Source organism: Pseudomonas sp. 3A(2025), assembly GCF_054589175.1.
In genome coordinates this window covers 156,928-272,270 of record NZ_BAAILM010000039.1, presented here as the reverse complement: position 1 = coordinate 272,270, position 115,343 = coordinate 156,928, and the positions used below count along the sequence as shown (strand labels likewise).

The 115,343-nt window shown below is 61.6% G+C and carries 92 protein-coding genes and 1 pseudogene (1 of these 93 running past the window's edge); 46 read left to right on the top strand and 47 right to left on the bottom strand.

Annotation, left to right across the window (positions count from 1 at the left end):
* The 13 genes in view from ACYP2A_RS16800 to ACYP2A_RS16740 are tightly spaced (at most 13 nt apart) and all read right to left on the bottom strand, a layout consistent with a single transcriptional unit that may run on beyond the window.
* Positions 1-259, bottom strand: partial view of a sodium:proton antiporter gene (locus ACYP2A_RS16800; RefSeq protein WP_459746689.1) — the start only. Its footprint begins 914 nt before the window's first position; 259 of the gene's 1,173 nt are visible here — the first part of the coding sequence; the start codon lies at positions 257-259; its stop codon lies beyond the left edge, outside the window.
* Positions 256-2,601 (bottom strand): MMPL family transporter, encoded by a 2,346-nt coding sequence (locus ACYP2A_RS16795; RefSeq protein ID WP_459746687.1) that lies wholly within the window; start codon positions 2,599-2,601, stop codon positions 256-258. The genes ACYP2A_RS16800 and ACYP2A_RS16795 overlap by 4 nt, the downstream gene beginning before the upstream one ends.
* A complete protein-coding gene (locus tag ACYP2A_RS16790) occupies positions 2,585-3,178 on the bottom strand; it encodes an outer membrane lipoprotein carrier protein LolA (protein ID WP_459746685.1) in 594 nt (197 codons plus the stop codon). The genes ACYP2A_RS16795 and ACYP2A_RS16790 overlap by 17 nt, the downstream gene beginning before the upstream one ends.
* Complete coding sequence (locus ACYP2A_RS16785) at positions 3,175-3,600, bottom strand: acyl-CoA thioesterase (protein WP_459746683.1); 426 nt, start codon at positions 3,598-3,600, stop codon at positions 3,175-3,177. Before ACYP2A_RS16785 ends, ACYP2A_RS16790 begins: the two co-directional genes overlap by 4 nt.
* Positions 3,590-5,137: an HAL/PAL/TAL family ammonia-lyase gene (locus ACYP2A_RS16780; protein ID WP_459746682.1), complete on the bottom strand. Its 1,548-nt coding sequence runs from the start codon at positions 5,135-5,137 to the stop codon at positions 3,590-3,592. Before ACYP2A_RS16780 ends, ACYP2A_RS16785 begins: the two co-directional genes overlap by 11 nt.
* Positions 5,134-6,063 carry an LpxL/LpxP family acyltransferase gene (locus ACYP2A_RS16775; protein ID WP_459746680.1) on the bottom strand — a complete coding sequence of 310 codons (930 nt, stop codon included), beginning with the start codon at positions 6,061-6,063 and terminating at the stop codon, positions 5,134-5,136. The genes ACYP2A_RS16780 and ACYP2A_RS16775 overlap by 4 nt, the downstream gene beginning before the upstream one ends.
* On the bottom strand, positions 6,060-6,812 hold the full coding sequence (locus ACYP2A_RS16770) for a glycosyltransferase family 2 protein (protein ID WP_459746678.1): 753 nt from the start codon (positions 6,810-6,812) through the stop codon (positions 6,060-6,062). The genes ACYP2A_RS16775 and ACYP2A_RS16770 overlap by 4 nt, the downstream gene beginning before the upstream one ends.
* A complete protein-coding gene (locus tag ACYP2A_RS16765) occupies positions 6,805-8,502 on the bottom strand; it encodes an ApeI family dehydratase (RefSeq protein WP_459746677.1) in 1,698 nt (565 codons plus the stop codon). Before ACYP2A_RS16765 ends, ACYP2A_RS16770 begins: the two co-directional genes overlap by 8 nt.
* Positions 8,503-8,515: 13 nt before the next feature.
* Complete coding sequence (locus tag ACYP2A_RS16760; protein ID WP_459746676.1) at positions 8,516-9,061, bottom strand: COG4648 family protein; 546 nt, start codon at positions 9,059-9,061, stop codon at positions 8,516-8,518.
* Positions 9,058-9,312 carry an acyl carrier protein gene (locus ACYP2A_RS16755; protein WP_459746675.1) on the bottom strand — a complete coding sequence of 85 codons (255 nt, stop codon included), beginning with the start codon at positions 9,310-9,312 and terminating at the stop codon, positions 9,058-9,060. Before ACYP2A_RS16755 ends, ACYP2A_RS16760 begins: the two co-directional genes overlap by 4 nt.
* 9 nt (positions 9,313-9,321) lie before the next feature.
* Entirely contained in the window at positions 9,322-9,582 is a 261-nt protein-coding gene (locus tag ACYP2A_RS16750; protein ID WP_459746674.1) for a phosphopantetheine-binding protein, read from the bottom strand.
* A complete protein-coding gene (locus ACYP2A_RS16745) occupies positions 9,557-10,369 on the bottom strand; it encodes a lysophospholipid acyltransferase family protein (protein WP_459746673.1) in 813 nt (270 codons plus the stop codon). Before ACYP2A_RS16745 ends, ACYP2A_RS16750 begins: the two co-directional genes overlap by 26 nt.
* The gene (locus ACYP2A_RS16740) at positions 10,345-11,064 is read right to left on the bottom strand and encodes a beta-ketoacyl synthase chain length factor (RefSeq protein ID WP_459746672.1); all 720 of its coding nucleotides are present in this window, start codon (positions 11,062-11,064) and stop codon (positions 10,345-10,347) included. Before ACYP2A_RS16740 ends, ACYP2A_RS16745 begins: the two co-directional genes overlap by 25 nt.
* Positions 11,065-11,373: 309 nt before the next feature.
* Here ACYP2A_RS16740 and ACYP2A_RS16735 point away from each other — a divergent pair, with 309 nt between their 5' ends.
* A complete protein-coding gene (locus tag ACYP2A_RS16735; RefSeq protein WP_459746671.1) occupies positions 11,374-12,153 on the top strand; it encodes a ParA family protein in 780 nt (259 codons plus the stop codon).
* On the opposite strand, the gene ACYP2A_RS16730 is transcribed toward ACYP2A_RS16735, so the two are convergent.
* Entirely contained in the window at positions 12,154-12,549 is a 396-nt protein-coding gene (locus ACYP2A_RS16730; protein ID WP_459746670.1) for a PAAR domain-containing protein, read from the bottom strand. It lies immediately after the preceding gene.
* Between the two features lie 332 nt (positions 12,550-12,881).
* Here ACYP2A_RS16730 and ACYP2A_RS16725 point away from each other — a divergent pair.
* The 6 genes and pseudogenes from ACYP2A_RS16725 to ACYP2A_RS16700 all read left to right on the top strand — a co-directional run bounded on the left by ACYP2A_RS16725 (position 12,882) and on the right by ACYP2A_RS16700 (position 15,372).
* Positions 12,882-14,024, top strand: a pseudogene (locus tag ACYP2A_RS16725) (colicin E3/pyocin S6 family cytotoxin).
* Positions 14,021-14,245: a hypothetical protein gene (locus ACYP2A_RS16720; RefSeq protein ID WP_459746669.1), complete on the top strand. Its 225-nt coding sequence runs from the start codon at positions 14,021-14,023 to the stop codon at positions 14,243-14,245. Before ACYP2A_RS16725 ends, ACYP2A_RS16720 begins: the two are co-directional and overlap by 4 nt.
* 18 nt (positions 14,246-14,263) lie before the next feature.
* Positions 14,264-14,479, top strand: coding sequence for a DUF7683 domain-containing protein (locus tag ACYP2A_RS16715; protein ID WP_459746668.1), 216 nt, complete (start codon positions 14,264-14,266; stop codon positions 14,477-14,479).
* 23 nt (positions 14,480-14,502) lie between these two features.
* Positions 14,503-14,727, top strand: coding sequence for a DUF7683 domain-containing protein (locus tag ACYP2A_RS16710; RefSeq protein ID WP_459746667.1), 225 nt, complete (start codon positions 14,503-14,505; stop codon positions 14,725-14,727).
* Between the two features lie 76 nt (positions 14,728-14,803).
* Complete coding sequence (locus ACYP2A_RS16705) at positions 14,804-15,028, top strand: hypothetical protein (RefSeq protein WP_459746666.1); 225 nt, start codon at positions 14,804-14,806, stop codon at positions 15,026-15,028.
* A gap of 119 nt (positions 15,029-15,147) precedes the next feature.
* Positions 15,148-15,372 (top strand): hypothetical protein, encoded by a 225-nt coding sequence (locus ACYP2A_RS16700; RefSeq protein WP_459746665.1) that lies wholly within the window; start codon positions 15,148-15,150, stop codon positions 15,370-15,372.
* Between the two features lie 81 nt (positions 15,373-15,453).
* On the opposite strand, the gene ACYP2A_RS16695 is transcribed toward ACYP2A_RS16700, so the two are convergent.
* The gene (locus ACYP2A_RS16695) at positions 15,454-16,002 is read right to left on the bottom strand and encodes a sterol desaturase family protein (protein ID WP_459746664.1); all 549 of its coding nucleotides are present in this window, start codon (positions 16,000-16,002) and stop codon (positions 15,454-15,456) included.
* Positions 16,003-16,273: 271 nt separating this feature from the next.
* On the opposite strand from ACYP2A_RS16695, the gene ACYP2A_RS16690 reads away from it, so the two are divergent.
* Positions 16,274-16,486 (top strand): DUF7683 domain-containing protein, encoded by a 213-nt coding sequence (locus tag ACYP2A_RS16690; protein ID WP_459746662.1) that lies wholly within the window; start codon positions 16,274-16,276, stop codon positions 16,484-16,486.
* A 170-nt stretch (positions 16,487-16,656) separates the two neighbouring features.
* On the opposite strand, the gene ACYP2A_RS16685 is transcribed toward ACYP2A_RS16690, so the two are convergent.
* Together ACYP2A_RS16685 and ACYP2A_RS16680 are read right to left on the bottom strand one after the other, a co-directional pair.
* Positions 16,657-17,085, bottom strand: a complete 429-nt coding sequence (locus tag ACYP2A_RS16685; RefSeq protein WP_459746661.1) for a hypothetical protein — start codon at positions 17,083-17,085, stop codon at positions 16,657-16,659.
* On the bottom strand, positions 17,082-17,219 hold the full coding sequence (locus ACYP2A_RS16680; protein ID WP_459746659.1) for a hypothetical protein: 138 nt from the start codon (positions 17,217-17,219) through the stop codon (positions 17,082-17,084). Before ACYP2A_RS16680 ends, ACYP2A_RS16685 begins: the two co-directional genes overlap by 4 nt.
* A 612-nt stretch (positions 17,220-17,831) precedes the next feature.
* On the opposite strand from ACYP2A_RS16680, the gene ACYP2A_RS16675 reads away from it, so the two are divergent.
* Entirely contained in the window at positions 17,832-18,686 is an 855-nt protein-coding gene (locus tag ACYP2A_RS16675) for a DMT family transporter (protein WP_459746658.1), read from the top strand.
* A 119-nt stretch (positions 18,687-18,805) separates the two neighbouring features.
* Here the strand turns inward: ACYP2A_RS16675 and selO are convergent, their stop codons facing one another.
* Together selO and ACYP2A_RS16665 are read right to left on the bottom strand one after the other, a co-directional pair.
* A complete protein-coding gene (gene selO / locus ACYP2A_RS16670) occupies positions 18,806-20,269 on the bottom strand; it encodes a protein adenylyltransferase SelO (protein WP_459746656.1) in 1,464 nt (487 codons plus the stop codon).
* 16 nt (positions 20,270-20,285) lie between these two features.
* The gene (locus ACYP2A_RS16665; protein ID WP_459746655.1) at positions 20,286-20,951 is read right to left on the bottom strand and encodes a GntR family transcriptional regulator; all 666 of its coding nucleotides are present in this window, start codon (positions 20,949-20,951) and stop codon (positions 20,286-20,288) included.
* A gap of 256 nt (positions 20,952-21,207) precedes the next feature.
* Here ACYP2A_RS16665 and ACYP2A_RS16660 point away from each other — a divergent pair, with 256 nt between their 5' ends.
* The 6 genes from ACYP2A_RS16660 to ACYP2A_RS16635 all read left to right on the top strand — a co-directional run bounded on the left by ACYP2A_RS16660 (position 21,208) and on the right by ACYP2A_RS16635 (position 29,909).
* A complete protein-coding gene (locus tag ACYP2A_RS16660; RefSeq protein WP_459746654.1) occupies positions 21,208-22,440 on the top strand; it encodes an NRAMP family divalent metal transporter in 1,233 nt (410 codons plus the stop codon).
* A 41-nt stretch (positions 22,441-22,481) separates the two neighbouring features.
* Complete coding sequence (locus tag ACYP2A_RS16655; protein ID WP_459746653.1) at positions 22,482-23,249, top strand: LamB/YcsF family protein; 768 nt, start codon at positions 22,482-22,484, stop codon at positions 23,247-23,249.
* Positions 23,250-23,262: 13 nt separating this feature from the next.
* Positions 23,263-24,864 carry a 5-oxoprolinase subunit B/C family protein gene (locus tag ACYP2A_RS16650; RefSeq protein ID WP_459746652.1) on the top strand — a complete coding sequence of 534 codons (1,602 nt, stop codon included), beginning with the start codon at positions 23,263-23,265 and terminating at the stop codon, positions 24,862-24,864.
* Positions 24,864-26,600, top strand: coding sequence for an acetyl/propionyl/methylcrotonyl-CoA carboxylase subunit alpha (locus tag ACYP2A_RS16645; RefSeq protein WP_459746651.1), 1,737 nt, complete (start codon positions 24,864-24,866; stop codon positions 26,598-26,600). Before ACYP2A_RS16650 ends, ACYP2A_RS16645 begins: the two co-directional genes overlap by 1 nt.
* 119 nt (positions 26,601-26,719) lie before the next feature.
* A complete protein-coding gene (locus ACYP2A_RS16640) occupies positions 26,720-27,961 on the top strand; it encodes an OprD family porin (RefSeq protein WP_459746650.1) in 1,242 nt (413 codons plus the stop codon).
* Between the two features lie 64 nt (positions 27,962-28,025).
* A complete protein-coding gene (locus tag ACYP2A_RS16635) occupies positions 28,026-29,909 on the top strand; it encodes a methyl-accepting chemotaxis protein (RefSeq protein ID WP_459746649.1) in 1,884 nt (627 codons plus the stop codon).
* Between the two features lie 105 nt (positions 29,910-30,014).
* On the opposite strand, the gene mscK is transcribed toward ACYP2A_RS16635, so the two are convergent.
* Both mscK and ACYP2A_RS16625 read right to left on the bottom strand, forming a co-directional pair.
* Positions 30,015-33,356: a mechanosensitive channel MscK gene (gene mscK, locus ACYP2A_RS16630; RefSeq protein ID WP_459746648.1), complete on the bottom strand. Its 3,342-nt coding sequence runs from the start codon at positions 33,354-33,356 to the stop codon at positions 30,015-30,017.
* Between the two features lie 51 nt (positions 33,357-33,407).
* The gene (locus tag ACYP2A_RS16625; RefSeq protein ID WP_459746647.1) at positions 33,408-35,150 is read right to left on the bottom strand and encodes a potassium/proton antiporter; all 1,743 of its coding nucleotides are present in this window, start codon (positions 35,148-35,150) and stop codon (positions 33,408-33,410) included.
* A 229-nt stretch (positions 35,151-35,379) separates the two neighbouring features.
* Between ACYP2A_RS16625 and ACYP2A_RS16620 the strand changes: the two genes are divergently transcribed.
* Both ACYP2A_RS16620 and ACYP2A_RS16615 read left to right on the top strand, forming a co-directional pair.
* The gene (locus ACYP2A_RS16620) at positions 35,380-37,983 is read left to right on the top strand and encodes a dermonecrotic toxin domain-containing protein (protein ID WP_459746645.1); all 2,604 of its coding nucleotides are present in this window, start codon (positions 35,380-35,382) and stop codon (positions 37,981-37,983) included.
* Between the two features lie 62 nt (positions 37,984-38,045).
* Entirely contained in the window at positions 38,046-40,568 is a 2,523-nt protein-coding gene (locus ACYP2A_RS16615; protein ID WP_459746643.1) for a dermonecrotic toxin domain-containing protein, read from the top strand.
* Between the two features lie 13 nt (positions 40,569-40,581).
* Here ACYP2A_RS16615 and ACYP2A_RS16610 read toward each other — a convergent pair whose 3' ends face one another.
* The 4 genes from ACYP2A_RS16610 to putA all read right to left on the bottom strand — a co-directional run bounded on the left by ACYP2A_RS16610 (position 40,582) and on the right by putA (position 46,303).
* Positions 40,582-40,929 carry a DUF6508 domain-containing protein gene (locus tag ACYP2A_RS16610; RefSeq protein WP_459746641.1) on the bottom strand — a complete coding sequence of 116 codons (348 nt, stop codon included), beginning with the start codon at positions 40,927-40,929 and terminating at the stop codon, positions 40,582-40,584.
* Positions 40,930-40,938: 9 nt separating this feature from the next.
* Positions 40,939-41,472 (bottom strand): ADP-ribosyltransferase, encoded by a 534-nt coding sequence (locus ACYP2A_RS16605; protein WP_459746639.1) that lies wholly within the window; start codon positions 41,470-41,472, stop codon positions 40,939-40,941.
* The gene (locus tag ACYP2A_RS16600; protein WP_459746638.1) at positions 41,469-41,966 is read right to left on the bottom strand and encodes a hypothetical protein; all 498 of its coding nucleotides are present in this window, start codon (positions 41,964-41,966) and stop codon (positions 41,469-41,471) included. The genes ACYP2A_RS16605 and ACYP2A_RS16600 overlap by 4 nt, the downstream gene beginning before the upstream one ends.
* 383 nt (positions 41,967-42,349) lie before the next feature.
* Positions 42,350-46,303, bottom strand: a complete 3,954-nt coding sequence (gene putA / locus ACYP2A_RS16595; protein ID WP_459746636.1) for a trifunctional transcriptional regulator/proline dehydrogenase/L-glutamate gamma-semialdehyde dehydrogenase — start codon at positions 46,301-46,303, stop codon at positions 42,350-42,352.
* A gap of 360 nt (positions 46,304-46,663) precedes the next feature.
* Here putA and putP point away from each other — a divergent pair, with 360 nt between their 5' ends.
* The 4 genes from putP (at position 46,664) to ACYP2A_RS16575 (ending at position 51,412) form a co-directional block, all read left to right on the top strand.
* A complete protein-coding gene (putP, locus tag ACYP2A_RS16590; protein ID WP_459746634.1) occupies positions 46,664-48,154 on the top strand; it encodes a sodium/proline symporter PutP in 1,491 nt (496 codons plus the stop codon).
* A gap of 247 nt (positions 48,155-48,401) precedes the next feature.
* The gene (locus ACYP2A_RS16585) at positions 48,402-50,531 is read left to right on the top strand and encodes a putative bifunctional diguanylate cyclase/phosphodiesterase (protein WP_459746633.1); all 2,130 of its coding nucleotides are present in this window, start codon (positions 48,402-48,404) and stop codon (positions 50,529-50,531) included.
* 57 nt (positions 50,532-50,588) lie between these two features.
* A complete protein-coding gene (locus tag ACYP2A_RS16580; protein WP_459746923.1) occupies positions 50,589-51,086 on the top strand; it encodes a YgjP-like metallopeptidase domain-containing protein in 498 nt (165 codons plus the stop codon).
* Positions 51,087-51,115: 29 nt separating this feature from the next.
* A complete protein-coding gene (locus ACYP2A_RS16575) occupies positions 51,116-51,412 on the top strand; it encodes a winged helix-turn-helix domain-containing protein (RefSeq protein WP_459746632.1) in 297 nt (98 codons plus the stop codon).
* Between the two features lie 5 nt (positions 51,413-51,417).
* On the opposite strand, the gene ACYP2A_RS16570 is transcribed toward ACYP2A_RS16575, so the two are convergent.
* Positions 51,418-51,876, bottom strand: a complete 459-nt coding sequence (locus ACYP2A_RS16570) for a GNAT family N-acetyltransferase (RefSeq protein ID WP_459746630.1) — start codon at positions 51,874-51,876, stop codon at positions 51,418-51,420.
* Between the two features lie 232 nt (positions 51,877-52,108).
* Here ACYP2A_RS16570 and ACYP2A_RS16565 point away from each other — a divergent pair, with 232 nt between their 5' ends.
* Positions 52,109-52,846, top strand: coding sequence for a substrate-binding periplasmic protein (locus tag ACYP2A_RS16565; RefSeq protein WP_459746628.1), 738 nt, complete (start codon positions 52,109-52,111; stop codon positions 52,844-52,846).
* On the opposite strand, the gene yccS is transcribed toward ACYP2A_RS16565, so the two are convergent.
* From yccS to dbpA, 3 genes are all read right to left on the bottom strand, one after another.
* A complete protein-coding gene (yccS, locus tag ACYP2A_RS16560; RefSeq protein WP_459746626.1) occupies positions 52,843-55,035 on the bottom strand; it encodes a YccS family putative transporter in 2,193 nt (730 codons plus the stop codon). The two genes, ACYP2A_RS16565 and yccS, sit on opposite strands and share 4 nt — an antisense overlap.
* A gap of 121 nt (positions 55,036-55,156) precedes the next feature.
* Complete coding sequence (locus ACYP2A_RS16555) at positions 55,157-56,335, bottom strand: BaiN/RdsA family NAD(P)/FAD-dependent oxidoreductase (protein WP_459746625.1); 1,179 nt, start codon at positions 56,333-56,335, stop codon at positions 55,157-55,159.
* A 73-nt stretch (positions 56,336-56,408) separates the two neighbouring features.
* Complete coding sequence (dbpA, locus tag ACYP2A_RS16550) at positions 56,409-57,788, bottom strand: ATP-dependent RNA helicase DbpA (RefSeq protein ID WP_459746624.1); 1,380 nt, start codon at positions 57,786-57,788, stop codon at positions 56,409-56,411.
* Positions 57,789-58,195: 407 nt separating this feature from the next.
* Here dbpA and ACYP2A_RS16545 point away from each other — a divergent pair, with 407 nt between their 5' ends.
* Both ACYP2A_RS16545 and ACYP2A_RS16540 read left to right on the top strand, forming a co-directional pair.
* A complete protein-coding gene (locus ACYP2A_RS16545; protein WP_459746622.1) occupies positions 58,196-59,407 on the top strand; it encodes a DNA cytosine methyltransferase in 1,212 nt (403 codons plus the stop codon).
* The gene (locus ACYP2A_RS16540) at positions 59,404-60,054 is read left to right on the top strand and encodes an Eco29kI family restriction endonuclease (protein WP_459746621.1); all 651 of its coding nucleotides are present in this window, start codon (positions 59,404-59,406) and stop codon (positions 60,052-60,054) included. The genes ACYP2A_RS16545 and ACYP2A_RS16540 overlap by 4 nt, the downstream gene beginning before the upstream one ends.
* A gap of 12 nt (positions 60,055-60,066) precedes the next feature.
* Here the strand turns inward: ACYP2A_RS16540 and mdtD are convergent, their stop codons facing one another.
* The 7 genes from mdtD to ACYP2A_RS16505 all read right to left on the bottom strand — a co-directional run bounded on the left by mdtD (position 60,067) and on the right by ACYP2A_RS16505 (position 68,050).
* Positions 60,067-61,467 carry a multidrug transporter subunit MdtD gene (gene mdtD / locus ACYP2A_RS16535; protein ID WP_459746620.1) on the bottom strand — a complete coding sequence of 467 codons (1,401 nt, stop codon included), beginning with the start codon at positions 61,465-61,467 and terminating at the stop codon, positions 60,067-60,069.
* A gap of 8 nt (positions 61,468-61,475) precedes the next feature.
* A complete protein-coding gene (locus tag ACYP2A_RS16530) occupies positions 61,476-62,801 on the bottom strand; it encodes a TldD/PmbA family protein (protein ID WP_459746619.1) in 1,326 nt (441 codons plus the stop codon).
* A complete protein-coding gene (locus ACYP2A_RS16525; protein WP_459746618.1) occupies positions 62,801-64,243 on the bottom strand; it encodes a TldD/PmbA family protein in 1,443 nt (480 codons plus the stop codon). Before ACYP2A_RS16525 ends, ACYP2A_RS16530 begins: the two co-directional genes overlap by 1 nt.
* A 34-nt stretch (positions 64,244-64,277) precedes the next feature.
* Positions 64,278-64,871, bottom strand: a complete 594-nt coding sequence (gene betI / locus ACYP2A_RS16520; RefSeq protein ID WP_459746615.1) for a transcriptional regulator BetI — start codon at positions 64,869-64,871, stop codon at positions 64,278-64,280.
* Between the two features lie 144 nt (positions 64,872-65,015).
* Entirely contained in the window at positions 65,016-66,194 is a 1,179-nt protein-coding gene (gene choV, locus ACYP2A_RS16515) for a choline ABC transporter ATP-binding protein (RefSeq protein WP_459746614.1), read from the bottom strand.
* Positions 66,191-67,039, bottom strand: a complete 849-nt coding sequence (gene choW / locus ACYP2A_RS16510; protein WP_459746922.1) for a choline ABC transporter permease subunit — start codon at positions 67,037-67,039, stop codon at positions 66,191-66,193. The genes choV and choW overlap by 4 nt, the downstream gene beginning before the upstream one ends.
* 63 nt (positions 67,040-67,102) lie before the next feature.
* Entirely contained in the window at positions 67,103-68,050 is a 948-nt protein-coding gene (locus ACYP2A_RS16505) for a choline ABC transporter substrate-binding protein (RefSeq protein WP_459746613.1), read from the bottom strand.
* A gap of 508 nt (positions 68,051-68,558) precedes the next feature.
* Between ACYP2A_RS16505 and ACYP2A_RS16500 the strand changes: the two genes are divergently transcribed.
* Together ACYP2A_RS16500 and gbdR are read left to right on the top strand one after the other, a co-directional pair.
* Entirely contained in the window at positions 68,559-69,935 is a 1,377-nt protein-coding gene (locus ACYP2A_RS16500) for an L-serine ammonia-lyase (protein WP_459746612.1), read from the top strand.
* Between the two features lie 381 nt (positions 69,936-70,316).
* The gene (gbdR, locus tag ACYP2A_RS16495; protein WP_459746610.1) at positions 70,317-71,420 is read left to right on the top strand and encodes a choline metabolism transcriptional regulator GbdR; all 1,104 of its coding nucleotides are present in this window, start codon (positions 70,317-70,319) and stop codon (positions 71,418-71,420) included.
* 57 nt (positions 71,421-71,477) lie between these two features.
* Here the strand turns inward: gbdR and ACYP2A_RS16490 are convergent, their stop codons facing one another.
* On the bottom strand, positions 71,478-71,738 hold the full coding sequence (locus ACYP2A_RS16490; protein ID WP_459746607.1) for a hypothetical protein: 261 nt from the start codon (positions 71,736-71,738) through the stop codon (positions 71,478-71,480).
* A gap of 275 nt (positions 71,739-72,013) precedes the next feature.
* Between ACYP2A_RS16490 and ACYP2A_RS16485 the strand changes: the two genes are divergently transcribed.
* Positions 72,014-72,853, top strand: a complete 840-nt coding sequence (locus ACYP2A_RS16485; protein WP_459746606.1) for a 23S rRNA (adenine(2030)-N(6))-methyltransferase RlmJ — start codon at positions 72,014-72,016, stop codon at positions 72,851-72,853.
* A 134-nt stretch (positions 72,854-72,987) separates the two neighbouring features.
* On the opposite strand, the gene msrA is transcribed toward ACYP2A_RS16485, so the two are convergent.
* The 4 genes from msrA to aceE all read right to left on the bottom strand — a co-directional run bounded on the left by msrA (position 72,988) and on the right by aceE (position 81,198).
* Positions 72,988-73,635 (bottom strand): peptide-methionine (S)-S-oxide reductase MsrA, encoded by a 648-nt coding sequence (gene msrA, locus ACYP2A_RS16480; protein WP_459746605.1) that lies wholly within the window; start codon positions 73,633-73,635, stop codon positions 72,988-72,990.
* Between the two features lie 112 nt (positions 73,636-73,747).
* Positions 73,748-76,435, bottom strand: coding sequence for a putative bifunctional diguanylate cyclase/phosphodiesterase (locus ACYP2A_RS16475; RefSeq protein ID WP_459746603.1), 2,688 nt, complete (start codon positions 76,433-76,435; stop codon positions 73,748-73,750).
* Between the two features lie 349 nt (positions 76,436-76,784).
* Complete coding sequence (gene aceF / locus ACYP2A_RS16470; protein ID WP_459746601.1) at positions 76,785-78,434, bottom strand: dihydrolipoyllysine-residue acetyltransferase; 1,650 nt, start codon at positions 78,432-78,434, stop codon at positions 76,785-76,787.
* A 118-nt stretch (positions 78,435-78,552) separates the two neighbouring features.
* On the bottom strand, positions 78,553-81,198 hold the full coding sequence (gene aceE, locus ACYP2A_RS16465) for a pyruvate dehydrogenase (acetyl-transferring), homodimeric type (protein ID WP_459746599.1): 2,646 nt from the start codon (positions 81,196-81,198) through the stop codon (positions 78,553-78,555).
* Positions 81,199-81,579: 381 nt separating this feature from the next.
* Here aceE and glnE point away from each other — a divergent pair, with 381 nt between their 5' ends.
* From glnE to ACYP2A_RS16425, 8 genes are all read left to right on the top strand, one after another.
* Positions 81,580-84,534 carry a bifunctional [glutamate--ammonia ligase]-adenylyl-L-tyrosine phosphorylase/[glutamate--ammonia-ligase] adenylyltransferase gene (gene glnE, locus ACYP2A_RS16460; protein ID WP_459746598.1) on the top strand — a complete coding sequence of 985 codons (2,955 nt, stop codon included), beginning with the start codon at positions 81,580-81,582 and terminating at the stop codon, positions 84,532-84,534.
* A gap of 137 nt (positions 84,535-84,671) precedes the next feature.
* The gene (gene waaF, locus ACYP2A_RS16455) at positions 84,672-85,706 is read left to right on the top strand and encodes a lipopolysaccharide heptosyltransferase II (RefSeq protein WP_459746597.1); all 1,035 of its coding nucleotides are present in this window, start codon (positions 84,672-84,674) and stop codon (positions 85,704-85,706) included.
* A 2-nt stretch (positions 85,707-85,708) separates the two neighbouring features.
* Complete coding sequence (waaC, locus tag ACYP2A_RS16450) at positions 85,709-86,773, top strand: lipopolysaccharide heptosyltransferase I (RefSeq protein WP_459746596.1); 1,065 nt, start codon at positions 85,709-85,711, stop codon at positions 86,771-86,773.
* The gene (locus tag ACYP2A_RS16445; protein ID WP_459746595.1) at positions 86,773-87,897 is read left to right on the top strand and encodes a glycosyltransferase family 4 protein; all 1,125 of its coding nucleotides are present in this window, start codon (positions 86,773-86,775) and stop codon (positions 87,895-87,897) included. Before waaC ends, ACYP2A_RS16445 begins: the two co-directional genes overlap by 1 nt.
* Positions 87,894-88,700: a lipopolysaccharide core heptose(I) kinase RfaP gene (gene rfaP, locus ACYP2A_RS16440; RefSeq protein WP_459746593.1), complete on the top strand. Its 807-nt coding sequence runs from the start codon at positions 87,894-87,896 to the stop codon at positions 88,698-88,700. Before ACYP2A_RS16445 ends, rfaP begins: the two co-directional genes overlap by 4 nt.
* Entirely contained in the window at positions 88,700-89,434 is a 735-nt protein-coding gene (locus ACYP2A_RS16435; RefSeq protein WP_459746591.1) for a lipopolysaccharide kinase InaA family protein, read from the top strand. The genes rfaP and ACYP2A_RS16435 overlap by 1 nt, the downstream gene beginning before the upstream one ends.
* Positions 89,431-90,189: a lipopolysaccharide kinase InaA family protein gene (locus ACYP2A_RS16430; protein WP_459746589.1), complete on the top strand. Its 759-nt coding sequence runs from the start codon at positions 89,431-89,433 to the stop codon at positions 90,187-90,189. Before ACYP2A_RS16435 ends, ACYP2A_RS16430 begins: the two co-directional genes overlap by 4 nt.
* Positions 90,189-91,637 (top strand): lipopolysaccharide kinase InaA family protein, encoded by a 1,449-nt coding sequence (locus ACYP2A_RS16425; protein WP_459746588.1) that lies wholly within the window; start codon positions 90,189-90,191, stop codon positions 91,635-91,637. Before ACYP2A_RS16430 ends, ACYP2A_RS16425 begins: the two co-directional genes overlap by 1 nt.
* On the opposite strand, the gene ACYP2A_RS16420 is transcribed toward ACYP2A_RS16425, so the two are convergent.
* A complete protein-coding gene (locus ACYP2A_RS16420; protein WP_459746586.1) occupies positions 91,634-97,666 on the bottom strand; it encodes a membrane-targeted effector domain-containing toxin in 6,033 nt (2,010 codons plus the stop codon). The two genes, ACYP2A_RS16425 and ACYP2A_RS16420, sit on opposite strands and share 4 nt — an antisense overlap.
* Positions 97,667-97,968: 302 nt before the next feature.
* Between ACYP2A_RS16420 and ACYP2A_RS16415 the strand changes: the two genes are divergently transcribed.
* The 7 genes from ACYP2A_RS16415 to ACYP2A_RS16385 are packed head-to-tail and all read left to right on the top strand — an operon-like array spanning position 97,969 to position 106,105.
* The gene (locus ACYP2A_RS16415; protein ID WP_459746585.1) at positions 97,969-99,726 is read left to right on the top strand and encodes a carbamoyltransferase family protein; all 1,758 of its coding nucleotides are present in this window, start codon (positions 97,969-97,971) and stop codon (positions 99,724-99,726) included.
* Positions 99,710-100,840 carry a glycosyltransferase gene (locus tag ACYP2A_RS16410; protein WP_459746583.1) on the top strand — a complete coding sequence of 377 codons (1,131 nt, stop codon included), beginning with the start codon at positions 99,710-99,712 and terminating at the stop codon, positions 100,838-100,840. The genes ACYP2A_RS16415 and ACYP2A_RS16410 overlap by 17 nt, the downstream gene beginning before the upstream one ends.
* Positions 100,840-101,736 carry an antimicrobial resistance protein Mig-14 gene (locus ACYP2A_RS16405; protein WP_459746581.1) on the top strand — a complete coding sequence of 299 codons (897 nt, stop codon included), beginning with the start codon at positions 100,840-100,842 and terminating at the stop codon, positions 101,734-101,736. The genes ACYP2A_RS16410 and ACYP2A_RS16405 overlap by 1 nt, the downstream gene beginning before the upstream one ends.
* Entirely contained in the window at positions 101,733-103,139 is a 1,407-nt protein-coding gene (locus ACYP2A_RS16400; protein ID WP_459746579.1) for a PIG-L family deacetylase, read from the top strand. The genes ACYP2A_RS16405 and ACYP2A_RS16400 overlap by 4 nt, the downstream gene beginning before the upstream one ends.
* A gap of 37 nt (positions 103,140-103,176) precedes the next feature.
* Positions 103,177-104,133 carry a glycosyltransferase family protein gene (locus ACYP2A_RS16395; RefSeq protein ID WP_459746578.1) on the top strand — a complete coding sequence of 319 codons (957 nt, stop codon included), beginning with the start codon at positions 103,177-103,179 and terminating at the stop codon, positions 104,131-104,133.
* Between the two features lie 30 nt (positions 104,134-104,163).
* On the top strand, positions 104,164-104,937 hold the full coding sequence (locus ACYP2A_RS16390; RefSeq protein WP_459746577.1) for a glycosyltransferase family 2 protein: 774 nt from the start codon (positions 104,164-104,166) through the stop codon (positions 104,935-104,937).
* Positions 104,927-106,105: an O-antigen ligase domain-containing protein gene (locus tag ACYP2A_RS16385; protein WP_459746576.1), complete on the top strand. Its 1,179-nt coding sequence runs from the start codon at positions 104,927-104,929 to the stop codon at positions 106,103-106,105. Before ACYP2A_RS16390 ends, ACYP2A_RS16385 begins: the two co-directional genes overlap by 11 nt.
* A 12-nt stretch (positions 106,106-106,117) precedes the next feature.
* Here ACYP2A_RS16385 and ACYP2A_RS16380 read toward each other — a convergent pair whose 3' ends face one another.
* Positions 106,118-106,756 (bottom strand): phosphotransferase, encoded by a 639-nt coding sequence (locus ACYP2A_RS16380; RefSeq protein ID WP_459746575.1) that lies wholly within the window; start codon positions 106,754-106,756, stop codon positions 106,118-106,120.
* A 112-nt stretch (positions 106,757-106,868) separates the two neighbouring features.
* Between ACYP2A_RS16380 and msbA the strand changes: the two genes are divergently transcribed.
* Both msbA and hldE read left to right on the top strand, forming a co-directional pair.
* Complete coding sequence (gene msbA, locus ACYP2A_RS16375) at positions 106,869-108,671, top strand: lipid A export permease/ATP-binding protein MsbA (protein WP_459746573.1); 1,803 nt, start codon at positions 106,869-106,871, stop codon at positions 108,669-108,671.
* Between the two features lie 81 nt (positions 108,672-108,752).
* Complete coding sequence (gene hldE / locus ACYP2A_RS16370; RefSeq protein WP_459746572.1) at positions 108,753-110,174, top strand: bifunctional D-glycero-beta-D-manno-heptose-7-phosphate kinase/D-glycero-beta-D-manno-heptose 1-phosphate adenylyltransferase HldE; 1,422 nt, start codon at positions 108,753-108,755, stop codon at positions 110,172-110,174.
* A 15-nt stretch (positions 110,175-110,189) separates the two neighbouring features.
* Here the strand turns inward: hldE and ACYP2A_RS16365 are convergent, their stop codons facing one another.
* Genes ACYP2A_RS16365 through ACYP2A_RS16350 form a run of 4 tightly spaced genes read right to left on the bottom strand, consistent with a single transcriptional unit; the run spans position 110,190 to position 113,551 of the window.
* Positions 110,190-111,152, bottom strand: a complete 963-nt coding sequence (locus ACYP2A_RS16365) for a metal ABC transporter ATPase (RefSeq protein WP_459746571.1) — start codon at positions 111,150-111,152, stop codon at positions 110,190-110,192.
* A 36-nt stretch (positions 111,153-111,188) separates the two neighbouring features.
* A complete protein-coding gene (locus tag ACYP2A_RS16360; RefSeq protein WP_459746570.1) occupies positions 111,189-112,004 on the bottom strand; it encodes an aldo/keto reductase in 816 nt (271 codons plus the stop codon).
* Positions 112,001-113,176 carry an NAD(P)/FAD-dependent oxidoreductase gene (locus tag ACYP2A_RS16355; RefSeq protein WP_459746569.1) on the bottom strand — a complete coding sequence of 392 codons (1,176 nt, stop codon included), beginning with the start codon at positions 113,174-113,176 and terminating at the stop codon, positions 112,001-112,003. The genes ACYP2A_RS16360 and ACYP2A_RS16355 overlap by 4 nt, the downstream gene beginning before the upstream one ends.
* 42 nt (positions 113,177-113,218) lie before the next feature.
* A complete protein-coding gene (locus ACYP2A_RS16350; protein WP_459746567.1) occupies positions 113,219-113,551 on the bottom strand; it encodes a DMT family transporter in 333 nt (110 codons plus the stop codon).
* A gap of 87 nt (positions 113,552-113,638) precedes the next feature.
* On the opposite strand from ACYP2A_RS16350, the gene ACYP2A_RS16345 reads away from it, so the two are divergent.
* On the top strand, positions 113,639-114,529 hold the full coding sequence (locus ACYP2A_RS16345; protein WP_459746566.1) for a LysR family transcriptional regulator: 891 nt from the start codon (positions 113,639-113,641) through the stop codon (positions 114,527-114,529).
* 37 nt (positions 114,530-114,566) lie between these two features.
* Positions 114,567-115,343 (top strand): 3-deoxy-D-manno-octulosonic acid transferase (locus tag ACYP2A_RS16340; RefSeq protein ID WP_459746564.1); only part of this gene is annotated, 777 nt, incomplete at its 3' end.

Genomic DNA, 115,343 nt, shown 5'->3' with positions numbered 1-115,343 from the left:
CCTCGATCACATCGCTGAGGATATGCCCCAGCACCAGCGCAAACGCCAGGCTGTACAAGGTCTTGAGCCACACCGGCGCAATCAGTTGCGCACCCGTGAGCTGCCAGTGCGGCTCGATCCACAGCAGCATCAACAGCGGCAGGCCGAAGGTGGCCAGCAGCAACTGGCTGACGATTGGAATCAACCCCAACCGGCTGCCAATCCAGGTGGCGCAGGTAAAGGCCAGCAGGGCCATGAGCCAGAACAGCAGGATCATCATGGGTGAGCCTCAGTGTGTTTGAGCGCGCGCGGGCTGGCCCACGGAGCGAGCAAAAAGCTGAACACCAGCCCGAGGCTGACCGACAGGCCAAAGTTGCTGATCGCCGGTGTCTGCGACAGCGCCAGCAGGCCGAACGACAGCCAGGTGGTAATGGCAGCCAATAACGTGCCGAGCAAACTGACCGCAGCACCGCCGACTTGTTCGCGCATGAGGATCGCGTAATCGACGCTGATTGCCGTCACCAGCAGCAGGCCGAACAGGCTGAACAGGGTCAGCGGCTGGCCCAGCCAGCCCAGGCACGCCAGACTGCACAGCGCCGCCAGCAGCGGCAGGGCGACGATGCGCAGCGCACCGCCGAGGCCAAAAGGGGCGATCAACAACACGACGATCAGCCCACACGACAGCAGCTTGAGTTCGGCGGCGCTGATCTGGGTCTGGGCGAACACGCCGTTCAGCGCGCCGAGGCGGTCGACCAGTTGCACGCCGGGCAAGTCCTTGGCCTGGGCGTGCAGCAGGGTCGGGTTATTCAGGCCTTGCAGGCTGACGATGGCGGCTACGCCGTTGTCGCTCTCTATACTGCTGCGTCCCAGCCACAGCGTGCGCCACGGTTCGCTGACCGGTCCGGCCAGCGCCTGATCGATGTCTTGCACGGGCAACGCCTGCAACTGACGCAGTTCGTTACTCAAGGTCTCGGCAGTGACGCCCAGCGCCAGCAGTGGCTGCCAATGCCCAGGCAGCTTTTCAAGGGCGGCGCGCACGGCCTGCTGTTCGCTGGGCGCGGCGAGCAGCTGGTTAAGCGCCATATAGCCGCGCAGGGTTTTCTCGCTGACCAGCGTGTCGAGGCGCTGGGTCAGGGCGTTCTGGCGCTCAAGCAACTGCTGCTCGTCTGCGCCGCGAATCAGAAAGAACTGGCTGGTCGGCTGGTAACCGGTGATGCGCGCAATCGCCTGGGCTTCGTCGGTCAGGGCTGGTGGCGCCGAGACCCATTGGCGAATGTCGTTGCGGGTGGTCAGTTGCCAGAGGCCGGCGGCACAGAAGGCCATCAGCAGCACCAGCAACAGCGGCGTATTGATCTTGTTCAACAGCGCTTCGCGCCAGTCGAGCAGGCGCTGGGCGACCTGCAACGGCCAGTGCGCCGGGCGCAGTTCGACCTTGGCCAGCAACGCCGGCAGCAAGCACACCGACGCCAGCCAGGCACCGATCAGCCCGGCGGCAGAGAACGCGGCAATTTGCGTCAGGGCCGGAAACGGCGTCCACGCCAGCGCCAGATAACCGATGCAACTGGTGATCAGGCTCAACGTCAGGCCCGGCAGGGTCAGGCGCAGTGCCGGCCAGCTGCGCCACGGTTTCAGCGTCCAGCTCTTGGACAAATAGTGCAGCGGGTAATCCACCGCCACGCCGATCAGGCTGGAGCCCAGCACCAGCGTCATCACATGCAGATGGCCGAAAATCGCCACGCAGGCCACTGTGCCAAACAGCATGCCCACCAGCACCGGCACAAAGGCCAGCAACACCCGCCAGCGGCGGAAAGCCAGCAGCAACAGCAGCAGAATGCCGGCCGTGGCGCCGCCGCCGACCCAGGTGATTTCCTGACTGGCCTGCTTCTGGCCGGCGGCGGCGTACAGCAAGCCGCTGGCAGCCAGCAGCCTGCCGTTATCCTGCGCGGCCTGCTCGCGGGCCGTGGCCAGCAACGCGGCTACCTGAGTCGGCAGGTGCATGTCGAAGGCATCGTTGGCGGTGCGCACGCGCAGCAGCGCCCATTGCAGGCCATCGGCTTGGGCAATCAGCGCGCCGCTGGCCAGGTCTGGCTCCACCGAGCCCGTGCGCGGCAGCGCATTCTGGATACGCCCGGTCAGGCCCAGCCAGTCGTCCTGGTTTGCCACCAGACTGAAGCCGGCAAACGGGTCGAACAGGCTTTGCACGCGCTGTTCGATAAACGCCTGTGGTTGCTCGATCAACTGCTTGCGATCGGCAGCCGGCAGCATCGCCAGCCGGCCTTGCAGCAATTGCTCGCGCAGCGCCGGCAGGTCGGCTTGCAGGTTCCACTGGACCTTCTCGAACAGCCCGCTGACTTGCCATTGTTCTGCAAGATGCTGGGTCAGCTTGATCGCTTGCTCGCGCTCGGCGTGCCCGACCAGCACCAGCATTTCGCGGTTCAGCGGTTCTTGCATGCGTTGTTCGGCGCGCAGCTCCAACGGGTCGGGGCGGCTGCCCGGCACCAGTTCCATGAGGTTGGCCGACAGCGGCGGGCCGTCACGCCACTGCCAGCCGGCCAGCGCCATGACTGCCAGCAGCATCAGCAGGAACAGGCGCGGCAGATGCCGCTCAGGATTTGAAGTCATTACGCCGGGCATCGCTGAGCGCAGGTGCGCTGTGGCTGTCGATCATGTTCAGCACGGTGCTGTCACCCTGGGTTTCGAGCAGTTCGATACGTTGCACCAGCTCGCCGCCGTCGATATTGATCTGGCGAAACACCTGTTGCAGCAACACCGAGCGCGGGGTCAGGATCAGTTTCCAGGCCTGGGCATCGCCGCTCAGTTGCAACTCGAAATCGCGTTGCAGGCCACTGCTGTCGCCTTGCAACACGGCGAGAAACAGGCGGTTCTGCTCGGTACCGGCGCTCTTGCCCGGCAGCAGTTGCCAGCTTGAGCCCTGACGCCGGGCGATGCCGGCATTGGTGATGCGGTAGTCCTGTTTCAGCGGGGTTTCCAGCAGCCACAGCAGGCCGAAATCCCGCGCCAGCACGAAGTTGCCGGTGCTGACCAGCGGCTGCGGCAGGGCGCGCAGGTGTTTCTCCTGGCTGAAACGCCCCTCGACCACCACAGGTTTGGCCAGTTGCGCACTGAGCTGTTGCAGGTCGAAGGCCTGGGCCAGTGAGGACAGGCACAACAGCGTCAGGGCGGTGAGCAAGCGTTTCATGGCAAGGCCTTCTGCACGGCGTCGGTAAAGACTTTGGGGGATGCCAGTTGCATCTCGCGGGTGGCGACGTCGACGGCGACCTGCACGGTGCTGGCGCGGGTCATGCGTTCGCCGGTGGCGGCGTCGCTGATCAGGTAATTGATCTTCAGGCGGTTCTCCCATTCGACCAGGCTGGCGCGCACGATCAGCTTCTGGCCGAACACCGCGCCGCGTACATAACGCAGTTGCAGGTCGATCACCGGCCAGCCGTAGCCCGATTCGACCATCTGCATGTAGTTGTGGCCGATGTGGTCGAGCAGCGCGCAACGCGCCACTTCGAGGTATTTGACGTAGTGGCCGTGCCAGACGATGTTCATCATGTCGACATCGAAAAACGGCACGACGACTTCGGTGTCGACGTCGATCAATCCTTTACTGCGCATGCAACCTCCAGTGGCGGTCGGCAATACGTTGCAGGCACAGGCGCAGCTCGCCCTCAAGACCTCGGTCGTCGATGACCGGGGCAAAGTCTTCGCTCAATTGCGTGTGCATGGCGGCCAGCGCTGGTGGCAGCGGACGCGCATCGGCTTGCCGGCTGCGCAGCCACAGGCCCTGATTGGCGGCGATCAGCGTAGCGGCGGCGACCTGTTCGGTCAGCTCCAGCACGCGAATCGCATCGCGGGCGGCGATGGTGCCCATGCTCACCTTGTCCTGGTTGTGGCATTCGGTGGAGCGCGAGAACACGCTGGCTGGCATGGTGTTTTTCAGGGCTTCGGCGGTCCAGGCGCTGGCGCCGATCTGCACCGCCTTGAAGCCGTGGTTGATCATTGCCCGCTCGGCGCTGGCGCCCGACAGGTTGCTCGGCAGGCCGTGGTTGTAACGCACGTCCACCAGCAGCGCGAGCTGGCGGTCGAGCAGGTCGGCGACGTTGGCCACCAGGGTCTTGAGGCTGTCCATGGCAAAGGCAATGTGCCCACCATAGAAGTGCCCGCCGTGCAGCACGCGCTCTTCGTCGCCGTCGATAATCGGGTTGTCGTTGGCGCTGTTCAGTTCGGTCTCGATGAACGAACGCAGCCAGCCCAGGCTGTCGGCCAGTACGCCCAGCACATGCGGCGCGCAACGCAGCGAATAACGGTCTTGCAGGCGATGCAGCGGCGCGGTCGGTGCGTCGATCGCCAGGTCCTGACGCAGCCAGGCGGCGACCCGGGTCTGGCCGGGGTGCGGCTTGGCCGCGAACAGGCGCTCGTCGAAATGCTCGGGGTTGCCTTGCAGGGCCACGACGTTCATCGCGGTGATGCGCGTGGCCAGTTGCAGCAGGTAGTCGGCGCGGGCAAAGGCCAGGCAGGCAATGCCGGTCATCACTGCGGTGCCGTTCATCAGGGCCAGCGCCTCTTTGGGGCGCAGCACCAGCGGTTCCCAGCCCAGCTCGCGATGCACGTCGAGTGCCGGGCGGCGCTCGCCGCGATACAACACCTCACGCTCGCCCGACAAGGTCGCGGCCACGTAAGACAGCGGGGTCAGGTCGCCGCTGGCGCCCACCGAGCCTTCTTCGGGAATCAGCGGCAGCACATCGTGCTCGATAAAGGCCTGCAAGCGTTCCAGCAGCTCGATCCGCACCCCCGACACGCCGTGGCACAGCGACTGCAAACGCGCCGACAGCACCGCACGGGTGGCGCGCTCGTCTAGCAGCTTGCCCAGGCCGCAACCGTGAAAGGTGTACAAATGGCGGGGTAACGCTTCGACGTGCTGCAACGGCACGGCCACCACGCACGAGTCGCCGTAGCCGGTGGTGACGCCGTAGATCACGCCTTCCTTGTCCAGCAGCGAGTCGAGAAACTGCGCGCCACGGGCAATGCGTGCGCGGTATTCGGCATCGGCTTGCAGGGCGGTGGGTGCCTCGCGGTTGGCGACGGCCAGCACCTGCTCGATGCTCAGCGGCTGGGCGCCGAAGGTCACGGTGTCGGTCACTTGATGAGTCATCGATGCTTCCAGAAAGGATAGAAATTGAACCACTGCTGCGGGGCTTGCAGGCAGTAGTGCGCCAGACGTTCGGCGTAGCGTGCGGCCCAGTGGGCAATGACCTCGGCACGGTCGCTGCGGCGCCATTGCACCGCGTCGGTGAAGGGTTCGAGGATCACCCGATAGCCCTGCGCGTCCTTGAGGCAGAAAAACAGGTTTACCGGGCACTTGAGCAGCCCGGCCAGTAGCCACGGGCCTTGCGGCAACGCCGCCGGTGCGCCGAGAAAGTCGACTTGCACATGGCGGCCGCCATGCAGCGGCACGCGGTCGCCGGCAATCGCCAGCCACTCGCCGTCGTCCAGACGCTGGCTCAGTTGCAGCATGATCGCAGGGTCCAGTTCGCTGACCTGCACCAGCCGCAGGTTGGTCGCGCCGGCTTCGCCCAGCAAGCGGTTGAAACGCTCGGCGTGCTTGGTATGCACCAGCACGTTCATGGTGACCTTCTCGCCCAGCTCGGCCAGCGCCCGGCAGACTTCGAGGTTGCCCAGGTGCGCACCGACCAGCAGTTGCCCGCGTGCACCGCGCAGTTGAGTGCGCAGCCCGGCGGTGTCGACGATACGAATCTGCTCGATGCGCAGCTTGCCGTTCCATACATCCAGCTTGTCGAGCAAAGCCTCGGCAAAAGCCATGAACTGGCGGAATACCTTCCAGGTGGTGGGCCGCAGCTCAGGCCGGCCGCTCCACTGCGCCAGACGCTGCTGGTACTCATGAATGCTGCGTCGGGCGGTGCGGCCGAAGATAAAGAAGTACAGCACGATGCCATACAGCACCGGGCTAAGCAGGCGCCGGCCCAGTACACGCACGGCCCAGGCGGTGAGCTTCATCAGCATGAAACTGCCGCGCTCTTCGCGGTCGGCCCAGTGCTTGTCGTCTGGCGGCGCACTCATGGCTGCACCTTGGCTTGCGGCGAGACCTTGCGCCACAACAGCACCGGCAGGCGCAGCAGCATGCCGAAGAACAGCTTGGTGTGCATTTTCGAGATCAGCGCGTTGTCGTGAAACAGGCGAAAGTGCGACAGGCCGTCCTGCGGGTAATGCACCTTGGTCGGCAGCCAGCGCATCGGCTGGCCGCGCCACGACAGGCGCACCAGAATCTCGGTGTCGAAATCCATGCGCCGGCCCAGATTGACCTTCCCGATCAGCGCGAGCACCGGCGCCAGCGGGTAGACCCGAAAGCCGCACATCGAGTCGCGAATGTGCAGCGACAGGGTGTTGATCCACACCCAGACGTGGGTCAGGTAGCGCGCATACAGCCGGCCCTTGGGCACGCTGGCGTCGTATTGCGGGTAGCCGCAGATCAGCGCCTGCGGGTGCTGGCGCGACTGCTCGAGAAAACGGCCGATGTCGCTGAGGTCATGCTGGCCGTCGGCATCGACCTGCAAGGCATGGCTGAAGCCCAGCCTGGCCGCCTCATGGAAGCCTGCGATGACTGCGCCGCCCTTGCCCTGATTGACCGGCAGGCGCACCAGATACACGGCCTCGAGCGTGGCCAGTTGCTGCAACACCTGGGCGCACGCCGGGCTGCTGGCGTCGTCGACCAGTACGCAGGGCAAGCCGGCGTCGCGCAGGGCCTTGACCACGTTGGGCACGGCCAGTTCGTGATCGAAGACCGGGATGACTGCGCAAGGGTTATGCATGAGCGGGCTCCTGCTTTTGCCCTTCCAGCAGCAGCCGGCCGCTGGAGCAGGGCGCCTGTTGCTGGTTGTGGTAGGCGAAATACAGTTTGCCGCGTTGCGCATCGAAGCGCAGGGTCAGGCTCAGGCGGTCGCCGGGGCGCACCAGTTGCTGGAACTTGAGCACTTCCATGCCGGCAAAACGCGGCGGCAGCTCCAGCAAGCGCTGGCCCAGTTGCATGGCCCAGTCGACCTGCACCACGCCGGGCAGCACCGGCACCTTGGGAAAATGTCCGGTGAAATACGCAAGGTCCGGCGGCACTTGCAGCTCAAGGTGCAAGGTGTCGTCCAGGGTTTGCTGGCTCAGCAGTTCCGGGCCTTTGCCGCGTGGCGCAGCGAGCAGGGCTTCGACCTGGGCCTGTGGCAGTTTGCCTTGGGTTGTGAGCGGCAGTTGCAACAGCAGCCGCCAGCGACGCGGCAGGGCCAGCGGTTCACAATGGCCGCTCAGGTGTTGGCGCAAGGTTTCGGTCAGGGCGCGGCGGCCCTGATTACGCAAGGCATGCAGGCCGCTGTCGCTGAGCACTACCAAAGCGCCCAGCGAGGCGCGGCGTTCCTGCACCACGCCCAGGCGCGCCTCGCTGACCCACGCATGGCTGGCCAGTGCCTGCTCCAGCGAGGGCAGGGCAATACGTTTTTCTTCGAGTTTGACGATGCGGTCCAGTCGGCCCAGCAAGGCAAAACGGCCATCGGCTTCGAAGCGTGCGGCGTCGGCGGTCTGCTCGATATGGTCGGGCGGCAGATAGGTCGAGCGCACCTGCAAGGCGCCTTCGCTGTCTTGCGTCAACTGCACACCATCAAAGGCTTGCCACAGCGGCTGGCCCTGACGCCAGGCGATACCGCCGGTTTCCGAGCTGCCGAAAATCTCGGTAGGCCATTGCCCCAGCCGCTGGTGCAGGCTGCTGGCGGCGTCTTCGGGCAGTGCGCCACCAGAAGAAAACACCCGGCGTACCGCGCTCAGGGCCGGCCAGTCGAGGTTGTCGCCCATGCGCTTGAGCAGCGCGGGGCTGGCGACCCAGGCAAACGCCGGGTGCTCGCCACTGGTGCGTTGCAGGTCTTCGGGGAAGGGCAATTGCCGACGTTCCCACGGCCGCCCGGCGCACAGCGGCCACAGCACCCGGAACAGCAAACCGTAGATATGCTGGGCCGCCACACTGCCGATGATGCAGGCATTGCCGAGTTCGGCGCCCCACAGCTTTTCCAGGCCGCGCACTTCGTTGTCGAGCTGGCGCAGGCGCTTGTCGATGCGCTTGGGCTCGCCGCTGGAACCGGAGGTGCACAGGCTCAGGCGGCATTCATCCAGGTCCAGCGCAGCGGGCAGCAACGGTTCGGCCAACAGCTCGCTCAGGCGCACATCGCCAGGTTGCTCGCTGAGCCACAGGTCGACCTGCGGATTCCAGCGTTCGCGGGTCTGCGCTTGCAGATCGGCGGGCAGCAATACACTGACCCCGGCGCGCCAGGCGGCGAACAGCGCGATGGCCAGGTCGCCGGCATCTTCCAGGTGGATCGCCAGGCGCTGCACACCCCGCGCTTGCAGGCCGGCGGCGGCGCTCAGCGCCTGCGCGCAAAACTGTGCATGGCTCAGCGCCGGCTGCGGACAGAGCAGCCTGTCGGGATCGGCATCGAGCAGCAGGTGTTCAAGATTTAACCAGTTCATGTCGTTCATTTTTTTATGCGCCGCCTCTGACACGCCGGCGGACAATCCATTCACCTGCGAACAGCAGGCCCATCAATCCATAGGAAATCAGCCCGGTCCACAGCGCCCACCAATGCAGCGGCGCCCACAGCGTCAGGCTGGCGGCGATCAGGCCGTTAACGAGAAAAAAACCGCACCACACCCACGTTACCTGGCGCGTGTAACGAATCGCGACCTCGGGCAAATCAGGGTCGCTGAGCCGTGCCATGCGCTCGACGATCGGCATGCCGCGTATCAGACTCGTGCCGAACAGGCACAGCATGAAGGCGCTGATCAATACCGGGTACCAACGCAACACCCTTGGGCTATCGAGCACTGCCAGCAGCAGGCAGAACGTCAGGGCCACCAGCGCCATCGCCAGGCTACCCGGACGGCGCTCGCCAGTGACGGCGCGGGCCAGCCACAGGCTGGCGAGCAGCAACGCAAATTGCCAGGGGGCGAAGTGCTCCATGCCGGCATACACGGCAAACGGATAGAGCACACCGACCAGTACCAGCAGCAGGCTGACCAGCCGCTTCATGCGGCGCTGTTGACCAGCCGGTAGACCGCTTCGACCACGTCATTGACCGTGCGTACCGACTTGAATTCGTCGGCGGCGATCTTTTTGCCGGTCTTGCGTTTGATGTGGTCGATCAGGTCGACGGCGTCGATGCTGTCGATTTCCAGGTCCTGATACAGGTTGGCGTCCAGGGTGACGCGCTCGGGTTCGATCTCGAACAGCTCGACCAGGGCGCTGCGCAGGGTTTCGAAGATGTCTTCACGGGTTTGCATGATCAGTCCTCAGGCCGGCTGTCTGGCGCTGACGAAGGCCGCGAGGCTGTCGACGCTGGTGAAGTGCGAACGGGTGTCCTTGGCCTCGGCATCGATCTTGATGCCGTAGCGTTTCTGAATGGCCAGGCCCAGCTCCAGGGCGTCGACCGAGTCCAGGCCCAGGCCTTCGCCGAACAGGATCTGGTCGTTGCCGATGTCCTGGGTGCTGATGTCTTCCAGACCCAGTGCGTCGATGATCAGTTGCTTAATGTCCCGGTGTAGATCGCTCATCTGCGGCGAGCTCCTTGATGAAATAGTCATGCAGGTAATCGTTGAGTTTGCGCGACGCCAGAGGCGCCGGGCCAAGCACGGCAAAGCGGTCGGGGTCGATGTCGGCCCCCACGGTGAGGCAAAAATGCACACGGCGTTGCGGAATGCGGTACCAGGGTTCGGCCTTGGTCAGGGTGGTGGGGCTGACCTTGATGGTCACCGGGGTAATGACCCGCGCCCCGCGCAGGGCAATGGCCGCCGCCCCGCGATGAAAGGCCGGCGCCTTGCCCGGCGTGGTGCGCGTGCCTTCGGGAAAGATGATCAGGGTCTGGCCTGATTTGAGGCCATCGACGGTCAGGTCGAGCATGTCCATGCTGCCGTCGTTGCTGACATAGCCTGCGGTGCGCACCGGGCCGCGGGTGCAGGGGTTGTCCCAGAGGCTGCGCTTGACCACGCAATTGGCGTCGCGCACCAGCCCGATCAGGAACACCACGTCGATCAGCGAGGGGTGGTTGGCAATGATCATCTGCCCCGGACGACCAAGCTTCTCGGCGCCGCGCACTTCATAGGTCAGCACGCCCATGCGCGCCATCAGACGAATGAACAACCAGAACAGCCGGCTGATGGTGCGCCGGCCACGGCGCTGATGGCTGGCCTTGTCGCCCGGCAGGCAGGCCAGCAGCGGAAAAATGATCAGGCGCAGGCACAGGCCGCCGATGCCGAACAGGGCAAAGCTGATTGCAGTGGCCAGCAAGCGCCAGTAATAGGCGTCGCGAGGCTTGTTCAGTGATTGCGTTGCCAGTTCCATAAACGCTTGTTCCACGGATGTTGGCAGGCGGATTGCCCGGTATTGAGGGTGCGCAGCAGGTTCAGCGCGTGAGGCCAGTCAGGGCCTTCGACATCCTGTGCGTCGCTGCTCAAGGTCAGTTGCCAGTCGCTGCCGGGTGTCAGCAACAGGCCGACGGCATACGGAAAAGGTACATCGTCGATCCACTGCGCGTAGGCCTGCGGCGGCTGCTCTTCGGTGACCACCAGCAGCACCGCCGGTGCGCCTTCGGCCAGCAGCGTGGCGGCTTCGAACACGCCATGCTCCAGGCCATCGCCGGCCGCTGCCAGGGCGGTCATTTCGCAGGTCGAGCCGCGCATGATCGACCACAGGCCGATGACCGCGTTATGCACTGAAAGGCTGAATTGAGTCGGTGACAGTGGCTCGTCGGCGGCCAGGTCACGAAGGATGTCGAAGGTACGAGGCGTTTCGCCGTGGCGGGAGACAAACACCAGCGGCAGATGCTCGTAGCCTTCAGCCAGTGGCCAGCCCACGGCAAACGCCATGCGTGCCATGCGCCCGAGACGTCGGCGTTGCATGGCTGGCAGAAACGAGACATCCGGGGCCTCGTCGCTGGCAGGCAGCAGCGCCGGATTCTGGCTCCACTGGTGCCAGTCATCGACGCTTGCCAGGCCAGGAGCCCAGGCACGCCATTGTGCGATGTTGAACGTGATCAAAGATTTTCTTCCCGCCCCTGCGGGCTGACTACTTCGTACCGTGAATACCGGAACGACACCGACCTTGGCGTGACTTTTGACCGAGTGCGCGCATTATCCTGATGGGGGTCATGCGTAGCAAATTTGTTACACATTATCTGTGTACCGCTTCTCTGTTTCCGACTGAAGGCGGCGTTATTGCAGCTATATGGCCATGATCACGCCCGATTTGGCGGTGTACACAAAAATGTCACATACATCGCCTAGACTCGGTAGGTTTGACTGATCAGACTGGTCCGTTCAGTTTTTACCTATCAGGGAGATCCAGACATGCGTCGCGTGGTGTTCAATCAAAAGGGCGGTGTGGGCAAGTCCAGCATCGCCTGCAATCTGGCAGCGGTCAGTGCCAACGAGGGCTATAGGACACTGCTAATCGATCTTGATTCCCAAGCCAACTCGACTCAGTACCTTACGGGGCTCACCGGCGACGATATTCCGATGGGGATCGCCGAGTTTTTCAAGAACACGCTGTCTTCAGCACCGTTCGCCCGCAAGAACCATGTCGACATCTACGAAACGCCGTACGACAACCTGCATGTGGTCACCGCCACCGCAGAACTAGCCGAATTGCAGCCCAAGCTTGAGGCCAAGCACAAGATCAACAAACTGCGCAAACTGCTCGATTCGCTGGATGAAGATTACGAGCGCATTTACATCGACACCCCGCCAGCGCTGAATTTTTATGCGGTGTCGGCCCTGATCGCGGCCAACAAGGTGTTGATTCCGTTCGACTGCGACAGCTTTTCCCGCCAGGCCCTCTACGGCCTGATCCGTGAGCTTGAAGACCTCAAGGAAGACCATAACGAGGACTTGCAGGTCGAAGGCATCATCGTCAACCAGTTCCAGCCCCGTGCCAGCCTGCCGCAGCAGATGCTCAACGAACTGATTGCCGAGGGTCTGCCGGTCTTGCCGGTGTACCTCAACGCTTCGGTCAAGATGCGCGAGTCGCACCAGGTCAACCTGCCCTTGATCCATCTGGACCCCCGGCACAAGCTGACCCAACAGTTTGTGGACTTGCACCATTATCTGGAAACCCACGCGCAAGAGTGATCAGGCAATCGGGCGGAACAGTCTTGAGTTGAACGTTCCGTCCTTGATCGACAGGGTCAATTGCCGAGCGTTTTCACGCGCGGTTTCGGCCAGGTCGTCCGGGATGGCAATGGTCGCCTCCATATCGGCCTTGAAGTTCTCCTGAGAGGCATTCACGCAATTGCTGCCTGGCTTGCAGCCACATTGCACCTGATGCCCATGCGTGGCCACGGCGACCTGCTCGTCGACCCAGGTCGGATTGCCCTGCGCGATAAACCCGACACGCTTGCACGCCGGGCACCACACTGGGTCACCCATGCGCGCCACCCGGCGCAAGTCGATCACATCCGTGGCGGAGGCGGCCAATACGAAACCGCCGGTGGTGGTGGAATCGCCTTCCCTGACTACAAATGGCATGGCACTGCTTCCTCTGTGGGTTGGAGAAGCGAATGCTAGGTTGAAATGGCCGGGTCGGGGGCGCGTTTGGGCGTTTAAGGACGATTCCTACGGAAGAATCAGACGTCGGTGCGTGTGCGGAAGAAGTTTTGGTTTGTTGGTATTTAATTGTCGATCAAGAGTCTTTCTGGATGTTTCTTTAATTCGTAAGTCTGTATAGGTGAAGTCCCCTTTAAACAGGGCGATCACTGATATTTTGATAAAAAATCACCTCGCACTTTATTACATTCCATCCATGTAGTGATGAACCTGCCTGAGTAGAGTCGCCGGCTTTGTTTTGCGGATAAATGCAGATGGCCGACGAACCGTGGGCAGGGCACCACTGCAAGGTTTGTCATGAGCAGTGGTTAAAGAAACAGCGGGAAAAGGAAATCGAGCAGGTTCGTAAAGACCAATACGTTGTTCGACCGGTCAAACCGCAGGCGCCAAAACCTCAGCCAGAGCCTGCTCCTGCGCCGGTTATCAAGATCAAGGGCTGCATATTCGCCAAGTCGTGCCTGCTGCCCGATGCGATTACCGACTATCGGGACCCCAACGGCTTTGTGCCGACCGAGAGCCTGAGGCGTTACGGCAATCATGCTTTTCTGGGCGGTCGCACGGTCAACAGTGCCGGCGTGCTGCCGCTGGAAAATATAGGTGGTGATACCCTGCCGACGGGGCTTGGCAGGTTGTCATTAGCCGGCGTCGTGACCGCCCCTGTCGCCGCAGGCATGTTGACAGGGCTTGCCGCACTGCTCTGGTCATCGAGTCTGGGCGACAGCGCCCTGTATTCCGAAGAGCAACTGCGCGCGCTCAATAGAGCCCGAACCCGGGTGCGCATCAATGTCGAGCAGCAAGCAGACGGTCGGCTAAAGGGATATGCCTTCTACACCGGCAACAACCGTGAGTGGGAGGAAGTGGATGTTGTCCGGTTTCAACCGCGCGGTGCCGAGCAAGTCGCGGAGCTGGGTGGCGGGATTGAACTGATCTGGACGCCGTCGGTAGATCCTGCCGACACGTTGGGAATACCCGCACTGGAAGCCTCGCCACAGGCACCGCATATCTGGGTTTTCCCGGCGACGCCGCAGGCTGACAACATCATCGTTAATCCGATTTATCCGCCGGAATACAAGGATTTTATTCTGGTGTTCCCGGTGGGGGCCGGGGTGGCGCCGCTTTATATTGTGCTGAGCTTGAATGGGCTGGGATATCATCCAAAGCCTGAATTTTTGCCGGCATTTCCGGACGCCACGAAAGTCAAGCCAAAAGGCTCCGTTAAAGGTGGCGGTTCATTAAGGCCACGCTGGAGGGCGTGAGACGGGACTATCTACGAATGGGATTTCCAGCATGGGGCTGTTGAAAAATATAATAAGCGTGGTAAGCATCTTGGTGAATTCAATTATGAAACAGGTACTCAAACCAAATCTGCAGATCCGAAAAGGAGAATAGAGCCATGAAGCATACGGTTGTAGGTTTTTTACCGGATGAAGATTTTCCATGTTACGAACAGATTATAAAAATTAGTGTTTCTGATCTGACGGCTCTGATGGAGTGGGAGGATGAGAGCTGGGTCGTCTATGATTATCGACTCGATGAACATAGAATCAGAAAAATTGAGCAGGCTTGTAATACTCAATTTCCAGAGGGTTTGGAGCTTTTTTTAATGACAACTGCCTGAAATAAAACTATGAGGTATGTGGCTAAAGGTGTGGTGCTAGGTGAAGATTTTGTGGTTTTTAGTCAGGATTTAAATATTTCTCTGCAGGAGCTGAAGGTGATTATGGGATGGGAAAGTGATGAGGATGCTATTTATGATTGTCAGTTAGAAACTGACCAGGCAGCGAGTATCGAAAGGGTGAGCGCATTGAGTTTTCCGAAGGGGCTTGATTATTATTTGACTTGCTATCAATAGTTTCTTTGAGGAGTTATGAGCTCATGAAGCACGCAATCAGAGGGTATGCTCCAGCAGAAGAGATTCCTTCGTTCAAGATGGATGTTTCGCTGACGGTGGCCGAGTTAAAGCCCATCATGGGGTGGGTTGAGGATGATGATTTTCTCTATGTATACAAACTGACTGGGCAGCAAGTTATGGTGATTGAAAAGGTTTGTTCGTTAGAATTTCCCAAAGATCTGGAACTTCATTTGAACTGCTATGCCTGATGGGGTTGTTCAGGAAGAGTGCTCCTTGCCTTGAGGTAACAGCAATAGCGTAGGAATAGATTTCACGGAGCTAACTATGAACCATAGGGTGATGGGCTATAAGTCTGGCGCGGATGTTGCTGTGTACAGACAGCATGTTTCGATAAAGCTAAGTGAGCTAAAGAGTATTATGGGGTGGGCGACTGATGAAGATTGTATCTATGTCTATGATTTATCGGTGAGTCAGCTTTTGGAAATTGAGAAAGCAAGTGGATTAGTTTTTCCCGATGATTTGTTTTTTCAATTGGATTGTTATGTCTAGTCTTGTCTCATAAATTGCTGCGAGAGGTGCTAAGCGGGTGAGGTCAGCAAGCGGCTGGAGAAGGTTCTGTATGAGGCCTGGGTTTAAATAAAACCGAAAATCTGTCGAGGGTTGAGCCCATGAAACATTTTGTTCGGGGTTTTCTTCCTGAAGAGAATTATTCCTGCTATGAGCAGGAAATTAAAATAACGCTGGATGACTTGAAGAAGCTTATGGACTGGGAGCATGAGTGGATGGTTGCAAATGATCATCATTTGGATGACAAACAAATCACGCGAATTGAACAGGCGTGTTCAGTCAAGATCCCTGCCGGCCTGGAGGTTTTTCTAATGACACGTGTCTGACTTCGTGGCTAAGAGCGATAATGCAGAGTCGCTCCTAAGGCACTCAGTAATAGGTTTTCAGTTTAGAGCTTCTCTACGGTTCTACCCATTGCCATGTACTGAATTATTTTCTTCCTTTACTGCCTCTTCACGCCAATACGTGCGAAATATAAAGTCCCAAAGCGGTGAAGACACACCAAAATTCTTCTCGATCCCCTTGCGGTGATGCAAATCGTGGTTGGCCACCAGTCCAGGAATGAAACGGTAGGCCCAGTGCCGTGGGCGGTGCATCACGTAGTGCAGGGAAATATAGCTGAAATAGCCCAATACCAGCCCAGCGAAAGCCGAGGTCAAGCCAGTGAACGATGCCAGCAGCAGGAGGCCTGCATAGACCGAGCTGGTCTTCCAGCTGGAAACACCAATGTAGGCGAGTACATCGACATGATGGGGCCAGTGTTCCCAGCGGTAGAGTGAATGAAACAGAAATCGATGCACTGCATATTCAAGTAGCGACCACATCAGCAAGCCAAAAAACATCTGAGCGGGCTGAAAGTTACCAATGCATAATGCGAGGAGGATGAACAGCGGTGCCGTGAAAAAATCGAGATAATAGGCGGTTCCTGACATCATCCATTTGTTCGATGTGCTCAAGAGAAAATCCTTTATTTATAGATGCTGGGGGTACGGTTGCGCGGTCAGCAAGCGGGCGTGTATCGCTTTATTCAAGACCATCGTCACGGCGGACAGCATCAAACCACTTTTGTTAATTTTGGTCTGTAGGATCTTTCTGTGGTTGTTGTAGGGAGTGTCAACAAGTGCGGAATCAGCGCTGATATAAAAATCAGGCAAGGTGGTGGGAGACCGTCAGGTACGGGATCGTAATCGTCAGTCCTAAAGGGAGAATAGAATCATAAAGCATATTATGTATGGATACAGAAGTAATGAGGACTTCCATGCCTTCAAAGCGGAGTTGCCAATTTCACTTGAGGCGCTTACCGCCATCATGGCGTGGGATGAGGTTGAGTGTTTTTGTTTTGTGTACGATGTTTCGCCTGAGCAACTCACGAGAATAGCGGAGCTCTGCCCTATAAAATTCCCCAGTGGCCTAAATTATCAGCTGAGCTCTTATCTTTGATTTTCAATGCCTGAGGCGTGCTCAGTCTTGGGCACACCACAGTGTAGGCGCGCTTGCCCGCGATTGAGTGCGAAGCGCTCACAAAAATCTGCGAAGCGTTGAAAATTTACGACTGCTACGCAGCCGGTCGCGGTGGTCCGGCATTCCGGCAAGCGCGCTTACACGTGCTCTCACATCCTCTCGGCCATCTGCTCGCGTATTTCGGCGACCGTCTTGCCTCGGGTGTCCACCCCGCTGCCCGACTCGCGTAACCAGGCAACCTCCGTCTCGGTCAGGCCAAGTGCACGCAAGCTATCGACCCATTGGCGCAGACGCTCCGGTGCGGTCTGTCTGGCATTCGGCCCTTTGGCACGCAGGCAGACTTCGCAGGTGTCGTCCGGGTGCGGCCTGGATTCCCAGGTTCCCGGACGCCGATACTCATACAAGCCGCAATTGCAGCGACACAGCCACAATGTGCCTTTGCCCGAGCGGCTTGGGCGATACCAGGCAATGGCTGTCATGGTCCCGCGCCGCTTGCCGGTGTAGTCGGGGGCGTGGTCCGGGCGGGGTGACAGGGTGGGCAGGTGATCGAATGTGGATCGCGTGTTGGAGTCGTTCATGCCTGCCTCCCTTGGGTGGCAAGACCCAAAAACAGCGGCGTGGCGACGTTGGGGTGTACGACAAAAAACAGCTCGGTGGCTTTTTTCAGGCAAGCCGGGTCCGTTGACGCCGATGCGTCATTTTTATTTTTCATGTTGATCTCCGCCGGCCTATGGCCTTGGAATACAGGTCATCCTCGCGACCATCCTGATGGAGGGTGCGATCCCTTGGTGTGGCAGGGTGAGCTGGTCAGGTTGAGGCTTTACGGCGGTGAAGTGCGGGTGTGGCGGTGTTGGTAGTGAATGTCATGGGTGTTGCTCCTTGGGTAGTGGAGCTGCCACGGTTCGCCGTCAAACGAATGAGGGTGGCAGCTGTGCGCAGGTTGACGGACCGGTTACCCAAGGAGGCCGGCAGACCCGAAGGTCTCCCACGCACAGCCGCCATAAACACAACATGCGGGCACAAAAAAAGCGCCAGCAGTCGATATGGTAGCGCTTGTGCGCCTCAGGTAATTCAGGCCGTCAAACCCGATCGCCATGTGGGCGACGGACGAAAGATACCGGGCATTTAGCACGCGTGCAACCGCCGATATCGACCGCTCAGCAGTAATGATTAATGACCATCATTTTATTTTCTTATTTGTAGGAATAGTCTGAAAAAACACTAAGAAACATCTCGTTTCTGCTCTAGTGACTGGAAGAGCTCCTACAAATAATCCACTGTCGTCCTCCCGCCATCCAGTAGAAAACTTGTCATGGACATATTAATGGGCTTTGTCGCTGCGTTATTTTGGGGCGGCACAGACTTCCTTGTGGGATTGAACGCCAGGGCCGTGGGTGTCAAACGAGCCGTTTTTTTTGGTCAGGCGTTAGGCTTCATTCTGATGAGTGCGCTACTGCTCATCTACCCGGCCTATCTCGTAAAGTCGATATCCGCACCTGTACAAGACTGGATGTTGGGATGCATAGCAGCGATATTCACGGTCGCCGGAGCGCTGGCGCTGTCAAAGGCTTTCGCTTTGGGCAAGGCCGCTATTGTTGCGCCACTTGTAACGTCTTACGGTGTATTCACAACGATATTGGCGTGGGCGAGTGGCGACATCATTGTTTTCACTCAGTTTGCCGGTATCGCCGTTTGCGTGATTGGCGTTTTACTGACGAGTGCACATGACAGTGCCGAGGGTGAAGACAAACGCAAGAACAAAGCATCTATTATTTATGGATTACTCGCCGCCATCCTGTATGGCGCAAGCTTCTGGATTCAAGGTAAATATACGCTGCCGTCGTTAGGTCCGATTACCATGCTGTGGTTGGGGTACGCGGTAGGCGTGCTCATCCTGTTTTTCCTGGTGTTGAAAGTCGACTCAGGTTTGAAATTACCCTCCGCCAAAAGTTTTGGCACACTGACCAGTGCAAGCTTGTTGAACCTTGGTGGCTTTTCGGCGTTCTCGTTTGGTGCCACTAACGGTTCTGTTTCTGTGGTAACCGTCATCAGTACCTTGTCGGGAGGCATTGCCGCTGTATTGGGCTATCTTTTCTTCAAAGAGCGACTGCTAACCATTCAGGTGGTTGGTATATTTCTGGTGTTGGTTGGGGCGATTGTTCTTCACCTGTTTCACTGAGTCCTTAAAAGGAGGCGTGCTCAGTCTTGGGCGCACCACTGTCGTAGGAGCGGATTTATCCGCGAAGCAGACGGCACCGTTCGCGGCTAAAGCCACTCCTACGTGGACCGAGATTATCTCTACGAAGAACAACTGATCTCCAGATGCTTGCCCCAATCCGGCGGCCGTCTCGCATACTCCTCCATCCCCGCCTGCTCGTTGAACGGATTGCTCAACACCCGGTGCAAGCGCCGCACTTCTTCATAATCGCCCTGTTCCGCCGCTTGAATAGCGTTCTGCGCCAGGTAATTGCGCAGCACATACAGCGGATTGACCGCATGCATACGCGCCCGCCGTTCCTGCTCGGTCCCGTCATCCTGACGGGCAATGCGCGCAAGATACCGCTCACCCCACGCATCAAAACCCTTGAGGTCAATAAAGTCGTCGCGCACGCGGCGTATGGCATCGGCGGCTGGCTGGTCGCCCAGCATGCGGAAGAACAGGTGATAGTCGACGCCGCCGGTTTGCATCAGTTGCAGTAGCTGGCTGACCAGTTGCGCATCGTCGTCTTCGGCGTTGGTCAGGCCCAGGCGGCGGCGCATCAGGTCGTCGTAGTGGGCCTGGTACAGCGGCAAAAACAGGCCGATGGCTTCGCGCAGGGCTTCGACGCTGATGAATGGCGTCAGTGCCTGCGCCAGCGCGCTGAGGTTCCACTGGGCGATCGGCACCTGATTGCTATAGGAATAGCGGCCTTCGTGGTCGGAGTGGTTGCAGATGAAGTTCTGGTCGAAGTCGTCGAGAAAGGCGAACGGGCCGAAATCGAAGGTGATGCCCAGGATCGACATGTTGTCGGTGTTCATCACGCCATGGCAGAAGCCATAGGCCTGCCATTTGGCAATCAGTTCGGCATTGCGCTCGACGATCTCGGTGAACATCGCCAGCCACGGCTCGGGCTGTTGCAGGCACTGCGGGTAGTGGTTGGCCAGCACGTACTCGCCCAGCGCTTTCAACTGCTCGGGCTGTTGGGTGTAGTAGAAATACTCGAAGCTGCCAAAGCGCACATGGCTCTGCGCCAGACGCAGCACCATCGCTGCGCGCTCCTGCTTTTCGCGCCACACCGGGGTGCTGGAGCCGATCACGCAGGCCGCCCGGCTGGTGGGGATGCCCAGTGCATGCAGGGCTTCGGAGGCCAGAAACTCGCGGATCGATGAGCGCAGCACGGCGCGGCCGTCGCCCATGCGCGAATACGGCGTTTGCCCGGCGCCCTTGAGGTGCAGGTCCCAGACCTCACCGGCGTCGTTACGCACCTCGCCCAGCAGCACGCCGCGGCCGTCACCGAGGCGTGGTGTGTAACCGCCGAACTGGTGGCCGGAATAGACCATGGCCCGTGGGTCGGCTTCGGCCCAGAGTTTATGGCCGCTGAACACCTCGACGAACAACGGCTGTTCGGCCTGGCTCGGGTCCAGATCGAGCAGTGCCAGGGCCGATTCACTGGCCACGACCAGGCGCGGCTCGTCGATGGGCTCGGGCAATACCGAGGTGGAAAACGCATCGCCCAGGCGGGCAAAGCGGTTGTCGAAATCGAGTTCGTCGAGGGCGTTCAAAAGAGGCGGCCTCCAGTTAGCGGTTCAGGCTGCGTTCGAAGGCGGCCAGCACGGTGCGTTCCGATTGCACAAGGTAGGTCTCGAGCATGGCAGTGGCTTCGCTTGGCCGGCCGTCTTCGAGGGTATGCAGAATCGCGGCATTCATATCGACATAGGGCGAATGCAGGAATTCCGGGTTTTTCAGCAGGCCGAAGGCCAGGCGCAGTTCAGCGGAGATCTGTTCGTAAAACGTCACCAGCCTCGAACTGTCGGCCAGTTCGACGATGCCCCGGTGAAAACGCATGTTGGCCGTGCCCAGGCCGATCCAGTCCTTTTCCTCGCGGGCACGCAGGCCCGCTTCGACCGCTTCACGCATGTGCAGCACGCCAGGATGTTGCGGGTAACCCTGGCCAATGGCTTTGCATTCGATAAAGCGCCGCACGCGGTAGATATCGATGATCGACGCCATATCGGGTACCGCGACGCTCACGCCGCGATTGGGTTCGTGCTTGAGCAGGCCTTCCTGGGTCAGCACCCGGAACGCTTCTCTCAAGGTGTTACGCGAAATCTGCAGACTTTCGGCCAGCGCGGCTTCGGACAGGCGTTGACCCGGCACCAGTTGGCCTTCGACCAGCATTCTGCGCATTTCCTGGGTGATGGATTCTCCAAGTGTTCGGGGCACTGGAGGAGAAGCGTCGTTCATTACGGGATCCAGAAATAAGAAAAGCCGCGCCGATATTCCATGAGCGCTTCATCAGTAGCAAGGACAAAGGCCCCAGCCTGCTTCATTAAGTAGCATGGCTGAGTTGAAGGGTAACAATTTGGTGCAAATCATAAGGCTATTCACACTGGATTGTTCAACAATAAATCCTTTGTTTTTCTACAGTTTGATGATGATAATTGGCCATTGGCATGCTCATTGCTCAGGCAAGTGACCTCTCATCGTTAGGAATGCGGCCGTGACACAGACCACCAGTGAGTTCACAAAGGCGCGGCGATCTTCTTTGATCGCTGCGATGTTCATGATGGCCACCTCGGCCATTGGCCCAGGCTTTCTGACCCAGACAGCCACCTTCACCGCGACCCTTGGCGCGGCGTTCGCGTTCGGTATCCTGGCGTCGATCCTTATCGACTTTGTCGTGCAGTTGAACGTCTGGCGCATCGTCACCCTGACCCGCATGCGCGCCTCGGACCTGGCCAACGCGGCGATTCCGGGCAGTGGTTATCTGTTGGCGGTGCTGGTGATCGCCGGCGGGCTGGTGTTCAGCCTGGGTAACATTGCCGGCGCCGGTCTTGGCCTGAATGCCCTGACCGGTCTGGACCCGATGTGGGGCGGTGCACTAAGCGCGCTGCTGGCCATCGGTATCTTCTCGTCGCACCGTGCCGGTGTGGCGATGGACCGGATCATGATCGTGCTGGGGGTTCTGAAGATTTCCCTGATCATGTTCGCCGCCTTCGCCTCCCATCCACCGTTGGGTGAGGCGCTGCGTCAGTCGGTGTGGCCTGACTTCATCGACTTTGCCTCTATCACCACCATTGTCGGCGGCACCGTCGGCGGCTACATCACCTATGCCGGCGCCCACCGCCTGCTCGACCGTGGCACCGTCGGGGTCGAGAACATCGACGCCGTCACCAAGGCGGCCCTCAGCGGTATTCTGGTCACCGGCATTGCCCGCTATGTATTGTTCCTGGCGATTCTGGGGGTGGTTGCCAGTGGTGTGGTCATTGACGTGTCGGGCAAGGGCGCCAACCCTGCCGGTCAGGCCTTCGGTGCGGCTGCCGGTCAGTTCGGCATGATGATGTTCGGCCTGGTGTTGTGGGCTGCCGGTATCAGCAGCATGATCGGCGCGTCCTACACCTCGATGTCGTTCATTACCGTGTTCTCGAAAAAGATCACCGAGCGGGCGCGTAACCTCGCCACTGTCGGCTTTATTGTCATCGCCCTGATCGCCTACCTGATTCTGGGCAAGCCGCCAGCGGCACTGCTGGTGTTCGCCGGTGGCTTCAACGGCCTGATCCTGCCGCTGGGCCTGAGTATCTTCATGTACGTGGGCTGGCGCCGGTCCGACCTCATGGACGGCTACCATTACCCGCGCTGGCTGCTGATCCTGGGCGTGCTGACCTGCCTGTTGTCGTGGTACATGGCGTTCAAATCGGCGCGTGCCATCTTTGCCTTCATCGGCGCCGCCTGAGGGCGCCCTGATCTTAAACAGATTCAAACGGAGACCTGACTATGCGTGCCATCGACCTCAACAGTGACCTGGGCGAAAGCTTCGGCGCCTGGAGCATGGGCGACGATACGGCGATTCTCGAAGTCGTCAGCAGTGCCAACGTCGCCTGCGGCTTTCATGCCGGCGACCCGGCCGGCATCCTGCGCACCCTCAAGGCGGCGGCCGCCCGTGGCGTGGCCATCGGTGCCCATGTGTCTTACCCGGACCTGGTCGGCTTCGGCCGGCGCAACATGGACATTCCGGCCGAGCAGTTGACCGCCGATGTGATCTACCAGATCGGCGCCCTGCAAGGGCTGGCACGCAGCGTCGGGGCTCAGGTGAGTTACGTAAAACCTCACGGTGCCCTGTACAACACCATTGCCGGCGACCCGAAACAGGCCGCCGCGGTCATCGACGCGCTGCTGCGTCTGGACCCGGCGCTCAAGCTGGTGTGCCTGGCCAACTCGCCATTGCTCGGCTGGGCCCGTGAAGCCGGCTTGTCGTGCGTGGCCGAGGCGTTCGCCGACCGTGCTTACACCCACTCAGGCACGCTGGTGTCGCGCTCGCTGCCCGGTGCGGTGCTGCACGATGCCGAACTGATTGCTCAGCGCATGTTGCGCCTGGTCAGCGAGGGCGTGATCGAGTCGATAGATGGAAAAGTCATTGCCTTGCAGGCCGACTCGATTTGCGTGCATGGCGACAGCCCCGGTGCCGTCACCATCGCCCGCAGCCTTAAAGACGGCCTGCACGCGGCTGGCGTGAAGATTCATGCCTTTACCCAGCCCCTATAGGAGAACAAGGATCATGCGTTTCTACCCCGTCAGCCTGGATGCCCTCCTGGTTGAATTGGCGAACCTGGACGAGACACTTGCCCTGTTCGACTCATTGCAGCAAACGCCGATTAGCGGCGTGCAAGAGATCGTGCCGGCGGCGCGGACCTTGCTGGTCAGTTTTCGTCCAGGCGCCGTCAGCCGTGAGGTCCTGGCTGCACAGATCGTTGCGCGCGACCTGACGGGCAAGGTGCGTCAGGCGGGCAAGCTGATCGAAATCCCGGTGCACTACAACGGCGAAGACCTCGACGATGTTGCCCGCGAGCTGGGCATCAGCGTCGACGAAGTCATCAAGCGCCACACCGGTAGCGACTATGACGTGGCCTTCTGCGGTTTTGCACCGGGCTTTGCTTACCTGAGCGGCGGCGCAGGCTTTGTGGTGCCACGGCGCAGCACCCCGCGCACGCGCATTCCGGCCGGTGCCGTGGCGCTGGCGGGCGGCTTCAGTGGGGTTTATCCACAGGCCAGCCCCGGCGGCTGGCAGATCATCGGCATCACGCCGCTGAAAATGTGGGACCTGGAGCGTGACGAGCCGGCCTTGTTCCAGCCCGGTTACCGCGTGCGCTTTTGCGATGCCGGGCCGCTGCCGGCCGCTGGCCTGACCGTGGCTGCACCGCGCCGTCAGCCGGTGTCCGAGGTGACGGCAGATTATCTGGAAGTGGTTTCGCCGGGCCTGCAAACCCTGTTGCAAGACCTTGGGCGGCCAGGCCGTGCGGGCGAGGGCGTGTCGGCCTCCGGGGCGATGGATCGTGGCGCACTGCGCGCCGCCAACCGTGCGGTCGGCAACGCCCCGGCAACCGCTTGCCTGGAAGTGCTGATGGGCGGCCTGAGCGTGACCTGCCATGCGCAGACCGTGGCCGCCATTACGGGTGCCGACGTGCCGGTCGAAGTGCGTACTGCGGCAGGCCAGATTCTGCGTCCTGCACTGTATGCACCGTTCGTTTTGCAGGACGGCGATCAGTTGACCCTCGGTGCACCGACGGCTGGTCTGCGCAGCTATCTGGCCATTCGCGGCGGCTTTGCCGTAACGCCGGTGCTGGGCAGCCTGTCCACCGACACCCTGGCTCAGGTCGGCCCCGCGCCACTGGCGGCGGGCGACCGTCTGGCCCTGCAACCGGCGCCGGGTGGCCTGGCGGTGTCGATCGATGAACAACCGGCCTTTGCCATGCCGCAACGCGATCAGGTCATCACCCTGGATGTGGTCATGGGCCCGCGCAGCGACTGGTTCACGCCAGAGGCGCAGGCGCTGCTGGGGCAACAGACCTGGCAGGTCACGCCACAATCGAACCGCATCGGCATTCGTCTTGCCGGCGAGCAATCGCTGACCCGCGCCATCGACGGCGAACTGCCCAGCGAAGGCACCGTGGTGGGCGCCATTCAGGTGCCGCCCAGTGGCCAGCCGGTGTTGTTCCTGGCCGATCACCCATTGACCGGCGGTTACCCGGTGATCGGCGTGGTTGCCCCGTACCACCTGGACCTGGCCGGGCAGATCCCGGTCAACGCGCGTATTCGCTTCAATCCGCTGAGTGCCTTCGAGCAGGTGCTGCCAGCCTCTTCAGACGAGATCGACAAATAATGAAAAAGGTTCTGATTGCCAACCGTGGTGAAATCGCTGTGCGTATCGCGCGGGCCTGCCGCGACTACGGCGTGAAGTCGGTAGCGGTGTATGCCGATGGCGATATCGACGCTCTGCACGTACGCCTGGCCGACGAAGCCTGGGGCCTGGACGGCGAGCGCTCCAGCGACACTTACCTGAACATCGAAAAACTACTGGCTGTGGCGGCCCGTGCCGGCGCCGATGCGGTGCACCCGGGTTATGGCTTTCTGTCGGAGCGCGCCGATTTTGCCCGCGCCGTGATCGCTGCCGGCCTGACCTGGATCGGCCCGGACCCGAGCACCATCGATGCCTTGGGCGACAAGGTCCAGGCCCGGCACATCGCACTGAAGGTCGGCGCGCCACTGGTCGCCGGCACCGCCAACCCGGTTCAGGACGCCAGCGAGGTGATCGCCTTTGCCGAGCAGCACGGCCTGCCGATTGCCATCAAGGCGGCATTCGGTGGCGGCGGTCGCGGCCTGAAAGTGGTCTGGCAGATGGAAGAAATCACCGAACTGTACGAGTCGGCAGTGCGTGAAGCCGTCGCCGCTTTCGGCCGCGGTGAGTGCTTCCTGGAGCGCTTCCTGCACCGTCCACGGCACATCGAGGCGCAGATCATCGCCGACCGGCATGGCCGCGTGGTCGTGGTCGGCACCCGCGACTGCTCGTTGCAGCGCCGCAACCAGAAGCTGATCGAAGAAGCGCCTGCGCCGTTCCTGGACGACGCCCTGCGCCAGCGCATTCACGAATCGGCCCGCGCCATCTGCGCCGAGGCCGGCTATGTCGGCGCCGGCACCGTGGAGTTCTTGCTCAGCGGCGACGGCACCCTGTCGTTCCTTGAAGTGAACACGCGCTTGCAGGTCGAGCACCCGGTCACCGAAGAAACCAGCGGCATCGATCTGGTGATCGAGCAACTGCGGGTTGCCGAAGGCCTGCCGCTGTCGTTCCAGGACACCCCGGTGCCACGCGGTCACAGCTTCGAGTTCCGCATCAACGCCGAAGACGCCGGCAACGGCTTTCTGCCGACGCCGGGCCTGATCGAACAGTTCCGCGCACCATCCGGTCCCGGCGTGCGTCTGGACACCGGCGTGGTCGAAGGCTCGCGTGTGTCGCCCAACTTCGACTCGATGATCGCCAAACTGATTGTCACCGGCGCCACCCGCGAACAAGCGATCAGCCGCGCCCGCCGCGCCCTGGCCGAGTTCGAGGTACAAGGCGTGGCCACCGTGCTGCCGTTTCATCAGGCGGTCATGGACCATGACGATTTCACCGCGCCCGACACCTTTGCCGTGCACACCCGCTGGATCGAGACCGACTTTGCCGAGAAGGTCACTATCGCACCGCGCATCAGCACGGCGGCGGACCCTGAAGTGCTACGCACCTTCATCGAGATCGACGGCAAACGCCACGATCTGGGCTTGCCGGCTGCGTTGTTGCGTGGCCTGAGCCTGAACCAGGCCAGCCCTGCCGGCGACAGCGTGGCAGTGGCTGAAGCCGTCGATCCACAGGCCGTGGCCACGCCGGTCGCCGGCAACCTGCATGCCTGGGTCGTCGAAGATGGCGCAACGGTCGAGGCCGGGCAAGTGATCGCCGTCATGGAGTCGATGAAGATGGAAACGTCGGTTCTGGCGCCCTGTGCCGGGCAATTGAGTATCAAGGAAAAACCAGGTCGTTACCTTGACGCCAAGGTCACGATCGGGCGTATTGAAGTTAGTTAATCAGCGTTCACTTTTTTACTACCAGCGTGCTGTCGGGTTAATACCCCGACGGTCGCCGGCTGCCTGCCAATAACTAAAAACTGTATCGATTAGATCTGCCCTTATCAGGAGTAACTTGAATGTCGATGAATAAGACTGTTGCAGTCGCGTGCGCGTGTGTTTCCTTATTTTCAGTCGATGCCTCGGCGGACTTTATTGCCGATAGCAAAGCCGGCGTGGAGTTGCGTAACTTCTATTTCAATCGCGACTTCCGCAATGGCCCACCCACCGCGCAGCGCGACCATGCTGCTGAATGGGCGCAAGGCGCATTGTTAAAGTTCGAGTCGGGTTACACCGCCGGCACTCTGGGCCTGGGCCTCGATGCGCTGGGCATGGTCGGCGTCAAACTCGACGGGGGCGATGGCTCCGGCGGCACCGGCCTGCTACCAGCGGACCTGAGTTCGCGCAATGGCCGTGGCTCGCAGGACGAATACGCCAAGCTGGGCCTGACCGCCAAGGCGAAAATCTCTGAAACCGTGCTCAAGGTCGGCTCGCTGGCATTTCGCACCCCGGTGGTGTCGAGCAATGACACACGCCTGCTGCCGGCGACCTTCGAAGGCGCCATGCTCAGTTCCAAAGACATCGACAAGTTGACGCTGCAAGGCGGCAAGCTGACGCAAATCAAGTTCAACAGCTCTTCGAACTATCAGGACTTTACCGGTAACCGGATTGGCGGCGTCAGTGATGAATTCCTGTTTGGTGGCGGTACGTACGCCTTTAACAAAGCGCTGAGTGTCAGTGCCTATTACGGCAACCTTGAAGATGTGTATCGTCAATACCACGGCGGTGTCGTGTATGAAATTCCGCTCGCCGATAAACAATCGCTGAAGTTTGACCTGCGTTATTCGAAAAGTACCGAAGACGGTAGTTTCCGCAATCTGGATAACCGTGCGGCCAACGGTCTGGTGGCGTACACGCTGGGCGGCAATGTCTTCACCGCCGCGTACCAGCGCATGAGCGGCGATGACCCGTTTCCTTATATCGCCAACAGCGACCCGTACCTGGTCAACTTTGTGCAGATCAACGACTTTGCCAATATCGAAGAGCGTTCGTGGCAAGTGCGTTATGACTACAACTTTGCCGCCTTGGGTGTGCCTGGCCTGACTTTCATGACCCGCTATGTCAGCGGTGACAACGTGCTGGTCGCAGGCAGCAACAGCGGCAAGGAATGGGAGCGCAACACCGACATCGGTTATGTGGTGCAAAGCGGCGCGCTGAAGAACGTCGGCCTCAAGGTGCGCAATGCCACCGTGCGCTCCACGTTCGGCAATGACCTGGACGAGACCCGCCTGATCCTGAGCTACACCCTGGCGCTCTGGTAACCGCAGCCGGCCGGGCGTCGCCCGGCCGTACGGCCCCCGCAACGATCAAATACGAGGAAGCCGGATGAAACCTCTCGGGTTCAACCAGAAGATATTACTGAGTGCCTCACTGGTGATCATGCTGGTGTTCGGTGTGTTTTGCGCCGTCAACGATGTGCGCTTGCGCCACGACACCTTGCAACGCCTCGAACACAGCACGCGCAACCTGGCAGGAGCCATGGCCCACGATATCCAGAGCTGGCTCGATGGCCGGCTGTTGCTGGTCAAGGGCATGGCCGAGCTGATCGGCCGTGATCCAGACCCGGCACGTATGCTTGCGACGCTGCGCACGCCGGTGCTGCAAGACACTTTCGTCGCCAGTTATGTGGGCACCCGCGAGGGTGCCTTTCTTATCGAGCCGCCCCGGCAGATGCCGGCCGACTACGACAGCCGCCAGCGGCCCTGGTACAAGGACGCCATCGAGACGGGCGCGGTGATGACCGAGCCGTATGTGGGCGTGGGTATCGATTACCGGGTCATCAGCCAGGCCGTGCCGATTCGTTCCGGGGCGCAGACTCTGGGCGTGCTGGGCGTCAACCTGAGCATCGAGACCATCGCCAGGACCCTTAATGCCCAGGCATTCGAGGGCCGCGGTTATGCGTTTCTGGTGAGCAAGGAGGGCAAGATTCTGGTCCACCCGGACAAGGCCATGATCGGCAAGACCCTGGCGGACCTGTTCATGGGCCAGGCACCGGCGCTGGCCGATCGCCTGAGCGAGGCCACGACCGCCGATGGCGACAAGCTGACCCTGTTCATGCCCATCAAGGGCCTGCCCTCGCAGAACTGGTACATCGGCATCGCGCTCGACAAACCGGTGGTGCTGGCCAGCCTGGCCGGGTTCCGCCAGTCGGCGATCATCGCTACGGTCATTGCGGTGCTGGTTACCTTGTTGCTGTTGGGGCTGGCGTTGCGTCTGTTGATGAAGCCGCTGCGCCAGATCAGCCAGGCCATGCAGGACATCGCCCAGGGCGAGGGCGACCTGACCCGGCGGCTGACGATTGCCTCGCAGGACGAGTTCGGGTTGCTGGCCCAAGGTTTCAATCGCTTCGTGGATCGCTTGCATGCCTCGATCAGCGAGGTGTCATCGACCACCCAGACCTTGGCGCAGGCGACCCGTAGCGTGCTTGGTGCGTCCAATTCGTCGGTTGAAAAGGCTCGCAGCCAGGCGGGTTACACCACCAGCATCGCTGCGGCCATCGAAGAGTTGGGGGCGACGGCGCAGAACATCGCCGGCAGCGCGTCGTCAGCGTCCCGAGAGGCGTCCGAGGCGCGCACGCAGGTGAGTTCGAGCTGCGCGCTGGTCGAAGACACCGTGAGCACGATGCGCAGCCTGCAAGGCAATATCGAAACCACGCGGGCGCAGATCGAAGACCTCAATGCCCGCAGTTCGAACATCGGCAAGGTGCTGGAGGTGATTTCGGCCGTGTCGGCCAAGACCAACCTGCTGGCCCTGAACGCCGCCATCGAGGCGGCGCGGGCCGGCGATGCGGGGCGCGGTTTTGCGGTGGTCGCCGATGAAGTCAGAAGCCTGGCCCATCACACCCAGGAGGCTACCGAAGAGATCCGCGTGGTCATCGAGGCACTGCAGCAAGGCGCCACCCAGGCGGCGCAGACCATGCTGGTCAGCCATGAAATGGGCAGCCGCAGCGTGGCGGTGGCCACCGAGGCCGGCGCCAGTTTGCAGGCCGTGGTGTCGCGCATCGGCCAGATCGATGACGTCAACCTGACCGTGGCGGCGGCGACCGAAGAGCAATCGACGGCGGTGGAACAACTCAACCGCGACGTGCATGAAATCAGCCGGCTGAACGAGCACAGCACCGACAACCTGGCCGCCACGCTGCAGGCGTGCGCACAACTGGACATCGAAGCCGAAAGGCTGCGCGCGATCGTCGAGACCTTCAGGTTGTGAGGCGCAGGACCGTAGGACCGACTTTAGTCGGGAAGCGGACGCCGCGAATTTGCGGTGATGCACTTCGCTGCTAAAGCAGCTCCTACGAGCGGTACAACGTGATCGTTAGTCCAGTTTTACCTCGGGCGGCTCCGGGGATTTGTCGATGCCGACATGGGTCGGTGCCGGCTCGATGGGCACCAGCTTGAGTTCGCCGCCGTGGGTGTTCTTCAGGTAGACCTCCATCTGCCGGAACGAGATGTTGATCTTCTGCTTCTTGAACTCGCGGTTGATGAACCGGTTGATTTCGTCGAGCACCGGGTTGCGGTCGCCCAGATCGCGTACGTGCATGCGCAGCTCGTGGTCCAGGGTGCTTTCGCCGAAGTTCAGGAAGTACACGATCGGCTCCGGCTCCTTGAGCACCCGCGGGTTTTCGCGGGCCGCTTGCAGCAGCAGCGCGCGTACCAGGTCGAGGTCCGAACCGTAGTCGACGCCGACCTTGAGGGTCACGCGGGTCACGGTGTCGGTCAGCGACCAGTTGATGAGCTGGCCGGTAATAAAGGTCTTGTTCGGGACAATGATGTCCTTGCGGTCAAAATCGGTGATGGTCGTGGCACGGATGCGGATCTTGCTGACCGTGCCCGACAGGTTGCCGATGGTGATCGTGTCGCCGATGCGCACCGGGCGCTCGAACAGGATCATGATCCCGGAAATGAAGTTGGCGAAGATTTCCTGCATGCCGAAACCCAGGCCCACCGACAGTGCTGCGACCAGCCATTGCAGCTTGTCCCAGCTGACCCCGAGGGTCGACAGGGTGGTGACAAAGCCGACGCCGGCGATGGTGTAGGACAGCAGCGTGGTGGTGGCGTAGGCGCTGCCTTGCGCCAGGCTCAGGCGCGACAGCACGAATACTTCGAGCAAGCCGGGCAGGTTGCGCGCCAGCACGAAGGTGATGACCACGATGACCAGCGCGCCGAGCAGGTCGCCCAGGCTGATCGGCACCATGCTCATGTTGGCGCCGGTGCCGCTGGTGTATTCGTACAGGGTGACGTTATCCAGATAGGAGAATACGGTGATCAGGTCGGCCCAGACCCAGTACATCGCGCCGACGAACAGGGCCAGCAAGGCCAGGCGAATCAGGCGCAGCGACTGCTGGTTGACCTGTTCGATGTCCAGCTTGGGCTCTTCGATGGGTGCATCGCTGTCACCGGCGTCCCGCGCCGCCTGGCGTTTGGCCAGGGCGCGCTGGTAGGCCAGGCGCCGGGCGGCGACGTTGAGGCCGCGAATGAACGTCGCTTCGACCACCAGCCACAGCAACAGCAGGTACAGCGTGTCGATCAGCCGGTCGGTGAGTTTCAGTGCGGTGTAGTAGTAGCCGAAGCACACCGCCACGAACAGCGCGGCCGGCAGTACGGTGAAGGCCAGCCCCAGTGTCTTGCGAAACAGCGAGGCGTTGTGATGCGTGGGGCTGGCCAGCAACAGCCGGCCCAGCAGCAGGGTCATCAGCGCATAGCAACTGAGCACTACGCCGATGCCCAACACGTCGTCGGCCAGCGCCGCCGGTTGATGCTCGGCCACGGCAACCACCGCCACCAGCGCCAGGACCACAAGCCCCAGGCGGCGAATCCAGCCGCGCAGGAATTCGACCTGCACCGGCTCCCAGCGGAAATGCAATTGCGCGACGCCGTCTGGCGCCAGTACCCGGTAGGCGGTGTAGAACATCAGCCAGGTCAGGCCGACTTCCTGCAAGGCCAGGCCCAGGTTGGCGTTCTGGCCACGCGCATCGATCTGCAAGGCATAGCCGCACAAGGCCAATGCCAGCGCCACGGGCATGGCCAGGAGAATATTGATCAACAGGGCCAGCGGCGTCTTCCACTGGTTATCGCGGCGGAAGTGGCCGATATCGGCATGCAACTGCGTGAGCTTGGCGTACAGCGCCTTGCGTCGCCAGGTCAGCACGCCGATCAGCAACAGCAGCGGTAAGAACAGCAGCGGCCGCTGGGTCAGCCCTTCGGACAGTTCGCTCAGACTGGAGGCCCAGGGCAGGGTGGCGACCTGCTTTTGCAGGCGTGGGCCAATGCCCTGAAACCATTCCAGGTCCAGCGGCTTGTTGCTGGGGATCCAGAACATCTGCTCGTCAAGGGTCGCGCGCAGGCTGATGGCGGTGCTGATCAGCTGTTTCTGATTCAGTTGCAGGGTGATCGATTCATTGAGCATCGCCGCCAGCAAGCGGTTAAGGCGCTCGTGCAGGTCGCTGCGGGTGACCGCCAGGTCCATCAGCGTGCGGCGCAGCGCCGGGGTGACTTCTTCGGCAGGCTCGGCGGCCAGCAACCTGTCGACATACGCCAGTGGCGTGCCCATCTGCTCGCGTTGCTGGTTGAGCTCGAACTGGTAGAGGCGGATGTCGGCGATTTCGTCGGCCAGGTTACGGTCCAGCTGCAAGTGCGGCAGCGACTGTTTTTGTTTGTAGAGAATCTTCGACAGCAACAGGCTGCCGCTCAACACATTGATCTGCTCGTCGAGCGCCTGATCGGTCTGGGTCAGGTTATCGAGTTGCTGCTTGGTCTTGAGGTTGCTCTGGGTCAGTTCGTTGAGCCGGTCGGTGCCGCGCAGCAAATAGTCGGACAGCTTGAGGTTGCCCGCGCTTTCGGTGGCCAGCAGGCTGCTGCCGCCGGATTTCTGGGCTTCCAGGGCAAGGTCTTCGACGGTCTTTTGCGACTGGGTGCGGCGCTTGTCGTTGATCAGGGTTTGCAGGTCCTGGATTTCCTGATCCTGACGCTGGACCTTTTCGTTCAGCAGGTCGTACTGGCTGTTGCCCAGGTCCTGCAACTGGCTGTTGCCGGCCAGTTCCTGGCGGCGCAGCAGGCTGATGGCGTTGAGCGACGCGAGTTCGGCGTTGTACAGGTTGCGCTGATCGGCGCTGAGGGTCTTGCCGCCTTCCTTGCCGGCCTTGAGGATCGTATTGATCTGCTGGGTGCGGGTCTGGTTGTTGCTGATCTCGGTCTGCGCCCGCTCCGGACGGGTCTGGGCGGTGAGGATCAGGCTGTTGGCGTCGTTCAGGGCCTTTTGCAGATCACTTTGCTGGGTGCTGCGCTCGCTGAGCAGTTGCTCGAGCTGCGGCACGTCCATTTTGGCGTAGCGCTGGGCCACCGGGATTACCGGGCTGGCTTTCAGGCGCTCCAGCTCGCGCTGGTTTTCCAGCACCTGCCTGGGCGCCTGGTCCAGTTGCTGCTTGAGGGCGGTGAGCTTCTGCTGGCTGTCTTCCTGGTTCGACAGCAGGCTCAGGGTCTGTTCGAGCACCTGTTGCAGGGCCTTCTGATCGGCCTCTGGCAGCTTGCGGTCGGCGATCTTGTCCAGGCTTTGCTGGACACTGTCGCGGCTGGGTGGGTCGGCGGCCAGCGCCGTCATTGAGGTACAAAGGCACAGGCCGAGAACGGCGGCCGCCAGAAAGGCACGCAAGGAAGACATAGACACCGATCGTTTGCTGGAAACCCCGAGGGCCGCGATTGTACTCGGGATCTACAAAAACAGTGCAGGTCCCGGACGGCTGCCCTCGGGGAATTTGACGCCGACCTTGAGGATTTTGTTCCCCTCTGTCACCGCCACGGTCCACAGCGTGCCGTTCCACTCGATCTGGTCGCCGACGATCACCGCACCGCGGTTTTTCTGCACGATGAACTGGCCCAGCGGCATGTCCGGGCTCAGGCCATCAAGCTTGAGGCCGTACAGCGCCGCCACATCGCCCAGCTTCGCATCACCTTCAAGGACGAAATCACCGAAGAAACGCAGGTCCTGGCCACGTTGCGGCGCCTGGCTGAACAGCTTGCCGAGCGCTGGCAGGTCATGTTCGTGGCCGATCACGCACAGCAGGTCATCGACTTCCAGCGTGGTACTGCCGGAGGGGTGCAACAGTTGCTTGCCACGGAACAACGCAGCGATACGGGTACCTTCGGGCATTTTCAGTTCGCGCAGGGCGGCACCGATGCACCATTTTTCGGCGCCCAGGCGATAGACGAACAACTCCCACTCGCTGGTGATGTGTACTTCCAGCGCCGAACGCGACACCGGCGCCGGGTCTGGCGGCACGGTGACCTTCAGCAGTTTGGCCATCCACGGCAGGCTGGTGCCTTGCAGCAACAGCGAGACCAGCACGATAAAGAACGCCAGGTTGAAGTACAGCTGCGCGTTGGGCAGCCCGGCCATCAGCGGGAACACCGCCAGAATGATCGGCACCGCACCGCGCAGGCCGACCCAGGCGATAAAGGCTTTTTCGCGGCCATGAAAGGCTTTGAACGGCAGCAGGCCGACCAGCACCGACAGCGGTCGCGCGACCAGAATCATCCACAGCGCCAGACCCAGCGCCGGTATCGCGATCGGCAGCAGGTCGTGCGGGGTGACCAGCAGGCCCAGCACCAGGAACATGCCGATCTGCGCCAGCCAGGCCATGCCGTCGAGCATGTGCAAAATGCCGTGGCGGCTGCGGATCGGCCGGTTACCCAGTACCAGACCGAACAGATAGATGGCCAGAAAGCCGCTGCCATGGATGGCGTTGGTCAGGGCAAAGATCGCAAGCCCGCCGGCAATGACCAGAATCGGGTACAGGCCCGCAGCCAGGTTGATGCGGTTGACCAGTTGCAGCATCAGCCAGCCGCCGCCCAGGCCCATCAGCCCGCCGATGCCGAATTCCTGAATCAGGTGACCGAGCAGGCCCCAGTGCAGGCCGGTCTGGCCGCTGGCAAGCATGCCGATCAGGGTCACGGTGAGAAACACCGCCATGGGGTCGTTGCTGCCCGATTCGATTTCCAGGCTGGCGGTGACCCGCTCGTTCAGGCCCTTGCCGCCCAGCAGCGAGAACACCGCCGCCGCATCGGTGGAGCCGACGATGGCGCCGATCAGCAGGCCTTGCATCAGGGTCAGGTTGAACAGCCAGGCGGCAACCATGCCGGTCAGCACGGTGGTGATCAGCACACCGACGGTGGCCAGCGACAGCGCCGGCCATAGCGCCACCCGGAAGCTGCTGACCCGGGTGCGCAAGCCGCCGTCGAGCAAAATCACCGCCAGGGCCAGGTTGCCGATCAGGTAGGCGGCGGCGTAATCATTGAAGATGATGCCGCCACCGTCGACGCCGGCGACCATGCCGACTGCCAGGATAATCACCAGAATCGGGATGCCCAGGCGCGAGGACAGCGAGCTGACCAGGATACTCGCCCCGACCAACACCGCGCCGATCAGGAACAGGTTGTTGATGGTGGTGGCATCCAAGGGCGGTACTCCAGGGTCAGGCAAATTGAGAAGCGTCGGTGCTGGCATTTGACCATGCACCGCGCGTGCCAAGGGATTTAACCTGTTGAATTGGCTGGCTGTCAAAGGCTTGTCTGTCTATCAAGCAGCAAACAGGCTGTATGTTTGTACCGTGCGCCTAAATAGTTAACGCAGTACAGGCTTGCCAATCTGATCACGTGCGTGGCTCTTTCACTCAAGGAGCAAGACCATGTGGTCACTGTCCACGTTTATCCCGCCAGCCTCGGCCCGCAAGGGTTATGTCTCTGAAGAGGCCCGCCTCAAGCAACAAGCGCTGCGCTTCATGCAGGACTACCCCGATGCCTACACCATGGCGTGGGCCGCCGCTCGCAAGTTGCTGTACGAACTGACCGGCAAGTCGCTCAACCCCGATACGGTCTGGTGGCATCGCTTCAGCACCTCGATGAGCAGCCCGCGGACCTTCACCGGCTGGCAGCACGCCGGCACGCCGGTGGAGTCGATGACCCTGGTCGAATTGATGATGCGTCGTTTCAACGCCCACGATCAGGAGGACACCGACGACTTGCAGTTGTATGGCGGTTTTTATACCGATGGCCCGCAGCACGGCACTTTTGACGAGCGCAACGAAGTTGCCGTCCTGCCCCGGACTGTCCTGGAAAAATTCTGGGCACTGAATTTTTCCAGCCTGTTCCAGCAGCGCGTCGACGCCTTCTGGCGTGTCCACGCAGAGACCTTCTGCGAACTGGCCAGGGCCCGTTTTCTGGCGCTCGCGGGGCTGGCAGCGCGTGATGGCGATTTATCGCAGGCTGATTTGCACAGGCTTGTTCGGGTTGCGATCCCTGATACGCGGTCGCAAAACGATAATGAGCTGTACCCCGAGGCACACACAGGGTTACACGCGATCAGCGTACGCAGTTTCGATGTCGCAGGCATCGAGTCCGGTCAGATCATGCGTCTGGTCGAGGCCAATGGTCGGCAAACGCTCTATGTGCCCGGCATGACGCCGGCATTTCATGTCTGTGAAAGCGAGCGGGAGCTGTATGGCTGGGTGCGTCGGCAACTGGCTGATGAGGCGTCGCGCAAAGGCTTCGAGGCGTTGTTCCTGCGCTCGCCGCAGGCTCGTGAGGAACACGGTGTGGCATTGGCCGCAGCGCTTGACCGGATTCGCGACCAGGCATTCGGTGCCGACCGCAACCACATCGATACCGCGACCTTGCCGTTGTTCAATCAGAAGGATCAGGTCATTGTCGGTGATGTGTTCGAGCATTTGCGTAGTCTTGCCAGGCAGGAAATGCAAGCCCTCGCTCATGAGCTGGCGTCTAACGCCAGTCTTCGCAAGCAGATGTGGATCGGCTATTTCAATGCTTTTCTAAGGATCTTTGGCCCGACGGCGATGTTCACCTGGCCGCTGGCACTGGTGATGGTCGGGGCGGGAATTGCCAATGTCGGCCTGAATATCGATCAGGCCGTAAACGCCAGCGGCTCGCGGCAACGCAAGGCCGGGGTGATCGGTGCCATCCTTAATTCGATCTTCGTGCTGTTCAACCTGCCATTGCTGGCCGACGCTGTGCCGGCCTTGCGCGCAACCCTCTGGGCCGTGCCCGACTCGCCAGGCCTGGCCGGGGCCGGGCCGGATGCCGAAAGCCAGGAATGGATTGCGCTGCAACAACTCGATCATGGTCCGTTGACCACCGGCGAAGGCCTGATGCAGGGCGTCGAGCGCAGCACCAATGGCGATACCTGGATCATGCTTGGTGAAAGTCCGCGCCGGGTGCGCTACAGCTCGGCACTCAAGTCCTGGCTGGTGGTCGATCCGCTCAACCCGTTCGCCTTCGATGGTTCGACGGCCGTGCGTTTGAATGCCGAGGGCCAGTGGGAGTTGCAACCGGTGTTACGCCTCAGCGGTGGCAGCCCGATGCAGGCGGCAGTTGCCAGCGAGGCGAATGTGGCGCCTTATCCGACAGTACAGTCGTCGTTCTGGGATACCTACATGCGCTTGAACTTCACCGAAGAAGAACGCTTGTCCGACCTGGCCCTGGCGCGGCAAAAGGCGGTGATCAACGTGCATGAGGTGAGTGACACCGATGAGGTCGAGCTGGAAGACCTGCTGGTGCTCGATGCCTCGGGTAATCAGTACCGGGTCTTCAAGACCCCGCAGGGCCGCTACGTCGGTGGACGTGTCAACCATTACACCGAGCATGAAGAAGACTTCAACGGATTCCTGCGCACAGGGTTTGCCCGGGTCGCTAACCAGGCCCACATCATCGAAGAGCTGGCCGATGACTTGAGCGTGATCGGCTACAACAACCAGGTCACGTTGTACCGCGGCGGCAGCAGCGCTCGTGGCACTTCAGGCCTGACCTTTCGCAGCGGCCAGATCAAGGCCGGCGATGTGTTGGTCAATACCGATTTCACCTCGTTCAGTGAAAACCCCTATGTCACCCGTTCGTTCGCCAGCAGCCAGGCGGGCGCGCCGTCCTATGGCTTCGATAGAGCGATCCGCTTCGATGACACCTCTATCGTCTTCGAACTACCGGCCGGGGAGTACCTCAATGCCACACCCATCGCACCGTTCTCTCAAGAGGATGAAGAGGCTGAGTCGCTGTTTATCCCCGGGCATTATTTCAAGGTGCAGAACATTCAGGAAGTGGTGGGCAATCACTACAAATTCATCAAGGTCCAGCTCAGGGAAGTGCCGGTCTCTCAGGCAGGCAGTCAGTTTTATGAGATGCGTACGGGCCAGTTATTCACACGCGCAGGTTATGCGGCGCGCCTGGGCGTTGTCGGCCAAAGGTTGGTGGAGCGGTTTTTTCCTGTGCCTGTCGTTAATTAATTAGCACCTGGGCGTGTGTGGATCTGCTCACGTACACCGCTTCTTTAAAGGAGCAGTACGTGATGCACAAATTAAAACCGGACTACAGCCGCATCGGTGCGGCGCACCGCTATGTCACCGGTGACCTCAGGCTTAAAAGCATTGCCCGGCAGTTCGTCGAGGACTACCCGGATCTTTATGGGCTGGCGTATGCCGAAGCACGCAAGCTGTTGTTCAAACATACCGGCACCTGGTTGAACCCGGACCGGGTCTGGTGGCACCGCTTTGCGGATGCCGTCAGCAGCCCGCGTAGCTATACCGGCTGGGAGCACAGTGGCGTGCCGCAGGAATCGATGACCTTCGTCGAGCTGATGATTCAGCGCTTTAACCTGCACGCACAGAGCGCCCCGGATGAATTGCAGGTGTATGGCGGCTTTTACAGCGCCGGCCCCAACGCCGGGTACTTCAATGAACATAACGAAATCCGCCTGCTGCCCCAGCCGATACTCGACGATTTCTGGGCGCTGGATTTCAGTAATCTGTTCACCACCAGAGTGGGCCGCTTCTGGGCCCTGCACAGCGAGCACTTCTGCACCCTGGCGCGAGCCGGATTTCTGGCAGCGGCCAGCCTGCAACTGCGCGGCGGCCACCTGACCGGCGCGCAGTTCCAGACCCTGAGCCGGGTCGCAGTGGGCGCGCTGGCGCCGGTCATGACCTATGACACACTCAACACCCCGGTCTCCTCAACGCCGGGGATCATGCTGCGCACTTTCGATATCGGCGGTTATGAGTGTTCGCAGAGTGTGCGTCTGGTCACCGCCCAGGGTGAGCAATACCTTTACCTGCCGGACGAAAAACGCGCTTTCCATGTCTTTGCCTCCGAGCAGGCACTGTATACCTGGGTGCAGGAGCGTCTGCGCAATGAAGGGGCAAAGTCCACCTTCAAGGCTTTGTTTCTGCGCTCCACGGCCAGTCGACAGCTGCACGAAGGGTTCTTCGACGATCAGGTGCAGCAGATCGTCGACAGTCCCTGGGTGGCGGGGCAGACCCTGATCAACCATCACGAGCGGACCATCAGCGGCGATGTTTTCGTGCACCTGCGCGGTGTAGCCAGGCAACAGATGGAGGCGGATGCACAAACCCTGCTGAACTCGAATGCCAGCTTGCGCAAGCGAATCTGGCTCGGTTATCTGAATGCGTTCATCAATGTATTAGGCTCTTTGGCGCCGCTCGGCTGGCCGATCACCCTGAGTCTGGTGGGGGCCGGCACGGCCGCCATGACGTTGAATATCGATCAGGCCCGGCATGCCCGCGACCCGCGCCAGCGCAAGGCCGGGGTGGTTGGCGCGGTGCTCAATGCGATTTTTATCGTGTTCAACCTGAGCACACTGGTGGGGCAGTTGCGCCTCGGTGTACTGCGCAGCGTCGGTGACGCCATGCCTGCGACGGGGCGCATGCGTGGCGTGCAGATGCTGATCAATGGTGAAACCTGGATCAGCCTCGATGAGATGCCGCAGCGGGTACAGTTCAGTGACGATGCACAGGCCTGGGTTATTTATGACGCGGCAGCCCCGGATGCCCAAAGGGCTGTACGTCTCAATGCCGATGCCGAATGGGAGTGGCAAGACCCCGTGCAGCCTTCATTGGCCGGAGAGGCCGAGAGCCAACTGAGCAATGAAGTGTCACACGGCACATTACTGACGATGCATTCGGACTTTTGGGACACCTTCATGCGGTTCAATCTGGCAGAGGAGGAGCGTCTGTCACAGGCCGGTCTGGTACGACAGCAAATCGTCATCGACTTGCCAGAGTTGCAGCCTGCCGATCAGGTGATGCTGGATGCCGAGAACAATGAACTTTATATCGACACCTGGGGCAACACCCATCACGTGTTCAGGAAGGCCGGCGGTGAGTATGTCGGTGGCCGTATCCAGCTGTATTCGGTCAGGGATGCTGCGTTCAATACTTACCTGCGCAGTGGTGTGTCTCAAGGCGTCAGCCAGGTTGACCTCATTGAAGAGCTGGCTGATGACCTGCAGACCCTCGGGCTGGACAACAGTGTCACGCTATACCGCGGTGGCAGCGCAGGGCGTGGTACCTCGGGCAGTTTCTTTCGCAGCGGGAAAATCAGGTCGGGCGATGTGCTGGTCAACACCGACTTCACCTCGTTCAGTGAGAATCCATACATGGCGCGGGTGTTCTGCAGCAGCCAGGCGGGTGAGCACTCGGCCGATTTCGCTGCTCGTGGCGCCGAGTCGACATTGACCTTCGACGACTCGGCCGTGGTGTTTGAGTTGCCGGCCAGGTATTACCAGGGCGCCACCCCGATCGCGCCGTTTTCCAATGAGCAGCGTGAAGTCGAGTCGCTGTTCATGCCGGGTGGTTATTTCATGGTCGACAGTGTTCAGGAGGTGGCCGGTGCCGGCTACCGTTTCATCAAGGTTGAACTGACCCAAATCCCCCAGCCCAAACTCTGGCACCGCTTGTTCGACCTGCGCAGTGGCGAGCCTTTCAGCCGCGAGCGCTACGCACAACGGCTGGGGGAACAAGGACTGCGGCTGGTGAACCGCTTCTTCCCCCTGAACCCGCTGGGGCTGGATGTGTAGCTCCACCGGTTATTCACAACGTAGCGCGCAGTGCTTTAAGTCGCGCGAGTAACTGGCCCAGATAGCCTGATTGCAGCAACTTGCGCAGATGCCCATTCAAGAAGCGGTCGAGGCGCAGGTGGGCAATCAGTAGCTTTCTGAGTTGTGAGGCGTCCGCTGTCAGAAGCGGTCCGAGATTGGCGTCGTTTAATGCGCCGTCAGGAAACTCCGTGATCCAGTCGAACGGCGCCATGAAGTCAGTCGCGTACACCGCTTCGACAAACAGTGACAGGTCAATGTCCGGTTGGACGCTTGACGCAGTGGGGGCGTATTGGAGGATGACGTCAATGGCGTCCTTGGAAGGGGGGGCGAGCGTGACCATAACGAATCCTCACAAATGGGAATATTGAATGTCGGCGGTGTTCGGCAGCGTTTCATGCGACCAGATATCGGTGATCACTACCGGCACCACAAACTGCTCGGCTTTATAAATCGCATGGTTCATCTTGAAGTCGAACAGCACTTCGTCTTCATTGGGATAAAACGAAAGCACATCAATGTCCTTGCCAATGGAACTGTTGACGATCAGGTGATAATCGCCTGACCATAAACCGCTTCTTCGCGAGGTGCTGGTGTACGAGGCTTCCTGGGCAATGGCGCCGACGGCGTAAAGTTCTTCAATGCCCGGAAAGGCAAACACGTAACGATGGACCGGTGTTTGCGTGACCCGGAACTTTTTCATCTGTGCCAGCCCGGTACTGAGGGCTTCGATCGTGGCATGAAAGTAAGCATGTTGCGGGCTGGTTACATCATCGGCGCGTAGAATAGTATTCAAATAGTAATAAAGCGCTTTGGTGTATTCATGCACCATGGTGTATTGCCGTTCGGTCAGGCCGATATCTTCCGGGGGGACGGTGTTCTTCATCGGTGTCCGGTCAAACAGAGGCCAGTTTTTTTTGATGTGCCTGAGCTCATCGAGCACAGTAACCGTTGCCAGTGGCGGGTCGAGATAGTGTGCCTTGAGGGTCTGGAATTCCGGGGCGGCACTGCCCGCGACCCTGTCGGGTACGACAATGCTGATAGTGCTCCAGGGCGCGCGTGCTGCAAGGCTGGCAGCGGCAAACAGAGCACTCTGAGCATGACCATGTTGTCGTTGGCGTCATCGTGCGTACTCAAAATGCCCAATGCCAGCGTCGAGGGGCTATCGTTGCCTGCAAACAGTCGCAGCGCCTGGAACACCTGCCAGGCCTTGCGCGCCGCTTCGTTGGGTTCAGCCAGCGGTTCGAACACCACGAGACGCTTGAAAAAACGGCCCTGCTGCACGCTGGAAATCCAGCAGGGCAGCAGCGGCCTGAAGTCCATTTCGCAAGTGCTTTCCAGTGCCTCGACCGACACGCCGATGGCGTCCAGTTCGGCCACGAAGCCACCTTGTTGCGGGCTGTAGTTGCCAGGCTCGCAATCGATCAGTAAGTAATCGGTAGACAGTTCGGCCGGCTCGGTTATAAGCAGTCCGCTGGACAATGTTATTTCGCGAACATCGGCCCCGATGTGATCAACCGTGATCGTATTCAGTAGTTTCATGACCGTTCTCGTGAGGTGGCTTGATGTAGAGTCAGGCAATCATCTCGAGAGGGGGGCGTCAACTAGCAGGAATGATAGTGTTATTGGGCTACTGCTTGAGTGCAGGGGCGAGAGTCGGTCTGTCTATAGACTTGGAGCGTGTTGAATTCAATAAGTATTAGTTGTTTGAAGTCGACATGAAAAAGAGGGCCGAAGCCCTCTTTTCAGTGACCGCTTATCGATCAGCCAATGGTCATCAAACTCGCATTGCCGCCAGCGGCTGCGGTATTGACGCTCAAGGCGCGTTCGATCACCAGGCGCTCCAGGGCAATGCCGGTGTCACCGTACGGCAGGCCGTGCACGCCGACGATGGCGCCGCCGCGTTGGGCCACTTGCTGGCAGACGCCGCGCAACTGGTCGCTGTCGCCGTGGTGCAGCACGGCATCGAAGTGCACCTCGTCGCGGTTCCAGTCGGCGACCAGTTGCAGGCGCTCCTGAATGTCGCGTGGCAGGCGGTTGCGCAGGGCGCGGGTGGTGTCGGCTTCGACCCAGACCGCGCGGCTGCCGACGGCCAGTACGGCGGCCAGTTGCGCCAGCAGGTCGCCTTCGTCGTCGGCCAGGCACAGCACCTGATCGCGCGGCAGGATGGTGTAGGTGTTGCGCTCACCGGTAGGCCCCGCCAGCGAACGGCTGATGCCGCTTTGCGATTGCGCCGCAAACTGTTCGCACAGGGTGACCAGTTCGGTGCGCTGCTGGCTGGCGGCCCAGGCCTTGAAGGCGTGCAGCGGTTGCAGCAGGGCATCACGCAGGCGCGTGTCCGGTGCCAGACGCGCATCGGCCGCGCTGAAGGACTTGGCAATCGCGTCTTGCGGACGGGTGCTCAGCAGGCGGTACAGGTACAGCGGACCGCCGGCTTTCGGGCCGGTGCCCGACAGGCCTTCGCCGCCGAACGGTTGCACGCCGACCACGGCACCGACGATGTTGCGGTTCACGTACAGGTTGCCGGCATGCGCCTTGTCGATGACCTTGGCGATGGTTTCGTCGATGCGGGTGTGCACGCCCAGGGTCAGGCCATAACCGGAGGCGTTGATCTGCTCGATCAGCGCATCCAGGTCTTTGCGGGCGTAGCGCACCACGTGCAATACGGGACCGAAGATCTCGCGTTGCAGCTCATCAAAGCTTTCCAGCTCGATCAGGGTCGGCATCACGAAGGTGCCGCGCTTGATCTCGGCAGTGTCGGCCAGGGCCATCTGGTACACGGTGCGGCCTTTGTCGCGCATGGTCTGGATGTGTTTCTCGATGCCGGCCTTGGCTTCGGCGTCGATCACCGGGCCAATATCGACATTCAGACGCTCGGGGTTGCCCAGGCGGCTTTCGGCCATGGCGCCCTTGAGCATTTCCAGCACGCGGTCGGCAGAGTCTTCCTGCAGGCACAGGACGCGCAGGGCCGAGCAACGCTGGCCGGCGCTGTCGAAGGCCGAGGACACCACGTCGATGACCACTTGCTCGGTGAGCGCCGACGAATCGACGATCATCGCGTTCTGGCCGCCGGTTTCGGCGATCAGCGGAATTGGCCGGCCCTGAGCGTCCAGGCGCCCGGCGACATTGCGTTGCAGCAGGCGCGCCACTTCGGTGGACCCGGTGAACATCACGCCCTTGACGCGCTCGTCACCGACCAGGCCTGCGCCGACGGTTTCGCCACGGCCCGGCAGCAGTTGCACCACGCCTTCAGGAATACCGGCTTCGAGCAGTAGACGCACCGCTTGTGCCGCGATCAACGGGGTTTGTTCGGCCGGCTTGGCCAGCACCGGGTTACCGGCGGCGAGCGCTGCGGCCACCTGGCCGCTGAAGATCGCCAACGGGAAGTTCCACGGGCTGATGCACACCACAGGACCCAGCGGACGGTGCGCATCGTTGCTGAATTCAGTGCGCGCCTGCACCGCGTAATAACGCAGAAAATCGACCGCTTCGCGGACTTCGGCGATGGCGTTCAGGTAAGTCTTGCCGGCTTCGCGGACCAGCAGGCCCATCAGCGGCTGGATCTCGCCTTCCATCAGGTCGGCGGCACGCTCCAGAATCGCGGCGCGCTCGGCGGGCGGGGTGGCCTGCCAGATGGGACCGGCGCTCATGGCGCACTGGATCGCGTTATTGACGTCGGCGACCGTGGCTTCCTGCACATGGCCGACCACGTCACGGTGATCGGACGGGTTAAGCACGGGTGCCGGGGTTTCTTTGCTCGACTCGCAGCCCAGCAACGGCACGGCTTTCCAGTCGTTGTTGGCGCTGGACAGCAACGCCGAAGACAGCGACGCCAGACGGTGCTCGTTGGCCATGTCGATGCCGCTGGAGTTGGCGCGCTCGCGGCCATACAGGTCGCGCGGGTGTGGAATGCGCGGGTGCGGCAGGCCACAGCTGCCCTCTTGGGTGGCCATGCGCTCGATGCTGCTGACAGGGTCCGCCACCAGTTCCTGAATCGAAATCGACTGGTCGGCGATACGGTTGACGAACGAGGTGTTGGCGCCGTTTTCCAGCAGGCGACGCACCAGGTAGGCCAGCAGTGTTTCGTGGGTACCGACCGGTGCATAAACGCGGCACGGACGGTTCAGCTTGCCATCGGCAACCTTGCCCACCACTTGCTCGTACAGCGGCTCACCCATGCCGTGCAGGCACTGGAACTCGTACTGGCCAGGGTAATAGTTCTGCCCGGCGATGTGGTAGATGGCCGACAGGGTGTGGGCGTTGTGCGTGGCGAACTGCGGGTAGATGACTTCCGGGGCGGCCAGCAGTTTGCGTGCGCAGGCGATGTACGACACGTCGGTGTACACCTTGCGGGTATAGACCGGGTAGCCCTCCAGGCCGTCGAGCTGGGCGCGTTTGATCTCGCTGTCCCAGTAGGCGCCTTTTACCAGGCGGATCATCAGGCGATGACGGCTACGGCGTGCCAGGTCGATGACGTAGTCGATCACATACGGGCAGCGCTTCTGGTAGGCCTGGATAACGAAACCGATGCCGTTCCAGCCGGCCAGTTGCGGCTCGAAGCACAGGCGCTCCAGCAGGTCGAGCGACAGCTCCAGGCGGTCGGCCTCTTCGGCGTCGATGTTCAGGCCGATGTCGTATTGCTTGGCCAGCAGGGTCAGCGCCAGCAGGCGCGGGTACAGCTCTTCCATCACGCGCTCGTACTGGGCGCGGCTGTAGCGCGGGTGCAGGGCCGAGAGCTTGATCGAGATGCCCGGGCCTTCATAAATGCCGCGACCGTGGGACGCCTTGCCGATCGAGTGAATCGCCTGCTCGTAAGAGGCCAGGTATTTCTGCGCATCGTGCTCGGTCAGTGCCGCTTCACCGAGCATGTCGTAGGAGTAGCGGAAGCCCTTGGCTTCGAACTTGCTGGCGTTGGCCAGCGCTTCGCCGATGGTTTCGCCGGTCACGAACTGCTCGCCCATCAGGCGCATGGCCATGTCGACGCCCTTGCGGATCATCGGCTCGCCGCTCTTGCCGATGATGCGGCTCAAGGACGAGGTCAGGCCGGTTTCGTTGTGGGTCGAAACCAGTTTGCCGGTCAGCAGCAAGCCCCAGGTCGCGGCATTGACGAACAGCGACGGGCTGTTGCCCAGGTGCGGTTGCCAGTTGCCGTTGCTGATCTTGTCGCGAATCAGGGCGTCGCGGGTGCCTTTGTCCGGGATGCGCAGCAGGGCTTCGGCCAGGCACATCAAGGCCACGCCTTCCTGCGACGACAGCGAGAATTCCTGCAGCAGGCCCTGGACGATGCCGGCGCGGCCGCCGGCGCTTTTCTGGTTGCGCAGCTTGTCGGCAATCGAGGCAGCCAGCTTGTGGGTGGCGTCAGCAACCGGCACCGGCAGGCGTGCCTGCTCCAGCAGCATTGGCACGACTTCCTGCTCGGGACGACGGTAAGCCGAGGTAATGGCCGCGCGCAGCACCGATTGCGGCAGGATGCTTTCAGCGAAGTCGAGGAAGTTCTGGTGGCCGGCATCGCTCGGCAGCTCGCCACGGTCGTCGCCGTCCTTGCCGTGCTGGCCGTTGAGTTCCAGCAGGGTTGCACCACTCTCCAGCTTTTCGAGGTAATTGAAGATCGCCTGCTTGATGACCCAGTGCGGGGTACGGTCAATGGTGTGTGCGGCTGCTTTCAATCGCTCGCGGGTCGGGTCGTCGAGTTTCACGCCCAGAGTGGTGGTGGCCATGTCTTGTCCTCTTTATCGCCACGGCAATTGTGGCATTTGGCTGTGAGCGCAGATTAGCCGGGCGCACGGCCGGGTGCAACCTGGTGCAACCCAAAATGTTTCAATCTTTACATTCCTCATGCGGGCCGGATTTTTTATCGGTGCCAAGTGCATGATTTCGGTGCTGTTTGCTGCCGGTTAAACCGATGATGCACAGGAAACGGGCTTTTTTGTGGGGCAACTCATGGTGCGATCAATGGTGCAACTCAGTGGGTAAAACTGGTTGCACCTTGATCGTCATGTAAATACGATGCTCCGCGTCAGCGTGGCGTCCGGGCTTGCTCCCGGACGCTGAATAAAAACAATGCCAAGGCAGAACACATGAGTTTCACGAATCCTACCTTGATCACCTTCGTGATCTATATCGCGGCCATGGTCCTGATCGGCCTGATGGCCTATCGCTCGACCAACAACCTTTCCGATTACATTCTGGGCGGACGCAGCATTGGCAGCGTGGTCACGGCTTTGTCGGCCGGTGCCTCGGACATGAGCGGCTGGCTGTTGATGGGCCTGCCGGGCGCCATCTACATGTCGGGCCTGTCTGAAAGCTGGATTGCCATCGGCCTGATCATCGGTGCCTACCTGAACTGGCTGTTCGTCGCCGGTCGACTGCGCGTGCACACCGAGTACAACGGTGATGCGCTGACCCTGCCGGATTATTTCAGCAGCCGCTTCGAAGACAACAGCGGCGTGCTGCGGATTATTTCGGCGATCGTGATTCTGGTGTTCTTCACCATCTACTGTGCCTCCGGCATCGTCGCCGGTGCCCGCCTGTTCGAAAGCACCTTCGGCATGTCCTACGAGACTGCACTGTGGGCCGGCGCGGCGGCGACCATTGCCTACACCTTCGTCGGTGGTTTCCTGGCGGTGAGCTGGACCGACACCGTGCAGGCATCGCTGATGATCTTTGCCCTGATCCTCACGCCGATTTTCGTCCTGTTGGCGACTGGCGGTATCGATCCGACTTTCCTGGCCATCGAGGCGCAGATTCCGGGCAGCTTCGACATGCTCAAGAACACCACCTTCATCGGCATCGTTTCGCTGCTGGCCTGGGGCCTGGGCTACTTTGGCCAGCCGCACATTCTGGCGCGCTTCATGGCCGCCGATTCGGCCAGGTCGATTACCAATGCCCGTCGTATTTCGATGGCCTGGATGATTCTGTGCCTGGGCGGCGCCGTCGCCGTGGGCTTTTTCGGGATCGCCTACTTCGCGGCCAACCCGGACGTTGCCGGTCCCGTTACCGAAAACCCGGAGCGGGTATTCATCGAACTGGCCAAACTGCTGTTCAACCCGTGGGTGGCCGGTGTGCTGCTGTCGGCGATTCTGGCGGCCGTGATGAGCACCTTGAGCTGCCAGTTGCTGGTGTGCTCCAGTGCCCTGACCGAAGATTTCTACAAGGCTTACCTGCGTAAGGGCGCTTCTCAGGTCGAGCTGGTCTGGGTCGGCCGTGCCATGGTGTTGCTGGTCGCGATCATCGCCATCCTGCTGGCGGCTGACCCGAACAACCGTGTTCTGGGTCTGGTGAGCTACGCCTGGGCCGGCTTCGGTGCTGCCTTTGGTCCGGTGGTGCTGCTGTCGCTGCTGTGGAAAGGCATGACCCGTAACGGCGCGCTGGCCGGTGTAGTGGTCGGTGCCGTCACCGTTGTGCTGTGGAAGCAGTTCACCACCATCGGCCTGTACGAGATCGTGCCGGGCTTCATTCTCGCGACACTGGCCATCGTGGTGTTCAGCCAGATCGGCCCGAAACCGTCGGCAGCCATGCGCGAGCGTTTCGACATCGCCGACAAGGCTTACAAGGACGCGGTGCGCTGATCCTGGCCTGAGTGTCATGGCCCGCCCGTCTGACTGACGCGCGGGCCATTTTTTTGGCGTCGTATTACTGTCCGGCTGTGCCTGTAAAGCGGCACAGTCTGTTGGTATACCGTTAGTCGGCTAATGGCTGGTTTCGGCGTGGCAATACGCCTGCGTGCTTATTCTTTTTCTCAGGCAGGTCTAGAGTTGGTGGCATCTTGATGACAAATGATCTGGCATCACCTTCACGACCAACAAGAGAAACAGCATGGAACGCGCGCAAGACAAGCCAGGCGATGGCGCTTCGGTGCTTCTGGTGGTCGATGATTATCCCGAAAATCTGGTCACCATGCGTGCGGTCCTGCAGCGTGCCGACCGCTGCATCGTGACCGCCAGTTCCGGGTTCGAGGCGCTCAGCGTGTTGCTCGAGCGCGACGTCGACCTGGTGTTGCTCGACGTGCAGATGCCCGGCATGGACGGGTTCGAGGTGGCGCGGCTGATGCGCGGCAGCCAGCGCACCCGGCTGACGCCGATCATCTTTCTGACCGCTAACGAACAAAGCCAGGAAGCGGTGCACAAGGGCTATGCCAGCGGTGCTACCGATTATCTGTTCAAGCCCTTCGACCCCAATGTCCTCAAGCCCAAGGTCCAGGCCTTGCTGGAGCAGCAGCGTAACCGTCGCGCCTTGCAGGCATTGACGCAAGAGCTGGATGCGGCGCGGGCGTTCAACGCCTCGGTGCTGTCCAATGTCGCCGAAGGCATTCTGGTGGTCGACGAAGCCGGTATCGTGCGCTTTGCCAATCCTGCGATCTGCCGCTTGCTGGACAGTACCGAGCAACAACTGCACGGTTCGGCGCTGCTTGCTCATGTCTGTGAGCCGCAGGCTGGCCACTGGCTGGAGTCCGGTTTTCATACCTGGTACCGGCGCGGCGAGACCTGGCGGGTCCACGACGCTACCCTGCGCACCCGCACGGGCGGTCCGTTGCCGGTGACCTTTTCCTGTGCGCCGCTGCCCAGCGAGCAGAAAGCCATGGTGCTGAGCATCCTCGACATGTCGGTCGAGCGTGACCTGTACCGGCAACTGGAGCAGCAGGCGGTCACCGATGCGCTGACCGGGCTGCTCAACCGTCGTGGCTTGCACAAGGCCGTGCAAAGCATGCTGCAGCGCAATCAGCGGGCCAGTAAATGCCTGGCAGTGCTGTATCTGGACCTGGACGGTTTCAAGATGATCAACGATTCGCTCGGCCATGAAGCGGGCGATGATGTGCTGCTCTGGGTCGCCGGGCAGTTGCGCGAATGCATGCGCCCTTACGATGTGCTGGCGCGCATCGGCGGTGACGAGTTCGCAGTGGTGATCGAAGGTCTGGAGCATCCCGAGCAGGCTGCCAAGATCGCCGAAAAGCTTATCGAGCGGGTCTCGGTACGCCGTCATGTGAATGGCGTGGACGCCACGCTGGGGGTGAGCATCGGCATCGCCACTCATCCTGATGGCGGTGCTGATCTCGATGGCCTGCTGCGCCTGGCCGACACCGCGATGTACGAGGCCAAGCGCGCCGGGCGTCATCAGTACCGCTTCTACGACCAGAACATGAACGGCCGCGCCCGTTCGCGACTGATGCTCGAAGAAAGTGTGCGCAGCGCCATCGACGACCAGCAGTTCGCGGTGATCTACCAGCCTCAGATACACATTGCCGATGGCCGGCTACGGGGTTTCGAAGCCATCCTGCACTGGCAGCACCCGGTGGTTGGCGATGTGCCCCGCGACCTGTTCATGCCGTTACTTGAAGAGTCGCGTCTGATTAACCGGCTGGGCGGCTGGATGTTCGATCAGAGCGCCTTGCAACGAAAGAACTGGAGCACGGTGTTCGATGCCGACCTGGTGGTGAGCGTCGGCATCGGTTCGGCTCAGTTTTGCCTGCCCAGCCTTGCCAGCGAGTTACAGCGTGCGCTGGAATATCACGGTTTGTGTCCGGGGCAGCTCGAGGTCGAGATCAGCGAACGTTCGTTGATCCACAACCTGGCCCATAGCCGCAAGCAATTGCGCCAGTTACGCGATATCGGTGTGCGTGTCGCCCTGGACGACTTCGGTGCCGGCGACTGTTCGCTGGCGCATGTGCGTACCCTTGAACTCGACACACTGAAGATCGACCGGCATTTCGTCGCCACCTTGCTCGACTCGCCACGCGATGCGGCGCTGGCGCACAGCATTATTGAGCTGGCGCGTAATCTGGGCATGCTGGTCATGGCTGACGGCGTAAGCAGCAGCGAGCAGTACCACTGGCTGCTGACGCATGGCTGCCAGTTGATTCAGGGGCCGCTGGTGGCGGCACCGATGAATGCCGATCAGGCCGCGGACATGACCCGGCAGTGGAGCGGGCCGGGTTTGAAGGTGGTTTGAGTGGTGTAGACTGGCCGCTTTCCGGTTCTGTGTGCCCTGATCGTGTCCAGCCCGTTTGTGCTCAAGTATCTACAAGCCTATCCGCCCGACTTGCAGGATCAGGTGCGCCAGTTGATTGCTCAGAATCGACTCAGCGATTACCTGCAAAAACGCTACCCCGAGCGCCACGCCATCCAGAGCGACAAGGCGCTGTATGCCTTTGCCCTGGACCTTAAAAACCAGCACCTGCGCAATGCCCCGCCGATCGACAAGGTGCTGTTCGATAACCGCCTCGACCTGACCCACCGCGCGCTGGGCCTGCACACCACGGTGTCGCGGGTGCAAGGCGGCAAACTCAAGGCCAAGAAAGAAATTCGTGTGGCTTCATTGTTCAAGGAGGCGGCGCCTGAGTTTCTGAGCATGATCGTGGTGCACGAACTGGCGCACTTCAAGGAAACCGAGCACAACAAGGCGTTCTACAAATTGTGCGAACACATGTTGCCCGGTTACCACCAGCTGGAATTCGATTTGCGCGTGTACCTGACCTGGCGTGATATGCCGGCGGCGGTCGAATAACCCTGCAGCTTCAACACATGGAATCACGCATGCAAGTGAGCAAAACCAAAAGCAGTTTCTACCGCCGTCTGTACGTGGCCTGGTTGATCGACAGCGGGCAGGCGCGCAGTGTGCCGGCGCTGGAGCAGGCTACCGGCATGCCGCGGCGGACCGCGCAGGACACGATCGCGGCGCTGGCGGATCTGGACATCGTCTGTGAGTTCGAGCAGCAAGAGGGCGCACGCAATCATGCCGGCAATTACCGGGTGCGGGACTGGGGCGCCATCGACAAGGCCTGGATCGAGCGCAATCTGGCGACCATCAAGAGCGTGCTGGGCTACCCGTAAGCCGCTTATTCCAGGTCGCGGCGCATGCCGATGTGCGGGATGTTGTCTTCCAGGTACGTCTCGCCCACCGGATCGAAGCCGTAGCGGCTGTAATACCCCTGCAAGTGCGCCTGCGCCGACAGATAGATCGGCTGGTCGGGCCATTTGCGCTCGGCATGTTCCAGCGCCTGGACCATCAGTTCGTGGCCCAGGCCCATCTTGCGGATGGCCGGCGCCGTGACCACGCGACCGATGGTCACGTCGCCGCCTTGCTGGATCGGGTCCAGCAAGCGCAGATAGGCCACCAGTTGTTCATTTTGCCAACCCATCAGGTGGCAGGTGTCGCCCGTCAGGTCCATCCCGTCGACATCCAGGTACGCGCATTGCTGCTCGACCACGAACACCTCGGCCCGCAGGCGCAGAACGGCATATAGCTGTTCGATGCTCAGGTCGGTATGGTGTTTGCAGATCCATTTGATAGACATGTCGCTGACTCGGAGGGAAACCTGAACGGATTCTAAACTCATCGGGCTGTATTCCCAATAAAACCCTGTATCGCCTGCCACTTTGTACGTGACGCAGGTCTGGGGGTGCTTGGGCCTGTCCGTTCGTCTGAGTGGATCGGTAGCATCGATGGGGGCCGGGAAAACGCTGTGTCGAGTGTCGATGAGTTGAACGGAAGCATTCCGGTCAACAGGCCAGATCAGGAACTTGCGCATGCAGCGATGGATTCACGTCATAGGGATCATGGGGTGCTTGTTGATGGCCCAGGGCAATGCAGCAGAGCGGCTGCGGCTGGTTGCCGACCCTTGGGCGCCGTTCACTGACTCGGTGCTGCTCAACGGCGGCCTGGCCACCGACATCGTCAGCACGGCACTGGCACGGGCCGGCTATGTCACGGTGTACCAGCAACTGCCCTGGGCACGGGCGATGCTGGGGCTGGCCGAAGGGCGCCACGATGTGTTGATCAATGCCTGGTACAGCGAAGATCGCACCAGGATCGGGCAATTCTCCGCGCCTTATTTGCTCAACCGCATTCTCTTTCTCAAGCGCAAGAGTGAGCCGATCGACGACTGGAGCCTGTCGCTGCTGCGTCAGTACAGCATCGGCGTGGTACGTGGCTACGCCTATACACCGGCCTTCGACAGCGATACCCGGCTGCGCAAGGTGCCGGTGCAAAACTTCTCGATGGCCGCGCGCATGCTGGCCGCCGGGCGTATCGACCTGACCCTGGAAGACGAACTGGTCGCCCGCCATAACCTGGCGCAGGAAGACGAGCAGGTGCGCGAGGCCCTCGAGTTCTTACCGCAGCCTTTGACCGAAAACGGCCTGCATATTCTGGTCAGCCTCAAGCACCCTGAACATGCCTTGATCGTGCAACGCTTCGACGCTGCCATTGCCGCGATGCGCGCCGATGGCAGCTATGACGCCTTGTTCAGACGGCACGGCTTTTAGGTCACTTGAGCCGGCTCCGGCTGTTTGATCAAATGCGCCGCCAGGGTGCGCAAGGGCGCCAGTTGACGGCAGATCAGCGCCAGTTGGGTCTGTACCAGACGCTGGCTTTCTTCCAGTTCGTCGGGAATCTGCTCCAGCTCGTTGGCCAGGGCTTCTTCGGCATCGCTTTGCACCGCCACCGGCTGGCGCTCGGCCAGGCAGCGGGCGATGTCGTCGATGCTGGCCGCCAGGGTTGCGCCGGCGCCGTCGATCAATTGCTCGTGCACGGTGGGCGGCAACAGCGTGTCGCGGTGCGCACCAAGGCCTGAAAGGTAGCTAAGCAAGGTGTGCGACAGCACCAGAAAGCGAAAACCCACATCGGCTTCCTTGCGGAAGTGCCCAGGCTCCTTGAGCATATTGGCCAGCGTGGTCGACAGCGCCGCATCGGCGTTGTGCGCGTTGCGCCGGGCCAGCCGGTACGCCAGATCGTCGCTTTTACCCTTGGCGTACTGCTGCATGATCTGGCGCAGGTACAGGCTGTTGCACGACAGGGTATTGGCCAGCACCTTGTTCAGGCGTCGGCCCTGCCAGTCGGGCAGGAACAGGAACACGGCAAGGCCGGCGATCAGGCTGCCCAGCAAGGTATCGAGCAGCCGCGGCAGCAACAGCCCGTAGCCATCGCCGACCTGGTTAAAGCAGAACAGCACCATCACCGTAATGGCCGCGGTCGACAGCGTGTAGCGGGTGGTGCGGTTGACGAAGAACACCACGCCGGCCAGCACCGCGCACATCGATTGCAGGATCGGGCTGGTGACCAGGCCAAACAGCGCCCAGCCGGCGACCAGGCCAATGGCAGTGCCGATGATCCGCTGGCCGAGCTTGATCCGCGTGGCGCCATAGCTGGGCTGGCAGACAAATACCGTGGTCAGGATGATCCAGTAGCCGTTGGCCGGATGGATCAGGTGCACCATGGCATAGCCGACCGACAGTGCCAGCGGCAGGCGCAAGGCGTGGCGGAACAGCAAGGATGTCGGGGTCAGTTGCTGGCGCAGGCGGTTCCAGAAATCCTTGAGGGTGCGTGGCGAGCGGTCGAGCAGGCTGCTGTCGCTGGCGTCGGCCAGGGCGTCGGGGTTGCTGGCGTCCTTGATCAGCCGGTCGAGGGTTTCCAGGTTGGCCGCCAGGGCGCGCAGCGAGCGCAACAGGCTGCGCCAGGCCGGGTTGCTCTGCACGCGCAGGTGTTCGAGCGAGGCGCGCAGGTCTTCCATGGCCTCGGCAAAATTGGCGTGATACACGAACGGCTGGCGCATCTGGATCGATTCGGACAACGCCTGGCAGGCCGAACCCTGCTGGCGCAGCAGGCGCTGACAGCGGAACAGCACATCGCTGTGAAAGAACGCGTCGGCCAGCGAGTTGTAAGGGTAGTGCGAGGAGCTGGCGCGCTCATGGATGTCCTGGGCGATGAAGTACAGCTTCAGGTAACGGCTGACCTTGGAGCCCGGCCGGCCGCTGCCGACCCGGTGCAGAATGATTTCCTTGGTCGAGTTGAGTGCCGCCACCACGCGGCCATTCTGCTGGGCCAGCTCCAGGCGTCGCGCTTCGACGTCAAGGGTGCGGATAGGCTCGAACAGGCTCGACTTGAGCTTCAGGTACAACCCCAGCTCACGAAACAACCGGGCCAGCGCCTGCTGCACCGGCTGGTTGGAAAACAGCATCTGCCACAGCACCGACAGCAGCCCGTACCAGGCGGCACCGGCGACCAGCAGCATCGGTTCATGCCAGAAGTCCAGCACCTCGCCGCCGCGCTGGTCGACGCCGATCATGGTGTACACCGACAGAATCAGCGTGCCGTAGGCGATGGCGCCGTAACGCTCGCCCAGCGCACCGAGCATGGTCAGGCAAAAGCTCGCCAGCGCCAGGGCAATGGCGAAGATCCACGGGTACGGAAACAGCAGCTCGACCGACAACGCCGCGACGCTGAAACACACCAGCGTTACCGCCAGCGCATTGAGGCGGCCCTGCCAGTTATCGTCGGTCTCGGCCAGGGCGCTGGCGATAATGCCCAGAAACAGAGGAATCAGCAGGCCCATCTCGTTCTGATACCAGCACAGCGCCATGCTGCCGGTCAGGGCGATGAACACCCGGATGCTGTAGCTGAACTTGTCCTGCGCCCATAAGCGACGGAGCGTGTGACGAAGGGATTTCGATGCCATGAATGCGCTGACAACCTTTTCGCGATTGAACGGGCAGGAGGAATATGTACAGCGCTTGAGTGGCGCTGTACACCGGCAAAGCAAGATTTATTCCGGCCGCCACGCGATGCGACGTTATGTCCTACACGTACTGCGCCGCCGCATAACCCGAAGCCCAGGCCCACTGAAAGTTGAAGCCGCCCAGGTGGCCGGTCACATCCAGCACTTCGCCGATGAAATACAGCCCGGGTGACTTCAGCGACTCCATGGTCTTGGACGACACTTCGCGGGTATCGATGCCGCCCAGCGTCACCTCGGCGGTGCGATAGCCTTCGGTGCCGGCCGGCACGACCTGCCAGTCCGCCAGTTTGTCGCTGATGGCCGCCAGTTCGGCGTGGGTGTACTGCTTGAGCGGTCTGGAGGTGAACCAGTGCTCGGCGAGCAGGGTCGCCATCTTCTTGGTGAAAATCTCGCCCAGCAGGGTTTTCAGTTCGCTGTTGGGGCGCTCGGCCTGTTGCTGCTTGAGCCATTCATGCGCGTCGTGGTCGGGCAGCAGGTTGATGTGCAGCGTGTCGCCCGGTTGCCAGAACGACGAAATCTGCAGCATCGCCGGCCCGCTCAGGCCTCGGTGGGTAAACAGCAGGTTCTCGCGGAACGCGCTGTCGTTGCAGCTCACCAGACAATCCACCGAGGTGCCCGACAGCTCGGTGCACAGCGCCTTGAGCTGGTCGGTGATGGTGAACGGCACCAGGCCTGCGCGGGTCGGCAACAGGGTATGGCCGAACTGCTGGCCGACCTGATAACCGAAACCGGTCGCGCCCAGGGTCGGAATCGACAGCCCGCCGCTGGCGATCACCAGCGAAGTGCAATCGAGTGTGCCCAGCGTGGTCTGCAAGCGATAACCGCTGTCGGTCTTTTCGATGCCCTGCACCGAGGTGTCCATGTGCAGGCTGGCGCCCGCGTCGCGGCAGTGGTCGAGCAACATCTCGAGGATGTCACTGGCCTTGTTGTCGCAAAACAGCTGGCCGAGCTTTTTCTCGTGATACGGCACGCCCTGCTTGGCGACCATCGCGATGAAATCCCACTGGGTATAACGCGCCAGGGCCGACTTGCAGAAGTGCGGGTTATGCGACAGGAAGTTGGCCGGCTCCGTGTACATATTGGTGAAATTGCAGCGTCCGCCACCGGACATCAGAATCTTTTTGCCGGGTTTGTTGGCGTGGTCGATGACCATCACCCGCCGACCGCGCCCGGCGGCGGTCAGCGCACACATCAAACCGGCAGCGCCGGCGCCGATAATTACAACGTCAGTTGCGGGCACAACACAATCCTCAGGGGTGTGAATAGCGTCGTAGGACCGGCTTCAGCCGGGAACGATGTCGATGCGACGCTGTTTACAGAATCCGCACGCGCAGTGTTTTGCCTTTGATCTTGCCCTTGCTCAGGCGGTCCAGCGCTTGTTGGGCGATGGCGTGTTCCACGGCCACATACGACTGGAAATCGAAGATCGCGATCTTGCCGACCTGCGCTCCTGGAATACCGGCGTCGCCGGTCAGGGCGCCGAGGATATCGCCAGGGCGCAGTTTTTCCTTGCGGCCCGAAGCGATGCACAACGTGGTCATCGCCGGTTGCAGGCGCGCCCCGCCCTTGGTGCTCAGTTCGTCGTACTGCTGCCAGTTCAACGGCGCCTGTTGCCGCGACTCGATGGCGCGGGCGCGGGCGCTTTCCGGCGGGGCGACGAGGCTGATTGCCACGCCTTTTTCGCCGGCGCGACCGGTACGGCCGACACGGTGAATGTGGATTTCGGAGTCACGCGCCAGCTCGACGTTGATCACCATGTCCAGCGCATCGATGTCCAGGCCGCGAGCGGCGACATCGGTGGCCACCAGCACCGAGGTGCTGCGGTTGGCGAACATCGCCAGCACCTGGTCACGGTCGCGCTGTTCCAGATCACCATGCAGGGCCACGGCCGACATGCCTTTGGCGATCAGGTGATCGACCACTTCCTGGACCTGCTGCTTGGTAAAGCAGAAAGCCACGGCCGAGGCCGGCTGGAAGTGATTGAGTACGCGCACCACGGCTTCAAGGCGTTGCTCAGGGGCGATTTCGTAGAAAATCTGCTGGATCTGGCTGTCGGCGTGCAGGGTCTGCACCTTGACGATCTGCGGGTCGCGCATGAATTTGGCGGCCAGTTGCTTGATACCGGACGGATATGTGGCCGAGAACAGCAGGGTCTGGCGACGTTCCGGGGTCTGGCTGACGATGTCGCTGATGGCGTCGACAAAGCCCATGTCGAGCATGCGGTCGGCTTCATCGAGCACCAGCGTGTTGACGCCGTCGAGCACCAGCGAGCCCTTGCGCAGGTGCTGCTGGATGCGCCCCGGCGTGCCGACGATGATGTGCGCACCGTGCTCCAGCGAGCCGATCTGTGGGCCAAAAGGCACGCCGCCGCACAGGGTCAGCACTTTGATGTTGTCTTCGGCACGCGCCAGGCGGCGGATTTCCTTGGCCACCTGGTCGGCCAGCTCACGGGTCGGGCACATGATCAGTGCCTGGCAGCCGAAAAAGCGTGGGTTGATCGGGTTGAGCAGGCCGATACCGAAGGCAGCGGTCTTGCCGCTGCCGGTCTGGGCCTGGGCAATCAGGTCCATGCCCTTGAGGATCACCGGCAGGCCCTGCGCCTGGATCGGCGTCATTTCGGCGTACCCCAGCGACTCAAGGTTGGCCAGCATGGCAGCGGACAGGGGCAAGGTGTTGAAAGCGGTTTGTGTCACGACGGTGAACCTGCAAGACAAAATGCTGCGCAGTGTATCAGGTCGCGCGCGCAACGCAGGCGGCGATACCGATAAATGGCTGACAGTACGAAACTGTATGGATGGCCGCTCAGCACTTGCGGTAATGAAGCAATCCCCTATCGCTGGTAATATTCACGGTTTTGTTGGCTTCTCAATGCTAGTCATGTAGATGCTCGGTTCAGACCGTTTGAATATCGGCTTCAAACGTAGGAAAAGGCTATTTCTGCCCTGCGAGGCTGTTTGGCAATCGACATGACAGATGTTTGCCAGCAGGATGACTGACATCACAGCGCTGGTACGGTTTTGTGGTTCGGGGAATACAGGCTTGAACAATTGTATTTATTAGAGAAAAGGAACGATGGCTGTTTTGGTTGGGAGAACGCGCAATGAAATCCGTTGAGCTGTTTGCGGGGGCTGGCGGCCTTGCTATGGGATGCGAAATAGCCGGCTTTTCACACCTCGCTGTCGTTGAATGGGACAAGTGGGCGTGCGATACCGTGCGTGAAAACCAAAAGCGTGGCTACCCATTGGTACAGCACTGGATGCTGCACGAAGGCGATGTGCGTGGTTTCAACTGGAGTAGCCTTCCTGAAGGCATCGATCTCCTCGCGGGAGGTCCGCCATGCCAACCCTTTTCCATCGGTGGCAAGCACGGTGCTTATGATGATGGCCGTGACATGTTCCCCGCGACCGTTGAAATTATCCGGACGTTGAAACCAAAGGCATTCATCATAGAGAACGTCAAAGGACTCACGCGCGCCGCCTTTACCAATTACTACCAGTACATTCTGCTTCAGCTTGAGTTCCCGGAATTACCGCGTCGGCAAGACGAAGGCTGGCATGAGCATTTGATGCGCCTTCAGGCAGAGCGGACCTCGGGTAAACGCAAAGGGAAAGGGCATACCTATAACGTGGTTCCGACTCTGGTCAATGCAGCCGATTATGGCGTGCCGCAGAAGCGTGAGCGTGTCTTCATCGTCGGCTTCAGGGATGACCTTGGGGTAGAGTGGTCCTTTCCAGAGCCTACCCACAGTTATGATGCTTTGCTGCATTCGCAGTGGGTCAGCGGTGAATACTGGGCGCGACATGGTTTGAACATGCCCGAGGTTCCGGCCAAGGTACTATCGCGCGTCCGAAAGCTGAAAAATGATCTTTTCCCTACGAATAAACTGCCGTGGAGAACGGTCCGTGATGCGATTGCCGACCTTCCTGATCCTGAAACCAAAGCTGCACAGATAGTACCTAACCACTCGTTTCAGGGAGGAGCCCGCTCATACCCTGGCCATACGGGCAGCCCGCTAGACGTGCCTGCAAAAACGCTGAAAGCGGGTGACCATGGTGTGCCGGGTGGCGAAAACATGCTGGTCAAGGACAATGGCGAGGTACGTTATTTCACGGTCCGTGAAAGCGCTCGTATTCAAACCTTCCCCGATGGTTTCCGGTTTCATGGAAGCTGGTCTGAAACCATGCGCCAGTTGGGTAACGCTGTACCGGTGTTGCTTGCGCAGCATGTGGCCTCAAGTGTTGCCGAAAAGCTGGCAATCGCCGAACTTGTTCGTATCCAGAAAACCGTCAAGAGGGTGGTAAACGTCGCATGACGGGTAAAGTCATTCCATTCAATCCGTTGGACAAGAAAAATCTGGGCGCCAGCGTGGCCGAAGCGCTGTTGTCAAAAGAGGTCCATCCGCTGGACGCGATACCGGCCTTCGAAGGGGCAGGAGTGTATGCGATTTATTACACGGGCAGCTTTCCTGCATATTCCCGCCTGGCTTCGTTGAATCGAAATGGGCAGTTCATGTTGCCTATTTATGTAGGCAAAGCTGTGCCGGCAGGGGCCAGAATGGGAGGTGCTCTTGAATCCTCACCGGGCAAGGTCCTTCAAAAGCGATTAAAGGAACACGCTGACAGCATTCGGGCGGCTGAGAACCTTGATATCAAGGATTTCTATTGCCGTTTTCTGGTTGTGGATGACATCTGGATTCCGTTAGGTGAGTCGCTGATCATCGCGAGATTTACCCCCGTATGGAACTCACTCATTGATGGTTTCGGCAATCACAATCCAGGAAAGGGTCGTCATGCGGGAATGCGTCCGCGATGGGATGTTTTACACCCAGGTCGCTCATGGGCGATGAGTCTGGCTGAGCGGCCTGAGCAAGCGCAGGATATTGAAAGCGATGCTGCCACCTATCTAAGAGAAAGAACTCCGAGTCTTTCGACACAGTTTATTCAGGCCGAAGGCGAATAGCGGGGGGCGGTCCTACGGCTTGGGTTTCTGCCGTCCGGGCAATTGCAGGAAGATTCCCGCCGCCAGCACCGACATCGCCCCGACACTGAGGAAGGTCAACTGGAACGCGCCCAGCACACTGCTGGCCTCACCGTCCGTGGCGTTGGTAAACCCGCCCAGCAACGCCGCCGCACACGCCACACCCAGGCTAAGTGCCAGTTGCGCGACCACCGACAACAGGCTGTTGCCGCTGGCGGCGCTGGCGTCGTCCAGATCGATCAGGGTCACGGTGTTCATGGCCGTGAACTGTAACGAGTTCACCGCGCCCAGCAGCGCCAGATGCACCAGAAGAATCCAGTACGGCGTTTGTGCATCGACCAGCGCCAGGCTGGCCAGCAGTATGCCGAGCAGCAGGGTGTTGCCGGTCAGGATCACCCGGTAACCCAGTGCGTCGATCAACCAGCGGGCGATGCCCTTGGCGAACATCCCGGCGGCGGCCAGCGGCAGCATGCTCATGCCGGCCTGCGACGGTGAATACCCCAGCGCCACTTGCAGCAGCAACGGCAGCAGGAACGGCAACGCGCCGCTGCCCAGGCGCGAGAACAGGTTGCCGAGGATGCCCACCGCAAAGGTCCGGGTGCGAAACAGCGTCGGTGCAAACAGCGGTGATTCCACGTGACCCGCGCGCAGCCAGTAGGCCGCCAGACAGCCCATGCCGGCGAACAGCAACAGCACCACGCGCAGCGGCGACAGGTGCAGTTCGCTCAGGCCCTCAAGGGCGATGGTGATCAACAGCATCGAGGCGCCAAACAGCAAGAAGCCCACGCTGTCGAAGCGTGTGCGCCCGCCGCCGGGAATGTCCGGAATAAAGTGATGCACCGCGTAGCAACCCAGGATGCCGACCGGGATATTGAGCAAAAAGATCCAGTGCCAGCTCATGTACTCGACCATCCAGCCGCCCACAGTCGGCCCCAGCAACGGCCCGAGCAGGCCGGGCACGGTGATGAAACCCATGATCCGTACCAGTTCCGAACGCGGATAGGCGCGCAGCACGATCAGCCGGCCGATCGGCAGCATCAGCGCGCCGCCCAGGCCCTGGATGATCCGTGCGCCGACCAGCATGTCGAGCGACCACGACACCGCGCACAGCAAGGAGCCGACGCTGAACAGCAGGATGGCGCTGAAAAAGATCCGCTTGATGCCGAAGCGGTCGGCGATCCAGCCCGACGCCGGGATCAGCAGGGCGATGGTCAGCATGTAGGCGATGACCACCGACTGCATGCGCAGCGGGTCTTCCTGCAGCGAGTGGGCCATCGACGGCAGTGCCGTATTGAGGATGGTCCCGTCCAGGCTTTGCATGAAGAAGGCGATGGCTATCACCCACGGCATCCAGCGCAGGGTCTTTTCGTCCAGCAGAGGTGTCGAAGTCGTCATGCGGTCGGCTATAGCGTCAAGGTCAGGCGGTTGATCAGGGCACCGGGCAACCGGGTCGAGGCTGTCTGGCGCTGCTCGTAGGTGCTGGTCGACAGGATCAGCTCGCGCTCGCGAGTCAGGGCTTCAAGCTGCTCGCCGAGCAGACTGTAGGCGCTGTCGTCGAAGCGCATGGTGCTGACCGGCGCAACAATCCGACCGTCCTCGACCCAGAAGGTTGCGAAGCGGGTCATGCCGGTCATGCGCGCCGCCGGCATATCGGAGAAGTTCAGGTACCAGAGATTACCGATGTACAGGCCGGTGCCAAGCCGCGCCAGAATCTGCTCATGTTCCAGGTCGCCGCCGGCCATGCTCAGCGCGCTGGGCGACTCGCCGGCATTGGCGCCGTTGGCCGCCAGGCTGTATTCGGCGGCGCTGCTGGAGTCGACCAGCCGCTCGTGGGCCTGGCCGTTTTTGATCAGGGCCAGATCTCGGCGCGGGTAGCCTTCGCCGGAGAACGCCGGCGACAACGAGCCGCTGACCTGCTCGTCCAGCGACACCGCCGGGTTGAAACGTGCTTCGCCGTCGTACAGACGCTGAAGCGGGCTGTGCTTGCTGGCAATCGCCTGTGCCGAAAAGCCGCCCCAACTGAGCATGCCGATGATTTCGTCCAGCGCGGCCGGTGCCAGATAAGCGCGGTACTGGCCCGGTGCGAGGGTCATGGCCGGGCGGCCGAGGTATTCCAGTTGCTCGCGGGCCTGTTCGAACTGGCGCTCAAACGCGGCGTTGTCCCAGTGATGGCCAGCGTAGTTGGCTTTTACCGCCTGGCCGTTTTCGTGGAACAGGCTCCAGTCGAGGTTGAAGCTATTGGCCTGATGCCAGCCCAGCGCGCCCCATGAACTGGCAAAGCCGCGATAGATCGGGCCGGCGGCATAGATGCCGACCAGGTCCAGGTCGCGGGCACGCTCGCCGATCTGCGCCACCACCTCGCTGCTGTCGGGCAGCGGCGGGGTTTGCCAGCTTTCGTTGTGCCAGGCTTCGGTGTTGGGCAGCAGGTACGGGTCTTGTGGCAGCAAGGGCAGGGCTTCGCGCACCTGGCGTATGGCCTGATCGAGACGCAGGCGGTCTTCGTCCGGGTCGTCGGCCAGGGTCAGCGTCAGGTCGGCATGCCGGCCGCCATGAATCAGCTTGAGGCTGACACTGGCCTGCTGCACAGAGCCGGCCTGGCGCACCTGACCGTGGTTGAAGCGAATGAAGTCCGACGCTTCGGCGTCATACGCCAGGGTGAACTGCTCGCCCGCTTGCAGGCCGGCCTTGAGTACGGCCACCAGTGTTTCAAACTGTTGTTGCCGGTCCATCAGGCGTCTCCTCCGAATACATCCACCGCACTGAACACACAGGCCGGCGACGCATGCCCGACCCGCACCACCTGATTGGGTTCGCCCTTGCCGCAATTGGGCGTGCCCAGCACTTCGACGGTGCTGGCGTTGCCGACCGCGCTGAGGTTGCGCCAGAACTGCGCCGACACGGCGCGGTAGTTGGGGTTCTTGACCACGCCCTTGAGCTGGCCGTCTTCGATCAACTGGCCCCATTCGCAGCCGAACTGAAACTTGTTGCGCGCGTCATCGATGGACCATGAACGGTTGGTCGACATCAGGATGCCGCGCTCGATACCACCCACCAATTGTTCGAACGACTTATCCCCGGCCTCGATATTGAGGTTGGCCATGCGGTCGATGGGTGCGCGGTTCCAGTTGCAGGCGCGGCTGTTGGCGACCCCCGGCAGGCCGCTGCGGTATTGCGACAGGGCGCCGCCGAGCGGGCGCTCCAGCAGGCCGTTGCGGATCAGAAAGTGCTTGCTGGCGGGGCTGGCGTCGTCGTCATGGCTGTAGCTGGCCAGTTGCTCCGGAATGTCCGGGTCGAAGGTCACGTTGAGCAGCGCCGAGCCGTATTGCAGGGTGCCGAAGTCCGATGCCTTGACGAAGCTGGTGCCGGCGTAATTGCGCTCGTCGCCCAGGATGCGGTCCAGTTCCAGCGGGTGGCCGATGGACTCGTGGATCTGCAGGATCATCTGGTCGGGCATCAGCAGCAGGTCGCGTGGCCCGCTGGGCGTGTTAGGCGCCTGAATCAGTTGCAGTGCCTGATCGGCAATCTTCGGCGCGGCGCCGATCAGCCCGCAGCGTTCGATGACTTCCGCGCCGCCTTGCTGGCCAAAATTACTGCCGCCCAGGCTACGAATCTGGCTGTCATGGCCGTCATAGGCGGTGACACTCATGCCGGGGTAAACGAAGCGCTGGGCCTGACGAATCTGCGCACCGGCGTTGTTGAGGTAAATCTGCTCGACCGTTTCCAGGCCCAGGCTGGTTTGCCAGTCGACCAGGCGTTCGTCTTTGGGTACGGCGGCGGACTCGTCCTGCAGCAGGGCCAGTACGTCGCCCAAGGCCGGAAACGCGGCGTCCAGGTTCGGCGACAGGTAGTCGGCGCAGGCGCTGGATACCGGCTGCTCGCCGAGGTTTAACAGTGCATGCGGCGCCAGTTGCCGGGCCAGCGCCTCGGCGCGCTCCAGCGCTGTTTGCAGGCCGCGCTGCGACAGGTCGTGGGTCGCGGCGTAGGCCTCGACGCCATTCAGGCGCACGGTAATCATCGCCCCCTGATCGAGGCCCTGCGACAACGGCTGCGCCACATTGCGGCGCACCGACAGGTGCTGATGCGTACGGCGCACATGGCGTATGGAAAAGAACGACGCTTCACTGCTGAGGGCTGCAAAGCGCTGTTTGAGCGTGGCATGGAAGTCGAACATGCGGGCGAGGCTCCTGCGCAGGGATAGCGGGTATTCAGCCCTGCGCCTTGGCCAATTGCAAATCGACATATTCCAAAGCAATACGCTGGGCCTGTTCGGTGTCGAACGCATCGCCCGACAAGGCGCCGCGTAGCCACAGGCCGTCGACCAGTGCGGCCAGGCCTCGCGCAGCGCTGCGGGCCTGTTGTTCAGGCAGTGCACGACGGAACTGCCAGCACAGGTTCGAATACAGGCGATGGTCGTTGATGCGTTGCAGGCGGTGCAGGGAAGGGTGGTGCATGCTGGTGGCCCAGAACGCCAGCCAGGTTTTCATCGCCGGGCCGTTGACCTGGCTGACATCGAAGTTGCCCTCGATGATGACCCGCAAATGTGCGCGAGGGCTGTCGTCGGCCAGTGACTGGCGACGGCTGGCCGTGTTGCTGCTCAAGGCGCCCATCAGGTGGCGCATGGTGGCTTCGATCAGGCCGTTCTTGTCTTTGAAATAGTGGCTGATGATGCCGTTGGACACGCCGGCCAGACGGGCGATCAGGGCAATGCTGGCGTCGCCCATGCCGACTTGATCAATGGCACTCAAAGTGGCCTGAATCAGTTGCTGGCGACGAATGGGTTGCATACCGACCTTGGGCATGAAGCAGAGTCTCCTGACGTGCAATGGGCTAAAAACGGCCCAGCAGTCTAGGTTTTTTCGGCGGGTCGATAAAACAATAAAATTTCAGGCGTGACCGGGCACGTTGCGTGTCCCGGCCAGTACGGTGCTATCAGTGCGATGCTATCAGCCGTGATTCTTGCCCAGCAGGGCGTGGTACAGCTCGGTGTCGCCGAGGATGCCGACCACCCGGTTGCCGTCCTGCAAGACCAGCTTGTTGCCGGTCTGGTAACGAATCTGCAAGGCATCGCGCATGCCGATGCCCGAGTCGACCAGGGTCGGGCGCCGCTCCAGGTGGCTGACGCCGTCGCCGGACTGCCAGTTCTGTAGCTGGATCGGTGCTACGCCCTGGCGGGCGCCCTTGATCACATTGCCTTCGGCCAGATCGAGCCACGAGTCGCCGCCCGGATCGAGGCACACCGAGCCGTTGATGCGCTTGCAGTTGTCCAGCGTGCGCATCAGGCTGCGGCCGCACAGCACATTGAGCGGGTTGGTGTGGGCGACGAAGTTGCGCACGTATTCATCGGCCGGGTTGAGCACGATCTCTTCCGGCACGCTGTACTGGATGATCCGCCCGTCTTTCATGATCGCGATACGGGTGCCCAGCTTGAGGGCTTCGTCCAGGTCGTGGCTAACGAACACGATGGTCTTGCTGAGCTTTTGTTGCAGGCTCAGCAGTTCGTCCTGCAGGCCCTGGCGAATCAGTGGATCGAGGGCCGAGAACGGTTCGTCCATCAGCAGGATGTCGGCGTCCATCGCCAGCGCACGGGCCAGGCCCACGCGCTGCTGCATGCCGCCCGACAGCTCGTCGGGCTTCTTGTTGCGCCACTGCGTCAGGCCCACCAGTTCCAGCTTTTCATCGACCAGCTTGCGTCGTTCTTTCTCCGGGCGGCCCTGCATTTCAAGACCGAAGCTGATGTTCTCGCGCACCGTCAGCCACGGCATCAGGGCAAACTTCTGGAACACCATGGCGATGCGTTTGGTGCGCATCATTTTCAGTTCGGCCGCCGTGCAGTTGGCGATATCGATCTGCGAGCCTTCATGCTCGACGAACAGCGAACCACGGCTGACGGTGTTCAGGCCATTGATGCAGCGCAACAGGCTGGATTTGCCCGAGCCGGACAGACCCATCAGCACGCAGATCTCGCCCTTGTTGATGTCAAGGTTGGCTTTCTCGACGCCGACGATCTGACCGATCTGCTTGAGGATCTCGCCACGGGTCTTGCCCTGGTCCAGCAACCTGAGCGCTTCGCGCGGGTCCTTGCTGAAAATGACGTCTACGTTGTCGAACTTGATGATGCTCATGCGTCGGACCCTGCCTTGGCTTCAGGTTGTTTGCAGATGCGGTCGAGCATGATTGCCAGCAATACGATCGCCAGACCGGCTTCGAAGCCCACCGAGATGTCGGCGGTGTTCAGTGCGTTGACCACCGGTTTCCCCAGGCCATCGGCGCCGACCAGTGCGGCAATCACCACCATTGACAGCGACAGCATGATGCATTGGGTGATGCCGGCGGCGATGCTGGGCATGGCGTAAGGCAGTTCGATACGGGTCAGCAACTGGCGCCGCGACGAGCCGAACGCCTTGCCGGCATCGAGCAGCTCTTGCGGTACATCGCGAATCCCCAGGTAGGTCAGCCGCACAGGTGCTGCAATGGCGAACACCACCGTGGAAATCAGCCCCGGTACCACGCCCAGGCCGAACAGGGTCAGGGTAGGGATCAGGTAAACGAAGGTCGGGACGGTCTGCATCAGGTCCAGTACCGGACGGATGCAGGTGTAGAACAGTGGCTTGTGCGCCGCGATGATGCCCAGTGGCACACCGATGATCACGCACACCAGGGTGGCGAACAGCACCTGGGCCAGGGTCTCGAGGGTTTCCTGCCAGTAATGCAGATTGAGGATCAGCAAGAACGACAGGATGACGAAAACGGTCAGGCCCCATTTGCGCTGGATGAAGTGCGTCAGCGCGGCAATCAGGCCGATCAGTACATAGGGGTTGAACCAGGCAAGGCCGGAAGTCAGGCCGTGGATCATCAGTTCCAGGGAATAGGCGATTGCATCGAAGTAGTTTGCGCCATGGCGAATCAGCCAATCGACGAAGGCAGCAATGTAATCGCCCAAAGGGAGTTTGTGATCAGTGATCATGATGTCGGGTGTCCGCTTGCGGGGTAGGAAAGGATGACAGGCGGGGCATACCCGCCTGTCATCGTGTTACTGAGCCAGTTTGGCTTTGGCAGCTTCCAGGCCCGGTTTACCGTCCACGGTAGTCACGCCGGCCAGCCAGGTGTCGAGCACCTGTGGGTTTTGCTTGAGCCAGGCGCGTGCGGCGACGTCAGGCTTCTGTTTGTCGTCCAGCACTTTGCCCATCAGGGTGCTTTCCATTGCCAGCGTGAACGACAGGTTCTTCAGCAACTGTCCGACGTTGCTGCATTGCTCGCTGTAGCCCTTGCGGGTGTTGGTGTAGATGGTCGCCTGGCCGAAGTTGGGGCCAAAGAAGTCGTCGCCACCGGTCAGGTATTGCAACTTGAAGCGGGTGTTCATCGGGTGCGGTTCCCAGCCCAGGAACACCACGTCGGTGCCGCGACGGCTGGAGCGGTCGACCTGCGACAGCATGCCCGCCTCGCTGGACTCGACGACCTTGAAGCCTGCGTCTTTCAGGTCGAAGGCGTTCTTGTCGATCATGCTCTGGATCAGGCGATTGCCGTCGTTGCCAGGCTCGATGCCGTAGATCTTGCCGTCCAGCTCTTTCTTGAATTTGACGATGTCCGAGAAGTCTTTCAGGCCCTTGTCATACAAGGCCTGGGGTACGGCCAGGGTGTACTTGGCGTTTTCCAGGTTGGCGCGCACCGTTTCGACGGTGCCGGCCTCGCGGTAGGACTTGATGTCGTTTTCCATGGTCGGCATCCAGTTGCCCAGGAACACGTCCATGTTCTTGCCTTCGGCCAGCGACTTGTAGGTCACCGGCACCGAAATCATGGTGGTCTTGGTCTTGTAGCCGAGCGAGTCGAGAACGGCGCTGGTGACGGCGGTGGTGACGGTGATGTCGGTCCAGCCGACATCGGAGAAATTGACGGTGTGGCATGCCTCTGGTTCTACGGCCTGAGCCAGCAACGGCAAGCCGAGCATGGCGGCCAACAACAACGACTGTGAACCTTTCATGGGTGAGCTCCTGTGATTTTTCTTCTCATCGCCATCCCGGCGCAGGGATGACGCGGCTATTTCGGCGAGGCTGGTAAAAGCCCATCACGGTGCCGTACGAACTGTCTGTCAGCGACATGCTTTCGATCATCTACCAGCCAAAATCAAACGCCTACAGGGGGCGTCGTATCCAGTACAGGAGGGGTCGTATCCAGTGTGAGCAAGGTCGTTTCCAGTTTCTTTTGGCCCCTCGCGGTCCTGTTCGGGTAGTTGAAAGCGGCTCGACCCCCCTGTTTTACGGCATGTGAGTGCCCATTACAGACGGCGGCGTTGCTGAGCATGATGGCGTCGGTGTGGGACGGCGCGTACGACCTGAAAACCCCGATGATGCCGGCATAACCGCGAATTGCGACGCTCTTTTGAGTCAAGGCTTGCCAGCGTGCACTGGCGCCAGGACAGATCCAGCGTAGCAGTGATGCTCATAAAAGCGCTGCCGCCTGGCGCGACCTGATGATGGAGCTTTGCAGCAATGGCAATCAGTGTTTTCGACCTGTTCAAGATTGGTGTCGGCCCTTCCAGCTCGCACACCGTAGGCCCGATGCGCGCCGGCGCCCTGTTCGTTCAGGGTTTGCGCGACGCCGGCCGGTTGCAAGGCATCGAACGCGTCGAGGTGCGGCTGTACGGCTCGCTGTCGGCCACCGGTATCGGGCATGGCAGCGACAATGCGGTGATCATGGGCCTGATGGGCGAATGGCCAGACGCTATCGAGCCGTCGAAGATCGAGCCTGCCATCAAGGCGCTCAAGGCCAGCGACACGCTGCTGCTCGACGGGCACCTGCCGATCTCGTTCGTCTGGTCGCGGGACATGCTGTTGCTTGACGAGAACCTGCCGTTCCATCCCAACGCCATGACCCTGATTGCCGAAAGCAAGAACGGTGAAGTGTTTCGCGAGACGTACTACTCGATCGGCGGCGGCTTTGTGGTCGATGAGGCCCAGGCGTGCAGCGGTGAGCTGGACAGCGACAAGACCGTGCAGCCCTATGAATTCTCCAGCGCCAAAGAGTTGTTGCAGTTGTGCCGCCAGCACGGCCTGCGCGTGTCGCAATTGATGATGGCCAACGAAAAGGCCTGGCGCAGCGAAGCCGAGATCAACGCCGGCATCATGAAGCTCTGGCGCGCCATGCAGGACTGCGTCGACAGCGGCCTCAAGCATGAAGGCATCCTGCCCGGCGGCCTTAACGTACGTCGTCGCGCCGCCCGCCTGCACAAGAGCCTGCAAGAGCTGGGCAAGCCGAACGTGATCGGCTCGACGCTCAGCGCCATGGAATGGGTCAACCTGTTTGCCCTGGCGGTCAACGAAGAAAACGCCGCCGGTGGACGCATGGTCACCGCACCGACCAATGGCGCGGCGGGGATCATTCCGGCCGTACTGCATTACTTCGTCAAATTCAGCCCCGATGTCAGCGAGGCCAACGTCGTCGACTATTTCCTCGGTGCGGCGGCAGTGGGCATTTTGTGCAAGAAGAACGCGTCGATTTCCGGTGCCGAAGTCGGCTGCCAGGGCGAAGTCGGTTCGGCCTGCGCCATGGCGGCGGCGGGCCTTGCCGATATTCTCGGCGCAACGCCTGCGCAACTGTGCAACGCCGCCGAAATCGGCCTGGAACACAACCTGGGCCTGACCTGCGACCCGGTGGGCGGGCTGGTGCAAGTGCCGTGCATCGAGCGCAATGCGATTGCGGCCGTTAAAGCCATCAACGCCGCGCAAATGGCCTTGCGTGGCGACGGCGAGCACTTCATCTCGCTCGACCGGGTGATCCGCACCATGCGCGACACCGGCGCCGACATGCACGACAAGTACAAGGAAACCTCGCGCGGCGGACTGGCGGTCAGCACCGTCGAGTGCTGAGCCTGCGGCGGTCCCGGTTCACCCTGAACCCGGACCGCCCGATTTTTGCTCACACTCCGCCCGTTTCGCCTTTTTATGGCGCGCAATTCTCCCCTCCAATCGTGCTTGCAGTGACACCTCTTTCTGTAGGGTTGTTTCTTCGCCTGTCCGAGTGCTACCAAATTGCTCATTGCGACATGCAGGCGCGGCGCTTTGTCGCATTTGAATAAGAGGGTCGCTGTCGTGCATACGCTCAGCGACGTCGTTTTTGGTTTTTTTGTAAGGGGATTTGATTTTCAGGCATGGGATTTGCGATGCAATGGCACAGCCCTACGGATTACAGGGCAATAAAAAAGAGCCTCGTTGCAGGCCACCCCCGCTCATGTGTGAGGAGATTCCGTGATGACATCGTTCAACCCAGGGGCTGGCCCCCAGAACCGCACGCCACAGTCCATCGGCTTCCTGCTGCTCGACAACTTCACGCTCATCTCTCTCGCCTCGGCGGTCGAACCCCTGCGCATGGCCAACCAGCTGTCGGGCCGCGAACTGTATCGCTGGACCACCCTGAGCCTGGACGGTAACCAGGTCTGGGCCAGCGACGGCTTGCAGATCACCCCCGATGCCGCGATGCAAAAAGCCCCGGCGCTGGACACCGTGATCGTCTGCGGCGGCGTTGGCATTCAGCGCACCGTTACCCGCGAGCACGTCAGCTGGCTGCAATCGCAGGCCCGCCAGTCGCGCCGTCTGGGCGCGGTGTGCACCGGCAGCTGGGCACTGGCCTGCGCCGGCCTGCTCGACGGCTTCGATTGCAGCGTGCACTGGGAATGCCTGGCCTCGATGCAGGAAGCTTTCCCCCGCGTCAGCATGAGCACCCGCTTGTTCACCCTGGACCGTAACCGCTTCACCAGCTCGGGCGGCACCGCGCCGCTGGACATGATGCTGCACCTGATCAGCCGCGATCATGGTCGCGAACTGTCGGCCGCGATTTCCGAGATGTTCGTCTACGAGCGCATCCGCAACGAACAGGACCACCAGCGCGTGCCGCTCAAGCACATGCTGGGCACCAACCAGCCCAAGCTGCAGGAAATCGTCGCGCTGATGGAGGCCAACCTCGAAGAGCCGATCGACCTCGACGAACTGGCGGTGTACGTTGCCGTTTCACGGCGCCAGCTCGAGCGCCTGTTCCAGAAGTACCTGCACTGTTCGCCGTCGCGCTACTACCTCAAGCTGCGCCTGATCCGCGCCCGGCAGTTGCTCAAGCAGACACCGATGTCGATCATCGAAGTGGCGTCGGTGTGCGGCTTTGTCTCCACGCCGCACTTTTCCAAGTGCTACCGCGAATACTTCGGCATTCCGCCACGCGACGAGCGCGTAGGTTCCAATACGGCGCAACAGGTGGCCATGCTGCCGATTCCGCAGGCCATGGTCCTGGCGCCGTTGTCCGGGCCGTTGTCGGCGCTCAACCAGGCGCGTAACGAATCGACGTTTGCCAGCGTAAGGGTCTGATCGACGCCTTTTCACCGGCTGTCTGCAATTGCCCCCGTTTACGGGGGCGATTGCGTTTCAGGCGTGGCTTTGCTTATAAGCCGCCAGTGCCGGCAACAGTTGCTGGTCGATTGCCTGGCGCACGGCCGGCAGAATGGTCGCGTTACTGCCCAGCACACTGACCACCAGGCCCTTCAATGCCGTGGCGCGCTCCTCGTTAAGGCCGCGCACCGCATGCGAGCAAGCTTCTTCGGGGGTGGCGCCCGAAGGTGTCGAGAAGCCCAGCGCCCGGAGTTTGCCAATCAGGTCGTCCTGGTCAATCAGGTCTGCGTGCATCATGACGGTGTTCCTTCAAGGGGATTGGTCAGTCGATTCTGTAAGCGCTTTCCGGCCCCCGCAATAGCCACTGTCGCGGATGGCAGGATTACCTAAGAACAGGTCGTTTTCGGCTAACCGCTGCGTGTGACGCGCGGGCAGACTGGCCCTGCAAAATGTGCAGCCATGGTTTGGTCACCTTCGGTCGCGCGGATGTTTCAGGCCCGGTTTTGTGACGGCTTTACCGGGCCTTTTTACGGCCACATTTTGTTAAACTGCGCAGCCCTGCAGGAGCTGCCATGAATTACCGTCACGCCTTCCATGCCGGCAACCACGCCGACGTCCTGAAACACATCGTTCTGACTCGCCTGCTCGCCTTGATGTCGCGCAAGGAGCAGCCGTTCGCCTACCTCGATACCCATGCCGGCATTGGTCTGTACGACCTGCGCGGCGATGAAGCCTCGCGCACCGGTGAGTGGATCGACGGTATCGGTCGCCTGTGGGACGCCACCGACCTGCCAGCTGCGGCTGAGGGTTACATGGAGGTACTGCGCCACATGAACCGCAAGACCGGCGAGCTGCGCTATTACCCGGGCTCGCCGGAACTGGCCCGACGCCTGAGCCGTGAACAGGACCGTGTGTTGCTCAACGAGAAGCACCCTGAAGACGGCCAGTTGCTCAAGGACAACATGAAATATGACCGCCGCGTGGCGGTGCATCTGGGCGAGGGCTGGCATGTGCCGCGTGCGTTGCTGCCGGTGGCCGAAAAACGTGCGGTGATGCTGATCGATCCGCCGTTCGAGCAGCTCGATGAACTCAAGCGCTGCAGCGTGGCGCTCAAGGACACCATCGGCCGCATGCGCCAGACCGTGGCGACCATCTGGTACCCGATCAAGGACCCGCGGCTGCTCAAGAGCTTCTATCAGGACCTGGCCGAAACCGGTGCTCCCAAGCTGCTGCGCGTCGAACTGTATGTGCACCCACTGGACACCCCGGCGAGCCTCAACGGCTCGGGCCTGGCGATTGCCAACCCGCCATGGGGGCTGGAAGAGGAATTGCGTGAGTTGCTGCCGTATCTGGCCGAGAAGCTCGGCCAGACCAAGGGCGACTGGAAGATGGACTGGCTGATCGCCGAGTAGAACCGACCAAGCGGCGATCCGTAGGACCGGCTTTAGCCGGGAAGCAAGCGACACCATTTCGCGTCGTGCCATTCGCGGCTAAAGCGGATCGCCGCCCGGCCGCTCCTACGAGGTAATGCGATTTCGTCCCGCAGTCACGCCGGCAGGCAAACACCTGTTCCGCCCAGCCCGCAATAGCCCTGCGGGTTCTTGGCCAGGTATTGCTGGTGGTAGGCCTCGGCAAAGTACACCGTCGGCGCCTGTTCGATTTCAGTGGTGATTTTGCCCAGGCCGGCCTTGTCCAGTTCGGCCTGGAAGGCTTTCTGGCTGGCCAGTGCCGCTTCGAGCTGTTCGGGTTTGGTGGCGTAGATCACTGAACGGTACTGGGTGCCGATGTCGTTGCCCTGGCGCATGCCCTGAGTCGGGTTATGGACTTCCCAGAACACTTTAAGCAACTGCTCATAGCTGATCTTTGCCGGCTCATAGACCACCAGCACCACCTCGGTGTGGCCGGTCAGGCCCGAGCAGACTTCTTCGTAGGTCGGGTTGGGTGTCAGGCCGCCGGCATAGCCGACCACGGTGCTGACCACGCCTTCCTGCTGCCAGAAGCGGCGCTCGGCACCCCAGAAGCAGCCCAGGCCGAAGATGGCGAATTCGACGTCTTCGAAGAACGGGCCCAGCAACGGCGTGTCATTGACGAAATGCTTTTCTGGCAGTTGCATCGGTGTTTCGCGACCCGGCAAGGCCTGGTCGGCGGTGGGCAGTACGTTCTTGTTCACTAGAATTTCCGAGCGCAGGGTCATGGACCAATCCTCTGGATAAAGGCGCACCTTTTATAAAGCCAGGGTGCTGTCATGAAACGGCCCAACAGTGTGCCCCAGACGATTGAGGCAGGGAAGACCCGCTCAGGGCTGCTCAGACGTGGGGCTTGCGCGGGTATCGATTGAGCTGTTCGATCAGATCCTTGCCGCTGATAGGCTTGTCGAACAGATAGCCTTGGCCTACATCGCAACGGTGGCGGCGCAGAAATGCCAGTTGCTCGGCGGTTTCGATGCCCTCGGCCACGACTTTGAGCTTGAGGTTGTGGGCCATGGCGATCACTGCCGAGGTGATTTCCATATCGCCTTCATCGTTCGGAATATCGCGGATGAAGCTGCGGTCGATCTTGATCACATCGATGGGGAATTTCTTCAGGTAGCTCAGCGACGAATAGCCGGTGCCGAAGTCGTCCATCGCCAGCGACAAGCCCAGGCGCTTGAGCGACTCCAGTTGCAGGCGCGTGTCTTCGGTGGCTTCCAGCAGCAGGCCTTCGGTCAGTTCCAGCTCCATCAGTGCCGGGTCCAGCGCTTCTTCCTTGAGAATCGCGGCGATGGCCGGCACCAGTTCGGGGTCCGAAAACTGTTTGGGGGATACGTTGATCGCCACTTGCAGATGACCAAAGCCTGCGTCAGTCAGGGCCTTGCTCATCTGGCATGACTGGCGCACCACCCATTTGCCAATCGGGATGATCAGGCCGGTTTCTTCGGCGACACTGATGAACTGGTCCGGGCGGATCATGCCTTTTTCCGGGTGGTTCCAGCGCAGCAGTGCTTCCAGGCCATTCAGGCGGCCGGTCAGCAGGCACAGTTTGGGCTGGTAGAAGACCTCCAGCTCATTCTGGGCCAGCGCACGGCGCAGGTTGTTTTCGACGAACAGCTTGTAGCTGGCTTCGGCGTTCAGTGCCTCGGTGAACACCTGAACCTGATGCTTGCCGTTGGCTTTAGCCTTGTGCAGGGCAAGGCCCGCGTTACGCATCAGGGTTTGCGGGTCGCGGCCGTGCAGCGGCGCGCAGGCCAGACCCACCGAGGCGGTCACGCTGATCAACTGGTTGTCGACGAACATCGGCTTGTCGAGGGTCGTCAGGACCTGGCTGGCAATGCTTTGCCCGGCTTCGGGACCGGTCTGGTCGAGCAACACGGCAAATTCATTACTGGCAAAGCGCGCCAGGATATCGGCCGGGCTCAGGGTGTTGCGCAGGCGCCGGGCCAGGCTGATCAACAGTTTGTCGCCAGTCTGGTGGCCGAGGCTGTCGTTGATGCGCTTGAAGTTGTCGATGTCGACCAGCAGCAGGCTCATGGGCGTGTCGCTGTCACGGGCAAAGCGCTCATCCAGGTTGCGGATGAACGCCGGGCGATTGCCCAGGCTGGTCAGGTTGTCGGTGTAGGCCAGGCGTTCGATACGTTGCTGGGCCAGCTTGTTCTGGGTGATGTCTTCGTAAATGCCGATGTAGTGGGTCAACTCGCGGTGATCGCCATACACCTTGGAAATCGACAGTTGGCCCCAGTACGGCTCCAGGTTTTTGCGCCGGCTCTTGAATTCGCCCTGCCAGCTATTGCTGTTGGCCAGGCTGGACTGCGCATCGAACAGGTTGCTGAGATTTTCCAGGGCCGGCAGTTCCGCCAGTTTGTGGCCGTGGACTTCGTCGGCGCTGTATTGGGTGATGGCGGTGAAGCTGGGGTTGACGTATTCGACCACGCCGTCGCAGTTGACCAGCAGAAAGGCATTGGCGCTCTGCTCGACCGCACGCTGGAACAGGTGCAAGGCACTGGTTGCGGCGCGTCGGTTGTGGTTGTTGATCACTTGCGCGAACTGGTCGGCGAGTTCGCCGGCGAAGGCGATTTCGTCTGGCAGCCAGTGACGTGGGGCTTCACGTTGTTCAAGGCACAAGACCCCGACCAGTTGACCATCGATGCGGATGCTGGCGTCGAGCAGGGCGTAAATATCGCGCGCTTGCAGACTGGGAGCCAGTTCACGGGTGCGCGGGTCTTGCCGGACGTCGCTGGCATCGATCGCGCGGCTGTCCTGCAAGGCGCTGAGGTAGTCTGGCGAGTCGATCAGGTCCAGCGATGCAGGCTGCTGATAGTCGCCGCTGTGGCGCACGTACTCGGTGAGCGGTTGCAGCACATGGCCCTCCAGGTTCCAGATGCTGGCGGACTCGACGTCGAAGATTTCGCAGGCACTGCGGGTAATCAGTTGCGCCGCTTCCAGCAGCGAGCCTGCGGTAAAGCGGTGCCGGGTCAGGCGCAGGATCAGTTCTTGCTGGGCGCGGGCGCGCTCCAGATGCGCGAGCTGATCGCGCTGGGTGCGCTGGTTGAACTCAAGGGTTGCTTGCAGTCGCGAGTGGCGAATCTGCAGGTCGGTCTCGTCGTCTGGCTCGCCATTGGCGTTCGGCCAGTCCAGCACGGTGAAATAGCCGCGCAGCAATTGACGGTTGTGCTGCTTGAACGCTTCGCCGGTTTCCAGCAGGCCCAGTGGCCCGTGGCTGGTGTGCAGGGTATAGCGAATCAGGTAATGCGAAGCCTTGCTCAGTTGCAGCTGGATATCGTCGTGCAGCCTATAGCGTGCTTCGGGTTCCATCAGGCTGGCGTAAGGCGAGCTGATCAGCGAGCACAGTTCGGTTGGCGGCAGGCCAAAGGCCTTTTCGCAGTTCGGATCGAGATACAGCAGCGCCCAACTGGCTTCGTTAAGCCGCTCGAAACGCAGCATGCCCAGGCGCGAAGGCACAGGCAATTGCGTCACTACCTCGGCTACCGTTCTGCCGGCAGCATCGGTCTGGCTTTTCATGAACAAACTCGCTTCCCGAATACTGATCGCGCGGGCACACCGCCCGGACTATTTTCGCGTGTGGCAAGGTTGCATGATGCAGCACGGCCTTACAAGAGACGGCACTGGCTTAATGCCACAAATGTAGCGGTCGAACGCATCCGTTCTTCACTGTGTTGGGACAAGACATGTCGAACGGGGTTTCATGTGCCATCACGGTATCTACTGTGTAGCGCATCGCTACGTTGCAGTGTGTGACACAACACAAATCCTGAGCAAAAAAAGCCCCGCCTGGGCGGGGTTGAGGTTCGAGCGCGGGCGCTCGCAATCGGTCGGCCGGCCCGCCTGTTGGCGAACCGGCACGTGTTGCTTACAGCAGGATGGTGCGGATATCGGCCAGCAGGTCGCTCAGACGCTTGGTGAAGCGTGCAGCGGCAGCGCCGTTGATGACGCGGTGGTCGTAGGACAACGACAGCGGCAGCATCAGGCGTGGCTGGAAGGCCTTGCCGTCCCAGACCGGCTGGATAGTGGCCTTGGAAACACCGAGGATGGCCACTTCCGGTGCGTTGACGATCGGCGTGAAGCCGGTACCGCCAATGTGCCCCAGGCTTGAGATGGTGAAGCAGGCGCCTTGCATGTCGTTGGCGGTCAGCTTCTTGTTACGGGCCTTCTCAGCCAGTGCAGCGGCTTCGGCTGCCAGTTGCAGCAGGTTCTTTTTGTCGACGTCGCGGATGACCGGGACCAGCAGGCCTTCCGGGGTGTCCACGGCAAAGCCGATGTGCACGTACTTCTTGCGGATCACAGCCTTGCCGCTCGGCGCCAGGGAGGCGTTGAACTCTGGCAGTTCCTTGAGCAGGTGTGCGATCGACTTGAGCAGCAGTGGCAGCACGGTCAGCTTGACGCCGGCTTTTTCGGCCACGGCTTTCTGCGCGACGCGGAAAGCTTCCAGGTCGGTGATGTCGGCCTGGTCGAATTGCGTGACGTGCGGAATGTTCAGCCAGCTGCGGTGCAGGCCAGTGGCGCCCAGTTGCATCAGGCGGGTCATCGGCACTTCTTCGATTTCGCCGAAACGGCTGAAATCGACTTCCGGAATCGGCTGGATACCCGCGCCGCCGGTTGCGCCGCCTGCGGCCGGTGCTTCCTTGGCCTTGAGCAGTTGCGCCTTGACGTAAACCTGCACGTCTTCTTTAAGCACGCGGCCGTGCGGGCCGGTGGCGGCTACTGCGCTCAGCTCGACGCCGAACTCGCGGGCCAGTTGACGTACCGCAGGACCTGCATGGACCTTGGCGCCGTCTTTGGCAGGGGCGGCCGGTGCCGGTGCAGCTTCGGCCTTGGCAGCCGGTGCCGCCGGGGCAGGAGCTGCTTCAGCCTTGGCCGGTGCGGCAACCGGTGCGCTGGCAGCCGGTGCAGGAGCGGCAGCAGGCGCAGCGCCGGCAATTTTCAGGCGCAGGATCAGGTCGCCGGTACCGACTTCCTGTTCCAGCTTGACTTCGACACTCTCGACCACGCCGGCAGCAGGCGATGGAATTTCCATGCTGGCCTTGTCGGATTCGAGGGTGATCAGCGACTGGTCGGCTTCGATGCTGTCGCCTGGCTTGACCAGCAGTTCGATGATCTTGGCCTTGCCCGACGAACCGATGTCCGGCACGTGGATGTCCTGGACGCTGGCAGCCGCCGGAGCGGCTTGTGCTGCAGGCGCGGCGGCTTCTGCCGGTTTTTCGGCGGCAGCGGCCGGTGCGGCAGCAGCAGGAGCAGCGGCAGGCTCGGCAGCCGGGGCTGCAGCATCGCCTTCGCTTTCCAGCTCAAACAGTTCGTCGCCTTCTTTCAGGCGATCGCCCAGCTTGACCTTCAGCGCCTTGATCACGCCACCCTTGGGTGCCGGGATTTCCATGCTCGCCTTGTCCGACTCAAGCGTCAGAACGCTCTGGTCGGCTTCGATGCGGTCACCGACCTTGACGAACAGCTCAATGACTTCGCCTTCACCGTTGCCGATGTCGGGTACACGAATTAACTCACTCACAATGTGTCTCCTTCGCAGAACCTGTTCTTTGTCGCAGGCACCGGGCCATTGCAACGAAACAGCCTCGCAGGCTGTTTCGTGCAGCAGGCCCGTACCATGGGCGATTCAGAGCAGGGTCTTAGCAGTCCAGTGGGTTGCGTTTTTCCGGGTCGATACCAAACCGGGCAATGGCTTCAGCCACGACTTTAGGTTCGATGTCGCCACGGTCGGCCAGGGCTTCCAGAGCGGCCAGCACCACGAAGTTGCGGTCGACTTCGAAGAAGTGACGCAGCTTCTTGCGGCTGTCGCTACGGCCGAAGCCGTCGGTGCCCAGCACCTTGTATTCCTTGGACGGGACCCACTGACGGATCTGGTCGGCGAACAGCTTCATGTAGTCGGTCGATGCGATCACAGGACCTTTACGGCCGCTCAGGCATTGCTCGACATACGTCTGCTGAGGCTTCTGGCCCGGGTGCAGACGGTTGGAACGCTCGACAGCCAGGCCGTCGCGACGCAGTTCGTTGAAGCTGGTAACGCTCCAGACGTCGGCGCCGACGTTGAACTCTTCACGCAGAATCTTCGCCGCTTCACGGACTTCACGCAGGATGGTGCCCGAACCCAGCAGTTGCACGTGGTGCGCGGCTGCCTTGGTGTCTTCTTCGAGCAGGTACATGCCCTTGATGATGCCTTCCTCGGCACCGGCCGGAATGGCAGGCTGGGTGTAGGCTTCGTTCATCACGGTGATGTAGTAGAAGATGTCCTGTTGTTCTTCGGTCATCTTCTTCATGCCGTCCTGAATGATCACCGCCAGCTCGTAGCCGTAGGTTGGATCATAGGTGCGGCAGTTCGGCACGGTGGCGGCCAGGATGTGGCTGTGACCGTCTTCGTGCTGCAGGCCTTCGCCGTTCAGCGTGGTACGGCCGGCGGTGCCGCCGATCAGGAAGCCACGGGTGCGGCTGTCGCCGGCAGCCCAGGCCAGGTCGCCGATACGCTGGAAGCCGAACATCGAATAGAAGATGTAGAACGGCAGCATTGGCTGGTTGTGGCTGCTGTACGAAGTACCGGCGGCAATGAAGGACGACATGGCGCCGGCTTCGTTGATGCCCTCTTCGAGAATCTGGCCTTTCTTGTCTTCGCGGTAGAACATCACCTGGTCTTTATCGACTGGCTCGTAGAGCTGGCCGACCGAGGAGTAGATGCCCAACTGACGGAACATGCCTTCCATACCGAAGGTACGGGCTTCGTCCGGGATGATCGGGACGATGCGCTGGCCGATTTCCTTGTCCTTGACCAGTTGCGCCAGGATGCGCACGAAGGCCATGGTGGTGGAAATTTCACGGTCGCCGGAACCGTCCAGAATCGCTTTCAGCGTTTCCAGTGGTGGCGTCGGGATGCTGAAGCTCTTGGCGCGACGCTGTGGCACGAAACCGCCCAGCGCAGTGCGGCGCTCGGCCAGGTAACGGGCTTCGGCGCTGCCTTCTTCCGGACGGTAGAACGGCAGGCTTTCCAGATCGGCGTCTTTGATCGGCACGTCGAAACGGTCACGGAAGTGACGCAGGCTGTCGACGTCGACCTTCTTGGTGTTGTGCGCGGTGTTCTTGGCTTCGCCGGCACCGGTGCCATAACCCTTGATGGTCTTGGCCAGGATGACGGTCGGCTGGTCTTTGTGGTTGACCGCCTGATGGTAGGCCGCGTAGACCTTGTACGGGTCGTGGCCACCACGGTTGAGTTTCCAGATCTCGTCGTCGGACAGGTCTTCGACCATGGCCTTGAGTTCAGGCGTATTGAAGAAGTGCTCGCGAACGAACGCACCGTCTTTGGCCTTGTAGTTCTGGTACTCGCCGTCGATGACTTCGTCCATGCGGCGTTGCAGGGCACCGTTGGTGTCCTTGGCCAGCAGCGGGTCCCAGAAACGGCCCCAGACCACCTTGTTGACGTTCCAGCCACCGCCACGGAACACGCCTTCGAGTTCCTGGATGATCTTGGCGTTACCGCGAACCGGGCCGTCGAGGCGCTGCAGGTTGCAGTTGATGACGAAGATCAGGTTGTCCAGCTTCTCGCGGCCGGCCAGGGCGATAGCGCCCAGCGATTCTGGCTCGTCGGTCTCGCCGTCGCCCAGGAAGCACCAGACTTTCTGCTTGTTTGCAGGGATATAACCGCGGCTTTCCATGTACTTCATGAAACGTGCCTGGTAGATCGCCTGGATCGGACCCAGACCCATCGAAACGGTCGGGAACTGCCAGAAATCAGGCATCAGCCATGGGTGCGGATAAGACGACAGGCCATTGCCATCCACTTCCTGACGGAAGTTGTTCATCTTGTCTTCGCTGATCCGGCCTTCCAGGAACGCACGGGCATAGATGCCTGGCGAGGCATGGCCCTGGTAGTAGATCAGGTCGCCGCCGTGTTCTTCGGTAGGCGCCTGGAAGAAATAGTTGAAGCCGATGTCATACAGCGTCGCACTGGAGGCGAAGCTGGAGATGTGGCCACCCAGATCCGGGTCGTTCAGGTTGGTCTTGACGACCATCGCCAGCGCGTTCCAGCGAACCAGCGAACGGATGCGGCGTTCCATGAACAGGTCGCCAGGCATGCGTGCTTCGTGGGTCACAGGGATGGTGTTGCGGTACGGCGTGGTGATGGCGTAGGGCAGTTGCGAGCCACTTCGTGTGGCCAGTTCGCCCATACGGGTCATCAGGTAATGGGCACGGTCTTCGCCTTCTTTGTCGATAACCGATTCCAGGGCGTCCAGCCACTCCTGGGTTTCGACGGGATCAAGGTCTTGCATGGCTTGCTCCAGAGCGGAAAGGCTTCCAGAATCGGACGCCTGAGTTCGCGACTGGCCTTGTGGGCAGTCGACATAAATTCTTGGATGGCCGGCGGTTGTGCCGGCGGCGTGTAGTTTTACTACAAATCGCCAACCATTTCAGCCTCTCGAATGATTCACCCAGTAGTAAAACTACAGAGAAATGGCCAAAACGCCACTCTGATGTTGTGAAGTAAAACGTTACTGTCGCGCCTAAACGAACACGCGAGGGTAAAAATTGCTATTTTCTGCCAATAAACATGGTTTATCAGCAATTTATTACTTTTGTTCGACAGCCGGTGTTGTCACTGCGATCTTACATTCATGGCACATAGCCCGTTGATTGCCGAACAAGGATAGACCATGAGCCTCCCTTTGCTGGCCGCCATTCCGGCCATCCTGCTGCCTGGCGTTACCCGTGCGCAACAGACCTTTCGTACCGCCCTTACCGGTGTATCAGCCGACGAGCAGGCGCGTTTCGATGCCTGGCCGCCCGAGCGGCAAGCCGCCTTCGAGCGCGTCTGTGCGGCCAGCGATTTTGTCACCGAACAGGTGGGCCGCGACCCGCAGATGCTGCTGGCGCTGGCCGATGCCGGTGAACTGGAACGCAGCCTGGGTGCCGGGCAATTGCGCGAACAACTGGCCGAAGCGGTGTTGTGTGCCACCACCGAAGACGAACTGGGGCGTAATCTACGTCGCCAGCGCACGCGTCAGCAAGTGCGCATTATCTGGCGTGACCTGACCCGCCAGGCCGACCTGATCGAGACCTGCCGCGACCTGTCGGACATGGCCGATGCCAGCATCGACCTGGCCTATGAATGGCTGTACAGCCGCCATTGCCAACAGTTCGGCACCCCGACCGGGCGCCGCAGCGGGCAGGCGCAGCACATGGTCATTCTGGGCATGGGCAAGCTGGGCGCGGTCGAGCTGAACCTGTCATCCGACATTGACCTGATCTTCGCCTACCCCGAAGGCGGCGAGACCGTGGGCGTCAAGCGTCCGCTGGATAATCAGGAGTTCTTCATTCGTTTGGGCCAGCGGCTGATCAAGGCGCTGGATCCTGTGACCGTCGACGGTTTTGTGTTCCGGGTCGACATGCGCCTGCGCCCGTACGGTTCGTCCGGCGCGCTGGTGCTGAGTTTCAATGCGCTGGAGCAGTACTACCAGGACCAGGGTCGCGACTGGGAACGTTATGCGATGATCAAGGCCCGCGTGGTCGGCGGCGATCAGGCTGCCGGTGCGCAATTGCAAGAGATGCTGCGCCCCTTCGTGTACCGGCGGTACCTGGACTTTTCAGCCATCGAAGCGCTGCGCACCATGAAGCAGCTGATTCAGCAGGAAGTGCGGCGCAAGGGCATGGCCGAGAATATAAAGCTGGGCGCCGGCGGCATTCGTGAAGTCGAGTTCATTGCCCAGGCCTTTCAGTTGATTCACGGCGGCCGCGACCTGAGCCTGCAACAGCGTTCGCTGTTCAAGGTGCTCAGGACCCTCGAAGGCCAGGGCTACCTGCCGGCAGCGGTGACCGACGAACTGCGCGAAGGCTATGAGTTCTTGCGTTACACCGAACACGCGATTCAGGCCATCGCCGACCGCCAGACGCAGATGCTGCCCGACAACGAGCTGGACCAGGCGCGCATTGCCTTTATGCTCGGCTTTGCCGACTGGGCCAGCTTTCATGAGCGACTGATGCACTGGCGTGGCCGGGTGTCGTGGCACTTCCGCCAGGTGATCGCCGACCCCGATTCCGATCCTGACGACGAGCAGCTCGACAGTGAAGTGGTGGTGGGCGGTGAATGGCTGCCTTTATGGCAAGAGTCCCAGGACGAAGAGGCCGCCTGTCGCCAGTTGCAGGAGGGCGGCTATCTGGATGCGCCCAAGGCGCTCAAGCACTTGCACAACTTGCGTTCCAGCCCGCAATTGCGCTCGATGCAGCGTTTGAGTCGCGAGCGGCTGGATGCCTTTATTCCGCGCTTGTTGGCGCAGGCGGTCGAACACGACAATCCCGATCTGGTGCTGGAACGGGTATTGCCGTTGGTCGAGGCCGTTGCCCGGCGTTCGGCGTATCTGGTGCTGCTGACCGAAAACCCCGATGCGCTGCGCCGTTTGTTGACCTTGTGTGCGGCCAGCCCGTGGATTGCCGAACAGATCGCGCGCTTCCCGCTGCTGCTCGATGAACTGCTCAACGAGGGCCGGCTGTTCAACCCGCCCCAGGCACCGGAACTGACGGCCGAGTTGCACGAGCGGCTGGTGCGTATTCCCGAAGATGACCTGGAACAGCAAATGGAGGCTTTGCGGCACTTCAAGCTGGCCCACGGCCTGCGCGTGGCCGCGTCGGAAATCAACGGCAGCCTGCCGCTGATGAAAGTCAGCGATTACCTGACCTGGCTGGCCGAAGCGATCTTGCAGCAAGTGCTGGCTCTGGCCTGGCGCCATACTGTGGCGCGCCACGGCACACCGCTGCGTCCGGACGGCACGCCGTGCGATCCGGCGTTTGTCATCGTCGGCTATGGCAAGGTCGGCGGCATCGAACTGGGCCATGGCTCGGACCTCGACCTGGTGTTTATCCACGATGGCGACCCGCAAGCCGAAACCGACGGCCCCAAGCCGATCGACGGCGCGCAGTTCTTCACCCGGCTGGGGCAGCGGATCATTCACCTGATCACCGCGCAGACCAACTCCGGCCAGCTTTATGAAGTCGACATGCGCCTGCGCCCCTCCGGTGCCTCGGGGTTGCTGGTCAGTTCGGTGGGCGCATTTTCCCGTTATCAGGAAAACGAAGCCTGGACCTGGGAGCATCAGGCGCTGGTGCGTGCGCGGGTGCTGGTTGGCAGCGCCGATGTCGGCGCGGCCTTCGAGCACGTGCGGGCCTCGATTCTGGGCCGCGAACGTGACCTGACTACCCTGCGTGCCGAGGTCAGCGAGATGCGTGCGAAGATGCGCGACAACCTCGGCAGCAAGGCCAGCGCCGCCGGGCGGGCGGCCAATGCCTTCGAGGCGAACATGCCGTTCGACCTCAAGCAGGATGCCGGTGGTATCGTCGATATCGAATTTATGGTGCAATACGCGGCCCTGGCGTGGTCGCGAGAACATCCGCAACTGCTGCGTCATACCGACAACATCCGCATCCTTGAAGGCCTTGAAGAGGCCCGATTGCTGCCCGGCGCCGATGCCGGCCTGCTGCGCGAAGCCTACAAGGCCTACCGCTCGGCGGCCCACCGCCAGGCATTGCAGAAACAGGCAGGTGTTGTCAGTGGCGACCAGTTCCACGATCAGCGCCGCGAAGTGATGCGGATCTGGGCAGCGCTGGGGTTGAGTTGATTGTTGGGCCGCTCGTGAGAACGCTGATCGGTCAATGACGGCTGAGCGAATTGCATATTTATAGACAGGGAGGCGGCAGGTTGTGTGTTCGTATCACGCAGCTTGCCCGGCCTCCCTGATCGTTTGTGGATTTGGCGATGAACATTTTGATCGTTGGACCTAGCTGGGTCGGTGACATGGTTATGGCGCAAACGCTGTTCCAGTGCCTGAAACAGCGCCATCCTGAATGCGCCATCGACGTGCTGGCCCCCGAGTGGAGCCGGCCGATCCTTGAGCGCATGCCCGAAGTGCGCACCGCGCTGAGCTTTCCGCTGGGTCATGGCGCCCTGGAACTGGCGACCCGGCGACGCATCGGCAAGTCGCTGGCCGGCCAGTACGACCAGGCGATTTTGCTGCCCAACTCGCTCAAGTCGGCGTTGGTGCCGTTCTTTGCCGGTATTCCCACGCGCACCGGCTGGCGTGGCGAATTTCGCTATGGCCTGCTCAACGATGTGCGACGCCTCGACAAGCAGCGCTACCCGCTGATGATCGAGCGCTTCATGGCGCTGGCCTACGACAAGGGCGCCGAGCTGCCAACGCCGTATCCACGTCCGAGCCTGCGTATCGACCCTGCAACCCGTACGGCGGCGCTGGCGCGTTTTGGCCTGGCCCTGGAGCAACCGGTGCTGGCCCTGTGTCCGGGGGCCGAGTTCGGTGAGGCCAAGCGCTGGCCCAGCGAGCATTACGCCAAGGTCGCCGATGCACTGATCCGCCAGGGCTGGCAGGTCTGGCTGTTCGGCTCGAAAAAGGATCATCCGGTCGGCGAGAGCATTCGCCAGGAACTGATCCCCGGCCTGCGAGAAGAAGTCACTAATTTGTGCGGCGAAACCTCGCTGGCCGAGGCCATCGACCTGTTGTCGTGCGCGCAATCGGTGGTGTCCAACGACTCAGGCCTGATGCACGTGGCCGCCGCGCTGAACCGGCCGCTGGTCGCGGTGTACGGCTCGACCTCGCCGGGCTTTACCCCGCCATTGGCCGATGAAGTCGAAATCGTCCGCCTGGGCCTTGAATGCAGCCCGTGTTTTGACCGCACTTGCCGGTTCGGTCACTACAACTGCCTGCGCCTGCTTGAACCCGATGCGGTGATCGAGGCGCTGACCCGCCTGGTCGGTACGCCGATAGAGGTGACCTGACCTTGCGGGTTCTGTTGATCAAGACCTCGTCGCTGGGCGATGTTATCCACACCTTGCCGGCCCTCACCGACGCGGCCCGAGCCGTGCCGGGCATTCGTTTCGACTGGGTGGTCGAAGAAGGCTTTGCCGAGATCCCGACCTGGCACCCGGCGGTCGACAGGGTGATTCCGGTGGCGATTCGGCGCTGGCGCAAGCACCTCTGGCAGACCTTCAAGAACGGCGAATGGCAGGGCTTCAAAAAACGCCTGCGCGAAACCTCCTATGACGTGGTGATCGACGCCCAGGGCCTGTTCAAGAGTGCCTGGCTGACCCGCTATGTCAGCGCCCCGGTGGCCGGGCTGGACAGCGATTCGGCCCGTGAACCTGTCGCCAGCCGCTTTTATGACCGCCGTTACCCGGTGGCCCGTGGTCAGCACGCGGTCGAGCGCTTGCGGCAACTGTTTGCCCAGGCCCTGGGCTATGAACTGCCCAAAGGGCTGGGCGACTACGGGCTTAATCCATTGCAGGCACCGGATGCCGGTCTTGAGGCGCCTTATGTGCTGTTTTTGCACGGTACCACATGGGCCACCAAACACTGGCCTGAAATGTACTGGCGGCAACTGGCCGAGCTGATGGCCGCACGCGGCCTGAATGTACGCCTGCCGTGGGGCAACCCTGCTGAAAAGGCCCGCGCCGAGCGCATCGCCGAAGGGCTGGATAACGCGCAAGTGCTGCCAAAGCTCAATCTGGCCGGCGTCGCCCGCGTGCTGGCCGGTGCCGAGGCCTGTGTCGCGGTCGATACCGGTATTGGCCACCTGGCGGCTGCGCTGGATGTGCCGACCATTTCGCTGTTCGGCCCGACCAATGCCGGGCTGACCGGCGCTTATGGCCCGTCGCAAGTGCACATGGCCAGCGACTGGCCGGCCTGTGCACCGTGCCTGCAAAAGAAATGCACCTACAACCCGAGCCCCGACGACCAGTCGCGGTTTGATCTCAAGCGCGAGTGGCCGTTGTGCTTCACTCGTCTGAATCCCGAGCGAGTAGCGAGCCAGTTGGGCGCGCTGTTGCTGGCAAAGGAACCTGGCTGATGCAACTGGCTTTTGTCCTCTATAAATACTTCCCGTTTGGCGGCCTGCAACGCGACTTCATGCGCATTGCCCAAGAGTGCCAGGCGCGCGGTCATCAGATCCGCGTTTATACCCTGATCTGGGAAGGCGATGTGCCGCCCGGTTTCGAGGTGCTGGTGGCGCCGGTCAAGGCGCTGTTCAACCATCGGCGCAATGAAAAGCTTACGGCCTGGATGAACGCGGACCTGGCCAAGCGTCCGGTCGACCGCCTGATCGGCTTCAACAAGATGCCCGGCCTTGACGTTTACTACGCCGCCGACGGCTGCTTTGAAGACAAGGCGCAAAACCTGCGCCACTCGCTGTACCGCAAGTGGGGTCGCTACCGGCACTTTGCCGAGTACGAGCGTGCGGTTTTTGCGCCCGAGGCCAAGACCCAGGTGTTGATGATCTCTGAGGTGCAGCAGCCGCTGTTCATCAAGCACTACAACACCCCGCTGTCGCGCTTTCATCTATTGCCCCCGGGCATTTCCCAGGACCGCCGGGCGCCGGCCGACGCGCCGCAGATTCGTGCCGCCTTTCGCCAGGAGTTCGGCCTGACCGAGGACGATTTGCTGTTGGTGCAAATCGGTTCGGGCTTCAAGACCAAGGGCGTCGACCGCAGCCTCAAGGCGCTGGCCGCGCTGCCGGCCGCCCTTAAAAAACGCACCCGGCTATTTGTCATCGGCCAGGACGACCCCAAGGTCTTCCAGTTGCAGAGCAAGGCGCTGGGCCTGGGCGAGCAGGTGACCTTCATGAAGGGCCGCAGCGACATCCCGCGTTTTCTGCTGGGCGCCGATGCCTTGATTCACCCGGCGTACAACGAAAACACCGGCACCGTGCTGCTCGAAGCCGCCGTGGCCGGGCTGCCGGTGCTGGTCAGCGCGGTGTGCGGCTATGCCCATTACATCAGCGAGGCCGATTGCGGTCTGGTGGTCGATGAGCCGTTCGAACAGGCGCAGTTCAACCGTGCGCTGGTAAACATGCTCGACGATGACGCTGCACGGCAGCGCTGGGCGCGTAATGGCCTGGCCTTTGCCGACAGTGCAGATTTGTACAGCATGCCGCAGCACGCGGCCGATGTAATTGTGGCGGAGCATGATGAATGAAGCTGTTCCTCGCTGAACCCTTCAAGACCCTCTGGGCCGGGCGCGATGCCTTTGCCGAGGTCGAGCGTCTTGAGGGGCAGGTGTATCGCGAGCTGGAAGGCCGTCGCACCCTGCGTACCGAAGTCGACGGGCGCGGCTATTTCGTCAAGATTCACCGTGGCATCGGCTGGGGTGAAGTGGCCAAGAACCTGTTCAGCGCCAAGTTGCCGGTGCTCGGCGCCGGCCAGGAATGGAAAGCCATCGAGCGCCTGCACCAGGCCGGTGTGGCGACCATGACCGCCGTGGCCTACGGCGAGCGCGGCGGCAATCCGGCGGCCCAGCATTCGTTCATCATTACCGAAGAGCTGGCGCCGACCCTGAGCCTTGAAGACATCAGCCTCAACTGGCGTCAGGAACCGCCTGAGCCACGGCTCAAGCGTGCGCTGATTGCCGAGGTGGCGAGCATGGTCGGCGGCATGCACCGTGCGGGCGTCAACCACCGCGATTGCTATATCTGCCACTTTTTATTGCACACCGACAAGCCGGTCACGGCGGACGATTTCCGCCTGTCGGTGATCGATCTGCACCGGGCCCAGACCCGCCGCGCGATCACCCCGCGCTGGCGCAATAAGGATTTGGCGGCGCTGTATTTCTCGGCACTCGACATCGGCCTGACCCGGCGCGACAAGCTGCGTTTTCTCAAGGCCTATTTTCGCCAGCCGTTGCGGCAGATTCTCAAGCACGAAGCGACCTTGCTGCGCTGGCTGGAGAAAAAGGCCGACAAGCTTTACCAGCGCAAACTGCGCTACGGGGACGCTCTCTGATGGCGGGCTGGACACTGGCGCCCGAATACGCAGCGCTGGCAGACGACTTCGGCAGCCTGGACGCGGTGTTTGCCCTGCAAGGCGAGCGCCTGACCCGTGATCCGTTATCGGAGGTGATCCGCGTCGAGCGGGGCGGCGTGCAGTATTACGTCAAGCGCTACTCCGGCGCCGGCAAGGGCTTGCGCCGTTACCTGGGCCGGCCACGGGTCAAGTCCGAGTGGCAGAACCTCAAGCGCTTCGCCAAGTGGGGCATTCCCACCGCCGACGTGGTGGCCTGGGGGCTGGAGCGCAATGGCGCGGTGTATGAGCGCGGCGCGCTGATCACCCGCGGGCTGCCCGACACCGAAGACCTTCTGGCGCTGGCGCAACGCAACGATGCGCGCCTGAGCGATCCAGCCTGGGTCGACAGCATCAGTCGGCAACTGGCGCGCTACACGCGCATTCTGCATGACCATCACTTCACCCATAACGACTTGAAGTGGCGCAACCTGCTGGTCGACGATCAGGCCCGGCTGTACCTGATCGACTGCCCCAATGGTGCGTTCTGGTGGGGTTTTCTGCTGCGTTACCGGATCACCAAGGACCTGGCGTGCCTGGACAAGGTTGCCAAATACCAGCTGTCGGCCACCCAGCGTTTGCGCTTTTACCTGCAATACCGCGAGCGTTCGCACCTGAATACCGCCGACAAGAAGCGCATCCGTCACGTGGTCAGTTTTTTCGAGGGGCGCGAATGAGCGTGTTCATTGCAAGCGACGAACAGGCGCTGCTGGAGCGTCACGGCCTCAGCGATTTTCAGTCGCTGTGGGACCTGGCGCTCGATGCGGTGGACGAGCCCAACACCGGCCGTGGTGGCTGGAGCAGTGTGTTTCGCCTGGACCTTGAAGGCCAGGGCTTCTACCTCAAGCGCCAGAGCAACTACCTGACCCATACGCTGCACCACCCGTTTGGCGAGCCGTCGTTTTCGCGGGAATTTCGCAACATCAGCCGCTACCGGAAAATGGGCATTCCGGCGTTGCAGGCGGTGTTCTATGGTGAACGCAAGGTCAACGGCGAACGCCGGGCGATCCTCATGACCCGTGCGCTGGACGGCTGGACCGACCTAGACGCCCTGCTGCATCGCTGGAACGAGCTGCCTGACCCCGAGCGCCGGGCGATTTTGCGTGCCTGCGGACAACTGGCGCGCACGCTGCACGGCGCCAGGCAGATTCACGGCTGCTTCTACCCCAAGCACATCTTTGTGCAAGCCCGCGCAGACGTGTACAGCGCCCAGCTTATCGACCTGGAAAAGACCCGGCCGTCGTTGTTCGGCCAGCGTGACCTGACCAAAGACCTGGAGCCGCTGTTTCGCCGTGCGCCTGTGTGGAACGAGGCCGAACAGCGCGAGCTGCTGGGGGCTTACTTGCAGGCGCCCGGCGACAGCCCGGCGGTGGATGCCTGGCTGCTACGCCTGAACCGGCGTGGCAAACACAAGCAAAAAGAGAACCGTTGATGCGCCTTAGCGAACTGGAACATGCCGGCCGTAGCCCGGCCTTGCCGTTGAACCTGACGCTTGCCGATGCCGCAGGCCCCGCCGAGCTGCAACTGCTGAGCCTGCTGCGCGTACTGCCGGGCCAGCGTTATGTCGGTGCCGGCGTGTGGCGCGGCCGCACGGTGCTGGCCAAGCTGCTGGTCGGCAACAAGGCGGCGCGGCACTTTCAACGCGAGCGCGACGGTGTGCTGTTGCTGGCAGAGCTTGGCATCACCACGCCCTTGTTGCTGGCCGATGGCTTGCAAGATGGCGAGGGCGGCTGGCTGCTGTTCGAGTTTCTGGAACAGGCCCCAAGCCTGGGCGCGGCCTGGGAACAGGTGCAGCACCTGCCGGCGCTGGCCGACGAGCAACAGCAGGTGCTGGGCGAGGCGCTGGCGGCGATCGGCCAACTGCATTTGAAGGGCTTGTGGCAGGAAGACCTGCACCTGGACAACCTGCTGCGTCACGCAGGCAAACTGTACTGGATCGACGGCGCCGGCATTTGCGTCGAACAACCCGGCCAGCCGCTTTCGCGGCAAAAGGTGCTGGACAACTTAGGGGTGTTCTTCGCCCAGTTGCCCAAGCGTTTCGAGCCGTTTACCGAAGAGTTGCTGGTGCATTACCTGCTCAGCAATGGCGAGCATGGCCTGCCGGTCGAAGCCTTGCAAAAGCAGATCGACAAGGTGCGCCAGTGGCGCCTGAAGGACTTTTTGAGCAAGACCTGCCGCGAGTGCAGCCTGTTCAGTGTGGTGGATAACGCCTCAGGCTTTCAGGCCATTCGCCGCGACGAAGTCGAGGCGATGTTGCCGGTGCTCGACCGCGCCGATGAACTGCTTGAGGCCGGGCACCTGTACAAGACCGGCGGTGCGGCGAGTGTCGGTCGAGTCGACGTGCAGGGCCGGCCACTGGTGATCAAGCGCTATAACATCAAGAACTTCAGCCACTGGCTCAAACGCTTCTGGCGCCCGAGCCGCGCCTGGCATTCATGGCGTGAAGCCAATCGGCTGATGTTTCTCGAGATCGCCACGCCAAAACCACTGGCGGTGCGCGAACAGCGCTTTTTCGGCTTGCGCCACAAGGCGTGGCTGGTCACGGAGTTTCTGCCGGGGCCGGACATCATCGAGCGCTTTGCGCCGTATGTAACGACCGGCGAAGTGCCCGAAGCCGAGTTGCAGGCGCTGGAGCAGTTGTTCGCACAACTGATTCGCGAGCGCATCAGCCACGGTGATTTCAAGGGCCATAACCTGTTCTGGCATCAGGACCGCTGGGCGCTGATCGACCTGGATGCGATGCAGCAGCACACCTCACAGGCGGCGTTCGCCGCAGCCTTTGCCCGTGACCGCGCGCGCTTCATGCGCAACTGGCCAGAAGGCAGCGCGCTGCACCAGTTGCTGGAGCAGCGCTTGCCGAATGTCGCGGGTACGGCTTAACCCACGCGCGTCAGGTTGATTTCCTCAAGGCCTGCCACCAGTGCATCCATGTCGTCGTAAGGCGTCAGGTGCACGGTGGCCCAGGTTGAGCGGTCCAGGTACAGCTTGCCTTCGGCATTGACCTGCACCGGGGTGCGATGAATCTGTGCGTCACGTGAACGGTGGACGATGGTGTGCTGGTTGCCTTCGCCTTGCTCGACCAGGAATTTTCCGGGCCGGTTGAGACGTTCCTCGATCGACAGTGGCAACGGCGGGCGAATGGTGGCAGGGGATCTGACTACCTCGATATCTACCCGATAATCGCCTTTGATCTGCACGGTCTCCTCACCCAGGTCGAACCTGACGAATTCGCCCGGGTCGCTGACCACGCTTGTCGAATGCCCAGGCGGTACATCGACCACCCGCAGGCCGATGCCGCCTTGCAACTCGGCCAGGCCCGGGACAATTTTCTGGTAGGTATTGGAGTGGCTGTTGCCGACCAGCGCGATCCACTTGTGCGCGCCAATCACTTCCTGGTGCCTGTCGATGGTCCGCGAGGCAAAGTAGCTCATCATTTGCTGGCGCGTGGTGGGCGTCGGTAAATCGATGGATTTGAGGTAATAGCTGGCCGAGCAGTCAATGGCGCGAACTTCCAGGCCGGATTGACGTGAGGTAAGCACCAGGCGCTCGAAGGTGTAGATTCCGCTGGGGTCGGTGTGGTGTCCGCGATCCAGCTTTTTCAGGTCATGCAGCAGCCTCTTGCTCATTTCTCCGGTTTCGAAGAAACGATCCAGATCCGCCTGATGCAGGTCGGTGAACAGGTGTTCCATGTACAGCGTCTTGACGTTTTGCTGCGACAACAGCGGCAGGTTGTCGATAATCAGCTTCTTGCTGGCGATTGAGGAGTGCACCTCGCCAATCACCACGGCATCGCTGTGCTGATACAGCGTTTCAAGCAAGTCGGGCAGGCTGATTTGTGGCGCGATGGCCGGCAGCGTGGGGCGAGCCGGCAACTCGGCAGTGATGATCGTACGGGCATCGGCTTGCAGCGTGCTGCGCAAGTCAAAAAAGTCTTTGCGTACCTTGGCCAGGGTCGGGTCCATGAACGCATATTGGTGGTCGAGGCCTTTATGTTCGAAGTTCGCCAGTTGATGCAAAGTGCTGCGTTGTGCCACCGGCATGTCGTAGGTCGCATCGGCCAGTGACTGCCCGATAGCGGTCAAGGGTTTGTCGGGTGTCCAGTGTCCGGGTTCTATCTGCTGCCAGCCATCGGTGTCGCTCCAGCGAAATCCGTAATCGCCACCCCAGCGCTCTGCGATGTCGTTGCCCGGTTTTTTGCTGCCCAATTCCTTGAACAGGGCCAGGTCCAGCGGCGTGCTGGGTGGTACCGGCTCGGCAATGATCTGCGGGTTGGCAAACTCCAGGGTGAAATCGAACCGGCCGGCCGCGCCTTGCGACGCCGGGGTAATCCGTATGGGCTGCCCGCCGGCAACGTCCTTGATCTGCACGCTGGGCACGCCTTGCAGCTCGGCAAGGCCCGGTAGCTGATCGTGAGTGCCGGCCAGTTTCTCGTCGAGCAAGGCGATCCAGCGTCTTGACGAGTCGCTGGCGACATCGCTGCTGATCAGCGTGTGGCCGAAGAAGTTGCTCATTTTCTGGCTGGCAAGCGTGTCGCCTGCCGCAGCACCGACCGGGTGATCGGCAAACGGATAACTGATCGAGGAATTGAAAGGGCGTACCTCGATGCCGCTGCGGTGCGCCGCCTTGATCAGGTGGTAATAGTCATATTCGGTGGTGTGGTTATCCAGTGCCTTGTCATTGAGTTGCTCAAGATGGTGCTTGATTTCATGGGAGCCACTGCGGCTTTTCTTGCCCACCTTGCGGTAGCGGGCCAGCTTGTGCAAATGCTTGTCGAGCAGCACATGTTCGATGTACAGGATCTCGACCTGCTGTTCGGCCCACAAGGGCATGTTGAGAATCAGCAGGCGTTTGCTGGCAACCGACCGGGGCGCTTCACTCAGCACCATACCGTTGCTGTGGGTAAAGACAGTTTCGACCAGGGTATTGAGGGTTACAGGCGAAGGGAGTGCGGGCAGCGCAGGTCGTGGCGGCAAAGGCGGATTGAGAAAAAACGCATGGGCGTCCTGGTAAAGCTTTTCGCGCCGCGCGGAAAATGTATCGCGCATGTTTTTGTACAGTGCTTCGAAATAATCCTCGAGGCCCAGTTCGGTGGGGTCAAAACGCTCTTTGCTGAGGATGATGTCCAGGTGTGGCTGCATGGACGCAGGCAACTGGTACTGGCTCAGTTGTGCGAGATCGGCGTTGCTGGCGCCCGCCTGTTCTGGCAACGGTCTGTAATTCTCTGGGCTGTTCAGGCCTCCGCCGCGCAACTGCTGGCGGTCGAGCAGTTGCCAGGTGCCCTGCTCATCGAGACGAACGGGCTGCTTGCCGAAAAAACTGAACGGGTTGTGCGGGTCGATGATTTGCCAGCATTTGATCTGCGCGTCGTAGTGCACCTGCCAGGTCTTGCCGGAGAATTCGATGTAATGCTTGCCGTTGACCGCGCAGACGCCTTTGCCGTGTGCCAGGTCCATGCGCGGCACATCCTGTAATGAAAGCTCGACGGGGCGGCCATTGCGTACGCCGGCGACGTTGGGTGCCGAGGCATCGAGCGGTGTCCCCAGTGGCTGCCAGGTGCCGCCGGCTGCCGGGCTGGCGAAGTGGCCGGTGGAGCGCAGCTCGGGCGATGAGGCGTTGACGGTACGTACCACCGGAAAATGCCCGTTGATGTCAGCCTTGCCAAGTAGAAACGGCTCGTCGTGCACGGTCACGGGAAACAGGTCTTCATAACGTGGCAAGGATGGCTGGCGCTGCAACGGTGGCAACGCCGAGGGCGTGCGAGGCGCCTGACCGGACTGGCGCAACAACCCGCCAAAGCCCTTGAGCCCCGCCTGCAGATCGCCCGCTGCCCCCAGGCCATTGAGCATGGCGGTCAGCAACCAGGCGCTGGCAGCTTCGGTGTCGCCGTCGCGCAAGGCCTGAAACGCACGCACGGTGTCATGCAGGTACAACAAGGCCCCGACCGCAAAACTGGCGGGTGGAAAGGGCAGGGTCACCACGGTGGCGATCACCTCGACGCTGGTCCAGATCAGCCTGGCGAGCATGTCGTTGCGACCGGTGGTGGTGTCTTCCACTTCGCGCAGCGTGCGCATGATGCGCCGATTGAAACAGGTGTCGGCAAAGTCGGCGATGGGGTCTTTCGGCAGGAACGGCGGTTTGTTGGCATTGCCTTGTTGCATGTCGCGCAGAAAGAACGACAGGGTTTTGCCAGCCTGGCTGCGGCAGCGATCCTTGTAGTAGTCGATCATGCCGGGGGTGCCGAGCGACTCGGTGAAATTGCTGAACAGACGCCACTCAAGGCCATCCGGCGCCTGCGGGGTGTACAGCAGCGCCGCCTGGCGCACGGTGGTCGGCAGCACGGCAATGCAGCCTTGTACGGTTTCGATATTGATCAGTTGAGTGGTGGGGATGACCAGTTGATCGATGCCGCCCACCTGTGAGCCGATAAAGGGTTTGTCCACGTGAATCTGCAAAGGGTAGAGCGGGTATTTTTCACGCGTATGCGCATCGTTGAGGTGGGTATGGTCGAGCGAGTCGCGCAGCCACTGATACTGCGTGGCATCGATGTGACCCTTGAGCAGGCTGCGCAAGGCCGCAGCCTGCATCTGCAGCCGGGTGATCAGCACGCTGCTATTGCGTCGGTATTGATAGCCGTCCGACAGGGCATTGAGCAGGGTGCCTTTGGTGAGGGCGATGTAATCGTCGGCCAGCCATCTACCGCGTATCGAGGCGGCGACGCTCATGGGCGACAACGGGCTCAGGTCGATACCTTCAGGGCCACTGAAGGTCGCCTGGGTGGCGACACCTGCGTTGATGAAGTCGATGCTGTCGTCGTAGCCCTTGAGCAGCATGTCGGTGTAGCTGACGCTTTCGCGTTCAGTGGTAATGATGATCCGGTCCGGGTCTGCGCGGCCCGTCGGTAAGCCCAGCAATTGGCCGATTTTCTGGCTGGCGCGGGCATGCACATAGTCCTTGAACGGTTGCAGGCGGGTGTGCGCCTTGGCCTCGTAGTTTTTCAGGGCGGCGCTGGCGCGGTCTTCCAGGGCCAGCAGCTCCTGACGCTGGGCGAGGCTGGCGTTGCGGTACCAGTCGGGCGTATGGCGGGCCTGTTCGGACAACGCCACGCGCACATGCTCTTCGGCGAGGGTGCGCAGGCCGCTGTCGTAGTCGGCAAGGCTGACCAGTTGCATGAAGTCCGGGGTCGGCTGTGGCTTGAGTTTCAGGTCGGCCAGACGTTGCGCCAGACCTGCACGGGCATCGACCTGCAACTGGCTGAGCAGGTACTGGGTCAGCGCGTCCGAGGTCGACCAGCCGACCAGCTCTTGCAGCAATTGCTTTTCAGTGTGGAACGCCCTGAATGGCTGCGTGTGAGGTGCATCGGTGGCGACCATGACCAGCCGCTCTGGTTGACCGGAGGCGGTTTCCTGGCGAAACACCAGCAGTTTGCTCAATACCTGGCCGCCCAGCCTGACGTGCTGGACGCTCAGGCCGCTGGCATTTGTGCCGGGTTTCAGTTGGGTCATGGCCTGCACGATGGCGAAGTCTTCAGGCTGGATATGCCCCTGCATCTGTGCTGCAAACGCCAGGGCGGCGATTTGCCGGCGGGTCAGCAGGCGCATCAGTTGCTGGTTATCGTCCTTGTGGTAATGCGTGTGCTGAAACGCCTTGAAGGCCAGGCGCAGATCGAGCTCTTCGACCAACTGTCCCAGATAGGCCGGGGTCAGCGATGAGTGGGCGGCTGAAAGGGCCGTGCCGGCAACGGTCAGCGTAGTGTGTTCGAGAAATTCCGAGCCCGCTGTGCGGTCGCCCGGGTGCAGGCCGTATAGGGCCAGGTCCACCAACGAGCGGGTCACGGTGAACGTTTCGCCGGTCACGGCCAGTGTGCGCCGGGTGCTGACGGTGATGGTCGCCGGATCAGGCACATCACCCAGGTCGTTGCTCAGGCGGGTACGCAGGTGCGCCAGGGCAAACTGCTCTGGCGAGGCGGCGGCGCCCAGCACGCTGAGCAGGGCGGTGCGGGCCTGGTCGTAATGCTGCAACGACTGGCCATAGCGGCTCAGGTCTTCTGCGCTGGCGCTTTTGATCCAGCCCGGCAGGCTTTGCCGGTAGCGACTTTCAAGGTACGCCAGTTCGCGCAGCTCCAGCATCGCAGCCGGGCCGAACAAACCTTGCATGGCGATGGCGCGATTGATTGATGCGGCCCGGTTGTCGACGTCGGGCAGAGTACAGGCGTGTCGCATATCCTCGCGCTGTTTATGGCACAGGCGGGCGATAGCGTGGGCATAAGGCGCGTCGCTGATCGGGCGCAACAGCAGGTGCGCGGCCGTGAATGGCTCAAGGTACAGGTCCGGGTCCTGATCGATGCGGGTCAGTAGTTGCTGATGGCTTTTTTCGACACAGTTGAGCAGGACGTCGCGCAATTGCGGGTCATTCAGCCAGCGCGCCAGGCTGGCCGTCATTTCGCTGCGGCTGGCAAAGCCGGTGGCACCGAGGCCGGGCAGTACCAGCAAGGTATGCCCCTGTTCATGGCTCATCACCAGTGCGCCGGCCACTTCGATCTGTTGCCCTGCCTGAAGCTGTATGTGCAGGGCAAAGTGCTGCGTGGCCATGGCGGGTTGATCGGCAGCACCCGGCAGGCACTGGGCATACCTGGGCTCAATGTTGCGCTCATGAATCTTGAGGCTCAGCTCATCGTGCAGCGCCTGCTGCAGGCCGTTCAGAAATACAACGCTACGGTCTTCCCAGTAATCGTCGAGGCGTTGCAGCAGGCTGGCCGTTTCGACGGCATCGGGTTGCGCATCGTCGACGGCGGGCAGGGCTCTCAACTCGACCATGATGCGAATATTCAGGTCGGCCAGGCTTTTCAGTGCGGCAACGGCCGCAGGCAAGGTGTCGGCAGGTCGCTGCGCGACAGCGGTGAAGGTTTGCATCGGTCAGTTTTTCCATTGAGCGCATCGGGCGCAGGAGGGGGATCGACGGCTGTGGGCCGACGGTGATGGGCTCAATCAATCAAAAGCAGGAGGTGGTGAGGGGCTAGATAGTTAGTGCACGTGCAGGGGCAGTAAATGCTGGGCGGCATAAACCGAAGAAGCAGCATTCTGTCCCCGCGCAGCCAAAATTCCGGTCATTAGGCTATAATCCCGCGCTTTAGCTGTCCCGGCCCGCTGTGCGGGGGGCACTCCTTTTCTCGGGCGCACAGCGCCCGCAAGCAGACTAAAGAGGCTAGACCCTAGTGGCATTGACGATCCTTGGCCTGTCTGGCGCCCTTAGCCATGATCCTTCTGCGGCCCTGTACATCGACGGCAAACTGATTGCCGCCGCCGAAGAAGAGCGCTTCGTGCGCGACAAGCACGCAAAGAACCGCATGCCTTACGAGTCGGCGAAGTTCTGCCTGGAGCAGGCCGGCATCAAGCCGTCGGACGTCGACGTGGTGGCGATTCCGTTCGCACCGATCAGCCTGTTCGGCAAGGCCCGCTGGCACTACGCCAAGCGCTACTGGTATGCACCGGACCGCGCCCTGGATGCGCTGTTGATGGGCAACCGCCGCTACAAGCGCTACCGCAACAAGATCGTCTGGTGCCTGGAGCAACTGGGCTTCGACCCGAAAAAGATCAAGATCGAGCCGGTCGAGCACCACCTGGCCCACGCCGCCAGCGCCTATCACTGCTCGGGCTTTACCGAGAAAACCGCGATCCTGGGCATCGACGGCAAGGGCGAGTACGCCACGACCTTCTTCGGTTATGGCGAGCACGGCAAGATCCACAAGATCAAGGAATTCTACGACCCCGACTCGCTGGGCGGCCTGTACGGCGCGATCACCGAGTTCCTCGGCTTCGAGATGCTCGACGGCGAGTTCAAGGTCATGGGCATGGCGCCGTATGGTGATGCCAGCAAATACGACTTCTCGCGCCTGGCGACTTTCGAGAATGGCGAGTTGGTGATCAACACCGAACTGGCCAACGTCATCGGCCTGCGCCGCTATAAAGAGAAGGGCAAGGGGTTCTACTTCTCGCCCAAGCTGATCGAATGGCTGGGCCCCAAGCGCGTCGGCGATGTCGCCGACGAGCCGTACATCCATTACGCGGCAAGCATGCAGGCGCTGTTTGAAAAGCTCGCCCTGCAGATGATGGACCACTATCTGGGCGACATCCTCAAGCAGACCGGCAAAATCGCCTTTGCCGGCGGCTGTGCGCTGAACGTCAAGCTCAACCAGAAAATCATCGCCCGTCCCGAAGTCAAGGAGCTGTTCGTGCAGCCGGCTTCCGGCGACGCCGGTACGGCGGTCGGTGCGGCAGCCTACGTGTCGCATGCCCGTGGCGTGCCGGTCGAGAAGATGGAACACGTCTACCTCGGCCCCTCGTACAGCAACGAAGACGTGATCGCGGCCTGCGCCCGTCACCCGAGCCAGCCCAAGTGGCGCAAGATCGACAACATGCCCGAGCGCATCGCGCAGATCATGGTCGACGGCAACCCGGTGGCCTGGTTCCAGGGGCGCATGGAGTTCGGTCCGCGTGCCCTCGGCGGTCGTTCGATCATCGGCTGCCCGAGCGTGCCGGGCGTGGCCAACCGCATCAACGAGCAGATCAAGTTCCGCGAGCGCTGGAGACCCTTCTGCCCGTCGATGCTCGACACCGTTGCACCGCAGATGATCACCATCGATCACCCGGCGCCGTTCATGACCTTCACCTTTGAAGTGGCCGAAGAATGGAAAACCCGCGTGCCGGAAGTCGTCCATGAAGACGGCACCTCGCGGGCCCAGGTGCTCAAGCGCGAATACAACCCGCGCTACTACGACATGATGAAAGCGCTGGAAAACCTCACCGGCAACGGCGTGTCGCTGAACACCTCGCTGAACCGCCGTGGTGAACCGATGATCTGCTCGCCGACCGACGCGCTGAACATGTTCTTCGGCTCGGACCTGGAGTACCTGATCATGGAAGATATTCTGGTCGTCAAAGACGGTGTGAAGGCTTATGACACTGCCGGCTGAGCGCCATGTGTTGCAGTTCTGCCACGGCTATGACGGGCCGTTCCTGGACTGCGCACGGCAGTACGCCAGTTTGTTCGCCGGCAAGGGCTACCGGGTGACCACGGTATTTCTGACCGGCGACTACAACCCGGACGTGATTGCCGACTGTGGCTCTGACGAAGTGCTGTTCATGCAGTTCAGCTCCAGCGCCATTCGTGGCCTGAAGCTGGGCGCCATCGCGGCATTGCGCAAGATCGCCGCCACCCGGCGCTTCGACTTTTGTATCGCGCACCGCTTCAAGCCGGTGTACATCGCCTTGCTGGCAACCCGGTTGCCGGTCATCGGTGTGCACCACGCTTTCGGCGACTACCAGCGCGGCAGCCGCCGGCTGTTCGCTAATCTGTTTCGCCAGCGCCTGAGCCTGCTCGGGGTGTCGGATGCGGTGCGTGACGACATGCGCAAGAGCCTGCCCAAGTGGCCGGCCGAGCGTATCGAGACGCTGTATAACCGCATCGACGTCGAACAACTGCAAGGCAGCCAGTTCAGCCGCGAAGACGCTCGTCGCGAGCTGAAACTGGCGCCCGACGCCTGGATTGTCGCCAATGTCGGGCGCCTGCACCCGGACAAGGACCAGGCCACGCTGCTGCGCGGCTTTGCCCATGTGCTGCCGGACCTGCCGGCAGGCAGTCAACTGGTGATTCTCGGCAAGGGCCGCCTGGAGCAGTCGCTCAAGGACCTGGCACTGGAGCTGGGCATCGCCGCGCAGGTGCTGTTTCTTGGTCAGGTGCCTGACGCACGGCGCTACTTCAAGGCTTTCGATGTGTTTGCCCTGAGTTCCGACCACGAACCGTTCGGCATGGTGCTGCTGGAGGCCATGGTCGCCGGCTTGCCGTTGCTGGCCACCTCCTGTGGCGGCGCCAAAGAAGTGGTCGAGGGTGTGGGTGTGTTGTTTCCGTTGGGCGATGCCGAGCACATGGCCCAAGGGCTGGTGCATCTGTCGCGGCTCGATGACGGCCAGCGCCAGGCGTGCGCCGAACAGATGCTGCAACGGCTGCAAACGCGTTTTTCCGATCATGCGGTGCGCAAGGTGTTCTGGCACCTGCCGCAGGTCACCCGGCTGGCTGTGGAGTCTTGATGCTCAATTTCTTTCAGGGCTTTCGCGAGCGCGGCTGGACCGCTGTCGATGCCGCCACCTACGAACAGACCTGGCAGCGTTATGGCGGCAGCGTGGCCACGCATCCCCAGGTGGTCGAGCGGCTTTCGGCACTGGCCGGCATTCCCGTGCGCTATCTGGCCTGGGAGCAGGGCGGCGAGCTCAAGGCGGCCATTGCTACCTGGGGCCGGGCGCTGGCGCTGGACAAGGGCGAACTCAAGCGGCATGGCAAAAAGGGTCTGTTCGACCTCGGCAATTCCGAGCTGATCGTACCGGTGGCCGAGGATGCACAGATAGCGCTGCGCCATCGCGGCCGCTACCTGTCGGCGCTTAACGAAGGCCGGATCAGCACCTACAAGGCGCAGGCCGAGTCGCTGGCCATGGCCCGTACGCCTGAGGACCTGTCAAAAAAGTTTCGCTATAACCAGCGTCGTGAATTGCGCCTGCTCGAAGAGGCCGGCGGCACGGTGCACGCGGTCAGCGAGTTCGACAGCGCGACGCTGGCGCGTATCTACTGCGACCTGTTTCAACGCCGCTGGGGCTTTGCCGCCACCGGTGCCGAACGCATGGTCGATGTGATCGAGCTGCTGCGCGAATGGCTGATCGGCTCGGTGCTGTTTCTTGACGGTGCGCCGATTGCGATCCAGCTGGTGTACCGCGTCGAGGCGCCACGCTGGGTCAGCGTCGAGTACGTCAACGGCGGCGTCGACCCGGAAAACCGCGCGTTCAGCCCCGGCAGCGTGCTGAGCTTCATCAACACCCAGAGCGCCTGGGAAAGCGCTCGGGCCCTGAACAAGCCGTTGCGCTTCTCGTTCGGCCGCGCCGACCGTGAGTACAAGGACCGTTGGTGCAACCCCGTCCCGGTATTTCAGGTGTGAGCCGCAAACAACAGTTACTCAAGCGCCATCGGCGCAACAAGCGCATCGCCTTGCTGGTGGTTCTGCTGGCGTTGATCGCCGCTGGCGTGTTGCTGGCCTGGTGGCTGGTGCCGCTGCTGGCCGTGCTGGTATGGATGGCCCATGAAGCCTGGTTTGCCGACCATCTGTTCTATGCGCCGGGCGACGACTATCAATACCGCTTTGCCGACCGTGACGAAGTGCCGGGCGTGCAACTGGACAAGGGCCGCTTGAGCGTCGCGCTGCCCGGCCCGTTGCAGGGCGATGAAACCCTGATTCTGGCTGTCAGCGTGCGCAGCCACTGGCTGGGGCGTTTTCTTGACCCTGCCGTGCACCTTCTCGGCAGCGACGAGGGCGATGTGCAAACCTTCGAACGCGGCGTCGATGGCGTGCGCTACCTGAACCTGACCGGCCTGGGTCGCTCGCTGGGCGAAGGCCAGTTGCAACTGCGCGGGCGCTTTTGCACAGTAGGCGGCACGCCGCGCCTATGGCTGTCACGGCATGCCGACGCCCGCCGGCAGCGGGTCATGGTCATTGCCCCGCATGCCGACGACGCAGAACTTGCCGCCTATGGCTTGTACAGCCAGGCCGATGAAGCCTGGATCGTGACCCTGACGGCTGGCGAAATCGAAGCCGGGCATTACCGGCGCATGGGCATGAACACCCACGAGGCGGCGCAACTCAAGGGCCGTTTGCGCGCCTGGGACAGCATTGCGGTGCCGCGCTGGGCCGGCGTGCCTGAGGCGCATTGCGTGCAACTGGGTTACTTTTGCCTGCAACTGCCGGCCATGCAGGCCGCCCCCGAGCAGCCGGTCGCTTCACGCGAGGCCGGGCTGGCCGATACCCGGCTGTTTCGCCAGTTCAACCGCCTGGCGCTGCCCGGCGATGACGGCGTGCCGAGCTGGAACAACCTGCTCGCCGACCTGCGCGCCGTGATTTTGCAGGCTCGCCCGCAAGTGCTGGTGATGCCGCAACCAAGCATCGACCCGCACCCGGACCATATCTGCGCGCAGGCGGCAGTGCGCGAGGCTTTGCAAGGCCTGGCCTGGCAGCCGGAGCTGATCCTCGGCTACGCCAACCACCTGCACGACAACGACCGCTGGCCGATGGGCAATGCCCATGAAGGCGTAAGCCTGCCGCCGGTGTTCGATGACGGGCAGACGCTGACGCCTTACAGCCTGGTGCTGCCGGCCGAAGTGCGCCGCGACAAGGCCATGGCGCTGGGCATGATGCACGACCTGCAACCGCCGATGCCGTTCAAGCGCAAGCTGCGCAGGCTGTTGCAGCGTGTGCTGGCCGGGCGGCGGGTGCCTGCCGAGGGTGAGAACGAATTTTTCCGTAAGGCTGTGCGGCGCCATGAACTGTTCTGGCGCAGCGACATTTAATTGCGCTTCAGCAGGCACTGCGACTGCAAGGAAACCCATGAAAGTTCTATTTCTGGTCCAGAAGGAACAGCGCGCCATTCTCGACCGCCTGTACGAAGGCATCGCGGCGCACTGCGAATGCGACCTGCGCTGGCTGAGTTCCGAAGAACAGCGCGACCTGCGCGGGTATTTCCGCCGCGAAGTGGACGTGAGCCGCTACGACCGGATCGTGTTCTTTCTGCGCTTCAAGCAAGAAGTGCGGCAGGTGGGCTTTATCCGTAGTTTGCCCAATCTGGTGATCCTGGAGCACGACGCCTACCAGAATTACATCCCGTGCAAATACACCGGCAAGTTCAGCGCCCATTACCGCAAGTTGCCCTGGGCACGGGTGATTACCTCGGGCTTTGTGGTCACCGAGCGGCTGCGCGCCGAAGGGTTCGATGCGGTGTTCGTGCCCAAGGGCTACGACCAGAGCCTGGTTCAAGGCCAGGGTCGCGAGCGCGATATCGAGCTGGCCTTTGTCGGCAGCACCAAGAGTGTGGCGTATAGCGGCCGCAAGGCCTTGCTGGACGAACTGGCCAAGGTCGAACCGCTGCTGGTGACCCGCACCAAGTCGGGCGAGGAATACTGCGCCACGCTGAACCGCATCCGCTTTTTCGTCAGTGCCGATGTCGGCATGGGCGAGTACATGATCAAGAACTTCGAAGCCATGGCCTGCGGCTGCGTGTTGCTGGCGTTCGATCAGGGCAGCGAAGAAAACCGCGCGCTGGGTTTCGAGGACATGCGCAATATCGTGCTGTACCGCGACATCGACGAGTTGCGCAGCAAACTGCAGCTGTTACGTGAAGATACAGTGCTGGCAGATGAAATTTCCCGTAATGGGCAGACGCTGGTAGAGCAACGCTATACATTTCATGCCCTTGGCAAGACCATCGTCGAGGCGTTGCAGGCTCCGTTGCGGCCCCGTCCGGCCCCCGGCCTGCTGGATCGCGTGCGGAGCTGGTTCGGTGCGTAACCTCAAAAAACCTACAAAGATCGGGAGCCCATGATGGTATTCAGCGAAAACAGCGAGATCACTCTGGTTGTCACCAGTTGTGGTCGTTTCGACCTGTTGAAGCGCACCCTGGAAACGTTCGACCGTTTCAATACCGCGCCCATCCGCCATGTGCTGATTACCGAAGACTCCGGTGACGAACAGGTCAGGGCCTGTATTCCCGAGCACTGGCAGGCGCATACCCGGTTTATCGTCAACAACCCCAAGCTGGGCCAGATGCGTTCGGTCGATGCCGCCTATGCGCTGATCGAAACGAGTTGGGTCTTTCATTGCGAAGACGACTGGGACTTCTATCGCCCAGGTTTCATCGAAGAGTCGATGACCCTGCTGGTCAACGACCCGCAGGCCTTGCAGGTCTGGCTGCGCAGCTTCAACCACGACTTGATGGTGCACAGCCCCTACGTGTTTCTCAACGAGCGCGAAGTGGTGCAAGGCATCCCGTTCTACAGACTGGGCTCGCACAAACCGGAATGGCAGGGTTTTTCCTTCAACCCGGGTTTGCGTCGTCTGACAGACTACAAAGAGCATGCACCGTATGCTGAGCACGGCGGCGAAAAGAAGCTGTCTCAGGTCTATGCTGCACAAAACCGCTATGCCCTGATTCTTGAAAACGACGCGGTTCTGCACACCGGCTTTGGCAGCCATGTGGTGGTGTCTCAGGAGCGTGTAGACAAACAACGCCGCAAGCGCCGCGAACGGGTCAAGCTGATCGCCACGCTGGTTGCGGGTCTGATAACAGGTTGGTTACTCCATAATGTCGGTTGATGGTCTGCGTGCCCCGCTCAGCAAGAGCCAGCTCTACTTCGGCACCGCCCTGTGCGCTTTTTTGCTGAGCTTCATCCTGCACGACTCGGCCAAGTTCACCAATAATCTGTTCTACGCCACCATGGCGCTGCCGGGCCTGTTCTTCCTGATCAAGGCCCGTGGCGCAAAAGTCTTCAGCCAGCCATTGGGGCGTGTCTGGGCCGCCTTCATGCTGTGGTTTCTGGTACCGGCGGTGTTCTCGGCCGACTTCCAGTTCTATAAGCACATTGTCTACGTCAGTCTGTTCGTGTTCATTATCGCGGGGCTTACGCCGACGACGCTGTTCAATGGCGGGGTGTTCGTGCGCGGGCTGTTCTGGAGCGTGTGCCTGTACATCTTCGTCGGCAGCCTGCACAGCTGGACGACCGGGCAGTTCGTGCTCGGCGAGCGGGTCGCGATTTTGCCGGGCCGTGTCGACAACGTGATCTACAGCAGCGCCTGGCTGGTCTGTGCGCTGGCACTGGCGATGCCGTTGTGGGTCCGGCAACGGCGCTGGGTCGAGGCCATCGCTGCCATCGCCCTGACCTTGCTGGCGGCCGCCTATGTGGTGCAGACCCGTACCGCGCTGGTCGGCCTGGGCCTGTTGCTGGGGTTGTGGGGCTTGTATACCCTTTACCGTTTTCCGCGTGCGGCCAGCGCCGCCTTGCTGGCAGTGGTCCTGATCACCGGCCTGGCGCTGTGGTTGTGCTGGGAAGAACAGTGGGTGCGGTTGTTGTTCGTGCGTGGCGACTCGTACCGCATCGAACTGTTCGAGATCATGACCGCCGAGTGGGGGCACTGTGGCTGGATTCTGGGTTGCGGCGTCGACTTCCAGACCACCCGCACTCTGACCGGCGGCATCCCGATTCAGCATCCGCACAATATCTTCGTCGCGATGGGGCTGTACACCGGCGGTGTATCGCTGGTGCTGTTCGTGGTGGTCATGGCCATGAGCCTGTGGCAAGCCTGGCGCCAGCGCGATGCCTGGGGATGTTACCTGGCCTGTGCGCTGGTGATGCTCAACTTCGACGGCAGCAAGCTGGTGGGCAACCCGGACGAACTATGGCTGCTGGTGCTGCTGCCGGCGGCGATGATTCTGGGGCGCCGGGTACAGCGCGCACCTGCACCGATCCTCGAGCGAACAGCGTAAAGCGGTCGGGCGTCAGCCCACCGCTTGCTTCAACTCTGCTTCGCTACACACGCTCTGCGCCGCCAGATAGGCTTCGATAAACGCAGGATTGTCTTCACCCAGCAGCCATTGGCGGTCCTGGGTGTAGCGCAGCATGTGTTTGAAGTTGCGCAGGCGCAACGCCTTGCGCAAGGGTTGGCGGTAGGTCTTCATGTCGGCGATGTCGATCAGGCCTAAGGTGCCTTCGGGCGTCAGCACCACATTGCCCAGGTGCGCCGAACGAAAATAGATGCCTTTGTGATGCAGGTCGGCGATAAAGCGCCCCAGTTGACGACGCAGTTCGTCGTCGCGGCTCACATCGTCTAGCAACTGGCGCAGGGTCTTGCCGGGCAGCGGCGTGTAATGCACCGCATCGCGCTCGATGGCGGCAATCCGGAACACACAGCGCACCTGCGGGCAGGGCACCGCCCGTTGCGCCAGGGTCTGGCAATTGTCGGCAAAGCGGGTGGCGTAGGGGTACCAGGCGGCCGAGCTGATCAGGCGCTTGCGGCGGAACAGCTTGAGCATCGAGCCGTCGAGCAGGCGCAAGACTTTATCGCCCGTGCCGTCGGCTTCGAGTACTTCTGCGCCCTGGACCAGGTCAAGGTAGCGGGCATGGTCAAGCGCTTGCATCGATACTCCGGATTCTGCGTCAGCCTGTCGAGGTCGGCCATGTTACCCCAGCAGGCAGCCACAAAAAGAGCTTGTGATACAATTCGGCCTCTTTTTGACTCGACGGATTCCCATGGCAACTTCCGAATCGTCCGCGCCGTCCAGCGTGAAGATCTATCTACGTCTGTTGACCTATGTGCGTCCGTATGTGGGCATCTTTCTGCTCAGTATCGTCGGCTTTGTGATCTTCGCCTCGACCCAGCCGATGCTGGCCGGCATTCTCAAATACTTCGTCGACGGCCTGAGCAACCCCGAAGTGGTGTTGTTCCCCAACGTGCCTTACCTCAACAAACTGCAATTGCTGCAGGCTGTGCCGCTGCTGATCGTATTGATTGCGGCCTGGCAAGGGCTGGGTTCGTTTCTGGGCAACTACTTTCTGGCCAAGGTCTCGCTGGGGCTGGTGCACGACCTGCGCGTCGAACTGTTCAACAAGCTGCTGGTGCTGCCCAACCGCTATTTCGATACCCACAACTCCGGCCACCTGATCTCGCGCATCACCTTCAACGTGACCATGGTCACCGGTGCCGCCACCGATGCCATCAAGGTGGTGATCCGCGAAGGCCTGACCGTGGTGTTCCTGTTCATCTACCTGTTGTGGATGAACTGGAAACTGACCCTGGTGATGCTCGCGATCCTGCCGCTGATCGCGGTCATGGTCAGCAGTGCCAGCAAGAAATTTCGCAAGCAGAGCAAGAAAATCCAGGTGGCCATGGGCGATGTGACCCACGTGGCTTCCGAAACCATTCAGGGCTACCGCGTGGTGCGCAGCTTTGGCGGCGAGCAATACGAGCAGGATCGCTTTGCCAACGCCAGCAACAGCAACACCGAGAAGCAACTGCGCATGACCAAGACTGGCGCGGTGTATACGCCGATGCTGCAACTGGTGATCTACACCGCCATGGCCACGCTGATGTTTCTCGTGCTGCTGCTGCGCGGCGACGCCACGGCGGGCGATCTGGTCGCCTACATCACTGCCGCCGGCTTGCTGCCCAAGCCGATTCGCCAGTTGTCCGAAGTCAGCTCGACGATCCAGAAGGGCGTCGCGGGTGCCGAAAGCATCTTCGAACAGCTCGATGTGCCCGCCGAAGTCGATTCCGGCACCTTCGAGCGCGAGCGGGTGCAAGGTCGTCTGGAGGTCAAGAGCCTCAGCTTTACCTACCCGGAAACCGAGCGGGTGGTGCTCGACGACATCAGCTTTGTCGCAGAGCCTGGGCAAATGGTCGCACTGGTCGGGCGTTCGGGCAGCGGCAAGTCGACGCTGGCCAACCTGATTCCGCGCTTTTATGGCCATGAAACCGGGCAGATTCTGCTCGATGGTGTGGACATCAACGACTATCGTCTGCGCAACCTGCGTCGTCACATCGCCCAGGTCAATCAGAACGTCACCCTGTTCAACGACAGCGTGGCCAACAACATCGCCTATGGCGACCTGGCCGGCGCGCCGCGTAGCGATATCGAACAGGCGGCAGCGGCTGCTTACGCCAAGGAATTCATCGACCGTTTGCCCGAAGGCCTGGACACCCAGGTCGGCGAGAACGGCGTGCTGCTGTCCGGCGGCCAGCGCCAGCGCCTGGCAATTGCCCGTGCGTTGCTGAAAAACGCGCCGTTGCTGATTCTCGACGAAGCCACTTCGGCACTCGATACCGAGTCGGAGCGGCACATTCAGGGCGCACTGGATCAGGTCATGCAAGGACGGACCACGCTGGTCATCGCCCACCGCCTTTCGACCATCGAAAAGGCCGACCTGATTCTGGTCATGGACGGCGGGCGAATCGTCGAGCGCGGCACGCACAACCAGTTGCTGGCGCAGAACGGCTATTACGCCCGTCTGCATGCCATGGGGCTGGACGAGCCAGCGCCAGGCGGGGCGATTTGAATACAGCGGCGGGCGGCTCCAACAGATTAAAAACCCTGTGCTAAGATTCCGCCCCTGTTCAGTTCTGGTACGAGTTTGTCTATGAAGTTGTCCATGCCGCGTTTCGACCAAGCGCCTGTCCTGGTGGTGGGTGATGTCATGCTCGACCGTTACTGGCATGGCGGCACCTCGCGCATCTCTCCCGAGGCCCCGGTGCCGGTGGTCAAGGTCGACCAGATGGAGGACCGGCCCGGCGGCGCAGCCAACGTGGCGCTGAACATCGCGGCCCTGGGCGCACCGGCCTCGCTGGTCGGCGTCACCGGCACAGACGAAGCCGCCGAAAGCCTGGCCAACAGCCTCAAGGCTGCCGGTGTCGTGGCGCGCTTTCAGCGCATCGCGCATCAGCCGACCATCGTCAAGCTGCGGGTCATGAGTCGTCACCAGCAGCTGTTGCGCATCGATTTTGAAGAACCCTTTGCCACCGACGCCCTGGCCCTGAGTGCCGAAGTCGATACCTTGCTCGAAGGTGTCAAGGTGCTGGTATTGTCCGACTACGGCAAAGGCGCGTTGAAAAACCACCAGGCGTTGATCCAGGCTGCCCGCGAGCGGGGCATTCCGGTGCTGGCCGACCCCAAGGGTAAAGATTTCTCGATCTATCGCGGCGCCAGTGTGATCACCCCCAACCTCAGCGAATTCGAAGCCATCGTCGGCCATTGCCATGATGAAGCCGACCTGGTCGCCAAAGGCGCGCAGTTGATGCATGAGCTGGAACTGGGCGCTTTGCTGGTGACCCGTGGCGAGCACGGTATGACCCTGTTACGCCCGGACCACGCCGCCCTGCACCTGCCGGCCCGCGCCCGTGAAGTATTCGATGTCACCGGTGCCGGTGATACGGTCATTTCTACACTGGCCGCCGCGCTGGCCGCAGGCGAAGAGCTGCCCAATGCGGTGGGCCTGGCCAATCTGGCCGCCAGCCTTGTGGTCGGCAAGCTGGGTACGGCGGCCATCAGCGCCCCGGAACTGCGTCGCGCCATCCAGCGTGAAGAGGGTTCGGAGCGGGGTGTGCTGGGGCTGGAGCAGTTGCTGCTGGCAGTGGATGACGCCCGTGCGCATAACGAAAAGATCGTCTTTACCAATGGCTGCTTCGATATTTTGCACGCCGGTCATGTCACCTATCTGGAGCAGGCCCGTGCGCAGGGCGACCGGCTGATCGTCGCGATCAACGACGACGCCTCGGTCAGCCGCCTGAAAGGACCGGGCCGACCGATCAACAGCGTCGACCGGCGCATGGCCGTGCTGGCAGGTCTGGGCGCGGTAGACTGGGTGATCAGCTTTGCGCAAGGCACGCCTGAAAACCTGCTCAGCCACATCAAGCCCGATGTGCTGGTCAAGGGCGGCGATTACAGCGTTGATCAGGTGGTTGGCGCCGACATCGTCAGCGCCTATGGCGGCGAAGTGAAAGTGCTCGGCCTGGTCGCAAACAGCTCGACCACCGCCATCGTCGAGAAAATCCGCGGTCAATGATCCAAACGGTCGGCATTATTTGGCCAGTCGCGAGCGCGCTCTTTGCAGCAGCTCCCTGGCCTTGCCGGTCAGGCGCGTCAGCCCGGTGCTCTTCGGCGGCGGTGTCAGGCCCTGCTGGCGCAGCCAGTCCTTCCAGCGAATGCGCTCTTCACTGACGACCCAGCCCTCCTGACGGGCGAAGCTTTCGGCCAGGTACAACCCGCGCGTACCCACTGGCGTCAGCCGGTCGCGCTTGAGGGTGTACAGCTCCGGCAGCGGGCTGCCGTTTTCCAGCGGCATCAGGTACAGGTCCGGTTTGCTGCGGTTCAGGCGCGCCACCAGGTGCTGGTCTTCAAGGCTCTCATCGACATGAAACAGGCTCACCGGCCGGGCCTCGCGTGGAATTTCCAGACGCATGTCGTAGATCAGTTGCAGCGAGGCGGTGGGCAGGTGCACATAGGCGCGGGGTCGCTCGATCAGCGTCAGGCTGCCGCTGCGCACCGGTCTTGCCGCGCCGGACAATGGGCTCAGACTGAATGGCATGGCCTCGCGGTAGTGCAGCGCTGCGGCATACGGCGCTGGCAGCCAGGTGTCTTTGTATCGCCCGCTGAGCCAGCCTTGCGGGGTCTCGATCAGGCACTCTTCGGCCACTTCCTGAATGGCGGTGTGCAGCGGCAGGCTTAGCTCGTGGGCTGGCACGTAGCCGGAAATCAGCTTGAGCACCACATCGCCGCGATCCTTGCGCCGTTGCCGGACCAATACCCAGTAATCGCGGTTCTGCCAACTGAGGGTCAGGCGGATCGACACGCCCAGGTTGGCAAGTTCGGTGGTAAAGCGCTCGTTGTCCGGCACCTCGATCTTGCGCCGGCGTTGCAGGGTCTGGGCGAAGTTGAGTGGCATGCCGACAGGTTCATAACCGAGGCCTTCCGGGGTGGCCTCGACCAGCAACGACAGGGTCTTGAAGTTGCTGGGGTTGTTGCGGATCAGGGTTCGCGGCATATCGGCTCCTTCTTGCGTTGGGGTCGGCCGCCGGCGTCAGGTTTGACGACGAATCACGGCTGCGGCACTGGCCACGTTGTGCGCCAGGTGTACAGGGTTGATGGTCCCGACGATGGCACTGGCAACGCCGGGGTGCCCGAAGAGTAACCCGAAACTGGCCCGTACCGGGTCGACACCCGGTTCCAGACAGATGTGACCACTGGCCAGCGCCTTTTTCACCAGAATCGCTTTGCCGTGAGCCGCAGCGTAGTCCAGAACCGGTTTTTCGCCTTGTTCGTTGAGGTTGTAGGTGACCATGGCGCAGTCACCTTCATGCAACGCCTGCAGGCCGCCTTCAACGGTTTTGCCCGAGAAGCCGAAGCTGCGGATCTTGCCCTCGCGCTTGAGTTCGGCGAGGGTCTGGTACACCGCCGTGTCGTTGAGAATGGCCAGGTCGTTGCCGTCGGAGTGCACCAGTACCATGTCGATAAAATCAGTTTCGAGACGTTTCAGGCTGCGCTCGATGGAGTACCGCGTATGCGCGGCGCTGAAGTCGTGGTGCGACAGGCCGTTGGCGAACTCTTCGCCGACCTTGCTGACGATGACCCAGTCCTGACGCTGGCCACGCAGCAGCGGGCCGAGGCGTTCTTCGCTGATGCCGTAGGCGGGCGCGGTGTCGAGCAGGTTGATGCCCAGCTCGCGCGCCTGGCGCAACAGGCTGGCGGCCTGCTGGTCATCGGGGATGCTGAAGCCGTTGGGGTATTTCACCCCTTGGTCGCGGCCCAGCTTGACGGTGCCCAGGCCCAGCGGCGAAACGCTCAGGCCGGTACTGCCCAGCGGGCGATGCAGGTCGTGCAGGGTTGGCAGGGTCATGGCAGCAGTTGGTCCCACACAGGTATGGCCAACGGTGGCCGGGGCAGGTCGGCAGGCAAGGCGTGTGCGGTGGGCTGGATGCCGTCTTTGTCCAGCGCGGCCAGCACCCGGTCAGCGAAGTCCGGGGCCAGTGCCAGCTTGGTCGGCCAGCCGACCAGCAAAGGACCCTGCACATCGACAAAGGCGTTGTCCGGACGCACCAGACCCGACTGCTCGGGCTCGGCGCGGTCGACCCGCAAGGTCGCCCATTGCGCCTGGTCGAGGTCAACCCAAGGCAACAGTTTGTGCAGTTCTTCGCGGGCAGTGGCGATTTGCGCGGCAGGTTCACGGGCCACGCCATCGGCTTCGGCGATATCGCCGCCCAGGTACCAGACATGCTGGCCATCGGCGGCCGGGTGGGTGGTCACGGTGATGCGCGGCTTGGGGCCGCCGCCCAGGCAGTGGGCAAACAGCGGCTTGAGGGTCGGGCCTTTGACCAGCACCATGTGCAGCGGCCGGCGCTGCATTTTTGGCTGGTTGATACCCAGCGCCTCAAGCAACGACGCGGTGCCGGCACCGGCACTGAGCACGATGCGCTGCGCATGGATGTCGCGGCCGTCGACACGCAGGCCGACCAACTGGCCGTCGGCGTGCAGCGGCTCGATGGTCTGGCCGGCCAGCAGGCTGTCGCCGGCCAGTTGCGCCAGACGCTCGATCAGGCTCGGGACATCCACCACCAGTTCGGCCAGGCGATAGACCTTGCCCTTGAATCTGGGGTTTTGCAGCGCAGGTGGCAGGGCGTCGCCCTTGACCTGGTCGACCCGGCCGCGCACCGCCTTGCTGGCAAGGAAACTGGTGAGGTTGCCGGCCAGGGTGCCCGGCGACCAGAGATAGTGCGCCTCGGACAGCAAGCGCACGCCGGCCAGATCGATCTCGCCCTGGCCGTCCAGCGCTTCGCGCCAGCGCCGTGGCATGTCGGCAATCGCCTCGGAGGCGCCGCTGAGCGCGCCGTGCAGCGCGTACTTGGCGCCGCCATGAATGATGCCCTGCGATTTCAGGCTTTGCCCGCCGCCCAGAGGGCCGCTTTCTACCTGCACGGTGGAAAACCCTTGGCGACGCAGGCGGGCATTGAGCCAGAGACCGGCAACACCACCGCCCACGATCAGGACGTCGGTGGAAAGAACAGATGGCATGGGCACCTCTCAGCTAAACGATGCCCGGCATTATAGGGGCAATCAGTGCCCGGTGGTTTTCGAGAACAACTGGATCACCACCACGCCCAGTACGATCAGGCCCAGGCCGAGGATGGCCGGCAGGTCGAGCTTCTGGCCGTAGATAAACAGCGCGGCGATGCTGACCAGCACAATGCCCATGCCCGACCAGATGGCGTAGGTGATGCCCACCGGAATGGTGCGCACCACGATGATCAGCATCCAGAAGGCGATGGCATAACCACAAATCACCAGCAGCAGCGGCAGCGGGGTGCTCAGGCCTTTGACGGCTTTCATCGAGGTGGTGGCGATGACTTCGGCGCAGATGGCGATGGCCAGCAAGTAGTAGGCATTCATGGTGAAACTCCTTCTTTGGATGCCCGGCATTTTAGAGGTTGGTCAGATGGGGTAAAGTCATTAACCATCTGCTAGGGAGATAGGTTGATGGCCGAACAGTGGAATCTGGAGCAGCTTCGCGTGTTTCTGCGCGTGGCTGAATTACGCTCGTTTTCGGCCGTGGCCCGCGAGCAGCGCAAGGCGCAATCGGCGATCAGCAACGCCATTGCCCTGCTTGAAACCGATCTGGGTGTAACCCTGTTCGAACGCAGCAGCGGGCGGCAGCCGCGCCTGACCGACAATGGCGAGGCGCTGTTGGCCGATGCCCGTGAACTGCTGCGCCAGTGCGAGCGCCTGGACGGCCGGGCGCTGGCGCTGATGCGTGGTCAGGAGGCACTGCTGCGCATTGCTCAGGATGAGGCCATGCCTTATCAACCGGTGATCGACAGCCTGAAAGAGCTGTCGAGCCGCTTTCCTTATCTGCAAGTGCAACTGGCCAGCAACGCCCAGGGCGATGTGGCGCGCAAGCTGGTGGAGCGCCGGGCCGACCTCGGTCTGTTTTTTCACCATGAGCACATTCCGGCCTCGCTGGAGCGGCGTACGCTGGGCAGCGTCGAGATGGTTACCGTGTGCGCGGTCGATCACCCGCTGGCCCGTGAACGCCATGTCACCCGCCAGCAACTGGCGTGTCATCGCCAGTTGCTGATCACGCCACAGCAGAGCGATTACCCCGGCGGCGAGGCGATCAGCCCGCTGATCTGGCGTGCCGACAGTTTTTACGCCATGGCCGAGTTGCTGATGCGCGGCCTGGGCTGGGCCTGGCTGCCGCGCCATGTGGTGCAGTACCCGACGTATCAGGCGCAGATGGTCGAACTGGCCAGCGAATGGCGCCCGCCGGCACTGGTCACCGAACTGGCCTGGCGCCGCGACGAACCGCTGGGCCCCGCCGCCCAATGGCTGGCCGAACGCTTTGCCGTGCATTTACAGGCCATCGGATAGGCGCGGTCGCCGCCAGATCCTTGTAAACTTCGCCGCCATGAACAGAACCCTTTATACCCTGCTGTTTCACCTGGGCCTGCCGCTGGTTGCGCTGCGCCTGTTATTGCGTGCGCGCAAGGCGCCGGCTTATCGCCAGCGCATCAAGGAGCGCTTTGCCTTCGGCCTGCCGCCCATGCAGCCAGGCGGTATCTGGGTGCATGCGGTGTCGGTGGGCGAGAGCATCGCCGCCGCGCCGATGGTGCGCGCCTTGCTCAAGGCCTACCCGGAACTGCCGATCACCATCACCTGCATGACCCCCACCGGCTCCGAGCGTATTCGTGCGCTGTTCGCAGGCGAGCCGCGCATCCAGCACTGCTACCTGCCGTACGACCTGCCCTGGGCGGCGGCGCGGTTTCTCGATCATGTGCGGCCACGGCTGGGCGTCATCATGGAGACCGAGCTGTGGCCGAATCATATTCACCAATGCGCCCGTCGTGGCATTCCGGTGGTGCTGGCCAATGCCCGCTTGTCCGAGCGCTCGGCACGGGGCTACGGGCGTTTTGCCGGTCTGACCCGGCCAATGCTGGCCGAGATGAACGGCTTTGCGGTGCAGACCGAAACCGAAGCCGAACGCTTTCGGATGCTCGGCGCGCGACCTGAATGCGTGACGGTAACCGGTTCGATCAAGTTTGACCTGAGCATCGACCCGCACCTGTTGGTGCAGGCGGCGCAATTGCGCGAGCAGTGGCAGGCCGGCGCGCGACCGGTGTGGATCGCGGCCAGTACCCATGCGGGCGAGGACGAAAGCATTCTGGCGGCGCATCGGCAGATTCTG

Coding starts and splice junctions, on each gene's coding strand:
- ACYP2A_RS16795 (WP_459746687.1), bottom strand. CDS start 2,601: ATGACTTCAAATCCTGAGCGGCATCTGCCGCGCCTGTTCCTGCTGATG.
- ACYP2A_RS16790 (WP_459746685.1), bottom strand. CDS start 3,178: ATGAAACGCTTGCTCACCGCCCTGACGCTGTTGTGCCTGTCCTCACTG.
- ACYP2A_RS16785 (WP_459746683.1), bottom strand. CDS start 3,600: ATGCGCAGTAAAGGATTGATCGACGTCGACACCGAAGTCGTCGTGCCG.
- ACYP2A_RS16780 (WP_459746682.1), bottom strand. CDS start 5,137: ATGACTCATCAAGTGACCGACACCGTGACCTTCGGCGCCCAGCCGCTG.
- ACYP2A_RS16775 (WP_459746680.1), bottom strand. CDS start 6,063: ATGAGTGCGCCGCCAGACGACAAGCACTGGGCCGACCGCGAAGAGCGC.
- ACYP2A_RS16770 (WP_459746678.1), bottom strand. CDS start 6,812: ATGCATAACCCTTGCGCAGTCATCCCGGTCTTCGATCACGAACTGGCC.
- ACYP2A_RS16765 (WP_459746677.1), bottom strand. CDS start 8,502: ATGAACTGGTTAAATCTTGAACACCTGCTGCTCGATGCCGATCCCGAC.
- ACYP2A_RS16760 (WP_459746676.1), bottom strand. CDS start 9,061: ATGAAGCGGCTGGTCAGCCTGCTGCTGGTACTGGTCGGTGTGCTCTAT.
- ACYP2A_RS16755 (WP_459746675.1), bottom strand. CDS start 9,312: ATGCAAACCCGTGAAGACATCTTCGAAACCCTGCGCAGCGCCCTGGTC.
- ACYP2A_RS16750 (WP_459746674.1), bottom strand. CDS start 9,582: ATGAGCGATCTACACCGGGACATTAAGCAACTGATCATCGACGCACTG.
- ACYP2A_RS16745 (WP_459746673.1), bottom strand. CDS start 10,369: ATGGAACTGGCAACGCAATCACTGAACAAGCCTCGCGACGCCTATTAC.
- ACYP2A_RS16735 (WP_459746671.1), top strand. CDS start 11,374: ATGCGTCGCGTGGTGTTCAATCAAAAGGGCGGTGTGGGCAAGTCCAGC.
- ACYP2A_RS16730 (WP_459746670.1), bottom strand. CDS start 12,549: ATGCCATTTGTAGTCAGGGAAGGCGATTCCACCACCACCGGCGGTTTC.
- ACYP2A_RS16720 (WP_459746669.1), top strand. CDS start 14,021: ATGAAGCATACGGTTGTAGGTTTTTTACCGGATGAAGATTTTCCATGT.
- ACYP2A_RS16710 (WP_459746667.1), top strand. CDS start 14,503: ATGAAGCACGCAATCAGAGGGTATGCTCCAGCAGAAGAGATTCCTTCG.
- ACYP2A_RS16705 (WP_459746666.1), top strand. CDS start 14,804: ATGAACCATAGGGTGATGGGCTATAAGTCTGGCGCGGATGTTGCTGTG.
- ACYP2A_RS16700 (WP_459746665.1), top strand. CDS start 15,148: ATGAAACATTTTGTTCGGGGTTTTCTTCCTGAAGAGAATTATTCCTGC.
- ACYP2A_RS16690 (WP_459746662.1), top strand. CDS start 16,274: ATGTATGGATACAGAAGTAATGAGGACTTCCATGCCTTCAAAGCGGAG.
- ACYP2A_RS16685 (WP_459746661.1), bottom strand. CDS start 17,085: ATGAACGACTCCAACACGCGATCCACATTCGATCACCTGCCCACCCTG.
- ACYP2A_RS16680 (WP_459746659.1), bottom strand. CDS start 17,219: ATGAAAAATAAAAATGACGCATCGGCGTCAACGGACCCGGCTTGCCTG.
- ACYP2A_RS16675 (WP_459746658.1), top strand. CDS start 17,832: ATGGGCTTTGTCGCTGCGTTATTTTGGGGCGGCACAGACTTCCTTGTG.
- ACYP2A_RS16665 (WP_459746655.1), bottom strand. CDS start 20,951: ATGAACGACGCTTCTCCTCCAGTGCCCCGAACACTTGGAGAATCCATC.
- ACYP2A_RS16655 (WP_459746653.1), top strand. CDS start 22,482: ATGCGTGCCATCGACCTCAACAGTGACCTGGGCGAAAGCTTCGGCGCC.
- ACYP2A_RS16650 (WP_459746652.1), top strand. CDS start 23,263: ATGCGTTTCTACCCCGTCAGCCTGGATGCCCTCCTGGTTGAATTGGCG.
- ACYP2A_RS16645 (WP_459746651.1), top strand. CDS start 24,864: ATGAAAAAGGTTCTGATTGCCAACCGTGGTGAAATCGCTGTGCGTATC.
- ACYP2A_RS16640 (WP_459746650.1), top strand. CDS start 26,720: ATGTCGATGAATAAGACTGTTGCAGTCGCGTGCGCGTGTGTTTCCTTA.
- ACYP2A_RS16635 (WP_459746649.1), top strand. CDS start 28,026: ATGAAACCTCTCGGGTTCAACCAGAAGATATTACTGAGTGCCTCACTG.
- mscK (WP_459746648.1), bottom strand. CDS start 33,356: ATGTCTTCCTTGCGTGCCTTTCTGGCGGCCGCCGTTCTCGGCCTGTGC.
- ACYP2A_RS16620 (WP_459746645.1), top strand. CDS start 35,380: ATGTGGTCACTGTCCACGTTTATCCCGCCAGCCTCGGCCCGCAAGGGT.
- ACYP2A_RS16615 (WP_459746643.1), top strand. CDS start 38,046: ATGCACAAATTAAAACCGGACTACAGCCGCATCGGTGCGGCGCACCGC.
- ACYP2A_RS16610 (WP_459746641.1), bottom strand. CDS start 40,929: ATGGTCACGCTCGCCCCCCCTTCCAAGGACGCCATTGACGTCATCCTC.
- ACYP2A_RS16605 (WP_459746639.1), bottom strand. CDS start 41,472: ATGAAGAACACCGTCCCCCCGGAAGATATCGGCCTGACCGAACGGCAA.
- putA (WP_459746636.1), bottom strand. CDS start 46,303: ATGGCCACCACCACTCTGGGCGTGAAACTCGACGACCCGACCCGCGAG.
- putP (WP_459746634.1), top strand. CDS start 46,664: ATGAGTTTCACGAATCCTACCTTGATCACCTTCGTGATCTATATCGCG.
- ACYP2A_RS16585 (WP_459746633.1), top strand. CDS start 48,402: ATGGAACGCGCGCAAGACAAGCCAGGCGATGGCGCTTCGGTGCTTCTG.
- ACYP2A_RS16575 (WP_459746632.1), top strand. CDS start 51,116: ATGCAAGTGAGCAAAACCAAAAGCAGTTTCTACCGCCGTCTGTACGTG.
- ACYP2A_RS16570 (WP_459746630.1), bottom strand. CDS start 51,876: ATGTCTATCAAATGGATCTGCAAACACCATACCGACCTGAGCATCGAA.
- ACYP2A_RS16565 (WP_459746628.1), top strand. CDS start 52,109: ATGCAGCGATGGATTCACGTCATAGGGATCATGGGGTGCTTGTTGATG.
- yccS (WP_459746626.1), bottom strand. CDS start 55,035: ATGGCATCGAAATCCCTTCGTCACACGCTCCGTCGCTTATGGGCGCAG.
- ACYP2A_RS16545 (WP_459746622.1), top strand. CDS start 58,196: ATGAAATCCGTTGAGCTGTTTGCGGGGGCTGGCGGCCTTGCTATGGGA.
- ACYP2A_RS16540 (WP_459746621.1), top strand. CDS start 59,404: ATGACGGGTAAAGTCATTCCATTCAATCCGTTGGACAAGAAAAATCTG.
- mdtD (WP_459746620.1), bottom strand. CDS start 61,467: ATGACGACTTCGACACCTCTGCTGGACGAAAAGACCCTGCGCTGGATG.
- ACYP2A_RS16530 (WP_459746619.1), bottom strand. CDS start 62,801: ATGGACCGGCAACAACAGTTTGAAACACTGGTGGCCGTACTCAAGGCC.
- ACYP2A_RS16525 (WP_459746618.1), bottom strand. CDS start 64,243: ATGTTCGACTTCCATGCCACGCTCAAACAGCGCTTTGCAGCCCTCAGC.
- betI (WP_459746615.1), bottom strand. CDS start 64,871: ATGCCCAAGGTCGGTATGCAACCCATTCGTCGCCAGCAACTGATTCAG.
- choV (WP_459746614.1), bottom strand. CDS start 66,194: ATGAGCATCATCAAGTTCGACAACGTAGACGTCATTTTCAGCAAGGAC.
- ACYP2A_RS16505 (WP_459746613.1), bottom strand. CDS start 68,050: ATGAAAGGTTCACAGTCGTTGTTGTTGGCCGCCATGCTCGGCTTGCCG.
- ACYP2A_RS16500 (WP_459746612.1), top strand. CDS start 68,559: ATGGCAATCAGTGTTTTCGACCTGTTCAAGATTGGTGTCGGCCCTTCC.
- gbdR (WP_459746610.1), top strand. CDS start 70,317: ATGACATCGTTCAACCCAGGGGCTGGCCCCCAGAACCGCACGCCACAG.
- ACYP2A_RS16490 (WP_459746607.1), bottom strand. CDS start 71,738: ATGATGCACGCAGACCTGATTGACCAGGACGACCTGATTGGCAAACTC.
- ACYP2A_RS16485 (WP_459746606.1), top strand. CDS start 72,014: ATGAATTACCGTCACGCCTTCCATGCCGGCAACCACGCCGACGTCCTG.
- msrA (WP_459746605.1), bottom strand. CDS start 73,635: ATGACCCTGCGCTCGGAAATTCTAGTGAACAAGAACGTACTGCCCACC.
- ACYP2A_RS16475 (WP_459746603.1), bottom strand. CDS start 76,435: ATGAAAAGCCAGACCGATGCTGCCGGCAGAACGGTAGCCGAGGTAGTG.
- aceE (WP_459746599.1), bottom strand. CDS start 81,198: ATGCAAGACCTTGATCCCGTCGAAACCCAGGAGTGGCTGGACGCCCTG.
- glnE (WP_459746598.1), top strand. CDS start 81,580: ATGAGCCTCCCTTTGCTGGCCGCCATTCCGGCCATCCTGCTGCCTGGC.
- waaF (WP_459746597.1), top strand. CDS start 84,672: ATGAACATTTTGATCGTTGGACCTAGCTGGGTCGGTGACATGGTTATG.
- ACYP2A_RS16445 (WP_459746595.1), top strand. CDS start 86,773: ATGCAACTGGCTTTTGTCCTCTATAAATACTTCCCGTTTGGCGGCCTG.
- rfaP (WP_459746593.1), top strand. CDS start 87,894: ATGAAGCTGTTCCTCGCTGAACCCTTCAAGACCCTCTGGGCCGGGCGC.
- ACYP2A_RS16435 (WP_459746591.1), top strand. CDS start 88,700: ATGGCGGGCTGGACACTGGCGCCCGAATACGCAGCGCTGGCAGACGAC.
- ACYP2A_RS16430 (WP_459746589.1), top strand. CDS start 89,431: ATGAGCGTGTTCATTGCAAGCGACGAACAGGCGCTGCTGGAGCGTCAC.
- ACYP2A_RS16425 (WP_459746588.1), top strand. CDS start 90,189: ATGCGCCTTAGCGAACTGGAACATGCCGGCCGTAGCCCGGCCTTGCCG.
- ACYP2A_RS16420 (WP_459746586.1), bottom strand. CDS start 97,666: ATGCAAACCTTCACCGCTGTCGCGCAGCGACCTGCCGACACCTTGCCT.
- ACYP2A_RS16410 (WP_459746583.1), top strand. CDS start 99,710: ATGACACTGCCGGCTGAGCGCCATGTGTTGCAGTTCTGCCACGGCTAT.
- ACYP2A_RS16405 (WP_459746581.1), top strand. CDS start 100,840: ATGCTCAATTTCTTTCAGGGCTTTCGCGAGCGCGGCTGGACCGCTGTC.
- ACYP2A_RS16395 (WP_459746578.1), top strand. CDS start 103,177: ATGAAAGTTCTATTTCTGGTCCAGAAGGAACAGCGCGCCATTCTCGAC.
- ACYP2A_RS16390 (WP_459746577.1), top strand. CDS start 104,164: ATGATGGTATTCAGCGAAAACAGCGAGATCACTCTGGTTGTCACCAGT.
- ACYP2A_RS16385 (WP_459746576.1), top strand. CDS start 104,927: ATGTCGGTTGATGGTCTGCGTGCCCCGCTCAGCAAGAGCCAGCTCTAC.
- ACYP2A_RS16380 (WP_459746575.1), bottom strand. CDS start 106,756: ATGCAAGCGCTTGACCATGCCCGCTACCTTGACCTGGTCCAGGGCGCA.
- msbA (WP_459746573.1), top strand. CDS start 106,869: ATGGCAACTTCCGAATCGTCCGCGCCGTCCAGCGTGAAGATCTATCTA.
- hldE (WP_459746572.1), top strand. CDS start 108,753: ATGAAGTTGTCCATGCCGCGTTTCGACCAAGCGCCTGTCCTGGTGGTG.
- ACYP2A_RS16365 (WP_459746571.1), bottom strand. CDS start 111,152: ATGCCGCGAACCCTGATCCGCAACAACCCCAGCAACTTCAAGACCCTG.
- ACYP2A_RS16360 (WP_459746570.1), bottom strand. CDS start 112,004: ATGACCCTGCCAACCCTGCACGACCTGCATCGCCCGCTGGGCAGTACC.
- ACYP2A_RS16355 (WP_459746569.1), bottom strand. CDS start 113,176: ATGCCATCTGTTCTTTCCACCGACGTCCTGATCGTGGGCGGTGGTGTT.
- ACYP2A_RS16350 (WP_459746567.1), bottom strand. CDS start 113,551: ATGAATGCCTACTACTTGCTGGCCATCGCCATCTGCGCCGAAGTCATC.
- ACYP2A_RS16345 (WP_459746566.1), top strand. CDS start 113,639: ATGGCCGAACAGTGGAATCTGGAGCAGCTTCGCGTGTTTCTGCGCGTG.